The sequence below is a fragment of the Pseudoalteromonas sp. PS1M3 genome, assembly GCF_016865405.1.
GTDB classification, from domain to species: Bacteria; Pseudomonadota; Gammaproteobacteria; order Enterobacterales; family Alteromonadaceae; genus Pseudoalteromonas; species Pseudoalteromonas marina.
Genome location: NZ_AP022624.1, coordinates 1,095,760 through 1,211,102, shown reverse-complemented (window position 1 = coordinate 1,211,102; position 115,343 = coordinate 1,095,760). Strand labels below are relative to the sequence as shown.

Annotated in this window: 104 protein-coding genes, 7 tRNA genes, 1 other RNA gene and 1 pseudogene (2 of these 113 only partly in view); 46 read left to right on the top strand and 67 right to left on the bottom strand. The window is 40.1% G+C overall.

All coding sequences use genetic code 11. The annotated features are described in order from the left end of the window. Positions 1–64, bottom strand: partial view of an isopenicillin N synthase family oxygenase gene (locus PS1M3_RS05585; protein WP_058552807.1) — the start only. The gene continues 776 nt to the left of window position 1, outside the view; the window shows 64 of its 840 coding nt (coding positions 1–64); the start codon lies at positions 62–64; the stop codon falls past the left edge of the window. Positions 65–325: 261 nt separating this feature from the next. Here PS1M3_RS05585 and PS1M3_RS05580 point away from each other — a divergent pair. Beyond that, positions 326–1,075, top strand: a pseudogene (locus PS1M3_RS05580) (alpha/beta hydrolase family protein); the annotation flags it as partial. Between the two features lie 50 nt (positions 1,076–1,125). Here PS1M3_RS05580 and PS1M3_RS05575 read toward each other — a convergent pair. Beyond that, positions 1,126–1,845, bottom strand: a complete 720-nt coding sequence (locus tag PS1M3_RS05575; RefSeq protein ID WP_138741094.1) for an alpha/beta hydrolase — start codon at positions 1,843–1,845, stop codon at positions 1,126–1,128. A 222-nt stretch (positions 1,846–2,067) separates the two neighbouring features. Here PS1M3_RS05575 and PS1M3_RS05570 point away from each other — a divergent pair, with 222 nt between their 5' ends. Beyond that, positions 2,068–2,391: a hypothetical protein gene (locus tag PS1M3_RS05570; protein ID WP_006794033.1), complete on the top strand. Its 324-nt coding sequence runs from the start codon at positions 2,068–2,070 to the stop codon at positions 2,389–2,391. Positions 2,392–2,486: 95 nt separating this feature from the next. Here the strand turns inward: PS1M3_RS05570 and PS1M3_RS05565 are convergent, their stop codons facing one another. Both PS1M3_RS05565 and aspS read right to left on the bottom strand, forming a co-directional pair. Next, positions 2,487–2,717, bottom strand: coding sequence for a hypothetical protein (locus PS1M3_RS05565; RefSeq protein WP_008132212.1), 231 nt, complete (start codon positions 2,715–2,717; stop codon positions 2,487–2,489). 118 nt (positions 2,718–2,835) lie between these two features. Continuing rightward, positions 2,836–4,614, bottom strand: coding sequence for an aspartate--tRNA ligase (aspS, locus tag PS1M3_RS05560; RefSeq protein ID WP_008132210.1), 1,779 nt, complete (start codon positions 4,612–4,614; stop codon positions 2,836–2,838). A gap of 248 nt (positions 4,615–4,862) precedes the next feature. On the opposite strand from aspS, the gene PS1M3_RS05555 reads away from it, so the two are divergent. Next, positions 4,863–5,711, top strand: a complete 849-nt coding sequence (locus PS1M3_RS05555; RefSeq protein WP_008132207.1) for a DUF72 domain-containing protein — start codon at positions 4,863–4,865, stop codon at positions 5,709–5,711. A gap of 29 nt (positions 5,712–5,740) precedes the next feature. Beyond that, positions 5,741–6,238, top strand: a complete 498-nt coding sequence (locus tag PS1M3_RS05550) for a M48 family metallopeptidase (RefSeq protein WP_008132206.1) — start codon at positions 5,741–5,743, stop codon at positions 6,236–6,238. A gap of 134 nt (positions 6,239–6,372) precedes the next feature. Here PS1M3_RS05550 and PS1M3_RS05545 read toward each other — a convergent pair whose 3' ends face one another. After that, complete coding sequence (locus tag PS1M3_RS05545; RefSeq protein WP_006794039.1) at positions 6,373–7,059, bottom strand: DUF3334 family protein; 687 nt, start codon at positions 7,057–7,059, stop codon at positions 6,373–6,375. A gap of 116 nt (positions 7,060–7,175) precedes the next feature. Between PS1M3_RS05545 and cmoA the strand changes: the two genes are divergently transcribed. The 5 genes from cmoA to PS1M3_RS05520 all read left to right on the top strand — a co-directional run bounded on the left by cmoA (position 7,176) and on the right by PS1M3_RS05520 (position 11,520). Continuing rightward, entirely contained in the window at positions 7,176–7,901 is a 726-nt protein-coding gene (gene cmoA, locus PS1M3_RS05540; protein ID WP_008132202.1) for a carboxy-S-adenosyl-L-methionine synthase CmoA, read from the top strand. A 13-nt stretch (positions 7,902–7,914) separates the two neighbouring features. Further along, a complete protein-coding gene (cmoB, locus tag PS1M3_RS05535) occupies positions 7,915–8,883 on the top strand; it encodes a tRNA 5-methoxyuridine(34)/uridine 5-oxyacetic acid(34) synthase CmoB (protein WP_008132199.1) in 969 nt (322 codons plus the stop codon). A gap of 192 nt (positions 8,884–9,075) precedes the next feature. Then, a complete protein-coding gene (purM, locus tag PS1M3_RS05530) occupies positions 9,076–10,128 on the top strand; it encodes a phosphoribosylformylglycinamidine cyclo-ligase (RefSeq protein ID WP_008132197.1) in 1,053 nt (350 codons plus the stop codon). Then, a complete protein-coding gene (purN, locus tag PS1M3_RS05525) occupies positions 10,128–10,775 on the top strand; it encodes a phosphoribosylglycinamide formyltransferase (RefSeq protein WP_008132195.1) in 648 nt (215 codons plus the stop codon). Before purM ends, purN begins: the two co-directional genes overlap by 1 nt. A gap of 16 nt (positions 10,776–10,791) precedes the next feature. Then, positions 10,792–11,520 carry a DUF3108 domain-containing protein gene (locus tag PS1M3_RS05520; RefSeq protein ID WP_008132192.1) on the top strand — a complete coding sequence of 243 codons (729 nt, stop codon included), beginning with the start codon at positions 10,792–10,794 and terminating at the stop codon, positions 11,518–11,520. 28 nt (positions 11,521–11,548) lie between these two features. Here PS1M3_RS05520 and PS1M3_RS05515 read toward each other — a convergent pair whose 3' ends face one another. Next, on the bottom strand, positions 11,549–12,313 hold the full coding sequence (locus PS1M3_RS05515; protein WP_008132190.1) for a class II glutamine amidotransferase: 765 nt from the start codon (positions 12,311–12,313) through the stop codon (positions 11,549–11,551). Between the two features lie 304 nt (positions 12,314–12,617). On the opposite strand from PS1M3_RS05515, the gene fadE reads away from it, so the two are divergent. Further along, positions 12,618–15,074, top strand: a complete 2,457-nt coding sequence (gene fadE, locus PS1M3_RS05510) for an acyl-CoA dehydrogenase FadE (RefSeq protein ID WP_006794046.1) — start codon at positions 12,618–12,620, stop codon at positions 15,072–15,074. Here fadE and PS1M3_RS05505 read toward each other — a convergent pair whose 3' ends face one another. The 12 genes from PS1M3_RS05505 to dnaQ all read right to left on the bottom strand — a co-directional run bounded on the left by PS1M3_RS05505 (position 15,075) and on the right by dnaQ (position 20,295). After that, the gene (locus PS1M3_RS05505; protein ID WP_371816611.1) at positions 15,075–15,932 is read right to left on the bottom strand and encodes a DUF6136 family protein; all 858 of its coding nucleotides are present in this window, start codon (positions 15,930–15,932) and stop codon (positions 15,075–15,077) included. A 62-nt stretch (positions 15,933–15,994) separates the two neighbouring features. Next, positions 15,995–16,189 carry a DUF6136 family protein gene (locus PS1M3_RS20155; protein WP_371816605.1) on the bottom strand — a complete coding sequence of 65 codons (195 nt, stop codon included), beginning with the start codon at positions 16,187–16,189 and terminating at the stop codon, positions 15,995–15,997. Next, the gene (locus PS1M3_RS05500; protein ID WP_203986654.1) at positions 16,186–16,776 is read right to left on the bottom strand and encodes an ATP-binding cassette domain-containing protein; all 591 of its coding nucleotides are present in this window, start codon (positions 16,774–16,776) and stop codon (positions 16,186–16,188) included. Before PS1M3_RS05500 ends, PS1M3_RS20155 begins: the two co-directional genes overlap by 4 nt. A 561-nt stretch (positions 16,777–17,337) precedes the next feature. After that, positions 17,338–17,414, bottom strand: a tRNA-Asp gene (locus PS1M3_RS05495). A 53-nt stretch (positions 17,415–17,467) separates the two neighbouring features. Continuing rightward, positions 17,468–17,544, bottom strand: a tRNA-Asp gene (locus tag PS1M3_RS05490). 38 nt (positions 17,545–17,582) lie between these two features. Further along, positions 17,583–17,659 (bottom strand) — tRNA-Asp (locus PS1M3_RS05485). Positions 17,660–17,697: 38 nt separating this feature from the next. After that, positions 17,698–17,774 (bottom strand) — tRNA-Asp (locus PS1M3_RS05480). Positions 17,775–17,805: 31 nt separating this feature from the next. Further along, positions 17,806–17,882 (bottom strand) — tRNA-Asp (locus tag PS1M3_RS05475). Positions 17,883–17,923: 41 nt separating this feature from the next. After that, a tRNA-Asp gene (locus PS1M3_RS05470) sits at positions 17,924–18,000 on the bottom strand. Positions 18,001–18,027: 27 nt separating this feature from the next. After that, positions 18,028–18,104: transfer RNA gene (locus tag PS1M3_RS05465), tRNA-Asp, on the bottom strand. A 97-nt stretch (positions 18,105–18,201) separates the two neighbouring features. Next, positions 18,202–19,572: a TIGR03503 family protein gene (locus tag PS1M3_RS05460; protein WP_008132181.1), complete on the bottom strand. Its 1,371-nt coding sequence runs from the start codon at positions 19,570–19,572 to the stop codon at positions 18,202–18,204. A gap of 9 nt (positions 19,573–19,581) precedes the next feature. Further along, positions 19,582–20,295 (bottom strand): DNA polymerase III subunit epsilon, encoded by a 714-nt coding sequence (dnaQ, locus tag PS1M3_RS05455; RefSeq protein WP_006794050.1) that lies wholly within the window; start codon positions 20,293–20,295, stop codon positions 19,582–19,584. A gap of 68 nt (positions 20,296–20,363) precedes the next feature. Between dnaQ and rnhA the strand changes: the two genes are divergently transcribed. Next, entirely contained in the window at positions 20,364–20,828 is a 465-nt protein-coding gene (gene rnhA / locus PS1M3_RS05450) for a ribonuclease HI (protein ID WP_006794051.1), read from the top strand. Positions 20,829–20,839: 11 nt separating this feature from the next. Here rnhA and PS1M3_RS05445 read toward each other — a convergent pair whose 3' ends face one another. Next, positions 20,840–21,616 (bottom strand): class I SAM-dependent methyltransferase, encoded by a 777-nt coding sequence (locus PS1M3_RS05445; RefSeq protein WP_008132180.1) that lies wholly within the window; start codon positions 21,614–21,616, stop codon positions 20,840–20,842. Between the two features lie 53 nt (positions 21,617–21,669). On the opposite strand from PS1M3_RS05445, the gene gloB reads away from it, so the two are divergent. Beyond that, positions 21,670–22,443: a hydroxyacylglutathione hydrolase gene (gene gloB / locus PS1M3_RS05440; protein WP_008132179.1), complete on the top strand. Its 774-nt coding sequence runs from the start codon at positions 21,670–21,672 to the stop codon at positions 22,441–22,443. A gap of 141 nt (positions 22,444–22,584) precedes the next feature. Further along, positions 22,585–24,168 (top strand): LysM peptidoglycan-binding domain-containing protein, encoded by a 1,584-nt coding sequence (locus PS1M3_RS05435; protein ID WP_203986653.1) that lies wholly within the window; start codon positions 22,585–22,587, stop codon positions 24,166–24,168. A 54-nt stretch (positions 24,169–24,222) separates the two neighbouring features. Here the strand turns inward: PS1M3_RS05435 and PS1M3_RS05430 are convergent, their stop codons facing one another. From PS1M3_RS05430 to PS1M3_RS05420, 3 genes are read right to left on the bottom strand one after another with little or no spacing between them, the layout of a single operon-like run. Further along, positions 24,223–24,672, bottom strand: a complete 450-nt coding sequence (locus PS1M3_RS05430) for a flavodoxin (protein ID WP_008129327.1) — start codon at positions 24,670–24,672, stop codon at positions 24,223–24,225. Further along, the gene (gene truC / locus PS1M3_RS05425) at positions 24,672–25,436 is read right to left on the bottom strand and encodes a tRNA pseudouridine(65) synthase TruC (protein WP_008129326.1); all 765 of its coding nucleotides are present in this window, start codon (positions 25,434–25,436) and stop codon (positions 24,672–24,674) included. The genes PS1M3_RS05430 and truC overlap by 1 nt, the downstream gene beginning before the upstream one ends. Next, positions 25,429–25,749, bottom strand: a complete 321-nt coding sequence (locus tag PS1M3_RS05420) for a YqcC family protein (protein ID WP_203986651.1) — start codon at positions 25,747–25,749, stop codon at positions 25,429–25,431. The genes truC and PS1M3_RS05420 overlap by 8 nt, the downstream gene beginning before the upstream one ends. Positions 25,750–25,854: 105 nt before the next feature. Between PS1M3_RS05420 and PS1M3_RS05415 the strand changes: the two genes are divergently transcribed. Together PS1M3_RS05415 and PS1M3_RS05410 are read left to right on the top strand one after the other, a co-directional pair. Then, positions 25,855–26,883 carry a DUF3549 family protein gene (locus PS1M3_RS05415; protein WP_203986648.1) on the top strand — a complete coding sequence of 343 codons (1,029 nt, stop codon included), beginning with the start codon at positions 25,855–25,857 and terminating at the stop codon, positions 26,881–26,883. Next, positions 26,884–27,183, top strand: coding sequence for a DUF3301 domain-containing protein (locus PS1M3_RS05410; RefSeq protein WP_010557125.1), 300 nt, complete (start codon positions 26,884–26,886; stop codon positions 27,181–27,183). A 743-nt stretch (positions 27,184–27,926) separates the two neighbouring features. Here PS1M3_RS05410 and PS1M3_RS05405 read toward each other — a convergent pair. Further along, positions 27,927–28,571 (bottom strand): GNAT family N-acetyltransferase, encoded by a 645-nt coding sequence (locus PS1M3_RS05405; RefSeq protein WP_008129322.1) that lies wholly within the window; start codon positions 28,569–28,571, stop codon positions 27,927–27,929. A 327-nt stretch (positions 28,572–28,898) separates the two neighbouring features. Here PS1M3_RS05405 and PS1M3_RS05400 point away from each other — a divergent pair, with 327 nt between their 5' ends. The 3 genes from PS1M3_RS05400 to PS1M3_RS05390 all read left to right on the top strand — a co-directional run bounded on the left by PS1M3_RS05400 (position 28,899) and on the right by PS1M3_RS05390 (position 30,453). Next, entirely contained in the window at positions 28,899–29,135 is a 237-nt protein-coding gene (locus tag PS1M3_RS05400; protein ID WP_006794061.1) for a DUF2789 domain-containing protein, read from the top strand. Positions 29,136–29,399: 264 nt separating this feature from the next. After that, positions 29,400–29,666, top strand: coding sequence for a hypothetical protein (locus PS1M3_RS05395; RefSeq protein WP_138740132.1), 267 nt, complete (start codon positions 29,400–29,402; stop codon positions 29,664–29,666). A gap of 13 nt (positions 29,667–29,679) precedes the next feature. Next, positions 29,680–30,453, top strand: coding sequence for a Zn-ribbon-containing protein (locus tag PS1M3_RS05390; RefSeq protein WP_010557127.1), 774 nt, complete (start codon positions 29,680–29,682; stop codon positions 30,451–30,453). 63 nt (positions 30,454–30,516) lie between these two features. Here PS1M3_RS05390 and syd read toward each other — a convergent pair whose 3' ends face one another. Next, on the bottom strand, positions 30,517–31,056 hold the full coding sequence (gene syd / locus PS1M3_RS05385; protein WP_203986645.1) for a SecY-interacting protein: 540 nt from the start codon (positions 31,054–31,056) through the stop codon (positions 30,517–30,519). A gap of 59 nt (positions 31,057–31,115) precedes the next feature. Here syd and queF point away from each other — a divergent pair, with 59 nt between their 5' ends. Beyond that, a complete protein-coding gene (gene queF, locus PS1M3_RS05380; RefSeq protein WP_006794065.1) occupies positions 31,116–31,961 on the top strand; it encodes an NADPH-dependent 7-cyano-7-deazaguanine reductase QueF in 846 nt (281 codons plus the stop codon). A gap of 58 nt (positions 31,962–32,019) precedes the next feature. On the opposite strand, the gene PS1M3_RS05375 is transcribed toward queF, so the two are convergent. The 3 genes from PS1M3_RS05375 to PS1M3_RS05365 all read right to left on the bottom strand — a co-directional run bounded on the left by PS1M3_RS05375 (position 32,020) and on the right by PS1M3_RS05365 (position 38,513). After that, on the bottom strand, positions 32,020–32,904 hold the full coding sequence (locus PS1M3_RS05375; protein WP_203986642.1) for a peptidylprolyl isomerase: 885 nt from the start codon (positions 32,902–32,904) through the stop codon (positions 32,020–32,022). A gap of 195 nt (positions 32,905–33,099) precedes the next feature. Further along, entirely contained in the window at positions 33,100–36,789 is a 3,690-nt protein-coding gene (locus PS1M3_RS05370; protein WP_203986639.1) for a translocation/assembly module TamB domain-containing protein, read from the bottom strand. Beyond that, complete coding sequence (locus tag PS1M3_RS05365) at positions 36,789–38,513, bottom strand: autotransporter assembly complex family protein (RefSeq protein ID WP_203986636.1); 1,725 nt, start codon at positions 38,511–38,513, stop codon at positions 36,789–36,791. Before PS1M3_RS05365 ends, PS1M3_RS05370 begins: the two co-directional genes overlap by 1 nt. A 202-nt stretch (positions 38,514–38,715) precedes the next feature. On the opposite strand from PS1M3_RS05365, the gene PS1M3_RS05360 reads away from it, so the two are divergent. After that, a complete protein-coding gene (locus PS1M3_RS05360; RefSeq protein ID WP_008129315.1) occupies positions 38,716–39,051 on the top strand; it encodes a ribonuclease E inhibitor RraB in 336 nt (111 codons plus the stop codon). A gap of 21 nt (positions 39,052–39,072) precedes the next feature. On the opposite strand, the gene PS1M3_RS05355 is transcribed toward PS1M3_RS05360, so the two are convergent. From PS1M3_RS05355 to PS1M3_RS05340, 4 genes are all read right to left on the bottom strand, one after another. Further along, positions 39,073–40,824, bottom strand: coding sequence for a DEAD/DEAH box helicase (locus tag PS1M3_RS05355; RefSeq protein WP_203986633.1), 1,752 nt, complete (start codon positions 40,822–40,824; stop codon positions 39,073–39,075). Between the two features lie 117 nt (positions 40,825–40,941). Next, positions 40,942–41,244, bottom strand: a complete 303-nt coding sequence (locus PS1M3_RS05350) for an H-NS family nucleoid-associated regulatory protein (RefSeq protein ID WP_006794071.1) — start codon at positions 41,242–41,244, stop codon at positions 40,942–40,944. A 229-nt stretch (positions 41,245–41,473) separates the two neighbouring features. Then, positions 41,474–44,398 (bottom strand): TonB-dependent receptor domain-containing protein, encoded by a 2,925-nt coding sequence (locus tag PS1M3_RS05345; RefSeq protein WP_008129311.1) that lies wholly within the window; start codon positions 44,396–44,398, stop codon positions 41,474–41,476. Between the two features lie 331 nt (positions 44,399–44,729). Then, a complete protein-coding gene (locus PS1M3_RS05340) occupies positions 44,730–47,093 on the bottom strand; it encodes a DNA polymerase II (protein WP_203986630.1) in 2,364 nt (787 codons plus the stop codon). Between the two features lie 60 nt (positions 47,094–47,153). Here PS1M3_RS05340 and dinG point away from each other — a divergent pair, with 60 nt between their 5' ends. The 6 genes from dinG to PS1M3_RS05310 are packed head-to-tail and all read left to right on the top strand — an operon-like array spanning position 47,154 to position 51,994. Continuing rightward, positions 47,154–49,229 (top strand): ATP-dependent DNA helicase DinG, encoded by a 2,076-nt coding sequence (gene dinG / locus PS1M3_RS05335; protein WP_008129309.1) that lies wholly within the window; start codon positions 47,154–47,156, stop codon positions 49,227–49,229. Beyond that, the gene (locus PS1M3_RS05330) at positions 49,229–50,005 is read left to right on the top strand and encodes a TSUP family transporter (RefSeq protein ID WP_138740120.1); all 777 of its coding nucleotides are present in this window, start codon (positions 49,229–49,231) and stop codon (positions 50,003–50,005) included. The genes dinG and PS1M3_RS05330 overlap by 1 nt, the downstream gene beginning before the upstream one ends. A 1-nt stretch (position 50,006) precedes the next feature. Then, positions 50,007–50,615 (top strand): primosomal replication protein, encoded by a 609-nt coding sequence (locus tag PS1M3_RS05325; protein ID WP_008129307.1) that lies wholly within the window; start codon positions 50,007–50,009, stop codon positions 50,613–50,615. A 10-nt stretch (positions 50,616–50,625) separates the two neighbouring features. Further along, a complete protein-coding gene (locus PS1M3_RS05320) occupies positions 50,626–51,525 on the top strand; it encodes a histone deacetylase (RefSeq protein WP_138740119.1) in 900 nt (299 codons plus the stop codon). Positions 51,526–51,576: 51 nt separating this feature from the next. Beyond that, positions 51,577–51,858, top strand: coding sequence for a late competence development ComFB family protein (locus PS1M3_RS05315; RefSeq protein WP_006793580.1), 282 nt, complete (start codon positions 51,577–51,579; stop codon positions 51,856–51,858). Then, positions 51,842–51,994: a YbaM family protein gene (locus PS1M3_RS05310; RefSeq protein ID WP_008129305.1), complete on the top strand. Its 153-nt coding sequence runs from the start codon at positions 51,842–51,844 to the stop codon at positions 51,992–51,994. Before PS1M3_RS05315 ends, PS1M3_RS05310 begins: the two co-directional genes overlap by 17 nt. Before the next feature lie 2 nt (positions 51,995–51,996). Here the strand turns inward: PS1M3_RS05310 and PS1M3_RS05305 are convergent, their stop codons facing one another. Then, a complete protein-coding gene (locus tag PS1M3_RS05305; protein WP_138740118.1) occupies positions 51,997–52,521 on the bottom strand; it encodes a sel1 repeat family protein in 525 nt (174 codons plus the stop codon). A gap of 103 nt (positions 52,522–52,624) precedes the next feature. Here PS1M3_RS05305 and PS1M3_RS05300 point away from each other — a divergent pair, with 103 nt between their 5' ends. After that, a complete protein-coding gene (locus PS1M3_RS05300; RefSeq protein WP_008129299.1) occupies positions 52,625–53,509 on the top strand; it encodes a DMT family transporter in 885 nt (294 codons plus the stop codon). A 32-nt stretch (positions 53,510–53,541) separates the two neighbouring features. Here PS1M3_RS05300 and PS1M3_RS05295 read toward each other — a convergent pair whose 3' ends face one another. From PS1M3_RS05295 to PS1M3_RS05285, 3 genes are read right to left on the bottom strand one after another with little or no spacing between them, the layout of a single operon-like run. Further along, positions 53,542–54,054: a hypothetical protein gene (locus tag PS1M3_RS05295; protein WP_008129297.1), complete on the bottom strand. Its 513-nt coding sequence runs from the start codon at positions 54,052–54,054 to the stop codon at positions 53,542–53,544. Between the two features lie 25 nt (positions 54,055–54,079). Continuing rightward, a complete protein-coding gene (locus PS1M3_RS05290) occupies positions 54,080–54,820 on the bottom strand; it encodes an anti-sigma factor (protein ID WP_008129295.1) in 741 nt (246 codons plus the stop codon). After that, the gene (locus tag PS1M3_RS05285; RefSeq protein WP_008129292.1) at positions 54,817–55,308 is read right to left on the bottom strand and encodes an RNA polymerase sigma factor; all 492 of its coding nucleotides are present in this window, start codon (positions 55,306–55,308) and stop codon (positions 54,817–54,819) included. Before PS1M3_RS05285 ends, PS1M3_RS05290 begins: the two co-directional genes overlap by 4 nt. A gap of 140 nt (positions 55,309–55,448) precedes the next feature. Between PS1M3_RS05285 and PS1M3_RS05280 the strand changes: the two genes are divergently transcribed. Further along, positions 55,449–56,795 carry a S8 family serine peptidase gene (locus PS1M3_RS05280; protein WP_203986628.1) on the top strand — a complete coding sequence of 449 codons (1,347 nt, stop codon included), beginning with the start codon at positions 55,449–55,451 and terminating at the stop codon, positions 56,793–56,795. Here PS1M3_RS05280 and PS1M3_RS05275 read toward each other — a convergent pair. From PS1M3_RS05275 to PS1M3_RS05265, 3 genes are all read right to left on the bottom strand, one after another. Next, positions 56,779–57,732, bottom strand: a complete 954-nt coding sequence (locus PS1M3_RS05275) for a hypothetical protein (RefSeq protein ID WP_008129287.1) — start codon at positions 57,730–57,732, stop codon at positions 56,779–56,781. The genes PS1M3_RS05280 and PS1M3_RS05275 overlap by 17 nt on opposite strands. A 62-nt stretch (positions 57,733–57,794) precedes the next feature. After that, positions 57,795–58,676, bottom strand: a complete 882-nt coding sequence (locus PS1M3_RS05270) for a hypothetical protein (protein WP_008129285.1) — start codon at positions 58,674–58,676, stop codon at positions 57,795–57,797. 136 nt (positions 58,677–58,812) lie between these two features. Then, positions 58,813–61,050 carry an exonuclease domain-containing protein gene (locus PS1M3_RS05265; protein WP_008129283.1) on the bottom strand — a complete coding sequence of 746 codons (2,238 nt, stop codon included), beginning with the start codon at positions 61,048–61,050 and terminating at the stop codon, positions 58,813–58,815. 89 nt (positions 61,051–61,139) lie between these two features. Between PS1M3_RS05265 and PS1M3_RS05260 the strand changes: the two genes are divergently transcribed. Continuing rightward, positions 61,140–61,634 carry a dual specificity protein phosphatase family protein gene (locus PS1M3_RS05260; protein WP_008129281.1) on the top strand — a complete coding sequence of 165 codons (495 nt, stop codon included), beginning with the start codon at positions 61,140–61,142 and terminating at the stop codon, positions 61,632–61,634. Between the two features lie 7 nt (positions 61,635–61,641). On the opposite strand, the gene PS1M3_RS05255 is transcribed toward PS1M3_RS05260, so the two are convergent. The 4 genes from PS1M3_RS05255 to PS1M3_RS05240 form a co-directional block, all read right to left on the bottom strand. Beyond that, positions 61,642–62,361, bottom strand: coding sequence for a DUF6445 family protein (locus PS1M3_RS05255; RefSeq protein ID WP_008129280.1), 720 nt, complete (start codon positions 62,359–62,361; stop codon positions 61,642–61,644). After that, entirely contained in the window at positions 62,354–63,094 is a 741-nt protein-coding gene (locus PS1M3_RS05250; protein WP_008129278.1) for a SapC family protein, read from the bottom strand. The genes PS1M3_RS05255 and PS1M3_RS05250 overlap by 8 nt, the downstream gene beginning before the upstream one ends. A gap of 38 nt (positions 63,095–63,132) precedes the next feature. Next, complete coding sequence (locus PS1M3_RS05245; RefSeq protein WP_008129276.1) at positions 63,133–64,689, bottom strand: tryptophan halogenase family protein; 1,557 nt, start codon at positions 64,687–64,689, stop codon at positions 63,133–63,135. A gap of 71 nt (positions 64,690–64,760) precedes the next feature. Then, the gene (locus PS1M3_RS05240) at positions 64,761–68,054 is read right to left on the bottom strand and encodes a TonB-dependent receptor (protein WP_203986626.1); all 3,294 of its coding nucleotides are present in this window, start codon (positions 68,052–68,054) and stop codon (positions 64,761–64,763) included. Between the two features lie 354 nt (positions 68,055–68,408). Here PS1M3_RS05240 and PS1M3_RS05235 point away from each other — a divergent pair, with 354 nt between their 5' ends. The 8 genes from PS1M3_RS05235 to PS1M3_RS05205 all read left to right on the top strand — a co-directional run bounded on the left by PS1M3_RS05235 (position 68,409) and on the right by PS1M3_RS05205 (position 75,019). Further along, positions 68,409–68,981: an RNA polymerase sigma factor gene (locus PS1M3_RS05235; protein WP_203986624.1), complete on the top strand. Its 573-nt coding sequence runs from the start codon at positions 68,409–68,411 to the stop codon at positions 68,979–68,981. Beyond that, positions 68,974–70,068, top strand: coding sequence for a FecR domain-containing protein (locus tag PS1M3_RS05230; protein ID WP_203986621.1), 1,095 nt, complete (start codon positions 68,974–68,976; stop codon positions 70,066–70,068). Before PS1M3_RS05235 ends, PS1M3_RS05230 begins: the two co-directional genes overlap by 8 nt. A gap of 35 nt (positions 70,069–70,103) precedes the next feature. Then, positions 70,104–71,534, top strand: coding sequence for a sugar porter family MFS transporter (locus tag PS1M3_RS05225; RefSeq protein WP_008129267.1), 1,431 nt, complete (start codon positions 70,104–70,106; stop codon positions 71,532–71,534). Positions 71,535–71,758: 224 nt separating this feature from the next. Then, positions 71,759–72,403, top strand: coding sequence for an OmpP1/FadL family transporter (locus PS1M3_RS20120; RefSeq protein WP_008129266.1), 645 nt, complete (start codon positions 71,759–71,761; stop codon positions 72,401–72,403). After that, a complete protein-coding gene (locus PS1M3_RS20115; RefSeq protein ID WP_256438041.1) occupies positions 72,304–73,017 on the top strand; it encodes an OmpP1/FadL family transporter in 714 nt (237 codons plus the stop codon). Before PS1M3_RS20120 ends, PS1M3_RS20115 begins: the two co-directional genes overlap by 100 nt. Position 73,018: 1 nt before the next feature. Next, positions 73,019–73,432: a YeeE/YedE family protein gene (locus PS1M3_RS05215; protein WP_008129261.1), complete on the top strand. Its 414-nt coding sequence runs from the start codon at positions 73,019–73,021 to the stop codon at positions 73,430–73,432. A gap of 3 nt (positions 73,433–73,435) precedes the next feature. Beyond that, positions 73,436–73,837: a DUF6691 family protein gene (locus PS1M3_RS05210; protein WP_008129258.1), complete on the top strand. Its 402-nt coding sequence runs from the start codon at positions 73,436–73,438 to the stop codon at positions 73,835–73,837. Between the two features lie 102 nt (positions 73,838–73,939). Beyond that, entirely contained in the window at positions 73,940–75,019 is a 1,080-nt protein-coding gene (locus PS1M3_RS05205; protein ID WP_203986619.1) for a mechanosensitive ion channel family protein, read from the top strand. Positions 75,020–75,048: 29 nt separating this feature from the next. Here PS1M3_RS05205 and PS1M3_RS05200 read toward each other — a convergent pair whose 3' ends face one another. Then, positions 75,049–77,184 (bottom strand): TonB-dependent siderophore receptor, encoded by a 2,136-nt coding sequence (locus PS1M3_RS05200; RefSeq protein ID WP_203986617.1) that lies wholly within the window; start codon positions 77,182–77,184, stop codon positions 75,049–75,051. 221 nt (positions 77,185–77,405) lie between these two features. Between PS1M3_RS05200 and zigA the strand changes: the two genes are divergently transcribed. Beyond that, the gene (gene zigA / locus PS1M3_RS05195) at positions 77,406–78,605 is read left to right on the top strand and encodes a zinc metallochaperone GTPase ZigA (protein ID WP_203986614.1); all 1,200 of its coding nucleotides are present in this window, start codon (positions 77,406–77,408) and stop codon (positions 78,603–78,605) included. Further along, positions 78,605–79,300, top strand: coding sequence for a DUF1826 domain-containing protein (locus PS1M3_RS05190; RefSeq protein WP_203986609.1), 696 nt, complete (start codon positions 78,605–78,607; stop codon positions 79,298–79,300). The genes zigA and PS1M3_RS05190 overlap by 1 nt, the downstream gene beginning before the upstream one ends. Positions 79,301–79,354: 54 nt before the next feature. Here PS1M3_RS05190 and PS1M3_RS05185 read toward each other — a convergent pair whose 3' ends face one another. The 3 genes from PS1M3_RS05185 to PS1M3_RS05175 all read right to left on the bottom strand — a co-directional run bounded on the left by PS1M3_RS05185 (position 79,355) and on the right by PS1M3_RS05175 (position 83,421). Beyond that, on the bottom strand, positions 79,355–82,117 hold the full coding sequence (locus PS1M3_RS05185) for a response regulator (RefSeq protein ID WP_203986607.1): 2,763 nt from the start codon (positions 82,115–82,117) through the stop codon (positions 79,355–79,357). Between the two features lie 195 nt (positions 82,118–82,312). Next, an RNA gene (gene ffs / locus PS1M3_RS05180) (signal recognition particle sRNA small type) lies at positions 82,313–82,409 on the bottom strand. Between the two features lie 139 nt (positions 82,410–82,548). Continuing rightward, positions 82,549–83,421, bottom strand: coding sequence for a DUF3014 domain-containing protein (locus tag PS1M3_RS05175; RefSeq protein WP_203986604.1), 873 nt, complete (start codon positions 83,419–83,421; stop codon positions 82,549–82,551). Positions 83,422–83,652: 231 nt separating this feature from the next. On the opposite strand from PS1M3_RS05175, the gene PS1M3_RS05170 reads away from it, so the two are divergent. After that, a complete protein-coding gene (locus PS1M3_RS05170) occupies positions 83,653–84,798 on the top strand; it encodes a patatin-like phospholipase family protein (RefSeq protein ID WP_203986601.1) in 1,146 nt (381 codons plus the stop codon). Positions 84,799–84,802: 4 nt separating this feature from the next. Here PS1M3_RS05170 and PS1M3_RS05165 read toward each other — a convergent pair whose 3' ends face one another. Then, complete coding sequence (locus PS1M3_RS05165) at positions 84,803–86,776, bottom strand: monovalent cation:proton antiporter-2 (CPA2) family protein (RefSeq protein ID WP_203986598.1); 1,974 nt, start codon at positions 86,774–86,776, stop codon at positions 84,803–84,805. 133 nt (positions 86,777–86,909) lie between these two features. Here PS1M3_RS05165 and PS1M3_RS05160 point away from each other — a divergent pair, with 133 nt between their 5' ends. Beyond that, positions 86,910–87,806 carry a GGDEF domain-containing protein gene (locus PS1M3_RS05160; protein ID WP_203986596.1) on the top strand — a complete coding sequence of 299 codons (897 nt, stop codon included), beginning with the start codon at positions 86,910–86,912 and terminating at the stop codon, positions 87,804–87,806. A 62-nt stretch (positions 87,807–87,868) separates the two neighbouring features. Here the strand turns inward: PS1M3_RS05160 and PS1M3_RS05155 are convergent, their stop codons facing one another. The 6 genes from PS1M3_RS05155 to lpxB all read right to left on the bottom strand — a co-directional run bounded on the left by PS1M3_RS05155 (position 87,869) and on the right by lpxB (position 95,833). Then, the gene (locus PS1M3_RS05155; protein ID WP_203986593.1) at positions 87,869–88,219 is read right to left on the bottom strand and encodes a hypothetical protein; all 351 of its coding nucleotides are present in this window, start codon (positions 88,217–88,219) and stop codon (positions 87,869–87,871) included. Then, positions 88,220–89,524 carry a tRNA lysidine(34) synthetase TilS gene (gene tilS, locus PS1M3_RS05150; protein ID WP_203986591.1) on the bottom strand — a complete coding sequence of 435 codons (1,305 nt, stop codon included), beginning with the start codon at positions 89,522–89,524 and terminating at the stop codon, positions 88,220–88,222. A gap of 92 nt (positions 89,525–89,616) precedes the next feature. Further along, positions 89,617–90,573, bottom strand: a complete 957-nt coding sequence (accA, locus tag PS1M3_RS05145; RefSeq protein WP_006793614.1) for an acetyl-CoA carboxylase carboxyl transferase subunit alpha — start codon at positions 90,571–90,573, stop codon at positions 89,617–89,619. 16 nt (positions 90,574–90,589) lie between these two features. After that, positions 90,590–94,081, bottom strand: coding sequence for a DNA polymerase III subunit alpha (gene dnaE / locus PS1M3_RS05140; protein WP_203986589.1), 3,492 nt, complete (start codon positions 94,079–94,081; stop codon positions 90,590–90,592). Beyond that, positions 94,081–94,686 carry a ribonuclease HII gene (gene rnhB, locus PS1M3_RS05135; RefSeq protein WP_010557170.1) on the bottom strand — a complete coding sequence of 202 codons (606 nt, stop codon included), beginning with the start codon at positions 94,684–94,686 and terminating at the stop codon, positions 94,081–94,083. Before rnhB ends, dnaE begins: the two co-directional genes overlap by 1 nt. Beyond that, a complete protein-coding gene (lpxB, locus tag PS1M3_RS05130) occupies positions 94,676–95,833 on the bottom strand; it encodes a lipid-A-disaccharide synthase (protein ID WP_203986588.1) in 1,158 nt (385 codons plus the stop codon). Before lpxB ends, rnhB begins: the two co-directional genes overlap by 11 nt. A gap of 299 nt (positions 95,834–96,132) precedes the next feature. Here lpxB and PS1M3_RS05125 point away from each other — a divergent pair, with 299 nt between their 5' ends. Genes PS1M3_RS05125 through cydC form a run of 5 tightly spaced genes read left to right on the top strand, consistent with a single transcriptional unit; the run spans position 96,133 to position 102,538 of the window. Then, on the top strand, positions 96,133–97,707 hold the full coding sequence (locus PS1M3_RS05125) for a cytochrome ubiquinol oxidase subunit I (RefSeq protein WP_203986585.1): 1,575 nt from the start codon (positions 96,133–96,135) through the stop codon (positions 97,705–97,707). A 2-nt stretch (positions 97,708–97,709) separates the two neighbouring features. Beyond that, positions 97,710–98,849, top strand: a complete 1,140-nt coding sequence (gene cydB / locus PS1M3_RS05120) for a cytochrome d ubiquinol oxidase subunit II (RefSeq protein WP_305791977.1) — start codon at positions 97,710–97,712, stop codon at positions 98,847–98,849. A gap of 12 nt (positions 98,850–98,861) precedes the next feature. Further along, positions 98,862–99,026 carry a cytochrome bd-I oxidase subunit CydX gene (gene cydX, locus PS1M3_RS05115; RefSeq protein WP_006793620.1) on the top strand — a complete coding sequence of 55 codons (165 nt, stop codon included), beginning with the start codon at positions 98,862–98,864 and terminating at the stop codon, positions 99,024–99,026. Beyond that, entirely contained in the window at positions 99,016–100,803 is a 1,788-nt protein-coding gene (gene cydD / locus PS1M3_RS05110; protein ID WP_203986582.1) for a thiol reductant ABC exporter subunit CydD, read from the top strand. Before cydX ends, cydD begins: the two co-directional genes overlap by 11 nt. Continuing rightward, the gene (gene cydC / locus PS1M3_RS05105; protein ID WP_203986579.1) at positions 100,796–102,538 is read left to right on the top strand and encodes a thiol reductant ABC exporter subunit CydC; all 1,743 of its coding nucleotides are present in this window, start codon (positions 100,796–100,798) and stop codon (positions 102,536–102,538) included. The genes cydD and cydC overlap by 8 nt, the downstream gene beginning before the upstream one ends. Here the strand turns inward: cydC and PS1M3_RS05100 are convergent. From PS1M3_RS05100 to rpsB, 14 genes are all read right to left on the bottom strand, one after another. Further along, positions 102,521–102,913, bottom strand: a complete 393-nt coding sequence (locus PS1M3_RS05100) for a septal ring lytic transglycosylase RlpA family protein (protein WP_006793623.1) — start codon at positions 102,911–102,913, stop codon at positions 102,521–102,523. The genes cydC and PS1M3_RS05100 overlap by 18 nt on opposite strands. Positions 102,914–103,051: 138 nt before the next feature. Next, a complete protein-coding gene (gene lpxA / locus PS1M3_RS05095; RefSeq protein WP_008126674.1) occupies positions 103,052–103,822 on the bottom strand; it encodes an acyl-ACP--UDP-N-acetylglucosamine O-acyltransferase in 771 nt (256 codons plus the stop codon). Between the two features lie 2 nt (positions 103,823–103,824). Continuing rightward, complete coding sequence (gene fabZ, locus PS1M3_RS05090) at positions 103,825–104,277, bottom strand: 3-hydroxyacyl-ACP dehydratase FabZ (RefSeq protein WP_006793625.1); 453 nt, start codon at positions 104,275–104,277, stop codon at positions 103,825–103,827. A 27-nt stretch (positions 104,278–104,304) separates the two neighbouring features. Continuing rightward, the gene (gene lpxD, locus PS1M3_RS05085) at positions 104,305–105,327 is read right to left on the bottom strand and encodes a UDP-3-O-(3-hydroxymyristoyl)glucosamine N-acyltransferase (RefSeq protein WP_006793626.1); all 1,023 of its coding nucleotides are present in this window, start codon (positions 105,325–105,327) and stop codon (positions 104,305–104,307) included. Positions 105,328–105,334: 7 nt separating this feature from the next. Beyond that, positions 105,335–105,853, bottom strand: a complete 519-nt coding sequence (locus tag PS1M3_RS05080) for an OmpH family outer membrane protein (protein WP_006793627.1) — start codon at positions 105,851–105,853, stop codon at positions 105,335–105,337. Between the two features lie 11 nt (positions 105,854–105,864). Then, the gene (gene bamA, locus PS1M3_RS05075) at positions 105,865–108,336 is read right to left on the bottom strand and encodes an outer membrane protein assembly factor BamA (RefSeq protein ID WP_008126671.1); all 2,472 of its coding nucleotides are present in this window, start codon (positions 108,334–108,336) and stop codon (positions 105,865–105,867) included. 96 nt (positions 108,337–108,432) lie between these two features. Then, on the bottom strand, positions 108,433–109,785 hold the full coding sequence (rseP, locus tag PS1M3_RS05070) for a sigma E protease regulator RseP (protein WP_203986576.1): 1,353 nt from the start codon (positions 109,783–109,785) through the stop codon (positions 108,433–108,435). A 1-nt stretch (position 109,786) separates the two neighbouring features. Then, positions 109,787–110,992, bottom strand: a complete 1,206-nt coding sequence (gene ispC / locus PS1M3_RS05065; protein ID WP_203987276.1) for a 1-deoxy-D-xylulose-5-phosphate reductoisomerase — start codon at positions 110,990–110,992, stop codon at positions 109,787–109,789. Then, positions 110,989–111,855, bottom strand: coding sequence for a phosphatidate cytidylyltransferase (locus PS1M3_RS05060; protein ID WP_006793631.1), 867 nt, complete (start codon positions 111,853–111,855; stop codon positions 110,989–110,991). Before PS1M3_RS05060 ends, ispC begins: the two co-directional genes overlap by 4 nt. A 20-nt stretch (positions 111,856–111,875) precedes the next feature. Then, positions 111,876–112,655 (bottom strand): isoprenyl transferase, encoded by a 780-nt coding sequence (locus PS1M3_RS05055; RefSeq protein WP_008126663.1) that lies wholly within the window; start codon positions 112,653–112,655, stop codon positions 111,876–111,878. An 81-nt stretch (positions 112,656–112,736) separates the two neighbouring features. Continuing rightward, positions 112,737–113,258: a ribosome recycling factor gene (gene frr / locus PS1M3_RS05050; protein WP_282447153.1), complete on the bottom strand. Its 522-nt coding sequence runs from the start codon at positions 113,256–113,258 to the stop codon at positions 112,737–112,739. Positions 113,259–113,307: 49 nt separating this feature from the next. Next, positions 113,308–114,057, bottom strand: a complete 750-nt coding sequence (gene pyrH / locus PS1M3_RS05045) for a UMP kinase (RefSeq protein ID WP_006793634.1) — start codon at positions 114,055–114,057, stop codon at positions 113,308–113,310. A gap of 158 nt (positions 114,058–114,215) precedes the next feature. Beyond that, entirely contained in the window at positions 114,216–115,067 is an 852-nt protein-coding gene (tsf, locus tag PS1M3_RS05040; RefSeq protein WP_006793635.1) for a translation elongation factor Ts, read from the bottom strand. Between the two features lie 104 nt (positions 115,068–115,171). Continuing rightward, positions 115,172–115,343: the end of a 30S ribosomal protein S2 gene (rpsB, locus tag PS1M3_RS05035; RefSeq protein ID WP_006793636.1), read on the bottom strand. 557 nt of this gene lie beyond the right edge of the window; only the last 172 of its 729 coding nucleotides appear in the window; the start codon falls outside the window, past its right edge — the gene reads right to left on this strand; it ends in the stop codon at positions 115,172–115,174.

The following is a 115,343-nucleotide window of genomic DNA, read 5'->3' as shown; positions in this document are numbered from 1 at the left end:
TTAACGATTCAACAAATTGTGCAGCCGCATCGGGAGCTTTATAATCAACAGTAGGTAATTGCATTGTACGTTCCAGTGAATAGGTTGTTTGAAGTGAGGTACTCCAAATACTTTTAAGTATATAAAGTAGCAAGGACTTCATTATAGCGCCATGCGAGGATAGACAAACAGTCCCAAAAATATAAGGACATATGTCCGCAAAGTAGCCCCATCAAAGGGTGCGTTGATCAAGATCAATAAATAAAAGCAGTTGAATTTGCACACATTAATGCATATGTCTGGTCTAGTATTACAACGTATTTTATTTGTTCAAAAAAGGCGCCCCATGCGACAAAGAGTATCTTTTAAAAGTGGTAATTTAGAACTTGCCGGACAACTTGAGCTCCCCGATGGCGACGTAAAATTTTATGCTCTATTTGCCCACTGCTTTACCTGCGGTAAAGACATTGCGGCAGCAACGCGTATTAGCCGTGCCTTAACACAACAAGGAATTGCTGTACTGCGTTTCGATTTTACCGGCCTAGGCAACAGCGATGGCGACTTTGCAAACAGTAACTTTTCATCAAACATTCAAGACTTAGTATCTGCTGCTGATCATTTACGAGCGCACTTTAAAGCACCGCAATTACTCATTGGTCACAGTTTAGGGGGTGCCGCAGTGCTTGCTGCTGCACAATATATTCCTGAGGTGACAGCTATTACAACCATTGGCGCACCGTCAGATGCACAACATGTAGCACATAATTTTGAAGCCCATTTAGATGAAATAAACGCAGCTGGCGAAGCAAAAGTGAGTTTAGCTGGGCGTGAATTTACCATTAAAAAGCAATTTATCGACGATATAGCTAAATACGATAAAAGCCACATAAGTAAACTTAAACGCGCTTTATTAGTCATGCACTCACCGGTTGATACAACCGTAAACATTACTGAAGCTGAAAAAATTTACGCATCCGCTAAGCACCCAAAAAGCTTTATAAGTCTAGATAACGCCGATCATTTACTGACAAATAAAAACGATGCCGATTACGCAGCAACAATTATTGCACATTGGGCAAACCGCTACGTAAATTACGCATAAGGAAAACTTACCATTACGCGCTGCTAAAACGGCGCGTTAACCTGCTAATTTATAAACTTAGCAACTTCTTTACTCATTCTATCAACCAACCAGTCAGGACCACCATCATACATATCGTTATGGCGCGATTTTTCTATACGTAATTGAGTAACCGGAAACTCACTCAGCTCTTTTTCGCTTAAGAGCACACCGGCATCTGCCGGGTAATCACTACCTCTAAGGGTAAGTACACGAATATCTTTATTACGAGGCAGTAACATGCGGCGATGATCAAGCGTAATTAAGTCACTGACTTCATCAGGATACATTGCAGCATACAAGGCTGAAATATCTCCACCATTAGAATGACCAAATAAAGTGAGCTTTGAAAAATCATACTCTGTGTATTTGGCTGCTAATTCATTAACTAAAAATTTAAGGGTGACCACACCGCGGTGCCAGTTCTCCATGCGAGTTGCCATATAAGGTGGATGCACATTTAACATAGGATCTGTTTTTAATTCATGGCCCACTGCAATGGCTAAATAGCCTTGTTTGTTAAATTCATCACTGGCAAAAGTATAGCTATTGTGAGCCATACCATACCCTGCATTAATAAAGGCAACTGGGCATTTATTTTGTTTGCTGCATTTAACGTTATTTGTTGGCAACGAAATGCTAATTGGGATCTCACGATCACGGCTAATGTCTGTAATATATGTTTCGCTGGCATAGGAGCTTACACTTGTGAAAAGAAGTGTGAGGTAAAAAAGTGTTTTATGCATATTACTTAACGTATTGTTTATTATAATTAATGCGGGTTAGTTTAGGCGTTTTATACTATTAATGACAGCCTTAAAAGTAATAGTAGTCTGTGTGGTTATACCAAATTTATTTACATTTAAATTGCAGATTAAAAAATGTTGAAAAAGACTAACAGCCGCAAACACAAAATTGTGCGATAATAGAGGCAATTGTTCCAATATACTCAGTAAAAGATCCGATACATGAAATCATACAGCACCATTGAACAGCGCATTGAAATTCTAGAAGAAAAGTTAGCCTTAATTAATGATGAAATTAGCACATTAAAAACACCCGCTAAAAACAACAATGAACGGATTATATTTAAGTTTATTGAAACCGGCAGTACAGGTAAAACAAAGGACTTTGTTCGTGAATTAGGAATTAAATCACCGCGTGATGGACTGTTTTCATCGGGTGATGTTACTGCTTTAATTAAAAATGGCGCTGACGATATTTCACCTGCGTTACTAGCGATTGCTAGGCAACTAGCCAGTGCACGCAATAAAAATGGTCCTAGCCGGTAATTAAGCAACGCGTGTAATGTTAAGAAGCTTAGGCATCACCTTTGCTTCTTTATTTTAGTTAACCTTTATAATTAACCCTTTTATCTTCTCAATTATCAATGGCTGTAGTCGCCTCTCTCTGGCAAATCTTTTCTTAGCGCAAGCACTGCAATATAAATAAGCCCAAATAATGGAAATAATGCTAAGCAACCGCCTACAAAGGCTAAAACACCAGGGCTGGTGCTTTTTCGCTTACCTATTTTGTAGCTAATTACAGCAAAGACAGGGATACACAGCACAATAAGAAAAGCTAAAAATTCACCAAAGAAGGTTGCATTGATCGACATAATAATTCCTTTTTCATCAGTTTGGTTAAATTACAATCTGCGCTAAATTTAACCACAAAAAAACCCTTAAGCAAACAACTTAAGGGTTTTAAATTCAATGCTGTAAACTCAGCTTAAATTACTCTTCGCTGGCGGCTGCTTTCTCTACCACACTGATTGCCAGTTCAGTCAACGAATCACTATTCGCTTTACTTGGCGCGTCGGTTAATAGACAAGACGCTTGTGTAGTTTTAGGGAAAGCAATAACGTCACGAATGTTATCTGTTCCGCATAAAAGCATAACTAAACGGTCTAAACCAAATGCTAAACCTGCATGTGGCGGTGTACCGTATTTAAGGGCATCAAGTAAAAAGCCAAATTTATCTTGTTGCTCTTGTGCCTCAATACCTAAAATTCTAAATGCGGCTTCTTGCATATCTGCATTGTGAATACGTACCGAACCACCACCTACTTCGTAGCCGTTTAATACCATATCGTAGGCATCTGAAATAGCCGCTGCTGGGTTTGCTTCAAGCTCACTTGCACTAATATCTTTTGGTGCTGTGAACGGATGATGCACAGCGTGTAATGTACCTTCGTCATCTTCTTCAAACATTGGGAAGTCAACAACCCAAAGTGGTGCCCAGCTATCTAAATTAGTGATTTCTAAATCTACACCGATTTTAAGGCGTAGGGCACCCATAGCTTCATTTACTGTGTTGCGCTTATCAGCACCAAATAAAATGATATCGCCCGTTTGTGCATTAGTACGCTCGAGTAACTGTGTGATCACATCTTCGCTTAAGAATTTAGCGATTGGCGATTGCACGCCTTCAACGCCTGCATCACGGTCGTTTACTTTCATCCATGCTAAGCCTTTAGCACCATAAATACCAATAAACTTAGTGTAATCATCAAGTTGCTTACGCGAAAGCTTAGCGCCACCCGGTACTGTTAATACAGCAACACGGCCTTTTTCATCGTTTGCAGGGCCTGAGAATACTTTAAACTCAACATCTTTCACTAAATCAGCAACGTCTACTAATTTCATTGGGTTACGTAAGTCTGGCTTATCAGAACCATATAAGCTCATCGCCTCAGAATAAGGCATAATTGGGAAGTCGCCTAAGTCAACGTTTAGTAACGATTGCCACATTTCACGGATCATTTTTTCAGTCATACCACGTACTTGATCCGAACTCATAAACGAGGTTTCTAAATCTATTTGCGTAAATTCAGGCTGGCGATCGGCACGTAAATCCTCATCACGGAAACATTTAACAATTTGGTAGTAACGGTCAAAACCTGACATCATCAACAATTGTTTGAATAATTGTGGCGATTGCGGTAATGCGTAAAAGCTGCCTTTATGAACACGGCTTGGCACTAAGTAATCGCGCGCGCCTTCTGGCGTTGCTTTTGTAAGTACCGGTGTTTCAATGTCTAAAAAGCCATTTTCATCTAAAAAGCGACGAACAAAGCTGCTTGCTTTAGCGCGTAGTTTAATACGGTCGCTCATTTCAAGGCGGCGAAGGTCTAAATAGCGGTACTTTAAGCGGCGCTCTTCAGAGTTTGTTTGGTTAAAATCAAGCGGCAATGGCTCTGAACGGTTAATAATTGTAAGCTCGGTGCCTAAAATTTCTACTTCGCCAGTTGCCATGTCTTTATTTACTTGGCTTTCTGGGCGAGCACGTACAACCCCTTTTAACTGAACACAAAATTCTTGACGAAGCTTGTTCGCTGTATCCATTAGTCCTTCAACTTCTGGATCGAATACAACTTGTACTAAACCTTCTCTATCGCGTAAATCGACAAAGATAAGTCCACCAAGGTCACGTCGTTTGTTGATCCAGCCACATAGTTCAACTTCTTGATCTACGTGAGTTTTATTTAGCTGTCCGCAGTATATAGAGCGCATAGTTTTCCTGTCAGATAAAAGGCTTCAACGGTAAAAATTATTTGTTTTTATAGGCGCATAATTTAAAAAAGAGCCACCACACTTCAAATAAAGCCGTAAGCAATCTAAGAATATTCAAATTAAGCCCTGCATTATACCCAAGTAGGTTGAAGATGCTAGGCGTGTTTAGTGTGTTGGTGTTAATTTAAAGCAGGCACTGTTGGTATTTGCTACACTGGCGGCACGATGTAATTTATCAGCTATTTTTTATGTTATATATTGGATGCCCTCAGTGGTCTAGCACTGCATGGAAGGGCAATTTATTTTCAAGCCAATGTAAAAACGCCGACATGCTAAGCCAATACGCGCAGCATTTTAATTCGGTAGAAGGTAACACCAGTTTTTACGCCGACCCATCACCTAGTACTGCTTTGCGCTGGGCACAAAGCGTACCTGACGATTTTAAATTTACCTTTAAATTTCATCGTCGTTTTAGCCACGAGCTACAGCTGACCAATGTGCAAAAAGAACTTACCGATTGGCTAACTCTATTTGCCCCTTTGCTTGAAAAAACAGGGCAAATAATGCTGCAATTACCCAAAGCATTTGGCCCAAATGATTTATCCAAATTGGTACACTTTATTAGCTTACTGCCTAAAGAGCTTACCTATGGTGTAGAAGTACGCCATACTGAGTTTTTTAAAAAAGGTGAAGCCGAAATAGCGCTTAATCAGTTATTAATGGCAAACAACATAAATCGTATTTCAATGGATACGCGAGCGCTTTTTGCAGTAAAGCCAACCACCGAAGCGTTAATAGATGCGCAGCAAAAAAAGCCTCACTTGCCGGTGCATGCAATTGCCACGGGGTCAGAGCCTATAGCACGGTTTGTGATTGCAGATTTACAAAACGACTACCAAACCTTTTACAAGCCGTGGCTTAGTAAAGTAAAACAATGGCTTGATGAGGGTAAATCCCCTTACGTGTTTTTTCATACTGCTGATAATCGTGAGTCGCCATTACTTGCACGCCAATTTTGTAAAGATCTTGGGTATAACCATAGTGTACTCAATCCGTTTAGCGGCGAGAAAGAAGCGCAGCAACATGCCCTTTTTTAAAAATAAAACAAGAATATAGAGACATAAAAATGAGTGAATACGCCCGTTACTTTACAGGCTACCCTACAAATATTGTTGAGCAAGTATTAAGCCTAATTAGTAACAACAAGGTTTGTGACTACTTACTTAAAAAGTACCCGCAAGCGCACACCATAACCACCGATAAACTACTTTATAGCTACGCCACTGATTTAAAAAAACAGTATTTAAAAAACGCTCCACCATTTGGCCGTGCGGCGTTTAAAAAACAAGGCGATATGGTTACCAACGCATTGGGTACGCACACCTATCGTATGCAAGGCAAAACCCGTAAACACGATTTAGCCATAAACAGCGATTTATTGCGCGCCCCCGAGCCTTTATTAAAAGCGTTGGTTGTGCACGAACTCGCCCATTTTAAGGAAAAAGATCACAATAAAGGCTTTTATAAACTGTGCTGCCATATGGAGCCGCAATACCACCAGCTAGAGTTAGATTTAAGGATATTTTGTGTGGTGGTAGCGATGGGAGAGAACCCGTATACATGAGCGGTTAGCCGTTAGCCTAAAATATAAATACAACTTAATCTATTATCAAAGTATTCATAAATAAAAACGCGATATTAAATCGCGTTTTTTGAATAACTTTTCAGCTTATAGCTATAAACTGTCAACTTTGGAGGTTACAGCCCTAGTTCAGCCATAAAGTCGTCATCTGCATCGTCTTGCACGGGCTCTTTTTTTGCCTGCGCTTTCTCAGCTTTTTGCTTAGCTTCGTTTTCGATAATGTCGTCTGGGTCAATGGCTTCAATAATGTCAAAATCGTGTAGTTTAATAAACTCAGTTTTATCCATTGCCAGTTCTAGGTAAAAAATATTTTGATTGCGGGTAGTAAACGTTACGCGGCGTGCTTGCGGGCGATCCATTGTGGTATCAACCGAAATTTGCACTTGTTTATTAATTGCCATCATTTTTGGCTGATTTTGCGTAATAGAGGTATGAAGTTGTTCGCGAACCTTAGAAGTAAAGTCACCTACTATCTGGTTCATTAACTCGCCCATTACGTTTGAAACATCGTCTGACAAGTGACTGTGTGCAATTTCTTCTTCTGGCATACCCATGTTGCGCATGTAGTCGCCGTATATTTCCATTGCCGCTTGCGATGTGAAGTTGGTGACAACAAGCCCTGTAAATCCGCCATCAAATAATACAAAGCAACCAATATCTGGTCGCATGCAGGTGCGTGTTATTTTTTGCACCATGGCTGAGTAACTTATTTCGTTACCACTTGCTGATGAAAGTACCCCTGTCACTGAGTGACAAAGTGTTGCTAGTATATCGTCGGTGCTAATAACTTTACTTTTACTCATTTAACGTTCTCTTTTGTACTTATTATTCATAATTCTAGCCAACCTACTGAATTTATCACTGACTATCCAGTATAAAATGTTAAAATAACCCTATTATTTTTAAAGAGACTGCCTTCGTGACCATAAAAGACAGTATTTACGCCTCTGAGCAACAAGTAAAAGATTTTAGCTTTGACCAAAATGTGGTTGAAGTATTCCCCGATATGATTCAGCGCTCTGTGCCTGGCTATGCCACCATAGTAAGCACGATGGGTAAATTAGCGGGCCAATACGCACAAAGTAATTCAAACCTTTACGACTTAGGCTGCTCGCTTGGTGCAGTAACGCTGAGTATGCGTCGCAATATTCGTACCGATAATTGCCATATTATTGCAGTAGACAACTCACAAGCCATGGTTGAGCGTTGCAAACTGCATTTACAAGGTTTTAAATCTGAGGTACCTGTAACAGTTACTTTAGGGGATATTAACGTGCTTGATATCAAAAACGCATCGGTTGTGGCAATGAACTTTACACTGCAGTTTATACCCCATGCGCAGCGCCAAGCTGTTATTGAAAAAATATACGCTAATTTAAAGCCTGGCGGTGTGTTACTACTAAGCGAAAAAATTAAAGCCGAAAACGAGCAATGCGATAATTTATTGATTGATTTGCATCACGACTTTAAACGTCATAATGGCTACTCTGAGCTTGAAATAAGTCAAAAACGTACCGCAATAGAAAACGTAATGCGCCCCGATACACTCAGCACGCACCTTAACAGGCTAGATGATATTGGCTTTAGCCAAACACAAGTGTGGTACCAATGTTTTAATTTTTGCTCAATGGTAGCAATTAAATAATAAAGAGTAATTTATGTCTCAATGGTTTAATCAATTTTACGCAGCTATTGCACAAAGCCCACTTAGCCACTGGTTAGAAACCCTACCCGCTCAATTAAAACATTGGCAGCTAGAGGCAAGCCATGGTGATTTACCAAAATGGCAAAAAGTACTTAAAAATTTGCCTGTGGTAAAAACAACTCACGTTGATATAGCCACTAAAGTAGAAATTGGCGCAAAAGGGGAGATGAGCGAAGGCGAGCAAAAGCAAACTACACATTTATTAAAACGCATGATGCCTTGGCGTAAAGGCCCATTTAATGTGCATGGTATTGAAATAAACACCGAATGGCGCAGCGATTGGAAATGGGACAGGCTCCTTCCACATATTGAGCCATTAAAAGGCCGTACCGTGTTAGATATTGGTTGTGGCTCGGGATATCACTTGTGGCGCATGCGCGGAGAAGGCGCCGAGTTTGTAGTGGGTATTGACCCGTCTGACTTATTTTTATGTCAGTTTCAGGCTATTAAACACTATAACCCAGACGAAAACGTACATTTGTTACCCCTAGGTGTAGAAGCCCTACCAGAGCTTAAAGCTTTTGATACGGTGTTTTCGATGGGGGTGCTATATCACCGTCGCTCGCCTATCGACTTTTTAGCGCAATTAAAAGCGCAGCTTCGCCCGGGTGGCGAATTGGTGCTAGAAACGCTAGTAATTGAAGGCGACGAAAACACGGTACTTGTACCAACTGATCGCTACGCTAAAATGCGCAATGTATGGTTTATTCCAAGTACTGCTGCATTAAAACTGTGGATGGAGCGCGTTGGCTTTAAAGATGTGCAAATTAAAGATTGCGCAATTACCACGCTTAAAGAGCAACGTAAAACTGATTGGATGGAAAATGAATCGTTAGTTGACTTTTTAGACCCAAACGATACAAGTAAAACCATTGAAGGTTACCCTGCCCCACTCAGAGCAATACTTACAGCTAAAGCCTAATTGCGATATTGAGTTTTATTTTATTATTAAAAAGCGCCGTTGGGCGCTTTTTTGTTTACTAATACAGCAACTAGCGGACAAGTGTCCTTGTTAATTATTTCAAAGCTATATTTGCGCTAGCCGCGCAGATGCAATTGTTGTAAAATATGCGCGTTTCTAAGCAACCCAAAACAACTATTTTGAGGAAAACCTGTGAGCGAACAAAAACAGTCTCTAAGCTACAAAGACGCGGGCGTAGATATCGACGCTGGTAATGCACTTGTTGAGCGTATTAAAGGCGTAGTTAAAAAAACTCGTCGTCCGGAAGTGATGGGCGGAATTGGTGGTTTTGGCGCACTTTGCGAAATTCCTGAAGGTTACAAGCAACCTGTATTAGTTGCTGGTACTGATGGTGTTGGTACTAAACTTCGTTTAGCTATCGACTTAAAAAAGCACGACACTGTTGGTATTGATTTAGTTGCAATGTGTGTAAACGATTTAATAGTACAAGGCGCTGAACCCCTGTTTTTTCTAGATTACTATGCAACGGGTAAACTAGACATAGACACAGCAGCTGACGTAGTAACCGGTATTGGTAAAGGGTGTGAAATTTCTGGTTGTGCCCTAATTGGTGGCGAAACAGCAGAAATGCCAGGTATGTATGATGGTGAAGACTACGACATGGCAGGCTTTTGTACCGGTGTAGTAGAAAAATCTAAAATTATTGATGGCACTAAAGTAGCAGCAGGCGATCAACTTATTGCACTTGCATCTAGCGGCCCTCACTCAAACGGTTTTTCTTTAATTCGCAAAGTACTTGAAGTATCAAACGCCGACACTAATCAAGTAATTGACGGTAAAACATTAGGCGAGCATTTATTAGAGCCTACACGTATTTACGTAAAAACTTTACTTGAGTTATTTAAACACGTTGACGTACATGCCCTTTCGCACATTACGGGTGGTGGCTTTTGGGAAAATATCCCTCGCGTATTACCTGCATCTGCTAAGGCAGTGGTTAAAGGTGATAGCTGGCAATGGCCAAGCGTTTTTAACTGGTTACAAGAAAACGGTAATATTACCACGCATGAAATGTACCGCACATTTAACTGTGGCGTAGGCATGGTGTTGGTTGTTCCTGCCGATAAACTTGAGCAAAGCTTAACTTTGCTTAAAGATTTAGGTGAAAACGCTTGGCACCTTGGCGAAATCCAAGATGCGGCTCCAGGCGAAGAGCAAGTAGACATTGTAGGTGGTGCTAAGTAATGGCACCCACTCGTCTAGTAGTTTTAATTTCAGGCAGTGGCTCTAATTTACAAGCCATTATAGATGCCTGTGAACGTGGCGAGATAAACGGACATATTGCGGCTGTTATTAGTAATAAAGCAGACGCGTATGGCCTAGAGCGTGCTAAAAATGCAGGCATTACAACGCAAGTTCTTAGTCATAAAGATTTTGACTCGCGCGAGGCCTACGACGCGCAGTTAATGAACGTTATTGACTCTTTTGAACCAAATCTAGTTGTATTAGCTGGGTTTATGCGTATTCTTACACCTAGCTTAGTGCAAAAATATATTGGAAAAATGTTGAACATTCATCCATCTTTGTTGCCTAAGTACCAGGGGCTGAATACCCACCAAAGAGCAATTGATGCAAAAGACGATGTTCATGGCGTAAGTGTTCACTTTGTAACTGAAGAATTAGACGGTGGTCCGGTCATTCTTCAAGCGCAAATACCTGTACTCAAGGATGATACAGCAGACAAATTAGCAAAACGCGTGCACGAACAAGAGCATATAATTTATCCTTTGGTGGTCAAATGGTTCAGTGAACAAAGACTTACTATGGAAGCAGATTATGCGGTTCTTGACAAAAAACAACTTCCTGCACACGGCGCGCACTACCCACAATAAAAAAATAAGCGCCCTAATGCTATTTGCGGGCGCTTTACTTCCAACAAGCCTTATTGCAGGCGAATTGACTCAATACGAAGCCAAGTATGATATTTTGCGTAAAGGCAGCAATCACGGCACGGCAGTTCGTTCTCTTAAAAAGCTTGATGATGAAAATTATGAATTAACCTACCACAGTGACATTGAGTGGATGATTTTTTCTGACTCGCGTAAAGAAACCTCTAAATTTACGTTTAAAGACGGTAAGGTCTCTCCTGATCATTATTCAATGCTACGTAAAGGAACAGGTCCCGATAAAAACTATAAAATTGATTTTGACAAAGAGAATGAAATTGTTACCAGCAGTAACAGTGAGTACCCGCTAAAATGCGAGTGGACTGATGATTTTCAAGATGCCATTTCGTATCAAGTTCAGGTTCGTGAAGGGTTAAAGAAAGGCGAAACCAACTTCTCGTTTCCGCTTGTTGATAAAAAAGGTAACCGTCGGGATTATAACTTTGAAGTGGTAGGCACAGAGATGATTTCTTTGCCTATAGGTAACATAGAGGCAATTAAAGTAAAACGTTTATACGATACCGACAAGCGACAAGCCCTCGCTTGGTTTGCACCTGAAATGGATTACATGCTTGTGCGCATGTGGAAAGGTGAAAAAGGGACTGAGCAGTTTGAAGTTCAAATGAACTCCTTTACTGTGACTGCACCAACCGCAACAGCTGAGCACACTAAAAACCTTCAAGCTAACTAGCTAACGATTTATTTGCAAAATGGGTGAACTATATAAGCTCACCCATTTTAAATAACGAAAACTCGCCTGGCTCCATTTTTTGCCAACGCTCGTCATTAGTGAGCGGCCTTGTTGCAATGACAGTTACCACATCGTTTGGGGTTGTCTCTTTTTGAAAATCAACAACCATATCTGCATCTATTAATGTAGCTTTACCAAAAGGCGCACGGCGCGTTATGTAATGTAAGTTATTAGTGCAGTACGCTAAAACAAATACACCATCGGTCAAGAGCATATTAAATACGCCCTTTTCACGCAGCGTGTGAGAAAGCTTGGCAGCGTATCTAAAAACAGACGCCATATTAGATGGTCGTTTAGGGTATTTTTCACGAATTTTATCAAGCAACCAACAAAAAGCGAGTTCACTGTCAGTGTTACCCACTGGACGATAATATTCGGGTTTTAAATCGTGATAGTTTGAAAGCTGCCCATTGTGTGCATAGGTTATTTCTCGCCCCCACAGCTCACGCGTAAACGGGTGGGTATTTTCAAGGCATACTCGCCCGCGATTACCTTGACGTATATGGCTAATAACCGACACACTTTTTATAGGATAGGCTTTAACAAGCTTAGCAATTTCTGATTGGTAGCTTGGTTCTGGGTCTTTAAAAGTTCGACACCCTTTTCCCTCATAAAACGTAATGCCCCATCCATCTTTGTGTGGCCCCGTATTACCACCACGCTCTAATAGACCTGCAAAACTGAAACATATATCAGTAGGCACATTGGCAGACATACCAAGTAATTCACACATTTATAAAAAAGCCCTTAAAAAGTACGGATAAATAGCAGTACATTTTACAAAAAAAATTTTCTAAATTAGTTGCATATTTACTTAAAAAAATCATTATGGCTACCTGAATTATAAATTTTTAACGCTCTGAATTAATAAAAAACATAATGTGTATGGAAAAAAGCACTATCCGTCCCCTTAAAAGGTATTTTGTAAAGCAAAACTTCTGACTTTTTACTATAATTTTACACGCTAATTTACTTGAAACTTGAGCTGACTAGCGCTACTCTAAATGAGGTGGTCTGACCTCTATTAAGGAATTAAAATGACACTCATATTTACACTCGGTTTAATCGTGCTGCTGTGCACTGCGATTTACCACAGAGCGAGTTGGAACACAGCACTTGGTGTTTCTGCTGCAACATTATTAATCGGTACCTTCGCAGGTGCTTTTGGTTTAATTAGCTGGTTGATCTTTTTGATCATCGCAGTGCCTCTTTCAGTTACTGGTATTCGCCAGCAATACATCATCAAACCTATCTTTACGGTATTCAAAAAAGTAACACCGAGCATGTCTGACACTGAAAAGTCAGCTATCGATGCGGGTACAACTTGGTGGGAAGCTGATTTATTTTGCGGTAACCCTGATTGGAAAAAGCTACACCAATACCCTGTGCCTAAACTTACTATTGAAGAGCAAGCCTTTATAGATGGCCCTGTTGAAGTAGTATGTAGCATGCTAGATGATTGGGAAGCAACACACGAGCTAACTGATTTACCGCAAGATGTATGGCAATACCTTAAAGACAATAAATTCTTTGCCATGATCATTAAAAAAGAATACGGCGGTTTAGAGTTTTCTGCGTTTGCTCAGTCTTGTGTACTTCAAAAACTAACGAGTAAATCAACATTACTTTCGTCAATTGTTGGTGTTCCAAACTCGTTAGGTCCAGGTGAATTATTACAACACTATGGTACAAAAGAGCAAAAAGACCATTACTTACCGCGCTTAGCTAGCGGCCAAGAAATTCCATGTTTTGCATTAACATCACCAGAAGCTGGCTCTGACGCAAGTTCAATCCCTGATTACGGTGTTGTATGTAAAGGACAATGGAACGGTGAAGAAGTTGTAGGTATAAGCCTAACGTGGAACAAGCGCTATATCACGCTTGCGCCTGTGGCAACGGTGCTTGGTCTTGCATTTAAATTACAAGATCCAGATGGCTTATTAAGTGATGTAAAAGAGCCAGGTATTACCTGTGCATTGATCCCAACAGATACTCCTGGAGTAGAAATTGGTCGTCGTCACTTCCCGCTTAACGTACCATTCCAAAATGGTCCTACTCGCGGTAAAGACATTTTTGTACCTCTTGATTACATTATTGGTGGGCCAGATATGGCTGGCCAAGGCTGGCGCATGCTAGTTGAGTGTTTATCGGTAGGCCGTGCAATTACATTACCGTCTAACTCTGCCGGCGGCATTAAAATGATTGCAACCGCTACGGGTGCATACAGCCGTATTCGTCGTCAATTCCGTTTACCTATTGGTAAAATGGAAGGTGTTGAAGAATCAATGGCTAAACTTGCCGGTTACGCATACAGCTCAGATGCTGCAGTAAGTATGTCGACTGGTGCGGTTGATTTAGGTGAAAAACCATCTGTTGTATCAGCGATTATTAAATATCACTTAACCGAACAAATGCGCGATGCAACAATCCATGCAATGGACGTTCTTGGCGGTAAAGGGATCATGCTTGGTCCAAATAACTATTTAGGTCGTGGCTACCAAGGTGCACCTATTGCCATAACCGTTGAAGGTGCAAACATCCTGACCCGTAATATGATCATATACGGCCAGGGTGCGATTCGCTGTCATCCGTTTGTACTAACCGAGCTAGGTGCGTGCGAAATTGAAGACCGCGAAGAAGCGCTTAACGTATTTGATAAAGCGCTAATGGGTCACATAGGCTTTACTATGTCAAACCTAGTGCGTACTAAATGGCTAGCCCTTACAGGTGCTCGCTTTACAAGTGTGCCTTACCATGACGAAACAGCTGAGTTTTACCGTATAGCGTCGCGCTTTAGTGCTTCTTTAGCACTTATGTCAGATATTAGCATGGCTGTATTTGGCGGCTCTCTTAAACGTAAAGAGCGTATTTCTGCACGTTTAGGTGACTTACTTAGCTACCTTTACTTAGTATCTGCAACGCTTAAGCGTTACAACGACGAAGGCCGTAAAAAAGAAGATTTTGCGCTTGTTCAATGGAGCTGTCAGGATCACCTTTACCACTGTCAACGTGCTCTTGCTGACTTAATTAACAATATGCCTTCTGCACCACTTCGTGGCGTATTAAAAGTGTTATTGTTCCCGTTTGGCCGTCCGGTACGTAAACCGACAGATAAGTTAGAGCATAAACTAGCTCAAATCTTACAAGTTCCTAGCGAAACACGTAACCGTTTAGCAAGTTATGTATACTTAACAAATGAGCCTCTTAACCTTGTAGGTCGTCAGGAGCAAACGCTTAAAGACGTACTAGAAGTAGAGCCGCTATTTGAAAGAGTATGTAAAGAGAAAGGTGTTAAACTACCGTTCTTCCAACTTGATAAAGTAGCGCAAATGGGTCTTGAAGCAGGTATTTTAAGCCAAGCTGAGGCCGATAAGCTAGCTGCTGTAGAGCAAGCTCGTTTAGACGTAATCAACGTAGACGATTTTGACCCTGCTGATTTGCTTGCAGGTAAAGCAGCGCGTGATAGCGTTATTACAAAAGTGGATGCCGCTTAACTAGTTTAGTAAAGCAAGCAACCCAACGTTAGAAATAATCCAAACCAGCGCATAATGCGCTGGTTTTTTTTGTGCAAAATAAACCTGCAATAAACACCACACAAACCCCAGGCTTAGCAAAGTGCTGTTTAATCTATCAAACGTAATGCTATAGGCTATAAAGGCTCCTAAAAACAAAAGCATACTGGGCATAAACTGGCTAATATAAAACGCTCGCGCCTTTTGATTCATTTTAAAAAACAACCGATGTTGTCCATGAACTTTAGTACAATCAAATTGTAATGAGCTGCTAAAAAGTACAATAAAAGCAACCGCCACACCGGCTATTATATTCACAAGATCTGGCCGCTTTTCTAATAACTCAGCAGATGCCATAAATACACACAAAAGCAACGATATACGCCATACTAATGTCCAACTATGGTTTATGAAGTAACAAAACCAAAAGCTAAATAAAGACCGAACACTCGTCATTCCATTTATATTAATGACAGGTATAGATGCGCTTAAAAGAAAGATAATTGCAAAACCCAAATGATAAATTAGCGGCGATAACTCAAAAGGAGTAAACAAAAATAAAGTACTTAAAGTAAATCCATAAACGAGCGCGCTAGGTTTGTATAAACAAACAATGCCTAAACCTAACTGTATAAACATAAAAACAAAAAAATGCGGTACTTTTATCCACTGAGCCCAAGTTAAATCAAGCGCTATCAACAGACTCGTTATAAGCCAGCCATTACTAATAAGTAATAATTTAATATCTGCTATGTTCAGCCAGCTAGGACAAGCTATTGTGTGTTGAAATAGCCGTTGCTTGCTATTTTTAATTGCCGACTTAATCGCGCTTAACATCACACTTTGCAATAACAAATAAAACAAGGCTATTTGGGCACCATATGCAGGTGCATCTGTACTATCTATAATTTCCCTAGGCCCAAAAAGAGCAACAACACCAAGCCTAAAATAGATGAACCCAACACCACTAAAAATATCAAACCAAAGCTTTTTAACTGCAGTAGCAGCTGCTTAAGCTCAAACGTGTATGCTAGGTACCGATAACTCATAAATGCACGATACTGCTCAAGCTTACCTTTCACGCTCGCGAAACTCATAGCGAAACACACTTAAAGCCATGCTCAATAAATACAGCCGGCTCATGGCAAGTAATAATAATTTGCCCATTAGGCTTATCATTTAAATACACATCGAGTAATTGTAAAAGGTGCTCAATGCTTGTTTGATCAAGCGCAGCACTTGGCTCATCAAGTAGTAAATACGGTGACTTTCGCATTAGCGCTAATATTAGCTGACACTTTTTTTGGTTACCCGAGGACAAAGCATCAAAACACGTATTTAAAAATGCTGTAAAGCTAAACCCTTTAACCAGCTCATGTGGCCACGGGCAGTCGACAGCACTAACAGACAAGTCAATAATTTGATGGGCTGTTAAAAAATCAGGTAACGTAATACGGTCACTGGCTATGGCCACTGTTTTTGTGGGCTCATTCAACTCCCTCCCCGCAAACAAAAGTGAGCCACTTTGCGGTTTATCAAGCCCCGCTAGCATCATAAGTAAGGTGGTTTTACCGTGGCCATTAGGTGCTTCTATGCAGAGTTTTTGATCTGAAAAAACCTGGTTATAATTTTTAAAAACTACATTGTTGGAAAATTGCTTATTTAAACCAATAACTTCAATCATAAAATATCCTTATAAACTAAGGTTTTATTATAAGCCTACAAAGTAAAGAGGCAAACTTATTGATTTGATTACTGCGTTAGCTAAAAGTACTTACTCATTTTTATAAATAAACTAATACCAACTCGCTTAATTAAATGAGCTATTTTGAGGCTGGGAAAACGTGTTAATAGCTAGGTAAAAAATTCACTATTTAATTGTTCTAAATGAGAATTTTTTAACGCAGGTACCGACACGTTTAGCCCCGCTAAATGATTAAGTATTATTGCGGATTGGTATAAAACAACTTAATTAGCTCTGAGGCAATTTTTGGCGGTAAAAAAATTAAATAGAGGATTTTATCTGATAACGAAAAATAGCATCAACAGTGGCGTTATAAGCCTATTTAAGGCAAATACATGTTTATATTTAAAAGTATTATTTAAGATACAAAAAATAAATAAAAGTGATTATTTATTAATTTTTATTTAATAGTTTGATAAGTATCGGTGATTATAAAATTTATAAATGATTTGATGATAAGAAAATTAATCTTTAAAACCTTGTTATTGAGTGAATAACAAGTGGCGGAGTGGACGGGACTCGAACCCGCGACCCCCGGCGTGACAGGCCGGTATTCTAACCAACTGAACTACCACTCCGCAGTGGTATGTGCATGGGGTAATGCACTTACTAATTTTGTTACGATATCAAATGGCGGAGTGGACGGGACTCGAACCCGCGACCCCCGGCGTGACAGGCCGGTATTCTAACCAACTGAACTACCACTCCGCAGAGATATCTTTTTTACTTGTTATTACTTAATTTGTTGGCGGAGTGGACGGGACTCGAACCCGCGACCCCCGGCGTGACAGGCCGGTATTCTAACCAACTGAACTACCACTCCAGCATACAAATTTTGTAATATAACGTTGTTTAAATAGTTGGCGGAGTGGACGGGACTCGAACCCGCGACCCCCGGCGTGACAGGCCGGTATTCTAACCAACTGAACTACCACTCCAGCGCGTATTTAAACTGTTATTTTTTCTTATTGGCGGAGTGGACGGGACTCGAACCCGCGACCCCCGGCGTGACAGGCCGGTATTCTAACCAACTGAACTACCACTCCATAATAAGAATATGTTTTACAACCATATGTTGTGCAAGTGTTGGCGGAGTGGACGGGACTCGAACCCGCGACCCCCGGCGTGACAGGCCGGTATTCTAACCAACTGAACTACCACTCCAGCGCATACTTACAAATTGTCGAAAATTGGCGGAGTGGACGGGACTCGAACCCGCGACCCCCGGCGTGACAGGCCGGTATTCTAACCAACTGAACTACCACTCCGCATTTTCGTTGCTGTTTAGGTCTCCCTGACAGCGGCGTGAATAATACGAACCAGCCCCTATTTCGTCAAGGGCTTTTTTGTTTTTTTACAGGTTTTTTAGTCATCTGACATCGAAAGGTTTAAAATTTCACCTAATTTGTCATTTTTTGAACCATTTTTGTCTACTTGATTTTTTTCTGTGTCGTCCGCATCTTGATTCGCGTGTTTCTTTTTATTTAAAAAAGGTAACGATAGTTTAATTTTAATCGGTTTTTTTTGCACAAATATTCGAATAGCTAACCAGCCAAGCAGTATAATTAAAATATTACCGCCAATTATTAAGCCCACAATGGTGGATGTGGCCATTTTTTCTTCTTCCGGCTCAATGGGGGTGGCTTGCTCGGCTTCAACTATTGTTGCAGGGTCAACTTCTGGTACCGCTTCTATTGGCCGGGCTATTTCAAATTTATAGGTTGGTAAAGTGGCCATAAATTCACGGCCGTTGTTATTAGTACCAAATACAGAGAGTTCTACACTGTAGCGCCCCCAGTCATAGTTTTTAATTATTAACTCTCTTGTCTCACCTGGCGCAGCGTTTATAGTAAACATTTGCTCTTCGTTGTTAGGGTAATAAATCTTACCCTGAAAAATAACGGTCTCTGGTTTAACTATTTTGTTGTCTGTTGTGATCGTTAATACGTGTTCATCAATATTTTCATCTGCAAGCGCGATATTAAAGCCAAAGGGGGGTTCGTGAACAATAATGGTGTCTTGCACGATTCTGCGTTGCAGTAAAGGAGTAGAAATGTAAAGTTCTGGGGTCCACTCACCTTCAGGGAACACAAGTTTAAACTCACCGGTAAATACACCGTCTTTTGGACGTTCATCAAATCCACGCCCGTCGTCTTTAAATTCGGCGACTTCTTGTGTACCTGCGCCAAAGTTTGCAAAGCTATCGTTATTCGTACTTACAAAGTCAACATTAAGACTAACCACATCTCTAAATAGATTAGCGTTAATCGGTTCACCGTCATTTAAAATTTGGCCAGTTACTTTTATCGTTTCGCCTCTAAAAAGCATGGGAGGTAATGGCTCTGCCTGTAGTGATATTTCACCCAGTACAACAATTCTGCTATCTGGTAAAATACTCCCTATAACTTGCCAAGGACCTGGCATTGGTTTTTTTATGGTGACAAGGTCATAGCTAAGTTCGTCAAACCATTCAATATTAGTATCCCTAACTGCGTTGGTAGCAAAATACTTACTACCATCAGGCCTAACTAAAATAACGGCAGGTGTCCCTGGTTTTCTGAAAAAGAGTAATGTGATTTCGTCTATTTGGCTGTCAATCCGAAAGCGGTTGTCGAGTAAGGGGATTTCATTTTGTAGGCCATCCCGTTTTAAAACTTCAACTTGCTCTGCGCTATATGCGTTACCTGATAACAAACTGAGTGCACATAACACGGTTACAAAATACATTATTCTCATTATAAGGCCTTATTCAGCGCGCCATAGGCATTGGCCGCCTTCTTTATTTACAAGATCCAATCTGGCTTCGTGTGCGCTTTGCTCTTCATCTGTAGCGCGTAATACTACCAATGGCGCTCTTTCACTGTTTAAACGTCTTATGCCGCCTTGCTGTTGCTCACTACCATCATCTTTATTTTGATTTAAGTTTAGCTTTGTTTGTCCGCCTGTCATGGCAAGATAAACATCAGCTAAAATTTCAGAATCCAGTAACGCCCCGTGCAAGGTACGTTTAGCGTTATCTATGTCGTAACGTCGGCATAACGCATCAAGGTTATTCTTTTGTCCTGGATGCAAGTCACGCGCCATTTTAAGCGTGTCGAGAACTTGACAGTAATCATGCGTATTTGGAAAACCTTGATTAAGCAATGCAAATTCATTATCCATGTGGCCCACATCGAACGGGGCATTATGAATTACAAGTTCAGCACCTTTTATATAATCAAAAAACTCTTGTGCAATATCGCGGTAAAGCGGTTTGTCGCGTAAAAACTCATTGGTAATACCGTGAACATCAATCGCTTCTTCTTCTATGCTACGTTGCGGATTAATATAAACATGAAAGTTATTACCCGTTAAACGACGATTTACTAACTCTACACAACCAATCTCTATAATTCTGTGCCCTTGTTTAGGGTCGATGCCGGTTGTTTCTGTATCTAAAACTATTTGTCTGCGTGCCATATCGAATTAAGCCTGACTCTGGTATCTTTCTATAATCACTTTATTGTACATAAGATCAAGGTAAAACAGTGCAAAAAACCGTAGAGATTTACACCGATGGCTCATGTTTAGGTAATCCAGGCCCCGGTGGTTATGGTATTTTTATGATTTATGACGCCCATGAAAAAAAATTAAGCCAAGGCTATAAGCTCACTACAAACAATCGCATGGAAATGCTTGCGGCTATAGTGGCACTTGAATCACTTAACCGTGCTTGTGTTGTAAACCTTACTACCGATAGTCAATACGTAAAACAAGGTATCGAGTCATGGATTTCAAACTGGAAAAAACGCGGCTGGATAACGTCAGCTAAAAAGCCAGTTAAAAATGTGGACTTATGGAAACGCCTAGATGCAGCTTGCAGCAAACACACAGTAAATTGGAAGTGGGTTAAAGGTCATAGCGGCCATAAGTACAACGAAATTGTCGACGATTTAGCTCGTGATGCAGCTGGCAGCACAGATTTACTCGAAGATGTGGGCTACCAGCCTTAATTTACTTGATACTAATGGTTGTCATTTTTTTGGTCGCACGTTTTGTAATGCTGCTTTGAAGTTTGCCTAAGCCCCGCTCCTTTAACAGGCACAAATTGTGGCCGTGCGTGCCACTTAGGCTTTATAGGTGTAAGGGGCGCAACGCGTTTTCGAGCCACCAGCATATAAACACTACCCATAGGTTTTAAATACTGCTTGGCAAATGCTCGCCAAAATTCAAACCGTGATAACCTGTTTCCCCTAGCAAGTGATGAGTAAATAAACCGCTCGTCACTTACAATTTCAAAACCCAATAAATTCAGCCAATCCTTTACCCTTGCTGGGGTAAAAAATCGTCCTGTCCACGGTAATTTTTGCCCGCTAAACGGCAACATTTGAGCCAACCCACACAAGCTCAGCGGATTAAACCCGGTAATTAAAACGTAGCCGCCAGGTATGAGTGTTCGATGAGCTTCGCGTAAAATGTGATGTGGGTCAGAGTGGTACTCTAAACAATGGCTTAAAATACACGCGTCAACACTATGTTCGTAAAAAGGTAATTCATCTATATCTGCCACTACCCCTGTATATGGTCCGGGCTCAGCGACACACACCTGGTGCTTAATAGTACTTAAACTTGTATTTAACTCACCGCTTAAGTTACCTAACTTAAGCATATGGTAACCAAACATGCGTGGTAGCCAATATTGCATTTTACGTTCAATATCAGCTTGCAAATAATCCCCGTGAGGGAACTGCTGCCACGACAGTGGTTTGGGTCCTTCTTGAAAACTAAGGGCTGGTTTCATTTTATGAGCTCGTTATACTATGCGTTAAGTGTCACTTTATAGAGCAATTTAACATGGTGCAAGTCAAAGCAATTAAAGCCTTTTCAGATAATTACATTTGGTGTTTAACCACTGAAGGCAACGCTAAAGCATGGGTCGTTGACCCTGGGCAGGCTGAGCCTGTGCTAGCTCATCTCGCAGCAGAAAACTTAACACTGGGTGGCATTTTAATTACCCATCATCATTATGATCATACCGATGGTGTTGCGCAGCTAGTAAAAGATGACCCAACAATAAAAGTTTATGGACCTAAAAATAGCCCCTTTAAAGGAGTGACGCATCCATTGGTTGAGAGCGATAGTATTGATGTTTTAGGCATCAACTTTAAAGTGCTCACAACTCCAGGGCATACACTTGATCACATTTGTTTTGTAAATGACAACATGGCATTTACTGGTGATACATTATTCAGTGGTGGCTGTGGACGTTTATTTGAAGGTACTAGTGAACAAATGTGGCATTCTCTAAACAAATTAAAAACGCTACCAGCAGGGTGTAAAGTGTTTTGCACCCACGAATATACACAAGCTAATTTAACTTTTGCTAAAGCCGTTGAGCCTCGTAATCCATCGTTACTTGCACACAGTGAGCTGGTAGATGAGTTAAGGAAAGAAGATAAAATTTCACTGCCAACCACTATAAGCCAAGAGCTTAAAATAAACCCGTTTATGCGCAGCGACATTCCAACCATCATAGAGGAAGTACCTAAAGAATTTATCTCGGTTACAAAAAACAATGAACCTTGGCATAACTTTGCTGCTCTGAGAAAGTTCAAAGATAATTTTTAGCGCATATAAGTTTATTATTTTAAATCATTAACTTGAAATACATGAACACTTTCTACTAACTGCTGTAATTGTCATAAAGTGGTAATGTTAGTTTATTAAAGGTAACATTTGCCGAGTTTTTTACCCGATGTATTGGTATTTATGAATAAATCTCCTCTTATAATAACCTTGGCGCTTGCGCTAAGTGGTTGTCAAACATTGACTACCTTAGAATCAGACCCTCAGGTCGCAAATCAAGCTAATAATAAGCTTGAAGGTGCAAGCCCAAATGATATTAACAATGCATTAATGGTAAACGCGCAATATCAACAACTAGATAGCGATGAACAAGATGCGCCGGTATTTGACGATGTATGGGAGCGTATTCGTTACCAATTGTCGATTAATGTTCCTCAAAACCGCCCGGTTGTGACCGAGCGAAATTATTATGCGAAGCATCAACGTTATTTAGACCGTATTTCAAAGCGTGCAGAGCCGTACCTTCACTTTATTGTTGAAGAAGTAGAGAAACGCGAGATGCCAATCGAAATTGCGCTCCTTCCTATTGTAGAAAGCGCTTTTGACCCCTTTGGCTACTCTCACAGAACCGCATCGGGTATTTGGCAATTTATGCCACAAACGGGTGAGCGCTTTGATTTAAAACAAAACTGGTGGTACGACGGCCGCCGAGATATTGTGCAATCAACCCGTGCAGCGCTAGATTACTTATCTTATCTTCACAAAACACTTGAAGGTGATTGGCTCAATGCCATAGCCGCCTATAACTCCGGTGAAGGGCGCCTGATGCGCGCAATTAAAAAAAATCGTAAAAAGCATTTGCCCACCGATTTTTGGTCATTAGATTTACCAAGAGAAACCACGGCTTACGTACCAAAGCTATTGGCACTAGCTGACTTATTAAAACGTTCGGATGAATTTAATGTAACGTGGAAACCCATTATCAACGCCCAAGTAGTAGAAGTAGTTGATGTAGGCTCACAAATAGACCTAGCACTTGCCGCCGAAATGGCCGACATGACATTAACAGAGCTTTACAGATTAAACCCTGGGTTTAACCGTTGGGCTACAGATCCAAATGGCCCCCACTCTTTGCTATTACCTATTGATAAAGCGCAGCAATTTTCTGAAAAGCTTGCCAATACTGATATTAAAAATAGGCTTCGCTGGCAACGATACGTGGTAAAAAGCGGCGACAGCTTATCTGTAATTGCTAAAAAGTTTACCACTAGCACCAGCGCAATTAGATCTTTGAACAAGCTTGATTCAAATACGATACGCATTGGACAAGAGCTACTAGTCCCGTTAACCGATGGTGCAATAAATAGCGAGCACTTACCAAAGCAAATGCGTATGGCTGCAAATAAAACATCACGCACTAAGCTTTCGCATACCGTAAAAAGTGGCGATACCTTATGGGATATCAGCCGCGAATACGATGTGACTATGGATGAATTGGCAAAGTGGAATAAACTTAAAAAAAGCGCTGTGCTACGCTTAAACCAAAAGCTCACAGTGTATAAATCACAAAATAAAACCACCAGCGTACCAAAAAGCACTAATCGCACGATTACGTACAAAGTACGAAGAGGCGATTCACTTGCGCGTATTGCGTCTAAGTTTAATTTAACGGTAAGCGAAATTATCAAATGGAATAATTTAGCAGGTCAAAAGTACTTGCAACCGGGGCAAAAATTAAAGCTTAAAGTGGATGTAAGAAGTAGTTAATTTCAGCTAACAAAAAAGGAGCGCATGCGCTCCTTTTTTGTTGGTATATAAAAATTAATCTGGGAGCTTTTCAAGCCATGCTTTTAACCAAGGCTCTGTCACTGGCCAAGGCTCAAAATCTTCACACGCGTCAATTTCTAAACGGTTACCGACAGGTTTTGCTTGTAAATCACGTAATAGTTCATCAAAACTTCTACCTGCACCGCAAAAAGTATCACCATAGCTTCTGTCGCCCATAGCCACCACTCCAAATGGCTTATCTGTAAGCATAGGAAAACTGCTATTAAGCGCATAATATAAGCCAGCTAGGTTACTTGGCACGTCACCCTGGCCTGTCGTTGAGGTAACAATTAATATGTTTGATGCGTTTTTAATATCGTCAAGCGAAGCCTCTGTGATGACCGCTGCGCTATGACCCGCCTGCTCAATAGTTGCAGCTATATCATCACTTAAACATTCAGCACCACCATTTACAGTGCCCACAAAAATACTAATATGTGCCATTAATAATCCTTCTCTTCGTTTGGCCAACCAAGTTGCTCACAAATCTGTAGCATATCATGACCTAGTGGCGCTTTTATCGTAATTGCTTTGTTGGTATAAGGGTGCACAAAACTCAGCTCAGTTGCAAACAGCATTAAGCGTCGTAATTCAAAATGATCCCTAAAAAATTGGTTATGTTGATTGTCGCCATGATTAACATCACCAATTATTGGTAATGATAAATGTTTTAAATGCCGGCGAATCTGATGCTTGCGCCCTGTTTTAGGAAAACACTCAACTAATGAGTACCTAACCGTTGGGTATTTGCCTATTGGAATAGGTAATGCAGCTTGATACAAACAATTAAACTGAGTTTGCGCCTCTTGAGGTGCTTTATTTTGATTTGCAAATTTATCGGCAATTTTATCAAGCTCTTCTTTTAAAGGCTTATCTAAAAAAACCGAATCAGGGGCAAATCCCCGAACCAAAGCTAAATATCGCTTAGCAATAGTACCTTCAATGAATAACTGATTCATATCGCGCGCGGCCTCAGAGCTTAAAGCAAATAGCAGCACACCCGACGTAGGTCTATCTAGCCTGTGAACTGGAAAAACGTGCTGCCCTAACTGATCGCGCAACATTTGCATCGCAAATTGAGTTTCATGTTTATCTAAAAAGGAACGATGTACCAATAGCCCTGACGGTTTATTAATGGCTACAAAGTTTTCGTCTTGATACAAAATGTCGAGTTCGCCGTATTCAGTAGGCGCTAGGCGCTCACTCATGCGGTTCTCCTAATAGTGCATCTAGCTGTGTCAGCACCTCTATAATTTCATTTCCACCTGATTTATTAATCAAGGTCATTTGCGCCATGGGGGCAATTGCAAAGTTTCGCGGTAATTGTTGATTATAAGTGATCAAATGCTGCATTTTTTCAATAAAGACAAACTGTAGCCACTGCTCAAACGCCATCGAATCGTGACAAAAGGGAACACTAGAATTTAGTGCCTCTGTTGAAATTGGCTCACATTGCCAAAGTTGATGCTTTTGTAATAGCGCTTTTAATTGCACTAAATAAGCTTGGGTCTGTTGGAACATAACCACCCTCTTTATAAGTTATGCAGCAATTATACCCTGTTCCCACAAAGCTCGCTATGGCGTATAATTAGCGCAATTTTGCAGTTAAAAACGACCGGGAAAACAATGAGTGATCAAATAGCAACCTTAGGCCAACTTTTAGATGGTGCTGGCACGCAATGGCGGGCTTTTGATATTGGCAGGCACATTACTAAACTCGATAAACAACAGTTTTTAGCTATTGAACAAGCCCAAGTACCTTACCCTTATCCGCTTGCTGGTCATGCGTGGCTAGCAATTCAGTTCTGGGATGCCAAAGCGAGCAAAGAACCCTATGTGTGGTTTTTAAAATTTCCGCTAGATGAGCAAAGTAAATTAGTTAGTGCAAGTCGTGATCACTTTGCCGATATGATTATTCAAGCTCTTGGCACTGAAATTACAGGTGAAAAAGCAGATGGCAAGCTTGATAACAATCCTTATGTGTTTACGCCTAATGCAAATAAACTGGCTGCATTTAACGCGCAAGTTAAAGTGTTACTAAAGCAACCTGCTTCACAATATTACGAATACGCTCAGCTATATTTTAGTGCAAAGTTAGGCTTTGATAATTGGCAAAGTGTTGCACTACAAGGCATTGCTGATTTTGCGCTGCGCCTAGATAACGATCAAAACTTAAGTAACTTACAAAAAGCCTGGGCACATTTACCCATTGAAGTATTACAGCCACTAAGCGCAATGCTTGAACATGTTACAATACCACCAACACTGAGTGAGCTTTTACTTACGCAGGGTCAAACAGCTATTAATAATAGTGATACTATAGCTTTAACCGCTGCACTTCGCTCAATGTCTAAAGGTCAGGCACAAGGTTTATGCGCGCAACTTGTTGATGCAACATTGAATTCAGCTCTTAAAAGCGACTCTGACGTACTTTTAACAATTGCTGGGCGTTGTTTTGTTCAGTTAGAAGACCCTGAACGATTGCATATATTTATGGATAATTGTGCTCAACATCAAAAAATAGAGGCGCTTTTTCCAAGTATTTTTGCTGACTTAGTTGCAATACCGACCATTCGACCTCACCTATTAGGTTTATTACGAAAAGAAGATCGAAGCGAAGCCCTCGCTCGTGCAATTGGAAGGTTATTCTCTTAAATGGCAAGTTTATGGACGTTTATATTAATTGGTAGTGTTATTTATTTGTTTTGGCTAAATAGAAAAGTCGCCGAAGCGGCTAATGTTCATGCTAAACGTCAATGTGAGCAATTAAATGTGCAACTTATGAGTGTTGCGTGCACTAAGCGCCGTTTTGGTTTTCTAAAAAGTGGTAAACCAGGAATAAAAAGTGAGTTTTCATTTGAGTTTTCAAGTGACGGTGAAAATGCGTATCAGGGAATGCTTATTATGGAAAATGAGTTTTTAAAAAGTGTTGTCGTTCCACCACACAAAATCTAAGTGTTCTTTTGCTTTTAATGTATAAAATTATTGCAATTGTGTAGTACAAAAAACTAAGGCGTAACTAAAGTTACGCCCCAATTGGACTGCTTCCTGCTAGATATCCACTATCTATAATCCGTTTTTTCATCCCCTGAACGAGTAAACAACCTTGTTTACCCTCACATTGCCTCATGCAATATCCATCGCCACCTTGGCAAACCCGCGTAAACTAACGCTTGGCTAAATCTATAGCATCATCCATGTTAATCCTTTGAAGTAGCGCCCTGCCACTTTGTGCTTCCTGCGTTGTCCCTTCGCTTTCCAAGCATTCACGTGCAACCTAGTACGTGGCTGCGTCCTGCAGCTTTAATCCTTTATATCCTTGAAGTAGCTCCTGCCACTTAGTGCGTCTTGCACTTCCTATTCATCCTTGCTGTCCTTGTTAACTTGTCCTTTTTGCATCCTGCTAGCATCTGCTATTTTGCCTATTCCTTATCCATGGCAGTAGCTTATTCATTAAGCTATGTCTTCTTGACAAGTTAAAGTTTAGAGTAAACGAGAGGAGGAAGTAGTATGTGAGACAAAATAATTCTTTGTCATAAAAATTTAAAAATCAATAAATTAATATTAAACATGCACTTAAATAAAAAAAGGCGACCAATTGGCCACCTTTAACTGATTACTCTCACGTTAATGTAAGATATATCGCACGGACACATGTCCGTTTGGGCGCATTAACTTACACACTATAAGTTACGTTTTTAACCCAATGCATTTTTAAATAGTAACTCACCAGCAACTTGGTTAAACGTAAGCTGTTTAAAAGTCAGAAACCCTTCAGATTTAAAAAGTTCTGTATGCTCACTACGCGTTACAAATACTGCCAATCCAGAAGACTCACTATTTGCCTTTACCAGCTCATCAAGCCCTCTGAGTAAATACCGACCAAACCCTTGACCATGAAAATGAGGATCTACTGCAATAAAAGCTAAAAAGTAATAACGGCCTTTTTCTTTTAGTGTATCTCTAATAGTTTGTTCTTTTTCTATTAACTGGTTAGTTTGTAAGTAACCCGCACTCAGCATTAATTTTAAGCGCCAATGCCAATAACGCTGAGCTTGAAGTTGACTTAAAGAATCAAACATACAGGCCACTGCTTTTAATTTGCCACTGCGATAAAGTCCTATTAGTGGTTGCTTTTCTTGCCAAAAACTACTGAGTTCTTCACGTATTAATGCACGTAACTTTTTCTCGTAAACGGCTTTATTTTTTCCATCATAACCAAGCATTGTTTTTAGTACAGGGTCATCATGGTATGCCTGATAAATTAAACTTGCTGCAGTGCTTATATCTTCTGCTTCAATGTATTGTACGCTGAACGTTTCTTCTTGTGCGGTTATACTCATTGTATGTCCTTTATTGTTTTAGCCGTAAATATAATCAGAGCTCAAATACTAAAGCTATACGCGAATAACTTCATTTACGAGTATATTTAATCTAAGAACTGGATATTACGTCGTATTGCCCGCTTAAAGAGAGAAATAATATCAAAGTGTTATTTATTTTTACTATCCTTTATAAAACGCTTAACAGCGGTTTAGGCAATTTATTATTCAGAACTTAACTTTACTATATACCTAAAGTAATTAACCGACAATTCAGCTTGAGTTTAGCTAGCACAATGTATTGTTGGGCCTTAAGGTAATTTATTGTTTATTTAAAGGAGTCGTAACATGGATACTACTAAACACGATATTCATACATTATTTGCACAACTTGGTTTACCAAATTCAGAATCTCAAATAGACCAATTTATTGCTTCACATGAGTTAAAAGACACAACACTGCTTCAAGATGCAGCATTTTGGGATGAAGCACAGCAACACTTTTTAGCGGAATCGCTTGCTGAAGATGGCGCCTGGAGTGAAGTGATTGATGAGTTAGATGTTCGTCTTCGCCAAGGCAAATAGCATTATTTAGCTAGATAGCTATGTTAAAGCCTTCAAAATTACTAATCCATGACGATTTTTAATGGGATCAAGGCCAATTTACTGATCGATTTTTGACTTGTCTCAGGCATATTTACGCAAGTTAGCGTTGAGGTAAGTTATTAGAAATAAGTTTTTAACCTAAGTATTAGGTTATTTAATGTAGCATACCCATTTTATTGCTACCATAGCACCCGCGCAGCATGTGTATGCTGCGCTTTATTTAATTTAAGAGTTATAAATATAATGAATTCAGTTGTATTTGATGCAATTCAAGTCCTTTTAGATGAAGGCAAAACACCCACAGTCGCATTAACTAAAAGTCGCTTAGCGCAACCGGTTCCAATGCCAATGATTATTGCAGCTGTGAGCCAATACAAAAATAACCCGGATTCTATAAATAACTTTATTAAAACTTCCCAGCAGCCAGAAAACGCTGAGCTAAAAGCAAGCCAACTAGACAGAATTGAGCAAAAACTTGATCAATTACTTTCACTGCTAGAACAAAAATAATTTGAGACCATAAATGTTTGTTGTTGATTTAACATTTGATTGCTACCAAGACACCACCCTAGAACAAGCCGAACAAGCCATAAACCGCTTAGTAAATGCGCTTCGCTTTAATGGCCAAATAATGGGGGAAGAGTTCCCCACCGTTTTAAAAGACGGCTTTTTCATAACCCGTGTTATGTGCCCAACTGAAGACGCTATGCACCCGCTAAATAATAGCCCTTTTGTTAAACACAGCATTGAAAAACTACATAACGCAGGTTTATTGGCCCCAAAAGTAAAAGTGATTGGCCAAGATATTCACTCTAATGGAGCGGATTGCTGCACTGAGCCGTCAAGTTACATTTTATATACTACTTATGTGCATACCTGTAGCCCTCTTTATTGTGGCGACGACTTTTTACCTGTGCCACTATTTCGCATCCCTGCTATCGCCAATGGCGATTACAAAACGCTAATTAAGTGGCAAGAAGATTGGCAAGCATGCGATCAAATACAAATTAATGGCGCAACACGCTGTGAGTTTCCTGCCCTTGAGGAAATATCCAGTACTAAAAGTGACTTATATCGCCGCGGAAAAGACATCACCAAGCGTATTAGTTTTTTAACTAAAAAGCCGGTTTACTATTACTTATATCGAGTTGGTGGTGTGGATAAAGCCTCTGAGCTTGAGCGTAAATGTCCAAGCTGTAATGGCGATTGGAAACTAGATGAACCTTGGTTTGGGCTATTTGATTTTAGGTGTGAACCGTGTGGTTTAGTCTCTAATGTGTCGTGGGACTTTCAATAGCTCCTCTAACGACTTTTTAAAATCAGCTCAGCGATATTGCTAAGCTGATTTATTAATGACGTTTTATACTTTAAGCGCTTTTAAAAACGACTCTATATTTGGTGCAAGTACGTGGTGCGTTTTTTTACCAACGTGCTCAAGGCAAACTTCTCCAGTATGAATTAACACACTGACCAGTAAATCTTCTTTATCTGTTAAACCAATAAACACAGTTTCGGGTTGTTTTAGCTTTCGTTTCATTAAAACATGACCAGTAATATTTTTTTGAAGCATATCGAAGTCGTCGCTATTCCATGCTTGCAACAGTTCAATTTGATGTCCGTCAATAATTGCCAATACGCTACCACCGTACATGTGCCCATAAAGTTCGCTTAACGCTGTTGGAAACTCAAGCTCTAATGCCTTAGCTAAATTGTTTAATGAGCCAGCTGGCTGCTGACGTACGCCTTGCCATTGAATATTTCCTTGCTCGTCAACCTCGCCTAGCTCACACGGACTCGGCCATTGTTCATCGTGTGCTATAAGTGGGTACTTAGCAGTGTTTTTGAGGGTATTTTCGCTAAATTGATGGTGAAGTTGTTCTAAAAGCAATGCTACAGACATACTGTGAAACTCAATTAAATTAGATATAATGCGCACATTGTAACTATTTAAGAGCAAACATGACAGATTACAGCAACTCTCCAGACCTTAAAGGCAGTGTATTAGGACAATCTACTGAATATGTAGACGACTATACGCCAAGCTTGCTTTTCCCAATTGCCCGCAAGCTAAATCGTGATGCTTTAAATATTGATGAAGCCGAACTGCCATTTAAAGGCCAAGATATTTGGACAGGTTACGAACTTTCGTGGTTAAACGCCAAAGGTAAACCGCAAGTGGCTGTCGCCTTATTTACTTTTGCATGCCAAAGCAGCCACATTATTGAGTCTAAATCGTTTAAGCTTTATTTAAACAGCTTTAATCAAACTCGTTTTGAGAGCATAAACACAGTTAAGCAACATTTAATCGATGACTTATCAGGCGCAGTTAATAGTCCGGTACAAGTAACCCTATACAAAGCGGACGATTTTAACTGTTTACCCTGTACTGCACTGCCTGGGGAATGCATTGATGATTTAGATATTGAAATAGATAACTATGATATTGATGCCTATTCACTTAAAGCACATAGCGATGAAATAGTAACCGAAACACTCAATAGCCATTTGCTAAAATCTAATTGCTTAATAACGTCTCAACCAGATTGGGCGAGCATTATTATAAGATACACAGGCGAGAAGATATGCCGTGAATCGCTGCTACGTTATTTAATATCGTTTAGAACACATAACGAGTTTCATGAGCAATGTGTAGAGCGCATTTATAGTGACTTAACCACACAACTCAACATTAAAGAGCTTGAAGTGTATGCACGTTATACACGCCGAGGCGGATTAGACATAAACCCATACCGTTCTACGCATTATAACGAAACACCGTTTGCCGTTAAGATTAATCGTCAGTAAATACGTTAAACACTCAAACATAAACATTAAAAAGGAGCCTCAGCTCCTTTTTTAATATTTAAATAACGCGCTTTGTTGGGATAGGCATACCACATACATCAACGTAATTATACGATTGGACAAACCAGGGTTCCGTTCGGCTTTTACGTGCATCTATCAGTTGCTTGAACGATGCTGAATTTGTCTTCATTACCTTGAATACTGTTGCATCGCTATTAACATCAGCCAGCACTTCAATATTCGTTATTGGATTAAACGCCAGTCCCTCAGTGGGTAAACGCTGCAAACGATTAAAGTGTTCCATACCCTCGAGTACTCTTCCAAACACGGTAATGTTTTTATCAAGGTAACGTGGGCCTTGCCCAATAGTGACAAAAAACTCAGTACTTGCGCTGTTTATATCATTAGCGCGTGCCATTGCAAATACACCATTGCAATGCACTTGCCATGTTTGAGTCTGTGTTTGGTTTTGCGCAACAGCAAAACCATTTAAAAACCCCGTAACAGGCGCGTATCCATCGCCTTTTAACTCGGTAATTTTTAATGGTTGCGATGTTGGTAAATAAAACTCTGCAGGTACCGTTTTATTAGCTGTTTGTATTTTTTTATTCCCTGAACTGTCGCCGCCTTGTGCTACAAACCCTTCTACAAAACGATAAACACGGGTGTTTTTATAAAAGCCTTCTTGCGCCAACGTTTTAATATGTTGCGTGTGGTTTGGGGCTAGTTGTGGATTTAATGCTATGTAAGCCGAACCAGTAGGTAAGGTTATTTTTAAAATATTTTGAGAATCAACTACTTGCCACTCATCTGCAGTTGCATTTTTTATTACATCATTGGCACTAAGTGGTGTTTGTATATTTATAACGGATTTATTGTTAGCTGTTGTAGCGCAGCCGCTCAACAAAAGAGCCATTACATAAATTGAAAAACGTGTTTTCATATTCAACCTTTTATTTTTATTATTTAAAAGTAGCTTTAAGCAATCTAACTTACCTAGGGTCTGTTTGACATTAATGCGAGGTTATCGCCAATTTATAGGTGATAACCATAATACATAGGCTCTTCCTTGCCCAAATACCAAACAGGCTGCTGCAAATTCAACCTGACAGTTCCTCAGGCTCTAGAAGCTTATAGTTCAGTCCCAATCAAATTTATAGAGCACATCAACATTTTGGTATAAACCACTGGTTACCTCTATATAGAGTTGCGACAACAACTGGTAACGAATGGCCACTTCACTAAGTGACTCAAATACCCCAACGCTGTATTTAACTTGCAAGCTAGGCGCAACATAGCCTGAAATTTCTACCTTAGTGCTGTCACCACTTCCTGACGAACTTAAGCTAACATCAGAAAGACCAAACGTTTCACCTACCTTTGACACAACCCCTTCACTTCTACTAACCCCTTGAGAAAGTAATAACTGGGCAAGCATAGCGTTGCTTGATGCTCCCTCCCCCTCTCCTAGCGGCTGTCCATTGAGTAAGTATGCTAAGGTTTGCGCCTGATCCATTGCAGGCTCAGAGAACAGCTTTAGAGTGGGTTCTTTAACATTTCCCGTAAGCGTAACACCAGCTATAACACCATTTGCTGTATTAGCTGGGTTTCTGATTGCTTTAATATTCAAATAGGGATGTTCAATGGAGCCACTAAAGCCCACTTGGCCAGTTCTTATAATTAAATCTTGGCCAAATGCTAAATAAGTGCCATTTATTAAATTGAGCTCACCCGTTGCAATAATTGGAACACCTTGACTCATTTTAATCGCTAAATCACCAGCCACTTTAGACTCTAATCCGAACGACTCTACTTTAACGTCATTTTTAACGATCACATTTAAGTCTATGTCGTAGTCAAATGGTACCTTTTCGTTGGTTTCAGTTTTTTGATCAACAATAATTTCATCGTCACTAACCTGCACAGCGCCTTCTGGAAGCTCTTCAATCGTAATACGACCATAAGGTACAACTACTTCACCCGCTAATTTAAGTGCATTATTAGCTAACCCTATTTTTAAATCTGGCGATATTTTAAAAGTAACGCCTTGTTGTGCGCGTACAAAAAACTGCTCGCCTTGCACATTTACATTTACTTCAGGTTGTTCACCTTGCCAATCAACATCACCGTTTAGCTTTACATTGCCACCTTGATTGTCGTTTAAATTGCCCTCTATTGTGGCGGTCGTTTTATCAAATAATATGTTTATATTTGATTTTTGTAGCGCAATAGGAAGCTGTTCACCCTCAAGGTTTATATCGTTTACGTTAAGCTCACCATTTAATAGTGGATCTTTTAACGTACCCGCAAGTGCGACCTTACCGCTAATATCACCTTTTAATTGCTCAAGAGTTTCAATAAAGGGTTGTAAGTCCGAAAGTAATATTTTATCAATATTAATAGTGCCATTAAGCGCCTGCGTATTTTGTATGTCGTCAATATTAATGTATGTATCAATTTTACCTAGTACGCTTGACTCTATATTTGCTTCAAGCTGCCCTTTTTGAGAGTCTGAAAAAGCACTAATACTGAGTGTTTCTATAGGTAATTTAAAGCGATCTTCTTCTGAGGTTAAAACAGTGGTCAAGTCACTTGCATTTAAACTTGCGCGTAATGTTTTAAGAGCGCCTGCATTCCAATTGAGCGCCACATTACCCTTTACATCACCACGGGTACGAATGTTATCGGGTAAAAAGTGTTTAAGCTCTTCAAGTGCTAAATTGTTTAACTTAGCATTTAACTGACCTAGCGCTTTAGTTTGGGCAAGCGTGTCTATACAAAGCTCGCTTTGCTTAGAAGCCCAGCAGTGCGCACTTACATTAAAATTACCGTTTTGCGAGTTAAACATAACAGCAATATTTTTAGTGTTGCTAAAGCTTAACTTTTTGTCGCTTAGCGTTACATTACTAAACTCACCATTCCAGGTAGCGTTATTAATTTTGCCATTTACTTCAAGCTCTGCACTGCCCTGCTCGGCATCTACAGATGCTGTAAGTTGGTGATCTGTTTTATCGCCGCTAATATCAACTTTTACACTATTAATTTGCTCACCAGCCACAAGCGCCGAGCCAACACTTAACGATACTTCAGTTTGCCAATCAGCGGCTGTATCTAACTGCCCTTTTACCGTCAGTTTATTTATATTGATTTCATTAAAAATGAAGCTATCAAGCATTAACGCTAAATCGACAGAAGGCGTTAACCTCTGCCCTCTTACTTTTAAATCAGCGTTGCCATCAGCAATAAATGGCATATTTGCCTCTTTATTACTTTTAAGTGTTATTTTACCGTCAACTTTCCACGTATCATCAACTTGCCCACTGATTACTAATTTATTAGTGCCGCTACTTAAATAAAGGCTATCAATATTGGCTTTTAATGCATCATCAAGCTGAAAGTTTGACGCAAACTCAAGGGGTACCTCGTTTAATAATCCGCTTAGCTTAGTATCATCCATTTGTAGTTGCCACGAGCTTTCTGCAGCATTAAATGACCCTTTAAATTGCCCTGAAATATCGCTGGTTACAGCATCCGTAAAATACTGCGATTTTAGGTTTGAAAGCGAGCCGTTAAAACTCGCTTTAATGCCCTGTTGCCAATCAACATTAGCTTTTATAATCGAACTACTTTCATTGGCTTTAATAGTTAATGTTTTAAGCGTGGCTTGAGTTAAACCACCTGTCAGCTGAGTATTAAGATTAACAGCCGGATAAGCACCTAATTGGCTGTTTGCCTGTAAGTTGAGTTGGTAGTCATCAGCATTACCAGTTGCTTTAAGGCTTACATTTTTAACTTTAAGCTCATTACTTTGCGCATCAATAAGCCATTGGTTAATTTTACCGCTTAGCTCAAATGGGTAATTTTTTTGCTTTAAATTAGCATTCGCTGTTAACGTGAGCGGATATTGGCCACTCGTTTCTAAATCTATAGATAAGCCAGCTAAATCACCGTTTAACTCTAAGTTTGCTTGGTGCTCGTCACTTTTTAAAGTCACTAAGCCTTTTACAGGCAAGTTACCTAAAAGCTCTGCATCTAATTGGGTATTAAGCTGCCACTGCTCATAGGTAGCTGAAAGCGACTGCAAATTAATCACGGCATCTTCTACATTTAATAGCAGCGAAATGTTTTCGATATTATGCTGCGCATCGCCCTGCTCAATTGTTACCTTTTCGATATCAAAGGCTTCAATGGCTAAATCAATGGGTGATGTAAATTCAATATCAGGAAGTGCTGGTAATTGCGTAAGTGCAGCTTTGTTGCTTTGAGCAGTTTGCGCCTTGGCAAGTTGTTCTTGCTCTTTTAAAGCAACAAGTATACTCGGAATATTTAAGCTTTTTACAGTGAGTTTTGAACCTTCAGCCTTGGCTGATAGTTGAAAGTTATTAACGCTCACATCTGCACTAGGGTGGTTTAATGTAAACTCATTAACCGCTATATTTTTTATTGAAACATTAAAAGGTAAAGTAATTTTTTCAAGGGGCTCAAGGGGTGCTTCATCTTGCGCTTCAACTGTTTTTGGCAAGGTTAATTTAATAGATTTAGCGCTTAAATTATCAACACAGATACCATCACACTGCCACCAAAATAAATCGATTTTTAATTGCTGGGCATTAAAATCTAGACCATTATTTTTAAAACGAACATTAAACGCATCGTTATAAATAAAGCGGCCATCTTTAATTTCTATGTGTAATCCATCAACAACTTTATTTGCCGTATAGGCAATAAATTGATTACCGGGTGCAGTAAATAATAAACAAAATACGCTAATAATTAGCGAAACTAAAATTGCACTTACTATGGCTGTTATTTTTTTTATTATTAACATTAAATTTCTGGCCCTATGGTAATACTCAAGCGGGTACTTTTGCTATCTTTAGTTAAGCCCCAAGCGTGATCAATTCGTACAGGGCCCACAGGCGTTAAATATCGAAAACCAAAACCAGCACCCACTTCAAATTCATCTGAAAAATCATTCGTAGCAGTACCACCATCAACAAATAATGCTGCACGCCAATTTTGAGCAAACTGATAGTTGTACTCCATAGTGCCAGCAAGCAAATATTTACCCCCTATTAGTTCACCATCATCATTTTCTGGCGAAATTGACTGATAAGCAAAACCACGAACGCTTTGATCACCGCCGGCATAAAACCGCAGTGAATACGGTACATTATTTATGTCATCAACTAGCATTGCGCCAATGTTTGCCTTAAGAAAAACTAAATGCTTATTAAGGTATGTACGAAGCCATGCATGCTGTAATTGAACCCTCAACAAATTCGTGCTGGAAAGCGCATCATCTAGGCCAAACTCTGCTGATATAAGCCATTGCTCGCCCCAATAAGGAGTCGTTCCGCCTTTTAAACTTTTGCGAGCATAACTAATTCCGGGCATTAACATTTCAGTCGACTCTTCTGGATCATCGCCAAGACGATACGTCTCTTGGTCTCTGCGTAAAAACGCTGTTCTTACCCAATTTTCCTCAGTAAGCCACTGCCTTTGTAATTGTGCGGTTAATATCTCGCTGTAGACATCATCTGCAAGTTCGTCTTCCAGTTTATAACCCACTGAAAAACGCCATAAATCATCATTAGGGTCGTCTACAGGAACGCTGTATGCCATAGAGAGATCTTGTTGCTTTTCAGCAATATTCATATTTGTATCAAGGTAATGGCCATCCTCTGTGATCCAAGGTTTACTCCACTTAAAACGGAACCTAGGCTCACTTTCAGAAACACCGCCGCCAATTTCAAAGCTATTTGCAGGTTTAGGAACAACCTCAACTTTGATGGGAACTTGGGCGTTTTTGCGCGCTGTAATATCAGCATAAACACGCACACTAGCAAAATAAGGTGTGCTCGAAAGCTCAAGGTTATAGTCGGCTATGTAAGTTGACTTATAAGGTTGTCCCTGAGTAAATGGTGACAAAGAACGAATATATTTTTCAGCTGGCGTATCACTGGTAATTTCAATACTGCCATATTGATAACGCACACCGGTGTTAATCACAAACGTGACAACGGCACTATTTTTTTTAATTGAAACTTCCAATTTGCGGGCAGGCCATTTAGCATCAAAGTAGCCAAGCTCCAAAAGCATAGATTCTATTTTTTTATACGCTGACTCATAGTCACCATGGTTTAGAACATCACCCTGTTTTAAATTGGTATTTTTAATAAGGGTTTGTAATTGTTTATCGTTCTTCCCTTCACCATTTAATGTAATGTTAATGGCGTCTATCCGTGTTGCAGGACCACGCTCAATTTTTACAACGAGTTCACTATCGTCTTTATCAAATTCAACCTCAACTGTTGGGCTGTAGTAACCCAGTGCTTTTATGCTGTTTTGTACCTGGCTTTTAGCATAACGTTGAAGGGTTCTTGTTGGTTTTTCACCTTTAAGCTGCTTTAGGTATAGCGCTACGTTTTTTTCTAAATCACCATTTATGCCTTTAATTTTGTAGTCTTCGATGACTCTTTCTGCCGCATAGGAATTTGCAGTCATAAAAACAATGGCAATGCACATGCAACGTAAAAACTTAATAAACAAGCAAATATCCTTACTCTTATATACTACTTAAAACGAGCTAATGTGGCGCATATTAACATAGCCATAATGACCAACACATTAACTTAATGACAAACTCAGTTTAAATATGAAATGTGAAGAAGATAAAATTAGTACGCGTTAAGACAATATTTTAGTTACAATAGTGCCAACGAACACAAAAATATTTTTAGATGAGTTTTTAATGCAATTTCCAGATGACGAAAACGGCCAGCTGTTAGCCGAAATAGCCGCTGCAGGCGTCGATTTAAGCAAAATGCAGCAAATCGACTTTTTCATTTTATTTGAGCAACAAGCCGATGCTGATAAGTTTGCTAAAGATATTGTTTCTGATGCATTAGTACAAACCGCTGACGTCGAAAAATGCAAAGACACTGGCGTTTGGGAAGTAATCACTCATGTACAAATGGTACCAGAGCATACATTACTAGGCCAAGCTGAACAGTACCTAGAAAGTATAGCGAATGGCTATAACGGTTACGGTGACGGCTGGGGATTAATGGACGAAGACGCCGCTTAATATATTAAAAATCAGTTAAGTTTAACGACTTAACTGATTTGCCTTTCTAAAACTCCCCTTATAATCAAATAGCTTATCTGCTACTTTCCAACCATATTTTTTACTTTTTCGCGCAATCACAAAGTCAGGGGGCACCAAGTCAAACTGCGCTTTAATTACCTGTTCTGCTGCTTCAAAGTCTGTTGGTTTTTGCCCATGCGCAAGCCGTTTGCCAAATTGTTTATTAAAGATAAACTGACCGCCTTTACTGGCAAGGTTATAAACTTCATCACAACTAGTGCCGTCTTCGTCAAAATAAGTAACTTTGATTAGCTCGTCTTTAAGTTGAGTTACTGTTAGCCCACTACAACGAAGCACTAATGCATCTTTTAAGTTTAGCGCATTACGCAACTTATCGTCAGGATCAGCCATTATAGCGCCGCAGTCGTGGCATTTTCGAGCAGCAATATCGTTTTGCGCACCACATTCCTCACACTCTTTAAATCTAAAACGATAATCGCACTGCTCTTTGCTACCTTCATCGTCTTCTAATAACCCTTGGCAACGTCTACCAAAATGCTCAACAACTTTGCCAGCAGAGTCCGTTTTACCCCAAAATATATTAGCAAACCCACAACCTGGACAAAGTACTTGTACAGGTTCATTATCGCTGTCGCCTTTTTTATCCCCTACTTCAGGGTGAAATAAATTAAAACCATTTCCGGCATAATCAATCACTAAGCAATCGGTTTTAGATTCTGATAATCGTAAGCCCCGACCTACAATTTGTTGGTATAAGCTTACAGACTCTGTAGGACGCAAGATGGCAATAAAATCTACATGTGGCGCATCAAAGCCGGTTGTTAATACAGAAACATTAACCAAATACTTTAACGTTTTACTTTTAAACGCAGAAATGATTTTATCGCGTTCAATATTAGGCGTATCGCCTGTAATTAGCGCGCTTTGGGCTGTTGGTAAGTAGCTTAATATTTCTTGGGCATGCATAACTGTTGCCGCAAAAACCATTACACCTTTGCGCTGCTCGCTATATGCAATCACTTGTTTAAGAATAGCCTGAGTTGCTCGCTCGCTCTTTTTTAAAAGTGCGTTCATATCATCGGCAGTGTATTGGCCAAACGCATTCGTCTCTAGAGACGAAAAATCGTAGTGGTTAATCGCAGCATCAACTTCATTTGGTGGGGTTAAATAGTTATTTTTAATCATGTACCTAAGCGGCAATTCAAATATACAACGTTTAAATGGGCTTTCTGTCGTCCCTTTAACAAAACCATGATAATGGTGATGGTATATCCACCCCATGCCTAAACGATAAGGCGTAGCCGTTAAGCCTAATACTTTTAAATGCGGGTTGTACGCTTGTAATGCACTTATAACTTTGCCGTATTGGCTTTTTTTATCACCATTTACTCTGTGGCATTCATCAATGATAAGTAAAGAATAATGCTCATTGAGTTTATCCAAATTACGCGAAAGTGACTGCACACTGGCAAAAGTGACTTGAAGCGTTAAAGATTTTTCTTTTAAACCTGCTGAAAATATACTCGCCTCTAAACCAAAGCTTTTATATTTTTGTGAATTTTGCTCTACGAGTTCTTTAACATGAGCAAGTACCAATATTTTTTGTTTAGCTATACGAGCAAGCTCAGCAATGACAAGGCTTTTACCTGCACCTGTTGGCAACACAATAACTGCGGGATCATTGGTTTTTCTAAAGTGTAAAACAGTACGCTCTACTGCTTCTTGCTGATAAGGTCTTAATTTATAGCTCATAGGAAAACAATTGGATTTGAATAAGAATACTTTATCTAATAACGGATGACGTTTTTTAGCTTTATTAAAATTATTGGTAGGAAACAAAAAGAGAAGCTGCGCCTCTCTTTTATATTGTTAAGCTAGGTGTTTTTGTAAATCAACATTTTCAAACGCTTTTGGGCGGCGGCCACGGCCAGTCCACTCAATGATTTCACCATCAACTTCAATGCGATATTTAGCTTTAACCTTGGTGCGCTTATCTGCGGATGTGTCTTGTAAATCTTCTAACGTAAGTCCTTTTTCTTTTAAAAGATCCAAAACTTCCTGTTTTGCTTTTTGCTGTTGGGTATATTTTGAAATTGCATCAGTAACTAATTGTTGTGCTTTTTCAAGTTCAGTTAAGGATGCAGTCTTTATAAAAGCTCGAACTTCTTTCATTTATGTCTCTTTAATTTAAAATTATCTAAGTTGTAACGATCACATAATAAGGCATAAATTGTATCCTCTCTATGTAAAAATCATTTAAACAATGATGGTTCACACTCTTGATAAAGTAAACTTTAGAATTTGAACCCTTGGAGTCTGAAACTACAAACCGCATTTAAATGAAAAAACCCTGCTTAAATTCGCAGGGTTTTAAATAGTATAAACTTAACTAAGTTTTGGCTTAGAAGCTTTGAGAAAATCTCATGAACCAGCTACGGCCAAACAGTCTGTAGTTACTTTCATCAGTGTTACCATTGAAAGCAGGCTCAATGTATGGAGGTAACTCATCAGTAAGGTTGGTGATACCAACTGAAATTGTAGTTTTAGACTCAAAGTTATATGTGGCTGTTAGGTCATGGTACATGTAAGAATCTACACCATACTGAACTAGTGGACTATTTTCGTCATCCGGGTTAACAGCCGTAGTACCCCAGTAAAGAAGGTCTTCATACTCGGTCCCGCCAATGTAGTTCATGCTGTAAGCTAAATTTAAGTTATCCAAAGTGTAAGAAACATTTAAATTAACTTTATCTGTAGCGTACGTTGTATCATTTTCAAAGCGACCATTTAAGTCTCTCATTTTGAAAGCGAAATCAGCTGAGTCATAAACTTGGTTTTCACGCTCTAAGAAGTGTGTCCAGCTTAAGACCGAACTCCAAGAACCGTTTAAAGCTTCAAATGAATAGCTAGCTTCGAAGTCAATACCTTTAGCTGTCATACGGCTTAAGTTAGTCGCCTGAGCGCTAAGAAGAGATATCTCGCCGTTTGTACGTTCAACATTAGAACATAAAGACTCGATTCCACCTAAGTAACAACCTCTTAAAGAATCAGATGCACCTACTGAATCAATAACTTCTTCAAGCTCAATTGACCAGTAATCTACAGTGATACCAAGGCCTTCAATGAACTCAGGAGACCATGCTAAACCTAATGTAAAAGTATCACCCTCTTCAGGCTGTAATTCTTCATTACCGCCCACTTTCGCTAACTGCTGAGAGTCAAGGTTGTTACTACCGCCAGCAGGAACACCATCGGCAGTACAGTAACCTTGCTGCGTAGATGTTAATGATGCCCAGTTAGATGTGCTACATGGATCTGTAGCTGATGGGAATGAATCATTTTGTGGTCCGTATAGAGAAGAGATGCCTGGTGCTCTAAATACTGTCCCGTACGTTGCACGAAGTAAAAGATCATCATTAGCTTTCCACTCAAGACCTAGCTGGTAAGTTGTTGATGAATCAAAAGCACTAAAGTCATCGTAACGCACGCCAATTGGCATTTCTACACGCTCAGCGAAAGGTAAGTCTTCTAGTAATGGGATACGGAATTCAGCAAATAAACTATGTACATAGAAGTCACCAATTGTACCTTTACTCTTATTACCTGTTACTTCACCCATAAACTTACCAGAATCGACTTGGCTCTCTAACTCTTCTTTACGGTATTCGTAACCAAAACCACCTGAAACTACACCTGCTGGTAATTCAAAGAAGTCGCCGCCCAAAAACCCAGTTAGAGTTTGTATGGTGTAATTTGATGAATCAACTAACGGTGAAGTAACGTAGTCAAGCATTTCTTGAGTTACAGAACCTGGGCCGCCAAATACGTTCATAGAAACACAGTCAGCAATTGGAGAAGCTTCGGTTCCACAAACGATATTACCAGCATCATCTTGGAAAGATGGACCCATTGCTTTAGCTAAATTTGGCCCATAAAGTTGACCAAAATCAGTACTGATTGTTTGGCTATAACCGTAGTTGTAATTTACGTCATAATACCAACCATCACCAAAGTCACCTTCAAGCCCTAAAACTTGTTGGAATCTAACGATGTCTTGCTCAAAACTACGTCCACCTTCAAGCATGCGTCGGCGTGAACGAGTTACGTCATTGTCAAATGGGTTATAATAGTTGTCTTTCGAAACACCATTAAAAGCGATCATTACAGGATTGCCATCTGCATCTAATACAGTATTACCATCTGCGTCTAATTGCTCATATGTACCACTGTAAGCTGGATCAAAGCGAGTATCGTATGGAACTGCAGCTAACTCTTGACGTGATGTACGCTTGTTAATTCGCGTTTCAGTGTACATACGAGTATCGTCATTAATCTCAAAACCACCTTCAATAAAGAAGTTCAATTTTTTATATGGCGTTTGAAGATAGTTTACTGGTGCATAGTTATAAGTGTCGTTATTTGCTCCACCACCCACATAAGGACGCATATCAGCTGCAGAAGCGATACCACCATCACACGTATCATTAGTAAAACTACCAGCTGTATTAGCTAGATAAAAGTTACCACAAGGGATAGAGCCAGAGCCAACTTCAATTACGTTAGCATTTTCATTTGGCAAACCAATTAATCCGTTCTCACGGAAAGATTTTTCAGCATCATCGCCCCATACCTGCCATGGGAAATTGAAGAAATCAACTTTATCTACATCGCCTTGATATACTTCAGATTGATCAACATAATCTATACCAACAACAATATTACCAGCATCAAAATTCTTACCAGCAACTAAACTAAAACCAACTTGTTTATTTTCTGATACATCAAAAGAACCAGAAGTTTGAGCTTTAAACTCAACGCCTTCAAAATCATCACGAGTGATGATGTTAACAACACCAGCTACTGCATCGGCACCGTAAGTAGCAGACGCACCATCTTTAAGAACTTCAATTCTGTCGATCATTGAAGCTGGGATACCTTGGAAATCAGAAGAAACTGGGCGTCGACCGTTTACAAGTACCAAAGTTCGAGACGAACCTAATCCGCGAAGTTCTACGAAAGTCCCACCGTTACCACCGTTGTTTGTAGTTGTCATTGCCGGTGAACCAGACATCACAGCGCTAGATTGTAGGAATTGCCCAACGTCTTGTATACCTTGATTCTCAAGTTGAACAGAATCAATCACTGTTACCGGTGACGCTGTTTCTAAATCTGTACGTTTAATACGTGAACCAGTTACTTGGATACGCTCAACTTTTGCTGCAGATTCTTCTTCTGCAGCAGAAGAACTTGCTGAAAACGCAGCTGTAGATGCTGCACCAAAAGCGATCGCTAAGCGAACTGCTTTTGAGATTTTGCTATTTAACATTTGATTCTCCCAGGAATACATTTATTAATTATAATTTTTTCAATCTAGCGGCACGTAACTTGTTACAAGACGCCATGATTGTGTTACCAATGATAATACTAGTGAAACAACAAGGTCAACAAGGAATTAACGTTGCATTAATATTTAATTATTACATATGAAAAGAAATTGCTATTACAGGGATAAATACACCACTAAAAACTTGTTTTTATTAAAAAAAAATAAAAGTTAAATATTTCGTTTTTATTAATTATTCAATATGAAATGCAAAAATTTCGATTTAAATGTTTATTAATTTTAACTTTTACGTGATAACTGGCCACTTATTAACCTAAAAGTTGATAAGTGAAAGCTGTCCATTGATAGGTTTTTCTTCTGAACTTGATATTATGGAGTCAATAATTGAATTAGAAATTGGCGTTAATTGGCGCTGCAAATATAGCTGATAATTAAGTACATTTTTTCCATTAAAAATTTCAGCCCCTGACATCGCATAAACATACTCTATAATTTGCCCGCGCCTTACTTCAAAGTCAGGATGTTCTGCCTTGTGTTTTTTTACCGCTTGTACATGTGGTGGAATATTTTTTTCGTAATCGTTTAAATTTCTACCAAGGCGTTTTTTGTAAACAAGTTTTTGATCAAACTCACCGGCAAAAAGTCGCTTAGTATAATCTTTTACTATTTCGTCAAGTTGGGCAATTTCAAACTGTGAATCAAACAAAGCCTCAAATAGCTCTTTTTGAAACTCTTGGGCAAATTCAGTCCAATCACTTCTCACGGTTTCCATACCTTTAAAGACGATTTTAGATTCATCACCTTTTACTATTTTACCAACGTAACGTTTTTTAGAGCCCGTTTTTTTATCGCGAATTGTAGGCATAAAAAAGGGACTGTAATGGGTTTCAAATTCAATTTCTAAATAGCTTTTTAAATTAAAATGCTTCGCTATATGCCGCTCCCACTGATGATTAATATGAGTCATCAATTCATTACCAATTTTATTGCAGCATTGGGCAGTTAAGCTCTCATCCACTTTTACAAAAATTGAGTCTGTATCACCATAAATAACACTGTACCCAAGCTCCTCCATCCATTTACGCGTCGTTTGCATAATTTCATGGCCGCGCAGCGTAATAGAACTTGATAAACGAGGATCATAAAATCGACACCCCTTAGATCCAAGTACACCATATAAGCTGTTCATAATAATTTTAATTGCTTGCGATAACATTGGTTGGTTGGTGTCTTTGGCGTTTTGACGGGTTTTAGTTAAGTATTCAATTAGCTTTGGTAAATGATGCTCACTACGAGAAAACACCGCATTATTAAAGCCATGTATTGCATCATTAGGGGCATTTAACCCTTTTATTAATCCTAGAGGGTCAATACAAAAAGTGCGCATAATAGAGGGGTATAAACTTTTAAAATCTAAAACCAGAATATTTTTATAAAGCCCAGGCAATGAGTCCATCACGTAGCCACCAGGGCTGTCAAAAGACAAACCATGGTCGCCTAAATTAGGGGCTACATAACCACTGCGGTGCAGCAAGGGTAAATACAAATTAGTAAAAGCAGCTACAGAGCCGCCCATTCGTTCAAGCTCTAGACCTGTTAGCTGTGTGCGAACAATAGCAAATTCATATAAGTTTAATTTAGTAAAAATACGATTAACTAAGATACAGTCTTGGCGGTTGTAAGCCGCTAGAGTCAGTTTATCCTCATTAAATTGGCGAATAATTTCGCCTAACCGGTTGTCTGATTGAATTAGCTTGGCTTCACCTAATACTTTTTCGGCAATGTTCCCTAAAGAGTAATTATCGAAGTGGTAAGTCGCATTTTTTAAAGTGTCAATTCCATCAACAACACATCTCCCTGGCAACGTAAGGCGTGTATAGTGCCCCGTATTGATATTAATTGGTTGGTTATCTCTGCCCAATTTAAGGGAAATTCCAAGCGCTTCAGCACGGGCATTAAGTACTGTAAAATCAAACTCTATTACATTCCACCCAATAATAATATCGGGATCATTACTACTTAAATAAGTATGTAATTTTGTAAGTAACTCAAGCTCATCCAAACACCAGTCAATGTTGATTTGTTCACTATGATTGTGTGGTTCACCAATCATTAAAACGCAGTCAAGTCCATTACCAACAAGACCAATTGAAAACAGCACGCCTTCCCCATCACATTCAATATCTAATGACAGCGACTTAAGCTTGGGCGTGTAATCTGTATTTGCTTTCAACTTTGCGTTTTGTATAAGTAAAAAGCCATTTTTTTGACTAACATCTCCAGTAACCCAAACACCACCTCTAATAAAGCGCTCCATTAAAAAGCGATCGCTGTGGCGAATATCACCCTCGTAAACAGTTATGGTGTTTTCAAATAATGTTCGTGCCTTATAAATACTGCTGGTATTATTAAAATAGCAGGCAACACAGGCTTTGCCGTTAAAGTGACTCATTTCAATTGTTTTAAAATTAACACTTATACGTGCTTTATCTAATAACTGCTGGGCATGTTGCTGTTGATCTTGTGAGATAAAAAACACAGCTTGCTGATTTTCAATAACAACTTTAATTGGGCCGTGATCGGATGCAAGCCAATAGCATAGTGTGATCCCCTCACTATGTTTAGACGAATATTGTTGCCTTGATAAAATAAAGCCCTGATAGATTGCTTGTGTCAATGCACGATCCCACTTAATATACACACTGTAATTATATACATACTTTAGGCAAATCATTCCATGCTTTCTGACTCTCTAAAAAAAACTATTAGGCAAGTGCATCAGCATGTGGCTAAAAACCTGAATGATTATAGGCCGCGCAGCAGTCAAAATTACCTTGTTGCAGAAATTGCAAAAACATTGGCTGGTGAGTATCACAAAAAACAACGAATTTGCGTCATAGAAGCTGGCACAGGTACCGGTAAATCACTTGCTTATTGTTTGGGGGCCTTGCCTTTAGCATTGGCACAAAAAAAGAAGCTAGTAATTTCTACGGCTACCGTGGCATTGCAAGAGCAATTAATTGCAAAAGAACTGCCTTTTTTTAAAACACATTCTGGGCTCGACTTTAAGTTTGATTTAGTTAAAGGGCGCCACCGCTATATTTGCGCCCATAAACTACATAATGCTGTTAATGGTGATAGCCAAACTCAAATGGACTTTATGCCAACGCTTACCTCTCCACTAAGTGATATGGAAAGCAAGTGCTTGCAAGGGCTATACGATGCTTACGTAAATAAAAAATGGCAAGGCGATAGAGATAGCTGGGCAGATACAATTCCCGACAGAGTTTGGAATTTAATTGCTTGTGACAAGCATGCTTGTCAGCGCCAAATGAAAGCGCATTTGACTTGCCCATTTCAATTAGCTCGCCAACAACTCATGCAAATGGATGTGCTGGTTATTAATCACTCTTTGCTACTGGCTGATTTAGACTTAGGCGGTGGTAAAATTTTACCCGAGCCAGACAACACTATTTATGTAATTGATGAAGCACACCATTTAGCCCATATAACACGCGATTTTTCGTCTGCTGCAGCAACCATTAAAGGCACAATAGAATGGCTCGATAAGCTCACTAAATTCAGTGGAAAAATGGCAAAAGTGCTAGTAGGACAAAGAGCCATAGGTCAAAACTTTAAGCTTTGCGATAGTATAAACGATGCAAATAAAGACCTAAAAGTAGTGAGAGATATTCTTGATAATGCTGACTTTGAATATTCAAAAGACGACACATACCGTTTCGAACATGGTGAAATACCCAAATCGCTACACAGCAAAGCAAAAGATATAAGCGAAGCCACACAAGATGCACTGCGTTGTTTAAATAAAATGCACGACACCCTTACACAAGATGTGAGCGACGGCGACATAAAACCTTATATTGCCGATCCTATTCTTGCTGAAAGCGGTCACTACATTAATCGTTTAGAACAACTAAATAAATTATGGTTTAGTTATGCCAACAAAGGAGAAGGCATACCCCACGCACGTTGGATAAAGCGCCTTGAATATAAAAGTCATCATGACCACCTTTTAAGCGACTGCCCCATTGAAGTAGGCTACTACCTAAAAGACAAACTTTGGAACGAGTGCGCCGGCGCTGTTTTATGTTCTGCCACATTAAGTGCACTTGGTTCGTTTGACCATTTTGCTTATGAAAGTGGTTTAGCAAAAGAGGAAGGCGTTAAATTTATAAAGGTTCCCTCGCCCTTTGATTACCCAAAACAGGCAACATTACGCATCCCTGTGTCTAAAGTTGAACCTACCGATAAAGACTTTAGCGATCACTTAGCAACCACTTTGCCAGAGTATTTAAGCACTAAAAAGGCAAACTTAGTCTTGTTTGCCTCGTACTGGCAAATGGACCATGTAGCAAAGTTTCTTAGAACAAAAGGTTTTAACTTATTAGTACAAGGTGAGATGTCGAGAGAAGCACTGCTAAAAAAACACAGCCAAAATATTGATAGTGGTAAAGGTAGTATTTTATTTGGTACGCAAAGCCTTTCAGAAGGTCTTGATTTACCTGGTAAATATTTAGAGAACCTCATTATCACAAAAATCCCTTTTGCTGTGCCTACCTCTCCAATAGAAGAAGCGCAAGCAGAATTTGTGCAAAGCAAAGGCGGTAATCCGTTTTTAACAATTACAGTCCCAGATGCTGCTAAGAAATTGGTACAAAGCTGTGGTAGACTGCTGCGAAAAGAGAGTGACGAAGGCTGTATTACTATTCTTGATAGGCGTTTAGTAACCAAGCGCTACGGTAAAGCCATGCTCGACACCCTACCACCATTTAAAAGACAAATAGACTATTAATGTTTGAACTCGCACTCGACCCGACAACTTGGGCAATTTTATGTGCTGTTGCATTGGCAGCAGGCTTTATAGATGCAATAGCCGGTGGCGGTGGCATGTTAACCGTGCCCGCATTACTTACGGCCGGTTTACCACCGCACCTAACATTAGGTACTAATAAACTCGCTGCGAGCTTTGGTTCGTTAACAGCAAGTTTTACCTATTACAAAAAAAACCTTTTTAGCCCCAAATTTTGGTTGGCATCAATTATTGCAACCGCAATAGGCGCGCTACTTGGTACGGTTATTGTTGATTATTTAAGCATCGACTTTTTAAATAAGCTGCTACCAATTATTATTATTATTGTTGCCTGCTATAGCTTATTTGGAAATTTGAGCACCACACAAGGTGATGAGTTACCAAAACTCAACAATGCAATGAAAGTAAAGCAGTGGGTCCAAGGCCTAGCACTCGGTTTTTTTGATGGATTAGCAGGCCCAGGCACCGGCACATTTTGGACCGCGTCTAACGGCATGCTTTATAAAATGAACTTGCTTCTTAATTGCGGTTTAGCCCGCTCTATGAACTTTGTGTCTAACTTTATTTCTCTTATAACCTTTGTAGCTTTAGGCCATGTAAACTTTTTGCTTGGCATAACAATGGGCCTTTTTATTATGTTAGGAGCCTGGTTTGGTGCGCACTCTGCAATTAGGTTTGGTAGTAAATTTATACGCCCTGTTTTTAATACCATGGTTATACTTTTAGCATTAAAACTCATTTACGAGGCTTACTTTTAGCATGCAAGTAAATGCATTAGAAAAACTACAACAGCAAGTTACTTCGCTTAAGCAACAAGCTGAGCAATTTGACAGAGCTAAATTGTTTGCTAAAAACCGTTATATGCAAGCACAGCCTAGCCTATTTGACCGCGCTGTTTTTCAAACTAAAAGCATGAACCTGGTTGATTACGTAAACGAAATAGAAGAAGAAGTAGCAAGCTTACCACCAAGCGATCACCGCCATGCTTATACCTATGCGTTAGAACGTATTGCGTCGCAAGTTCAGGCCGTATTTAATGTCATTAAATCAACACCAATTTGGGAAAAAGAAAATAAAAGCCGCTATAAACCTCGCCCAAAACAAGCTGTTTATAAGCAAGCTGTAAAAAAAGTGATGCAGTCTTCTCATGAACTTTACGACGAGTTAAAACAAAACCATGAGTTTGAACGCCGCTTAATGCTGATGATAGAAGAGCGTAAAATGCAAATGGAAAATGCATCCCCAGCAAAAGCTCAAAAGCTTAACCTTGAAATATTAAGTACTCACGCACGTCTAGGTCGATGCAGAAAAGCCATTTCAGCCACTGAAGATAAAATACAACAAGTAGAAAAACAGCAACTCCGTTAGGGCTTTGTCCATGCAGCTATACTACCACCCTCTTTATTCAAATTTGCCTTTGCCCGAAAAGCACCGCTTTCCAATTCAAAAATATCAACGGCTTAAAACCGAAATAGAACATTTAGGCTTTTTACCAACCGCATTCAAGCAGCCCGCCAAGGCACGCCCCTCGCAATTAGCCTTATGTCATAGCGAGCAATATATTAATAATTTTTTAACTGGGAACTTATCTGATAAAGCGATAAAAAAGATGGGCTTTCCTTATTCGGCTCAATTAGTTGAACGAACATTGCTGTCTGTCGGTGGGAGTATTCAAGCAGCAGAAGAGGCTTTAAAAAGCGGACTAACCTGCAATTTAAGCGGTGGTTATCACCATGCCTATAGCGATTACGGCAGTGGTTTTTGTATATTTAACGATTTAGCCATAGCGGCCACACACTTATTAAATACTCATAAAGTCAAAACTGTGCTGATTTTTGATTGCGACGTGCACCAAGGCGACGGCACAGCGCAGATTATTAATCAGCAAAGCCATAAAAATATCATTACTTGCTCAATTCATTGCGAGCAAAACTTTCCGCGTTTAAAACAGCAATCTGATTACGACTTTTCTTTACCTGCTAAATCTGGCGACGATGAGTATATCGACACATTACAACACGCACTTGCGCTGTGCGTAAGTATCCATCAGCCAGATATTATTCTGTACAACGCGGGCGCAGACATTTACACAAAAGATGAGCTAGGTTTATTAAATGTATCTATTACAGGTGTTTATGAACGAGACCTTTTTGTTCTTGATTTTTGTAAGCAACATAACATTCCCCTTATGTGTGGTTTAGGCGGCGGTTACCAACGTAATTTAGACAGCTTAATCAATGTGCATAAACAACTATTTAAAGCGGCTATCGATTTATAACAATCCTTAGTATAGACTTACTTAAATGGAACATAACAAAGCGGTAGGAACATGCGATTACACGACGATATACATAACTATTACGAAAAAATTGTTGTTGAAGAAATCATAAAACGAAAACTAGACGAAAAATATGACGACGACGTTATGGCCGACTTTTGCTGTACCGTGTTAAACCAACTGCCACCTCGTTACATTCGTTACGACGTAGATATGGCGTTTTATTTACCACAAGCTGAACGCATACACATGGAAGAACGTGTTCAAACCGCTATTGATGTGGCTATTAGTCAAATATCTAAAAAGAAAAATTTAAATGACCAACCCTCTTGAGGAAGCGCCAACGCATATTAAGCTCGCTGTTGATTTAATTATGATACTGGAACAACACAACGTAGAGCCTGAAGAAGTCTTAAAAGCGCTCGATATAGTAAAAAGTGACTTTGAAAAGAAGCTAGTTAACAACTAGCTTTATTCAACTGTGTCTACTTCATACACAGTGACCGCTCCGTCACGTTTAGTGCAATCAATTTTAATTTCGCCAAATGTTCTTCTAGCTGATGTTGACCTTCGGCAAGTCATGTTTTGAGCTTTAACACCAAACTGCTTAATGTAGAGCGCAACAATTGCATCTATTTGCTGCTTCTCTTCTAATGTTGCAGCGGCATAGAAAGTATCATATTGATATGACCAATTTTCAACGCCAGCTTCTGCAGCTACACCTAACCACCCCATGCCAAGTTTGGTTGATTGATCCAAATATTGACCTTTTAAAAACATAAACGCTAGGGTGTATTGTGCGCTTTTATACCCAAGTGTTGCAGGCTCTTTTAAATCATTAAAAGCTTGCTCGTACAGCCCATTTTTATAGGCTTTAATACCGTTGTATTCTTTTTTCTTCATTGTATTATCGCTGTATAAAGTAACTGGGGTCGACCCACACCCACTCAATAAACTCACAGCCAAAATTACTGTAGCCAGTAAACACCTAACCATAACTAATCCTTTATTATTTTTAATATGCGAGTACCGAATCTGGCTTACACTCTTCGTAAAGCCTGTTATTCTATAACTCTATTCGTATAATTAAAATATTATCATGGGCTTAGCAAGTTTACTTCGATTATTTTTCCTAGCTGCAATTTGGGGCGCGTCATTTTTATTTATGCGCATGGCCGCCACTAGTTTAGGGCCCGCAGTCTTAATAGAATTTAGAGTAGGCTTTGCGGCACTCACACTATTTATAGTTGCGCTGTATTTAAAACGTCGCTTGGCGTTTACTAAACACAAAAAGCACTTTTTTATAATTGGCGCTCTTAACTCCGCCCTGCCTTTTTTACTTTTTGCTTATGCCGCGCAAACTATCAGCGCATCTACGTTATCTATTTTAAATTCTACAACGCCTATTTGGGGCGCAGTTGTGGGTATTATCTGGAGTAAAACCAAGCCAACTAAGAGTATGGTTTTAGGCTTGCTGTTGGGTTTAGTAGGTGTGGCAATTTTAGTTGGGCAAAACCATCTTATACTAAATACTCAGTCACTTATTGCTATTGTAGCAGCGCTAAGCGCTTCATTTTGTTATGCCATTGCATCCCATTACACAAAAAATGCGCCAAAGCTTGCACCGTTTGATAACGCACACGGCTCAATGTGGGCAGCAAGTTTTATGGTACTGCCCCTTATACTTTTTATGCCAATGCGTGAAGTACCAACCACCAACGTTATGCTTGGCGTTTTAGCCCTTGGCGTAGTGTGTACAGCGCTTGCTTATATTTTATTTTTTAAACTTATTGAAGATATAGGCCCAACCTCAGCTTTAACGGTCACGTTTTTAATTCCGCTATTTGGCATTTTTTGGGGACATTTAATTTTAGACGAACAAATTGGGCCAAACACGTTACTAGGCGCTTTATTTGTTATTGTGGGCACTATGCTGGTTACTGGATTTTTACCACGAAAAAAGCACTTAGCTAAAACAAGCTAAGTGCTTATATCAAGCACTTTTACCAAAAAAGCTTACTTTTGTGCTTTTTTGCTTAAGTTTTCAATTAAGTCTTGGGCGCTAAAACTGTTGTCGCTTGGCTTTATACCTTTGCCCATTTTAATATCAATTAAGGTGTGCACTTCTTTGCGTTTATCATTGTTGCTCACTTGTACGCCTACGCTGCTTGTCGGACGTACGCGTGTTTCGCAGGTTAATAAACCGCAGCTTCGCTCATATTGCTGGCTTTGTGATGCACTAATAGATGACGCGGGAGCTTGCGATTTAAACTCAACAAAGGTTTCTTTGTTGGTTACAACAAACCAGTCGTAGCCTTGTGCTTGTGTAAGCTCAGCCGCGCGTAATAATGCATAGTCACCGGCATCGGCTACGTTGTTTGACACACTTTTAAACTCTACTCGGTATTGATCGTCGCTAATTTTTTGCTCGCTATAACCTTGCGATCCATTATTTGCGGCGCGATAATCAGGTTTAGATGCACAGCCCGCCATAAGTAAAATACTGATAATTAAAATAGATGTTTTCATAGTTCACCTCGTTTTATACACATTATTATTTGTTTAACTGCCACTTTGCGCTAATTGCTTGCTGCTCTTGTGCTCTATCGAGTGGTGCGCCGCTGATCATGCTATCTATAACAGCATCTAAGTCACTGTTATTAGACGCCGTTTGATATTGCGCGCCATTGTTACTTTGCTGCGTAGCTGTTTGCGCTTTAATTTGCCAACCGCTTTGCGTTTTACAAGCAATGCTTGTTTGCGTTGTATTATTTGAGCTTAGTGCATACTGCCTACAAAGCTCACCTTGCTGATTTTTAAAACTTAGCTGTGCGCTAAATACTGAGCCATCACTTTGCTCAAACACACCACTACTTAGCTGCGTATTAAGGGCTGAAGCTGTATTGCTGGCTACTAAGTTTTGCGCCTCACTGGGTTGTAAATAGCTCGTCATTGCAATACCAAATACCACAGCTACGCTTGCTGCTATTGCTATACTTTTATTAGCCGATTGCTTAACCTTTTGCCAAAGCGTTAACGTTACTACATTACTGTTTAACGTGTTTTTTGTCGTTGCTGTATCAAGCTTTGCAACCGTTTTAGCTAATGAGTCACTAAGTGGTGCGTCGTCAATACTTGTTGCGTGCTCTTTTACTAACATGTCTACTTCGCTAAATTCTGCAAGTCGCATTACTAGCTCATCATCGGTTTCAAGGGCTTTGCGCACTTGTTCCATTTCGTGCTCGCTTAGTTCTGAGTCTAAAAAGGCGCTAAGTGTTTCGTCGTTAATGTTCATACTTGCTCCTTTTTAAAGTCGGGTTTTATTAAATTATAAAGTGTACTGCGTGCGCGCGATAATTTACTCATTACACTGCCTATAGGTATATCTAGCGTATGTGCTACCTCTTTATAAGCCATGCCCTGCACTGCCACCAGCGATACTATGGCGCGTTGCTCTTCTGGTAATTGCCCAAGTGCTGTATTTACATTTTTAAGCATTTGTTTGTTTTCGAGTGTTTGGTGTTCATTGCTTGTAATTGGCTCTGGTAAAATATCGGCCTGAGCCGTATTTTGCCTTACCTTGCGTGAGCGGTATTCGTCTATCCACACATTACGGCAAATTTTAAATGCCCATTTAGCAGGCTCAACGTCATCCGGAATGCCTTTTACTAATAGTTTTTCAATTGTTATTTGCACTACATCGTCTGCATCTGCTTTACTACCCGTTAGCGAATAGGCAAAACGCCTAAGCATGGGCAATAAGATTTTTATAGTTTCGTTCATTAATTTTTACCCCTTTTATAAAGAAGACGATTCAAAAAAGCATTTATTCCCAAATAATCAAAATAATTTAAATAATGAAATATTTTTATGTGTTAAACGTTAACTAACCAGCATGATAAATTTAATAGAAGTAACCCACTATGAATATTATAAACACACGCGTTAAACACATAATAGCCGCTTCGCTTTGTATATTTAGCGCAACGAGTTCAGCCAACATAGTAAGAGTCGATCAGGTGCTTGGGCAGCTAAACCCAATAGAGCAGCGTATTGAACAAACTATAGAGCGAGCACAGCGCCTGCCGCTTCCGGTGCCTGTTCCGCAAATATCGATTGATGAACTAAAAGCGCAAATAAGTGAGCCAATTAGCAGCTTACCTAATGTGCTTAACATTAATATAAATAGTCAAAACACCGCATTTGTTGAAGTAGAGCTAGAAAACGGCTTTAGAGCAATAGAGCGCCAATGGTTATTAATGGCAAATAGCCAACAACTTAATACCCTACAGCAGCAAAATGTTACTATTGTATCGGTAAAAAATTACAACGCACTTAACATGAGCTTAGTGCGCTTTAACGTGCCCCAAGGTGTTAATTCTAAAAGTGAGTTATTAAAAGCGCTTAACTTAGATGAGTCTGCAATACTTGACCGAAACCACATATACCAAGCGCAAACTGGAGAGCCTACCGCAAAAGTAACACCAAATAACTCTATTGCCCCTTACTGCACACAAAGCGTAAAAATTGGCATGATCGACAGCGCCATTAATACCAAACACAGTGCTTTTGAAGGCGCAAATATCACTACGCAAAGCTTTTTACCACAAGGGTTAAGCTCGCCAAATTTACACGGCACCGCCATTGCAGGGCTAATTACAGGTAAAGGCGCAAAACTTAGCCCGCTTTTAGGCAGTGCCAAGCTTTACAGTGCCGAGGTGTTTTATAGGCAATCTGAATATGCACAAGGGGCTACATTATTTGCCATAGTAGAAGCACTTAACTGGTTAGTAAGTAATAAAATACCCGTAATTAATATGAGCCTAACAGGGCCAAATAACGCAGTTTTAGAAGCAAGTATTACTGCAGCAATAAAACAAAACGTGTTGATTGTAGCTGCTGCAGGTAACCAAGGGCCGGCGTCGCAGCCGTTATACCCAGGTGCGTATAAAAGCGTGATAGCGGTAAATGCTATTGATTCACAAAACCAAATTTATAGATGGTCAAATAAAGGCGATTACATAGACTTTGCAGCTCTTGGTGTAAATGTTGTTACAAGCCAAGGCAGTGGAAAATTTGGGAGGGAGTCGGGTACGTCAATGGCGGCGCCGCATGTAAGCGCGGCATTAAGTTGTTTATTGTTAAAGCATGGTAATAATAAAACCAAAGCTCTTAACGAGCTTACATCGCTTGCCGTCGATTTAGGCGAGCATGGCAAAGACACCACCTTTGGTTATGGTGCCATTTACCCACCTAAAAATGCACTTTAACTGACGCCGATAAAACCGATTGCGTATAGGTATTGCTACTAAGCTTTGATTGATAATCGCCATATTCAGCCTCGGCTATTAATGTTACGTGCTCAAATAAAGCTAGGTTATAAAACGCATTAACGACATTTCGGTGCTCATCTCGCGACGGTATTTGCTCAAAAAAATCATCCGTTGTTTGCTCATCGTAATCTTTATTTTGATAACGCCAGCCTGCGCCCACTTTATTCGCTACATTAAAGGCCGTAAATTTGTGCGTAACTTTAGTAGTAAAACCGTAGCCGTTAAAGTCGTATTGGTTGTCGTCGGCGTTTTCTTTATCGGCACTTAGCGCTGCCATTAGCATGGTTTGGCCATTATTTATAAAATGATAAAGCGCTACATCGCCGCCTACGCCGTCGGCATTACGTGCTTTTGCAGTAGCAAAACGTTTAGCTTTGGTTTTTACACTCATACGCAAATACGTATGCGGGTTTAAAAAATGGCCATAGTAGGCGCTGGCTTGGTTAAAATGTAAAAATGGTTCGCCATCTACATTTGCTTTTGCACCATCGTAACGAACCCCTAGCTCATGGCTATTAAAGCTATAACTGCCATCTAAACCGTATTGATGCAGGTCTAAATCGTATTGATCAAACTCATCGTAGTCTTGTTGTTCAAACTTATAGCTTGAGGTTAATTTAGTGCTTTTGGTTACTTGCCATTTTGCATTAACACCGGCTGCGGTTTTTATGCCGCTGTCGCTTTGCGACGAAATATCGTCAAGCTCCTGAACAGACAGCGCCGAGTTACTTAATACTCCAACTTCTGCATCTGCATTTAGCTCAAAGCTACTTTTAAAGGGCTTATTTTGCTCAGCTGTTTTAATGTGGTTAGTTTGTGCAAGCACCGCTTTGGCACTAAAAACACACAATGTGGCGGTTATAACTGCTTTCATATTTATTCTCCAACAGGCCGAATAGGTTTCCCCATTCGGCATTTGTGCAAGCACTTGGCGTATTAAAGGCCTAGGTCTAAATCGTTAGTAATGTTGGTTACTACTTCACTTGCGGTGCTGAGTGCTACATCGTTACTAACTTGATCAGTAACCGCTGCACTCACCTGCCCGCTAACACTTTGTTGTACTGTGCTTTGTAAACTACTAACCGTACTGTCTTGCACACTGGCAATTAAAGATTGCTGAACATTGCTTACTACTTCATTACTGGTATTAATTGCATCACCCATTTGCAGTGCAGAACTCACTGAGTTTGCAGCCGTATTAGTAATTGCTAATTGGTTTGTAAGCTCACCCGCATTAAGCGCATTAGTTGCATCAGCTTGTGTAACTGAATCGGTAGCGCTGCCCACATTTGAAAGTAAAGAGGCATCGGCTGCTGCGTCGGTAGTGTCTGGCTGAGCGCCTTGCTCAGAGGTAACAGAAAGTAATGACGACTGGCTCACAGCGGTTGTTAAATTACTCGCCGATGAGGTTAACTGCGCTGTTGCATCAAGCGCTGTATTGATTGTGGTAATGCTTGTGGTATTTAAAGACGAGGCCGATGCATTTAATGCATTATTTAAAGATGAGCTGGCAGATGCAACTAATGAATTTGCAGGCTCTGCGGCCTCGCTGCTTTCTTGCGCTGGAGTTTGCGTGTCACTAGCCGTTGAATCTGTGTTTTGCGAGTCATCAGCCGTTACTTGTGTATCGTTAGATACGTTTGACTCGTTGCTACCACTGGCTGTTAAACCATTTTGTGAAAGCGTAATAGATGAAGATGATTGTTGCTGCGCCGACGTTGACTGAGATAGTTCAATATCAGCGGCATGCACTGCACCTGTAAAAGTACACACACCGCTTAACATCATTACGCTTACAATTTTATTTAATTTAGTCATTGTTTTGTCCTCTAGTTTGTCGGATTGACATAAAGAAGACGATTTACAAAAACACTTTATTCCAAAAATAAATAATAAATTATAATAACGTTACTTAATTACTTAAGTTTCATACCCTTAAATATAAATTACTCGTTTACTGCGTTAGCGTTTCACTGTTTTGGATCAGCAATAACAGCTCGGCAGTGGCGGTAGCATCGGCCAATGCGCGGTGATGGCTGGTTAAATTTAAATTAAAATGCGCGCTAAGGTTACCAAGCGAATACGACTTTAAGCCTTTAAACGCTCTGCGCGATTCAACCACGGTGCACATTTTTGGCATTTTAAAAAAGTGCCCTGCAACCTCGCATTCTTTTTTTATAAAACCGTAATCAAAGTTTACGTTATGGGCTACAAAAATACTGCCTGCAAGTTTATCTAGTAGTGGCTGTGCTATATCGGCAAATACAGGCGCGTTGTAAACCATGCCATCGCTTATGCCGGTCAATTTAGTAATAAAGCTTGGGATATGGCGCTGCGGATTAATAAGAGTCGTCCAGGTATCAATCACTTTACCGTGCTGCACTTTAACTACGCCAATTTCGGTAATGCGGTTACCACCTTTTAAGCTGCCCGTGGTTTCTATATCAACCACGCTGTAAACACGATTAGGGTCTACAAACCATTTAACTGCGGCAATATGTACCGTAAAGCCTACATTTTTTAAATTATCAATAGTGGTAAGTTGGTTGCGCCTAAGCTTATCGCCTGGGGCTTTAACCTCTTCAAAATGTACTTGGCCATTATTAATAACCATTAAATCGGGGTAACCGTCTTTTAGCTGTAAATAGTGTTTACTCATAGCCGTTAAATGCGCAATTAACGCTTCAAGCGGACTGTTTAAAACAAGTGCTTCTAGTGGCTCTAATAAATTGCTGCGCCATCTAAATAAACCATTGGGCTGCTCAAAATACTGTGTGGCATGCTTACATACCAAATTAAGCAGCGCCTGATTAGTGCTACAGTTTTTTAAACGTGCGTTAATTTGCGTGCTTTGTGCATCATAAAAATTACCAAGCTGTAAAACTTGCGGGTAAATATCAAATTCATTACACGGCGGGTAAGGCGATTCAATAAATAACTCGTGCCAAAATACTAAGCCAAACAAGCTTTGCCATAAGGTGTTTTCGGTATTAAAAACCGTTAACCCTTTTGCACTGTAATGCTCATTTACGCCTTGCTCTACATCGCCTCGGTAAATTTCGTCAATTTCAAGCACACACTGGGTGTCGGCCAGCATAGTACTTAAGCGCGAACGCGTTTGTTTATTAAACTTACGCATTAAAAAGTCATCAGCAAAATACAGTAAATCGTCGGTGAGCGGGTTTTCTATAATTTGCTCTAGCTGCGCTTTTACCCACGCTTTATTACCTAGGCGGTATTGCTCTCTTATTTGAATTTCTTGTGCTTCGGCGTAATCGGTGCAGCCTTCAAGTAGGCTAAAAGCAAGTTCGCTATAGGTATTTTTAAGTTGTTTATACAGCCTAACCAGCAGTTTGTTTTTAATGTCGTGCGCTTGTGCGCCATGCGCCGGTTGCGCTAAAACTAAATGCGCAAGCTCGGTGTAAGGGGTTTTGTCATCAAAGGTTTCATCTTTTGTATTACCGGCTGTTTTGCCGATGTTTTTAAACGCTAAACGGTAACGATTTAAAACGTAATTAGATTGCGCCTCAGCGAGTGTATTAAAGCGCGATAAGCTCTCGCTGTGCCCTTCGCGGGTAGCGGTTAACCCTAAATCGCGCATAACAAAGCGGTTTTGATGGTTTACATCGCCACTACTTAAGCGCCCTGCAAATAAAAACTCAAAATACTCGTAATAATCTTCACGGTTATTTATCACATATTGGCTATATAAAGGGGCTAAATCATCTGCGTGAACACTAAAAAACTGACACGCAATAGTGACCAACTCCCCTTTAGCTGCGCTTTTCTTAAAGCTTACTTGCTCACTGTAATTACTGAGTAACTCCATCAGCATGGGCTTGGTTAAATGCGCTATAAGCTGCTTGTAATGCTGTGCGTTTGGCTCATATAAAATACCCGCTGTTTTTAGCGTACAAATAGCCTGATGCGGCGAGATTATTTCTTCATAATTGAGCGATTGCGCCTGCACTAAATAAGGTTTGCGCGAATACACACGCGCCAACATGCATTGGCTTTGCTCATCAAGCTGGTTAATTTTACTAATAAATTGGCTGTGCTTGGGCTCAAGTAAATGCATACATTTACTTGTTACAAACTCAATAAGCTCTCTAAAATGCGCTAAATAGTATTTTGCTGGTAATTCTTTTTTCATAACATCGCCACAACTGTATATAAAAACAGTATCTAGCATTTGTGCTTATTATTCAATCTTAAACTTGTAACTAAAACACGCTATAGTGAGTGTATAAAAGTAAATTTATTAAAAATAAAGGACTTACCATGAGCGCGCACCCATACGATGTTTTATCACTCAATAACGGCGCAAATATTATTTTTACGCCTTGCCCTGGTACAAAAACGCAAAACCTAGCGGATTCAATAGCTACATTAAAAGCCGCTGGCACTCACATGCTACTTTCGCTTATGCCGCAAAAGGAGCTTGAAAAAAACAACGTACAAACAATTAATAGTGAGTGCAAAAAGCACGATATAACCTGGTTTCATTTACCTATAAATGACGACGAAGCACCCAGACAGCCTTTTACATCAAGCTGGAACACCCACAAAACAGACATACTACAAGCCATACAGCAAAAACAAACCATTGCCATACATTGCAAAGGCGGCACTGGCCGCACAGGGTTGGTTGCTGCGCTTATTTTAAATTCAGCAGGTTACACAAAGGATGAAGTGTACAGCTTAGTACAAGGTATTCGCCCTAAAGCACTGACTATAGAGCTGCAAAAAGAGTACTTTGAGAATTTTAGCGGGTAATGAAAAACTAACGTAAAACAGCAAAGCTACTAATAGTTAAACGCCCATTAATTGGATCGCAGGCATAACCGTTAGCTGCATTTATATTCCCGGAATGCAATAAGTTGCTTGGATATATAACAACCCGGTTTAACTTTGCCTCTACACTGAAAATTTGCTCAAACAAAGCTGTACTGCCATTTATATAATGTGGGTTTTTGTGAAGCCTTTGCGCCATGGCTTGTTGCTTTATAGCTTGCCTAAATGGCATAAGTCGCTCTTTTGTTATGCGTTCATACCCCAGGGCTTTATGTTTGTAAAATGAAGTACCCCCATGTGTTTCATCACATAAAAAATGCACCATAGCAAGTTGGTTCATATTAGGTGTGTCAAAATGGGGAAGCATCTGTATTGGCCTGAGTTTATCAGGCTCTGTGCATGCAATTGAAAAGGCAGAAAGTATTACATCAAACTCGCTTTTATCTGCCATATTAAAGTGTGAATTAATAATTGGCGACAGTGCTTTTAGCTGCTCTATATAACTAAGCGGTGCTGCTTTTCTTACTCCTGGGTAAAAGTCACTTTCTTGTGCGCAAAATGTTTCTCTGGCGTTTTGAGAAAACACAGCAAAATTAATTAGCGCATCTACATTATTAACAAAATCATCAATAACAATTATTGGGGTTTGCTCTTCCCCAACAGTGTGTATGTGTAACACCATATTTTTGTTAAGTGTAAAATCAATCATCGGCTAAATTAAGCACCGCATTTTTACGCTCTATTAATGGGTATATCTGACCAAGTGAGGTTATTACTGTATAAATGGCAGGTAATAAAGCACTTTGATGTAAAAGCGTAATTTGATCACTATTAAGTTGTGAGAGCTTTTCTTGATTAATAGTGTATAGGCCGTTTAACTTTGTTTTTTTGTTATTTTCAAACGTTACTTCAAGCGATAATGGCTGTAGTAGTTCATACTTTAACAACGCATCAATTAACTTTTTATTGTCTATTTCGCCTTGTAGTAAATGCCCTAAACACTGCTTTATTTGTTTAAAATAGCCACTTTCTTCTGCGCTTTGGGTATAAATTGGTTCTAAATTATTTTCGCTTTGCGCAGAGTTATCAACTACTGCAGGGCTGTTTAAATTAATACACACAGGGTATTGCGTCTGCTGCGAATGCGTATCACCAACAAAAAATGGCTGACGCTGTAACTGAAGCGGTAAATATACGCCCTGCCACTGTGATTGCTGATAAAACAAGTTCTCATGTTGCTCAAAGCCTAATAAAGCATTGAGTGTAAACTCGCCTGTTTCTGAGTTTTTTGCAAAAACTATAGGCTGCTGAACGGCAATTTGGCTAAGCTCCACCATAACTACGGGGATCATATTAAGATTTTTAGCGTGTGATTGTGCTTTTTGTGTATCTATTTTTATATGCTGATGAGCACTTTGCTCTAATGCGACTAAATTTTCCATGCGTGTCTCTTTATTGTTTTTATGTGTAATTTTTTAAGCTAGATAACACTAAAACCATGGTGCTTAATTTTATTAAGCAGCTCTCGGTTACTAGGTAAGTTAGTGACTGCTTGATTTATCATACTCTTATTTTTATCAAACTGACTTTTAGCGAAAACAGTGTCTTTAAGCATATAGGCAGTTGTGCTGTAATCACTTTTAAAGCCCATGCCGTATAAAACATATTGATAACTGGCCGCTGGAAACACCTCATTATTACTTGTAAAGTCGTGATCAGCAGGAGCGCGGTATTGCCACAACTTCATTAGATCTTGTAAGCTTTGAGGAATCGTTTTTGGGTCTCTGTTATCACGCCAAAATGCGTTATCGTCACGGTTTGATAAAATATAATGCAGTTTTAAAAAGTCGATTATTTTTTCCCACCTATAGGTAAATGTCTCGTTAAAGCGTTTGGCGGTAATATCCATAATATCGCGGGTCTGGGGGAGTTGTTCGCTTATCATTTGCGCTGACATTTCTACTAATACCAATGCAGAGGCTTCAAGCGGCTCTAAAAAACCAGCTGAAAGCCCAACCGCAACACAGTTGTTCTGCCAAAAGTGTGAGCGGTGGCCGCTTTTAATAGGGATTTTTCTAATTGTTAACGACTCTATTTTATCGCCAACATACGCTTTGAGATTTTCTCGTGCTTGAGCTTCGCTACTATATTTACTCGAATACACATAACCTACACCACGGCGGTGCTGTAATCCTATATCCCATATCCAACCTGCTTCTTGCGCTGTTGAGATTGTGTGGGATGCAATACACTCATCTTCATTATCATAAGGGACTTGCACTGCTAAGGCGGTATCAATAAATAGCACGTCATCGCACGGCTTAAAAGGAACCTCATAATGCTCGCCTAATAACAATGAAGAAAAGCCGGTGCAATCAACAAATAAATCACCGCTAATTTCACCTTGTTGCTTTGTGGTAACGCTTGCAATATCGCCATTTTTAGCACTATTAACCTGTGTTACATCAGCCAAAATATGTTTAACACCAAGTTCCTGCGTGCAATGTTTTTGTAAAAAAATGGCAAATTTTGCAGAGTCTAAGTGGTAGGCATAGTTGGCTATAGCTGCGTATTCTGGTGTGCGAATAGTTTTAGGGGCAAGTCCTTGCTCACAAATAGCTTCTTGGTAACACACTGCGTTTGAAAAAGACGTTGACTCAGCGGCGTTATTTAACCAGTGGCCAGCCATATCTGTTTTTGAAAAGCCCTGTGGCAAAACTAATGGGTGATAATAAAAATCATCCTCGGAGCCATCCACCCACTTGGCAAATTTTGCTCCTTGCTTAAAGCTTGCTTCACACTCGCGTATAAAATCAGTTTCGCTAATACCAAGTGCTATTAATGTACTGCGCATGGTAGGCCAAGTACCTTCCCCAACACCTATAATTGGTACATTTGGAGACTCAACGAGAACAACATTAAGGCCATCCGGGGTATTACTTTTGTGGTGCGCCGCTAATCGTCCGGCTGTTAGCCAGCCCGCTATACCACCACCAACGACAACCACTGTTTTTATTTTTTTATTTTGCTGGTTCATACTTGTTACCTATAAAGGCATAGTTAAAAAGTGGCTATTACTAAATGTAAAAGCCACTTTATTAATTAAAGTTAAAAACTACCGCGAATACCTAACGCAAAACGTCGTCCGCTATCTTCAACCAACAATAATTGATTAGAAAAACGACCACGCTTGTGCACGTATTCTTCGGTTAAGTTAATACCTTCAAAAAATACCGATACATTTTCGGTAATGTCATAGCTGCCGCTAGCATCAAGTTGTGCGTAATCTTCCACAATTGTCACACCATCACCATTTAGCTGTGTAAGTGACTGTACAAAGCTATCGCGCCAGTTATAGGCTAAACGCGCTTGAAATGGTCCATTCTCATAAAAGCCAACCACATTATAAGAGTCGCTTAAGCCTGTTAATGCAAAAACTTGAGTTATATCTGCAGAGTCTAACTCTGCATCGCTGTCTACAAATGTTGCATTAACCATAAATCCAAAGCCACTATCAAAACTATGTTGTAAGGCGACTTCCCAGCCATCAACAATCGCCGATTCGCTATTATTGGGCAATGTATTAGTGAATACAGCCGTCGAGTCGGCAGCATCAGGGTTGTCTACATCGTTACCTGTAGAGGGGTCAGTTAACAATCCGCCGCCAGACAATTCAAAAGTTAAGTCTTCGGTCGTATTAATAATGAAGTTAGCAACATTTTTTCTAAAGTAACCCGCAGATAAATAACTGGCATCAGCGTAATACCACTCCAACGATAAATCTAAGTTATCAGAGGTAAATGGCTCAAGCGCTGGGTTACCAGAGCTTGATGTTAAATTGCCGCCTTGACGAGTTGTTTCAATAACTGTTACAGGCGACATACTATCGAGCGTTGGCCGTGTAATTGTTTGTGATACCGCAGCACGTGCTATTAGCTCATCGTTTATTTCAAGCTTTACACTAAAGTTAGGTAAAATCGCTTCGTAATCTGAACTTGCTGAGATATTTTCTACAGCGCCAAAGTTAGCGAGCATTTCTGTTTTATCTAGAATGGTTAACGCACTAACCGGCTCATCGGTCCCCTTTACGTTTACATCAGTGCTTTCGTATCTAAAGCCCGCTGTTGCGTATAAAGGCATGCCTGCAAGCTCAGCTTCAAAATCAAACTCAGTATAAAACGAGAACGTATCTTCAGTTATCTCAAACGACTTATTACGTTTAACTGCATCAAAACTAATAGGTTGACCATTCGCTGCAGCTATTTGCTCAAGGTACGCAAAGTTTGCCTCACCATCATGTGCAAGCCATGACGTTGGCATACGACCGCTGCCGCTCACATCAGATAAAAAGTCATCTCCTGCGTCAAATACAAATTGCGCTAAACCATCCATACTTGGGTCATCTGGGTAACCACAAAAAGTACAGTGAATACCAACACCTTCGTTATCCCAACGATCAAGGTTTTTAGTTTCAGTTGAATACATAGCACCAAACTTGACCGAAACTAGGCCTGAGCTACCATCGTTATGCCAAATGCTATCCCAACGAAACTGATCCACGGTATCTTCTACAGCCCAACCACGGCGTAGCATTACATGTGCTCGGCTATTGGCTGTATCTAAATAGTTTGATACGCCATCAGGTGTAACTGCAGGGTTATAAGCAACACCGTCCAGCTCTTGCTGGCCGCTATAAATGTTAGGGTTAGCAGAGGCAAACTCACTCGCATAAGGTAAAATACCGCCATCCACTTCAAATCGAACTCGATTAGCATAGCCAATCAACGATAACTGATCCCCGCCACCATTATTAGCCTCACGCTCAGCTTTTGAGTGGCTTAAATCAAACTTCATATTTAAGTTATCGTTTACATGCCAATCAAAGTTTAAACCTAATGCGCTAGAGTTGGTTAAACGATCAAACTTTTTAGCGTGCATATCGGTGGCAAGGCCTACCTCTTGATATAAATCAACCACAGTGCCATTTTCATCAACAGTTGGCCCTGCAGCGCCGCCAAAGCCTTCTAAGTTTGGCGCTGTAAACCAATGCCCGTATGACGTGGTGTCTGCTTCTACATCGAAATCAGAATAAAGCCCATCAGCTGTTATGACTAAATCATCTGAAGGTGCGTACTGTATTACTAAGTTTGCATTGGTACGTGTACGTGTTTCTGTTGTTACTTTATGATCGTAATTACGCGGCGAAAAAATATTACCGGTGTATGCTTGCCCGCTTTGAGTTTGCGGGTTTGGGACGCCCACGTTTTCTAACCAGCCGTCTACCTGCGCCTGGTTTAAGCGTGTTTCGCGCTCTTGGCGAGAAACAGCGAACAAAACACCCAATGTGTCATCATTAAATGTATTACTAATTAATCCAGAAATTTCAGGTGTGGTTTCTTCGCTATTTTCATCGTAAATACCCTTAACGCTACCTGCCACTTTAAAACCGCTAATCGCAAATGGTCGCGCAGTATTTACATTTACTGTTGAGCCAATACCACCAGATTGCATAGTGGCTGTTGAGGTTTTAAATACATCTAAGCTTTTAACTAGCTCTGATGCAATAGTATCAAAGCTAAACGCACGGCTTTGATTTTCAGAGGCCATTTGGCGACCATTTACAAGCACAGTATTAAACTGCGGGCCAAAACCACGCACCGTAATAAGCTGCCCTTCACCGCCTGAACGGTCTATTGAAACCCCCGTAATTCGCTGTAAAGACTCAGCTAAATTTGTGTCAGGGAATTTACCAATATCTTCTGCTGAAATGGAGTCGACCACGCCGCCCGCTTCTCTTTTGGCATCCATAGCTCGGCCAAGCGAGCCTCTGATCCCGCGTACTTCAATTATTTCTGGTTCTTGTGCTGCTGTCTCTGCCACTGCAGGGAGCGTTGCCATTGTGCTTAGTACAGCTAGTACAGCACTGGACACGCCATTTTTTTTATATTTAGCCATGTTGTCAGTTCTCTCGAAACTTGGGTCTATTAAAATAGATATTTGCCCATCTTCGCTAACATGCGGTTGCAACCCTGTGCCATCGAGTAAAATCTGTAATGCGTTTATTATTGAATACTCGCCAGCAATAGTATTTGTTTGTAACTGCTGAATTTTATCCAGCGGAAAAAGCAAAGTAATATCGGCTTGCTCGGCAAAATTTATTAGCGATAAATCGGCCCTTTGTCTAGGAATATTAAACACTGCTTTATCGTTTACAGGGCTCGCTTTTACCTCGGTGGTGAATAAGCTAAAAACCAGCACATAAATTGGTAAACAAAGCGGCAAATGCACATATTCCTTGTGTATAGTTTTTGGCCATACACTGAATAAAGACGAGTGACTTTTTATTTTCCTCCATAAATATTTTTTATTTTTTTTAAATAAATTATTTTTTTGACTTGCCATGCTAATTTGTTTTTGCCTTGATTATTTTTATTGTTAGCGTTTTTACTTGTATTTTTAAACGATTAAAAATACAGTCCAAATTGCCATTTTTTACTTATTAATTAAAAAGTTAAAGTTTTTAAAATGAATAATCAGTACCTGGTGAGGTATTTGTAATGAAAAAACTGTAGTACACTTCGCCTTTACATTACAAGCTTTATGCCCCGTGCGGTTAATGAACATTAAATTTATAAAATATAATGCTGATTTATTTTTTAAATTTAATGGCGGATTTTTTCTTACCATTCGTCTTAGTTTGAAGTGGCAAAACAATAACAATAATTGCCGTAAACACACACACGAGACACACACTAAATGACGAAAGACACACTTTTTTATAAGGTCTATTTGGCCTCGCGCAAAAGTCTCTCAAATGTAGTTGCACGCATAGTGCCGCCACATGAAATTGAAGATATAGTGCAAGAAACTTATGTGCGAATTTGTCAGATTAAAAACACTGAAAACATAAGCTCACCAAAATCTTTTATTTATAAAACGGCGCGAAATTTAGCGCTCGATTATCAAAAGCAAGCCAATATACGCCTAGTCGATGGGATCGACAACATGGAAGCGTTAGAGCAACTCTTAGCGGAGCATCAGCAAGACGAAATGTATGAAAAAGCACTAACCGATAGTGAGTTTTCTAATTTTTGTGAAGCCATACGGCTTTTACCCGTGCAATGCCGCAAAGTGTTTGTATTAAAAAAAGTGTATGGTTATTCGCAGCGAGAAATTGCTGCTCAATTAAACATTAGTGAAAGTACCGTGGAAAAACATATAGCAACAGGCATGAAACGTTGTACGCAATTTATGCGTCAATCTAAAAAAAGTGTTTATGAGCAACCAAATACTTCTTCCCAGCTAAATGCAGGAGGTAGGAATGACTAATATTCATCACATAAACGAGCGAAACACTAGCGACGATTTGCGCCTTGATGAAGCCAGTGAGTGGCTGGCTAAACTTGAACGTGGATTGACTAAATCTGAAGAGCAAGCGCTAAAGCAATGGTTAGCACAATCTTATAAAAATGTAGAAGTGTTACTTGAGGTAGCAAAGCTGTGGGATAAAATGGACGATCTCAGTCGTTTGTCAGATCTATTTCCACAAACACCAGTAAAACAAAAACGTCTCCCTATGTGGTTGAGTGCAACAGCTGCTTCTATTTTATTAGCGGTTGCACTTAGCCTTTTTCAAGAAGCATTTAACTTTTCATTTTTTTACCCAGTTAATCAGTCAGCAGTGGTTGCTAAACAACTTAATTTTCAAACCGACGTAGGTGAAAGTAAGGACATACTGCTTTCTGATAAAAGCAAAATCACCTTAAACACAAATAGCTTCGTTCAAGTGAGGTATACCCAACACTCTCGCGTAATAAATTTACTGCGTGGTGAAATTCATATAGACGTAGCTCACGATAAAATGCGTCCTTTAAGTGTTATCGCTGGTGATAAAGTTATTCAGGCTGTTGGTACTGCATTTAATGTAGAAGTAGGTCAAAAGCAAATAGAACTCATTGTGACAGATGGCAAAGTCCTTGTTGCAGAGCAAAAAGCCGAATCGTTACCCAACCTTTCCCTGGGGACTAATAAACAAGGACAGTATTTATCAAATAGTTCAACTTCGGTGTCAAAGGGAGAAAAACTTGATTTAAGCTTTAAAGGTAAAATTGCTAAAGCGGTCGAAAAAGTTGATCCTATGGATGTAGCCGCAAGATTATCGTGGCGCAAAGGTAGCTTAATATTTAGAGGTGAATCACTTGCTGAAGCCATGGCTGAAATCGGCCGCTATACAAATATAGATTTTGAGCTTTCAGAAGATGACCGTCTCAAACAAGTACAAGTAGCTGGCATGTTTAAAACGGGCGATATTAAAGGGTTATTAGAAGTATTAAACAATAATTTTAATATTGATTATGAGAGAGTTAGCCCTGATAAAATTCGTCTAAAATACGCTGCACCACACGTCTCAATTTAGTAAAGTACACAATAATAAAACTAGGACACACAATTATGACATCACCTATCTCGCCGAGCAGTAATAGCTCGGCGCACACATTGGGCACATGCTCTCTTTTTTATGTAATTTTTATATCGGCCGTGGCTGCTATTGGTGGCTTTTTATTTGGTTTTGACTCGGGCGTTATTAACGGCACGGTGTCGGCGCTCGGCAATGCGTTTAATTCAAGCAGTGTGGCTACGGGCTTCAATGTGGCATCGGTATTATTAGGGTGCGCCGTGGGGGCACTTGCTGCGGGGCCGCTGGCTGATAGGTTTGGTCGCCGCGCAATTATGATCATCACCGCGATTATTTTTGCCATTAGTGCGTTTGGCTCGGGCATTAGCGAAAGCTCGGGCGAGTTTATTTTTTACCGCTTATTTGGTGGTTTAGGTATTGGTGCTGCATCGGTATTGGCGCCAGCTTATATTGCAGAGGTTGCACCACCAGCCCTTCGTGGTCGTTTAGCTACATTACAACAACTCGCTATTGTATTGGGTTTATTTGCTGCGTTTTTAAGTAATTATTTAATTGCTGATGCGGCAGGTAGTGCGCAAAACATTTTAATGCTTGATATAGCCGCTTGGCGCTGGATGTTTTGGGTTGAGCTTGTGCCTGCAATACTGTTTTTAGTGGGTGTGTTGTTTATTCCTGAGTCGCCTCGTTATTTAGTGGCGCAAGGTAAAGTAGACGATGCAAAAACGGTATTTAGTAAAATTTCGAACGACAGTGCTGATGCGCAAATAAGCGATGTTAAAAGCTCTTTGCATAGCGATAAAAAGCCGAGTATTCGTGATTTATTTATTGATGGCAGTAAAAAAGTACACCCAATTGTTTGGGCGGGTGTTGCGCTGAGTGTATTTCAGCAATTTGTAGGTATTAACGTGGTATTTTATTACGGCTCTGAGCTTTGGCAAGCTGCTGGGTTTGACGAGTCGCAATCGCTATTTATAAATGTATTAGCGGGTACTACTAATATTGTATCGACCTTTATTGCTATTGCCCTTGTTGACAAAATTGGTCGGAAACCACTTTTACTTGTGGGCAGTGTGGGTATGTTTATTAGCTTAAGTGCGCTTACTTATATATTTGGCAGCGCAGGCCTTGATGAAGCAGGCAAGCTTGCACTTAGCGATAACATGGGTACGTTTGCGCTTATAATGGCTAACTTATTTGTGGTATTTTTTGGTTTAAGTTGGGGCCCGGTTGTGTGGGTGTTATTAGGCGAGATGTTTAATAACCGTATTCGCGGCGCAGCGCTTGCTGTTGCTGCAAGCGCACAGTGGATTGCTAACTTTGCCATTACCATGACCTTCCCTATTATGCTGGCTAATATTGGCCTTGCAGGTGCGTACGGCTTTTATGCGTTATCGGCACTTATTAGTATATTTTTTGTTGTTAAATACATTAAAGAGACCCGAGGTAAAACACTTGAGTCTATGTAATTAGCCCAATAAAAAGCGGTGAACCCTCTCACCGCTTTGTGTTTTTTAGTTAAATGATTGATTCAACAGTTGTATGCAAGGATTAAGAAGTTACTGCGCTAAATATTGGATTCACTACCCACCCTTAATATTCTTTTTTACTATAAGTAATCGATTTAAATTCCTTTTTTGAATATAGAAAATTAGCTATTGTCCGCCTTTTCCAACTACGTATGTCTGTCAAAATGAAAAATAAGTTAGTATCTGGTTTGGCCCTAACCTTTACCCTAGGTTCTTTTAACGTACTTGCTACCAATGGGTATTTTACTCATGGTTATGGCATGACCCACAAAGGCATGGCAGGTGCGGGTGTTGCGCTATCGGAAGAGTTGATGTCGGGTGCAAATAATCCTGCTAGCTTTAATGTAAATGACACTGAAATTTCAGTTGGGTTAGAGTTATTTTCACCTGATAGAAAATACACAGCTTCATCTGTAGATACGTTTTATCCTAATGCGCTTTATCTTGAAGCAAAAACCCAAAAAAGTGATAACACGTTATTTGCCATTCCTGAATTTGCCATTGGCCACCAGCTCAATGACAAAATAAATATTGGCTTATTAGTTTACGGCAATGGCGGCATGAACACCGACTACAACGCCGAGTCAGAACCCGAAGGCACATTTTATGCTGGCACGACTGGCGTTGATTTAAAGCAGATGTTTATTAGCCCAACTATTAACTACCAGTTAAATGAGCAAACAAAAGTGGGGGTTCACCTATTTATGTTGTGCAACAGTTTAAAGCGACAGGCCTTGGAAACTTTGCGCCTTTTTCGCAATCGCCCCAAGCGCTTACAAATAATGACACCGACACCAGCACAGGTTTAGGTGTACAAGTAGGTATAACTCAAACCGTAGGCACATCGTTTAGCTGGGGTGCCAGTTACCGCTCATCGGTGTCTATGGAAGAGTTTGATAGCTATAAAGGTTTATTCGCAGAAAACGGTGGCTTTGATTTACCAAGCTCGATTCAAATTGGTGCCGCTTATAAGTTAACGCCTACAAACCAAGTTGTATTTGATTGGCAAAAAATAAACTACAGTGAAGTTAAAAGCATTGCCAATCCAATGAGTAACTTAATGTCTGCACCTTTAGGTGCAAGCGCAGGTGCAGGGTTTGGCTGGGAAGATATGGATATATATAAATTAGGCTATCAGTGGCAGCGCACTGCAAAACAAAAAATTCGCTTTGGTGTTTCATACACGCAACAGCCTATTCCATCGTCTGAGGTGTTATTTAATATTTTAGCGCCGGGTGTACAAGAGTGGCATTTTACAACGGGTTTTAGTCATGAAGTTAGCGAAAAAGTACAATTAAACGCTATGGCTTTTTACTCGCCAGCTAAAAAAGTATCGGGTGCAAACTTTTTAGCGCCTAACCAACAATTATCAATTGAAATGCAGCAGTCTGGTGTTGGTGTATCTATTGTTTGGGGGATTTAAAATGGTAACCGAATTTACGCCCATTTCAGCCGCTTTAGGCGGTGCTTTAATAGGCATAGCCTGCGCACTATTACTGGTTTTATTTGGCAAAGTAGCCGGTATTTCAGGATTAGTTAAATCGCTGTTCACCCCATTAAAATCCGATAATGTATGGAAAGTATGCTTTATTGCAGGCTTACTAATTGCAGGCGTTGCTACCTCATTTATTGCACCTGAATTATTAGAGGGCGATTTAAATATACCCTCTTGGTTAATTATTGTAGCGGGACTTTTAGTGGGTGTAGGTACTTCACTTGCTAATGGTTGTACAAGCGGGCATGGCGTGTGTGGTATGTCGCGTTTTTCTACTCGCTCTTGGGTTTCAACATGTGTGTTTATGCTTGTTGCCGTTATCACTGCTAACTTAATTGGATAAAACATGAAAGCAATTACATCGGTGTTTTTAGGCTTTATTTTCGGCATTGGTCTTATTATTAGTGGAATGACTAACCCTGATAAAGTACTCAATTTTTTAACCTTTGGCGAGAACTGGGATGGCAGTTTAATTATTGTAATGGCTGTAGCCATGGGAATAATGATGTTGGCGTGGTTTTGGGTTTCTAAAAAAGACAGCCCTTTATTTGGTGAAACATTTAGCCTGAGTAATCTAAAAAATGTAGATCGTAGATTAATTACGGGCTCTGTTTTGTTTGGTTTAGGGTGGGGATTGAGTGGTATTTGCCCAGGCCCAGGCTTGGTTCAGTTAGTGTCACTCAAAATGGAGTTTTGGCTGTTTTTTGCCTCCGTGTTGAGTGGAATGTGGTTGGCTAAAAAAATATAAGCGACTATTGCCGAGCTTGTCTCGGCAATACACTTTTTTTATTCTAAACATAGGTACATAACTTGCTGTAATAAATATAAATATATTTATTAGGTTTAAGTTATGCTCAAAAATACGCTTGATGTTATTAATAACACCCCTTGGTTGAGTACAGTAGCTTACCTTTCAATCATAACTATACTCTTGTTTTTTATTCGTTTTTTTATAATGTATTGGTTACAAAAGTGGACATCAAAAACCACTTTTACCTTCGATACCCTACTTCTTGATTCAATATCTAAACCACTCACACTTTGCACATTTATTGTGCTAATCACCATTTTGGAGCACGATACATTCGTTATTGACCCCGAGTTAGCGAACCGAATTCCGTTCAACAGCATCAATATTGTATTAGCTTTACTTGCACTTATTTTCTTTTTAAATCACTTTATTATTGGCACGGTTAATCACTACGCTAAACAATCTGCCGTTATATTCAATTCTCAAAGTATTATTAAGGGGGTTATTCGCGTTACATTGTTTTCAGTAGGGTTGTTGGTTTTATTAGGCACATTGGGTATTTCAATTACACCTATTATTGCATCTCTTGGTATTACGTCATTGGCGGTGGCACTTGCTCTGCAACCCACCCTTGAAAACTTTTTTTCGGGCGTACAGCTCGTTATAGATAAACCCATACGCGTAGGTGATTTTATTGAGCTTGAGTCAAAGGAGCAAGGCTTTGTAGAAAAAATTGGTTGGCGCTCTACGTGGGTTAAAATGCTGCCAAATAATATGATTATTATTCCTAATAGTCAGCTTTCTAAATCGCGTATTATTAATTACTTTTACCCCGAAAAAGAGCTGAGTGTACCTGTTGATGTAAGCGTTCACTACAGCTCAGACTTAGAGTTTGTAGAACAAGTAACGCTTGAAGTTGCGCGCCAAATACTGATTGACCATGAGTGGGGCGTTGATGATTACAATACCTTTGTGGTGTATCACACCTTTGATAACTCAAGTATTAATTTTACCGTAATGCTGCGCGCAAAAGAGTACTTTAATCGGTTTTGGGTTAAATCTGCTTTTATTAAAGCGCTCCATAAACGCTATAACCAAGAAGGCATTGTGATCCCCTTCCCTATTACAGCCATTAATACATCGCAAGAAGCCGCTATTTTTAATAGCGATAAAAAATAAGCGCGAGATAAATTCGCGCTTAATTTGCTTTAAAATTTATAGGTTACTTGGCCTACTATTTCACGTGGGCTGCCCGGGAAGTGGCCGTTGCGCTCACTAAAGCCACTTACTGCATATTCTTTATCAAATATATTATTAATATTTACACTTAATAACACATCGTCAAAGCGGGTGGTCCAGCTCATATCAAATACAGTAAAAGGTTTAACTTTTTGGCCATCTTGGCTTATTTGCTCGCTTACGTAATTAGCGCCAAATGCAATAGACGAATCTATGTTATCAAGCGCAAAACGCGACCATAAACCAGCCTGATGGCGCGGCGCATTAGCAAAACGAGAGCCATCACCGTAGGTGCTTGAAATAGTATCGCCCGTTACCCCCTCAACAACTAGCGTATCGTTATAGGCGTAGTTTGCAGTTAGCGTCCAGTATTCGGTTAAATCGCCCACCAGCGTTGTTTCAAATCCGCGGCTTTCTACCTCACCAATATTTAAAAGTGCTGCAATGCCATCACCCGCGCCAGTGTCGTCAGGGTTGCTCATTACTACGTTTTCTTTATTAATTTGGTAAATAGCAAAGGTGCTCATAATTTTGCCATTAAGCCATTGGTTTTTCATACCAATTTCGGTTTGTTTACCGGTTTCTGGGGTTAAGTTGCCCTCGCCTTCTACATCTTCTTGGTCACCCGATGATGCTGGGTTAAAGCTTTCTGAGTAATTAATGTATACCGATGTGTTTTCAACGGGTTGGTATGTAACAGCCACGCGCGGGGTTACATCGTTATCTGAGTAACTGTAACCGGTTTCTTTGTTTAGCTCTTTAAAATAATCGTAACGCAGGCCGGCAATCACGGTCCATTGCTCGTTAATGCTTACAACATCTTGTACGTATAGGCCAAAACGGTCGGTTTCAACACCATCGCGGTTCATGTCGGTAAGGTTATAAGTACTTGGGTCGGTTTTGCCGTAATTTAAGTCAAATATGTTTAAGTTAGCCACGCCGTCCGCTTCATAACGGGCGCGTAAGTAATCGTACTCGGTATCGACTATGTGGTAGTCGCCACCAAACAATACTTGGTGTGCTAATTGGCCTTGCTCAAAGCTATAAACAAAGTCGGTGGTTAAGCTTGTTTCTTCGTTGGCGCGGTATTGCCTACGGTATTCGCGTTTAATGGTTTCGTCATCAATGTTTGCTTCACCATCGCCGTTTGCATCTACCCAGTTTTGCGACTCATGGTAGGCTTGGTCGCGTTCGTTATCCATGTAACGCAGCGTGCTACTTACAGAAAAATCATCATTAAAGTAATGCTTTAGCTCGGCTTGCAGCACTAACGCTTCCATGTCTTGATAGTCAAATGCTTCGTTTGCGTTGTAACTTGGGTCAACTAAAAAATTACCGTTGTCATCTACCGGTACACCACGTAAACGGTTACCGCCTAAGTCTTGTTTGATGTAGTCAACACTTGTGGTTAGTGTGGTTGAATCTGTTAAATCAAATAATAAACCACCGGTAAACTCGGTATTTTTTGAATCTGCATTATTACGAAAGCTGTCTTGCTCCTCGTAATAACCACCTATACGATACGCCATGGTGTCGGTTAAACCGCCGGTCATATCAAGTGAGGCACCACTCGTGTTGTAATTGCCAAGCGTTAGTTTTAGCTCTTTACTTTGCGTATAACTTGGCTTTTTAGTCACATAGTTGATCATACCGCCTGGCTCACCACCACCATATAACGCAGAGGCTGGGCCTTTTAATACTTCTACACGCGCTACATTAAATAATTGCGGTACACCAAAGCCCGAGTACGGATCGCCACGTACGCCATCGTAAAATACATTGGCATCGTCTCTAAAACCACGAAAAGTAACGCCTGAATAACTGTACTCACTTACCCCGGCTATTGAGCGGTATAAATCGGTAATATCGCGCGCGGCTTGGTCAATAATAAGTTGCTCGGTTAATACCTGCGCAGATTGCGGTAATTTAATAAGATCTAAATCCATTTTAGTGCCAATTTTACTTTCGGTTTCTAGGTAAAACTGCTGAGCGCGGCCTGTTACTTCTATTGTTTCAATTTCGTTATTTTGCTCGGCAAATACCACATTAGAAAAAGCAGAAAAAGATGCAGCAATACTGAGCGCCAAATATTTTTGGTTAAACATGTTGATCCTGAAAAAAGGTGTATAAAACGCCTTAAATGATAACGACTATCATTATCATGCGCAATGTAAATAATTTCATATTCACCTTTATTTTTCGAATGAAGAGTTTTGAGCAACACACTAAATTTGCAACTCAGCTTTGAATAAATTAAGAGCATTACTGGAATACAGTATTGATATAATATAACATATCTAAAAATACACTTTAGTAAGATTATTAAATGATAAATAAACTGCCCGTCACAGTGTTATCAGGTTTTTTGGGGGCTGGTAAAACCACTGTACTTAGCCATATTCTTAATAACAGACAAGGTAAAAAAGTCGCCGTTATAGTAAACGATATGAGCGATATAAATATCGATGCCGCAACAATTAAAAGTGGTGTATCGCTTAATCACAGTAACGAAAAACTGGTCGAGATGAGTAACGGTTGTATTTGCTGCACCCTACGAGAAGACTTACTTATTGAAGTGGGCAAACTTGCCAATGATGGGCGTTTTGATTACCTCGTCATTGAATCTACAGGCATATCTGAGCCCCTCCCCGTTGCCGAAACATTCACCTTTGCCGACGAAAACGGGGGTTCACTTGGTGATATTGCCACCCTTGATACAATGGTAACAGTGGTTGACGCGGTTAACTTTTTAAACGACTACGAACAAGCAAACGACTTACAAGATACTGGCGAATCGTTAGGAGAAGACGACGAGCGAAGCGTTGCCGACTTACTTGTTGACCAAGTTGAATTTGCTGATGTTATTTTAATTAGTAAAACTGATTTAATTACAAACAATGAATTAAATAGACTCACTGCCATTTTAAACACGCTTAATACCCAAGCTAACATTATTCCTATTTCAAACGGCCATATTAATATTAACCAAGTGCTAAACACGGGTTTATTTAATTTTGAACGCGCCCAACAAGCACCGGGTTGGCTTAAAGAAATGCGTGGTGAACATATTCCCGAAACCGAAGAGTATGGTATTGGCAGTTTTAATTACACTGCGCGCCGCCCATTTGCTCCTGAAAAGTTTTATAACTTTTTGCACAACACCGAGCAATTTGGCAAGCTTATTCGTTCTAAAGGATATTTTTGGTTAGCAACACGTCCTTTATTTTGCGCGCAGTGGAGCCAAGCTGGCGGTATAGCGCATTACGGGTTTGCAGCCATGTTTTATAAAGCAATACCTAAAAAAGACTGGCCCACAGAGCCCGAACTACTTGCTGATATAAACAGAAAGTGGTTAGAGCCCTTTGGTGACATGCGCCAAGAGCTTGTGTTTATTGGTCAGTCGTTAAATAAACACGCCATGATTAAAGCGCTTGATGACTGCCTACTCCCAGAAGATGCTGTTCTAAAAGGTAAAGATTTTTGGAAAACCTTTAACGACCCGTTTCCTATTTGGGAGGAAGAGTAATGAATGCCCTAGCCCCAATAACAGCGCAAGTAAAACCGGCGGAACCGCTATACCGAAGAGCAGCTATAGAGAGTGATGCCAATGCATTGCCACAAATTTATAACCAAGACACTAACATTGTTATTTGGCAAAGAGACCTTAAGCAAACATTAACAAATGCAGTTAATACACTCATTACCGCCAACGCTTTAAAGCCACTTGAACTTGCGGTATCACCCGATGATGCGTTTGATCAATTAATAAAAGCGCTTAAGCCAGAAGATAATAACCGCGATGAAATTAAAGCTTTGTGTGAAGACATCACACTGTTGGTTGAAATGTTTTGCTGCCTATTTGATTTAAAACACGCCGGTTTGAGGTTAAAAATATTAGATAAACCCATGTGCCCGCGCTTTCATGTAGACAAAATTCCGTGCCGGCTAGTTACTACCTATCAAGGTGTTGCTACGCAGTGGTTAAATCACAGCGATGTAAACCGCTCAAAGCTCGGTACTGGTAATTTAGGTAAGCCTGATGAGGAGTCTGGCTTAATTAAAAGCCTAAATAATATTAACCAGCTAACAGAAGGCGATGTTGCACTGCTTAAAGGCGAATACTGGGATGAAAACGAAGGCGCAGGTTTAGTGCATCGCTCGCCACCGTTGGCTGGAACTAATAGCGCCCCTAGGTTACTGCTTACTCTCGATTTTATATAAAATTAAAGCGCCATTCATAAAGGCCATATTTTGTCTGGCCTTTATCAATTATACTTAACCTATCTTTGTAAGGTTATTAGCAATAACACTATATAACCCCTGAGAGTTAACCGGTTTTGAAATAAAGTCATCCATACCTACATCTAAACAACGCTGCTTATCTTCTTCATATGCATTGGCTGTAATAGCGATAATTGGAACCCGTTTATCTTCCCCTATTTCATTTTCGCGAATGCGTACAGTACATTCATAACCGTCCATATTAGGCATTTGACAGTCCATTAAAATTAAATCAAACACATTATTTTTTAATGCTTTCAGCGCTTCTAAGCCGTCGTTTGCCATTGTAATAGTAACAGCTGTTGGCTCTAACATTTTTGCAATTACTTGGCGATTTATCGGATTGTCTTCTACTAGCAGAATATGCTTATTGATCAAATCTGGTAAAGATTGCTCTTGAACACGCTTTGCTAAATCGACAATTTGCGCTTTAGGTGCATGTATCGAAAACTTAATCGTACTGCCTAAACCTGGCACGCTATTGAGGGTTATTTCACCCTCCATTTTTTTAATCAAACCTTGGCAAATAGCCAGCCCAAGCCCTGTACCGCCATACTTACGAGCTACGCTAGCATCTGCTTGGGTAAACTCACTAAAAAGTAATAGTTGCTGCTCTTTTTCAATCCCAATTCCGCTATCAGACACACTTACCGTCAGTTGCTCATCTTTGTAATCAAACGATAAACGCACGAATCCAGCCTGAGTAAACTTTTGTGCATTTGACAACAAGTTAATAATTATTTGATTTAAACGTAAGTCATCTACATTTAAGCAATCGGGTAAGTCTGGGCTGCGCTGAATAATAAACTCAACATTGTTAGAATGAATAATAGGTGAGAATAACGAGTGGATATTTTCTATAAACGGAGCAAGCAAAGTAGCACGGGGGCTTATTTGCATAGCGTTAGCTTCAATTTTAGAAAAATCTAAAATATCATTTAATATTTGTAGTAAATTTTTTGAGCTTTTTTGTTGTGTTTCAAGAAGGTCACGCTGCTCATCGGTAAGGGTGGTATCACGAAGTAATACCTCACCCATACCTAAGATGCCGTTCATAGGCGTGCGCAGTTCATGACTCATATTGGCCAAAAACTGTGACTTAGCTTTATTAGCTTCATTAGCAGATTTAACTGCTTTTGTTAGCTCATCTGTTTGCTCTGCCACTTTAACTTCCAATTGCTGGTTAAATTGGCTTAGCTGTTTATTTAGATCCTGATTTTTAATATTAGACGCTTGTAAGCTCTCTATTGAGTCCCTTAACGCACTTCCCAGCAACTTAAACTGCTCTTGTAGCTGCAGTACTTCGTACCAACTAGACTCTGTATTAAAATGTTGTTTTTCTGATTTATCAAAACCATGCATTAAATTAGTTAAACCAATAATTGGCTGAACTAATAAGTTAGACAAATGATGTATAAACAACACCACTAAAAATATCAACACTGCACTAAATAATATTGTTGGTAACCAAGCACTTGCTACTACCTTTGTTAAGTGCTTACGATTGTAAAACGTGATGACCTGCCATTTACTAACAGTATCAACATACTGATTGGTATGAAATACTTCATTATTAACAGAACGGAACAGTTGATTATCGCCCAAGTTACTTATCGTAAAATCTAAAGTTTTAAAGTCAGCCAAAATGTCAAATTGTGCTAATGAGCTAAAAACAATCCTTTGCTCAGCATCGAGTATAATTAGCTCACCAGTTTGGTTAAACAAATTCGGTATATATTGCTCTAAACGTTCAAGCTTTAACGACCCTTCCACTACACCATAAAACTCATCATTTCTGTAAATAGGCGCAGAAAGTGCAACTATAGGTTCATTACCAAGGCCACGCCCCTGAAACACACCACTGCTATAACCTTGAGGATACTGTTTAGCTTGAGAGAAATAAGGGCGGTCGTTTACAAAGCGCTTTTCTTCACTAAGTCCTTCTAATAATGTGCTGGGAATACTTTTAGCTACATAGCCATTTGGCATTGCATATAAGCTTGTAGTAAAACCTGGGTATAAATCCATTAACTGCGTTAACTGTTGTTGTATAGTAATTCCACCACCTATGGCATCACTGCTCATTACCACCGCGTTTTTATGAAACTGTAAATAGTCATTCAACTGTGTGCTAATTGATTTCGCTTTTTCTTCAAGCTGAGCATTTACCTCATACTCTATGCGTGAGTGATGATCGTTCACTAAAAAAACACTTGTAACAAGGACAACCAAAACAATAATGACGCTGACAACATAGCTAAGAATACGGGCTAGTGGGCGTCCTTGATAAGCACGACTAGCAAAGGGTACAAATATGCTCATCAAATCAACGAGTGCTAAACTTATTAATGCGTTTACCAGGTATTTAAACACTGCAACAATAAGCGTTAGCGATGCTAAATCCATTACAAACTGGCCTATACCCCAAATGATAGGCAGCCCAACTAAAAACCAAAATACGGCACCTAGGGGTAAAATAGGTTTAGAGCGTCTTAAACAAAAAATATAAAGCCATAAAAGCTCCAACAAATAAACCATGCTGGGCCAACAGTGCCCCCACCTATAGAGTAAAAAGCTTGAGACAATTGCGAGCGTAAGGCAGGAATAACGCAGTCCAGTGAATACTAAGCTGCATAAAACAAAAAATTGTCCAAATAAAAATTCAGAACTATCGAAAAAATACAGGGGTAAAAGGTTAACCAACCCGCCTATTAAGCCTAATAAAATAGCTAGTGCCCACTTACTTCTTTGAGACATTACAACAACCCTTGGGCATCTGATTTAACATGTGTAGCGTTAACGTTAACGTATTATTTCATTATTGCGCAATATCTAAGTGTTGTCTATATGGCAGAAATATAGGGAATATCAGAAAATAAACTTGTGTGTATTTGGTTAAAGTTTTTTAAATTGATTAGCTGTAGTCACCCAAATGAGGAATTTGGGTGGCAGTCTTACCAGCCACATCTCGGCACACACGTCACAAACTGTGGCTGCTCCCTTCCGGGCCTGACCAGGTTCGCCTGCTAGTGTTGCGAGAGGACCAATAAGACTACCATTGAGGGCCTTGGTTGGCGCGGAAGAGATTATCTCTACTTTTACTGTGTTATTCAAGGGATAATCAAAAAAAGAAGGTGCGATTGCATACTTCATATACAATCGCGGCTTTGAAATTTAATTTGTGACTGTTATTTGCTCTCTAATTGCGCTTTTATATTACGAAGTGCTGCTTTTACTTTTTTCATGTTGTCTGGACCCATGCGTAAAAGCTGTTTTTGAGCAGCAGGAAGTTGCTCCCACTCAGAAAACGCATACTGATAAGTTACTGAGTCACGTAAAAGTGGTAAGGCGCCTTCAGGCTCCGGAGTATCAAGTAGTAAATCGATAGCGTCGTTCAATGTTTGTTTAAACTCGTCATCGCCATAACCAATTTCAGTGTATGCATCGTTAATAAGTGGCTGGTACTCTTCAAACATACGGACCACTTGCGCTGCACTCATGCTAGTAAAAATTTTTACATACGGTGTGTAACGCTCATAACTATTTGGATCAATTGTTAAAATATCCCCTTCGGTAACACTGAAGCTTTCTTGTGGTTTAATGACCGGATTATGTTTTTTAGCTACTTTGCCTTGAGCTAAGTTGTCGATAAAAACAACACCTCGACGAATAACATCATCAGTGACCAATAGGCTCATCACGGAGTCACTTAGGTACTCGTCAATTTTGGCAACAACCATAGTATCACTATCGTTTAAGGCAGGTAGCGTAGCTACTTCTGGTTCGGGTTCAACTATGCGCTGCGCTGGCACTTCGAGCTCTGCGGGCTGTTCAACTGCTGTTGGCTCTTCTGGCTCAATTATATCTGGTTCATTTAATGGCTTAAGTTCCATTATTGGCCGCTCTTTAACGGGCTCTGTTGCTTCTATGCGCGCAACCGGTTCGTCACTTGGTTTAAGTAATATAAATGCAACTACACAGGCAACAACAATTAGCGTAATAATGGCAAGAAGTAAGTTACTGTTTGTTGAGCGTTTTTGAACATCTGGTGAGTCTGACATACGAACTCCATAAAAAATAAAAATGCGATATCACTTAGAGTGGGCTAAGTGGATTAAATTCATTCTGTTCGAGTTTTTTATTAAATCAATAGCTATCTTAAGTTAGACATGCTGAATTCAGCATTAAATTATGCGGTTATAACTCTATGAACAGTTAACCTTTGATTCTTCTAGCTTAAAGACTTACAGTTAATAAATAAAGTAAAGACGTTGAACAGTTTAACCACCAATATGAAAATTAAGCAAATAGATCCCAAAAAACCTAAAACAGCCTTATTACTCACTGGTGGTGGTGCTCGAGCGGCGTATCAAGTAGGTGTTTTAAAAGCGCTAGCTCACAGCATGCCACGTACGGCACCTCTTCCTTTTAGAATAATAAATGGTACGTCTGCAGGCGCAATAAACTCTGCAGCCTTGGCTTGTTATGCCTCTTGCGCGCACTTAGCAGTGCGAAAATTAGAATCTGTTTGGAAAAACTTTTCGACCTCAATGGTGTATAAAAGTGATTTTTTAAGTGTATTTGGCCATATTGCGCGTAATATTTTAACTAGCTTTCAATCAGAGCATATTAACCACCCACCAGCAAGCTTGCTTAATAACCGCCCTTTACGTGGTTTACTTAACGAAATTTTAGACTTGCATCGCATAGAGCGTAATTTACACCGAAACTATTTAGAGGCGCTTTCGATTACAGCCTCAAGCTATACCACGGGTGACTCAGTCGCTTTTTTTCAGTCAAATACACAAACAGCTTGGCAAAGAGCTAAACGGGAAGGCCGCCCAACACGTATTAATGTTGAGCATTTAATGGCATCAAGTGCTATTCCAATGGTGTTCCCAAGCGTGAATATTCATAACCACTACTTTGGCGATGGTTCTATACATCAACTATCACCACTGAGCCCTTCAATACATTTAGGTGCTGAAAAAATATTTATCATTGGTGTAGATGAACCTAAAGAGCCGCATCCACCGGGATATTCTGCGCATTACCCTGGGCTTTCTGCTGTAGCCGGACACTTGCTTGATAGTGTATTTACAGACACCATGCAGTCAGACTTAGAACGCTTGGGTAGAATAAACCGCACTTTGGGGCTTTTACCTGCGCGAGATAAACACCAAGAGCTAAAGCAAATAGATAGCTTTGTTATTAACCCCTCACAAAACTTTAATGTTATTGCAGCGCAGTATTACAACGATATGCCATGGGCGATAAAAGTATTATTGCGGACTATTGGTGTTAAAAAGCACTCTCAATCAAGTTTAACGAGTTACTTATTATTTGAAAAACGCTATACCCAGCACTTAATGGAAATAGGGTATCAAGACGGCATGGCTAAGCTACCTGAAATAAGAACTTTTTTAGGGCTCGATTAACTTATTATTCAATGCCGTCTAATAAAAAATGTTCTACGCGTTCCACACGCCTTGGTTTACCTTGCAAAACGAGTATATCGTTGGCAAGCAAAATGATTTGATCTGAAGGGGCGTCTATTTCTCGATCTTCGCGTCGTAATGCCTTAATAGATACCTTGCGCTTTACTAAATTAAGCTCATTTATACTTTTATTAACCGCATGTGCTTTATCGGGCAGAGCAACCACATGCAAATACTCTAATTTATCTGAATTACTTTCATCGTTGTTTATATGCTCACCTGTAAAAAAACTTTGCAAAAATTGATAACGATTTCTTCGCTCATCACTCACTCGCCTAATAATTCGGCTCATGGGTACACCCGACATAGACAAAACATGCGAAACGATCATTAAACTTGCTTCAAGCGTTTCTGGTACAACTTCAGTGACACCAAGCTCTCGTAGTTTTTCAAGCTGGCTATCGTCTCGGGTACGTATAAGTATTTTTACCTCTGGAGCTATTTGCTTTATTGCATCTATCACTATTTGTGTTTGTTCAAACTCGGTAAATGTAATAATCACCAACCGCGCTCGCTCTACGCCCGCACACTTTAAAATATCTTTTTGTTTAACGTGGCCAAATATTACAGGTTCACCTGCGGCCTTACCTTCTTGAACAAGTATGGGGTTACTTTCAACAGCAACATATTCAATAGCTTCTGGCTTTAAAAAGCGCGCTATAGTTTGCCCGACCCTCGAAAAACCACAAATTACAACATGGTTTGTGTAAAGTGCACTTACTTGTGGCTCGCCTTCCCACGCAATGCTTGGGCTATTTAATAACCCTAAACGCCTTAATATATAGGGTGTTTTTTCAATTAAAAATGGCGTTAACGCCATCGATAACACACCAAGGGCAATTAAAAATGAAATGTGTTCGCTGGTTAATAATTGATGCTGCCTACCCAAAGCAATTAATACAAAACCAAATTCACCCATTTGCCACAGCATAATGCCACACGCTAAAGAGTCCTGCTTTCGCTCACTCATGAGTTGTGCACTGATGGCAACCACGGCTATTTTTAAAACCAATAATCCAAATAATGCGCCAACAATAATAAGACCATTGCTAAACACATAGAGTAAATCGAGCTGCATGCCTACGGTAACAAAAAATAGCCCCATTAAGATATCGCGAAATGGCCGTATATCGGCTTCAAGCTGGTGCCTGTAATGACTTTCACCAAGCATCATCCCGGCCAAAAATGCACCTAGCGCCATTGATAAGCCAAACATATAGGTTAGTAAACCCGCAAACAAAGCAACTAGTAGCGTAGTAAGTACAAATAACTCATCAGTGCGCACTAAGGCTATTTCGCTGAATACTTTAGGCAGTAACCATTTACCAATAGCCCACAGTAATACGCAAACAAAAGCCCCTTTAGTTAGAGAAAATGCTAACGCCCACCCAATTGTTTGTGAATCGCTTGTGGCAAATAAAGGAAGAATAATAAGTAAAGGGACTACGGCAATGTCTTGAAACAACAATACACCGATTGCTAATTGCCCTCTGCGCTGATTAAGCTCACCACTTTCTTTGAGCAATTTAACAACTACCGCCGTTGAAGACAGCGCCATAATCGAACCAATAGTAAAGCTGGTAAGCAAACTAAAGTTTAAACAGTACAAAATTATAATAAGCACTAAGCTTGTTACAATCACCTGCAGTGACCCTAAGCCAAATACAATATTACGCATGGCCATTAACCGAGATATTGAAAACTCAAGCCCTAAACTAAAAAGCAAAAATACAATACCAAGCTCTGCAACAAAGTCTATTTCGTGCGTATGTTCAAGCCATCCAACGCCATGGCTGCCAGCTAAAACACCTGTTGCCAGGTACGCCAAAATTGGCGGCAAGCCGATGCGCTTAAAAAACCACACAAAAATAACGGCAACGACAAGTAAGCCAAAAAATTGAGCATTAGTACTTTGCAAATTTGGCCTCCGGCTTCAATTAAACTAGGGGATGTAGCTTAACTATAGCAAGCAATTGTTTTTAAGCTAATTTTAAAATATGGCACAAAAATAGCTTAATACTTGCAAAGCAACACTCTCGGGGGAGAATTTAATGGAAAATGTCCATATTTTGACGCAACGTGTCTCTGGTCGCGGCGACTTTTTGCCGTTTTCGGCTGAACACACACCAAATAGCGAAACAACGGCAACACACGAGTTAGTCGCTGAGCTTCAAACTAGTTTAGTTATTGAAGATGTATTGGCCATATACGCAAAATTTACAAAAAAGCTTTTAAATTTTACGGGATTGCAGTTTCAATCAACGCTTGGCACTGCACAAACGTCTGAAAGCGATACTAATAGCACGCCCTATATTTTTGACTTAACGATTGGAAGAGAGCACTTAGGGCAACTTATATACTTTAGTAAATACCCTTTAGGCAAAGCAATTGAAAGCAAGTTACGCTCGCTTCACTCTGCGCTGGTTTACCCGCTACGTAATGCGATGATGTATAGCCGCGTACTTAAATTGGCTACAAAAGACTCATTAACGGGTTTGAATAACCGTAGTCAATTTAATGACATCTTATCTCAAAAGCTCGAAAATTGTCGCCGCTATCAGCGCCCTTTCAGCTTAATGTTACTTGATCTAGATAATTTTAAGCAGGTAAATGACAAGTTTGGCCACAAAATTGGCGACGATACCCTTAAAGAATTTGCAACGGTATTAAATTCAAGTATACGCGCTACTGATACTGTATTTAGGTTTGGTGGCGATGAATTCGCAATACTAATAGAAGACCCTGAATTCAAAACTAATCAGGTTGTATCTGAACGTATAATGCAATTTGTAAAGCAATCTAGCTTAATGTCAAAGCATGAAGTTACAGTTAGCATTGGCTATACCTTAGCAATGAGTAATGACTGCGATATAGAAATCTTTTCTCGCGCAGATAAAGGCTTGTACAAAGCAAAAGCGTCTGGCAGAAACTGCGCTAAAGCATATTGATTATAAGGCTTTTTAAAAGGCTTAGCTTCCCCCGCTAAGCCTTTTTTATGAAAACCGTTGCCCTATTGCTCAATAGACTTTGCAGGTAAAAATTTATAAATTGTCAGTGCTACACAAAAACCTAAAAAGTAACCGCTCACTAAATTTATTAAGGCTGTGGCGGTATCAAGAGGCGTAAATAACACTAAAACGAGCGGTAAACTCACCCCTAATATAAAAAATATGCCGCCTTTACCTAACCAATACGCCATTAATATAACCGCTGATATAGCACCACCTAAAATAGCATACGCTAAAGTGACAATGTTCAAATCAAGCAATACATTAGCAGCTATCGCTATTAGGGCTGTAAATAGTATGCCTAGTGGCGCTTTATTGACTAGCGATAATCCAACATGTGGCTGTTTACTCATTTATTTACACTCCCAATAAATACCATTTTCATCATAATGTTTTTCACTTATAAAATAGCCAACCACTTGTACTAGTTCGTCATTATAAAAAATAAGCGGCACTTGACTTCGAAGCCAAGGCGCTACTTTTGCGTCCTTAAACCAGTGCTTTACGCTGTTACTTCCGGGCTTTTTAAGAGGCTTTATACGAGCGCTGTTATAATTAAATCTTACTGAAACCTGCTCATTGGCATGCGGTGTTCTTATTCCTGCACCTCTTTGCTTTGTTAATACGCGGCCATCGTGGAGAGTGAGTTCATGAGTGATTAATTCATCATCATTCACAATGTTTTTTTGAGTTACAAAGTATAAATACCCTTGGTGGCGCCTAACCTGTCCATCAACTAAGTCAATTTGAATTTTAGCATCGGCCTGAGCGTTTATTGCCTGATTAATAATTTGTGACAACTGCTTTTGAGATGGCATTACTTGGGTAAATAAGCTAAGCCACGCACGAACCACATTTGTTATGCGCACGTCGCTATAATGAATTATTTGGCTAATACACAATGCTTGCTGGCCATTTAAACTTTGGCTTAAATCAATTTGAGTGTACTCATCAAGTAGCGTTTGTTGTTGCTGCAATAACTCAATGCTGCGCCCAGCACACTGTTCAAAACCTTTAAACCGCATAGCCAGTTCAGGCACTACACGTGCACGCAAAAAGTTACGATCAAAACGCTCATCGGTATTTGAGTCATCAGTTATATGCGTAATATTAAACGCTGTGGCAAAGTGCTCTATATCACTGCGCACAATGTTTAAAAGCGGCCTGTAGCATATTCGTCCGCTTTGTAGTTCACGCATTGCTTGCATTGCACCTAACCCTTTTAAGCCCGAGCCACGCTTTAAACGCAGTAAAAACGTTTCTATTTGGTCGTTTAAATGCTGGCCTAATAAAATAACACTTTGCGGTGCGCTTAGTTCATCAAGTGCTTTATAACGTGCCTCACGTGCCTGCGCTTCAAGGCTTGTTCGTGTTTGCCGGCTTATTGTTACCTGCGCGGTATTAAACGGTGTATCTAGCTCAATGCATAGGTTTTGGCAAAAAGCCTGCCAGTCATTAGCGTATTCGCTTAAGCCATGATTAACGTATATTGCACTTACCTTTAGCTTTGGCATTTCTTGCTTTAGCACGTGCATTACATGTAACAATACAACTGAGTCGACCCCACCCGAAAGCGCAACAGTAAAATTAAACTGTTGTTGCTTAAAAAAGTGCTCTAGAGCGTGTTTAACGTGTTGATAAATGGCTGATGATTGCATGCAATACGCTATAAAATTTGTGTTAGAAGTATTTTAAAACAAAAAAGCCGCATAAGCGGCTTTTTTTAACATTTAATGTAATAGCTACTTTATTAGCAGTAACCAAACGACATTAAACGTTTGTAACGTTGATCAAGCATGTCTTCAAGCGAAAGTGCTTGTAAGTCTGCTAAATCACGTTTTAAACGGGTTTTTAAGTTACGCGCCATCGCATCGTAATTACGATGTGCACCACCTAAAGGCTCATCAACTAAGTTGTTGATTAAATCTAACTCTTTAACGCGCTCAGCGGTCACGCCCATAGCTTCTGCAGCAAGTGGTGCTTTATCGGCGCTTTTCCATAAAATTGAAGCACAGCCTTCTGGCGAAATTACTGAGTACGTGCTGTATTGCAACATATTAACTCTGTCACCAACACCAATCGCTAATGCACCACCTGAGCCGCCCTCACCAATAACCGTACAAATAGTTGGCACTTTAAGCGCCGCCATTACTTTAAGGTTACGTGCAATTGCTTCAGACTGACCACGCTCTTCAGCGCCAACACCAGGGTATGCACCTGGCGTGTCGATAAAGGTCATTATTGGCATTTTAAAACGCTCAGCCATTTCCATTAAACGAAGTGCTTTACGGTAGCCTTCTGGTTTTGGCATACCAAAGTTGCGTTTAATTTTTTCAGCTGTATCGCGGCCTTTTTGTTGGCCAATAACCATAACGGGTTCGCCATCTAAACGGGCAACACCGCCTAAAATAGCCGGGTCGTTAGCAAAAGTACGATCGCCTGCAAACTCGTCAAACTCCGTGAAAATGCGCTCGATATAATCTCGAGTATAAGGACGCAACGGATGACGCGCTAACTGCGATACTTGCCAAGCGCCTAAATTTGAGAATATTTCCTCTTTTTGCTTAGCACTTTTTTCTTTTAATTTGCTGACTTCCTCTTCTAGCTCAAGGTCTAATTCGCCAGCGCGGCTTATGCTTTGTAATTCTTCAATTTTTGCTTCTAATTCTGCAATCGGAAGCTCAAAATCAAGATAATTGAGGCTCATGCTCTAAACTACCTAATCAGTTAAATTCTAGTTCTACATCTTGTGCCGCCATGAGTGATAACTTGTGAATCAAGTCGTCGCTCGGCGTGACACACCATTCGATCCCTAGGGTTAATTGCGCCAACGCATCTGGGCGTTGGTAATAAACCTTGATCGGACACGTTCCCATTTTATAAGGTTCGAGTACTTTTTGTAATTTATCGAAGAAACCTGCCTCGATTTGCACCATGTTCAGCGTCATTTTAATCGCTTTAATACGTTTTTCACGCGCTTGAGCAATGGTGTTTATTTCTCTGGCGGTCATTGTAATGCCACCGGAGAAGTTATCAAAGCTGACCTGTCCAGATATTACCAAGATATTGTTAACTTGAAGCATTTCTTGGTACATTTCAAACTGTTCTGGAAACAAGCGTACATCAATACGGGCGCTCTTGTCATCTAAAGTTATTAAGCCCCAACGGTTGCCTTTTTTATTGATTAAGGTCCGCGCTGAAATAACTAGACCAGCGGCTGTAGAGAGTACATCACGATTAGTTGGTTGTAAATCCACCAGCTTTCCGCTGGTGTAATACCTAAGCTCCTTGCGATACTGATTTATCGGATGCCCAGTTAAATAAAGGCCTAGGGTATCTTTTTCACCTTCAAGCCATTCATTGTCGGTCAGGCCCGTGGCCTTAATAAAGGCTTGCTCTACTTCGTCTGGCTCAGTAGCCAATAAACCAAATAAATCGCTTTGTCCAAGTTGCTCTGCCTTGTTGTGCTGATCGGCCGCGCGCATAGCGTCTTTTAAACTTGCCAGTAATGTTGCACGCCCAGCTTGGGTTTTCTCTGGCCCAAGCTTATCAAGTGCACCGGCATAAATTAATTTTTCGGTGACACGTTTATTTAGACGTTTTAAGTCAACGCGAGCACAAAAATCAAATAAATCCTTAAACGGGCCGCCCTTTGCGCGCGCTTCTAATATAGCGTCTACTGGCGCTTCACCTACACCCTTAATTGCGCCAATACCGTAAACAATTTCGCCTTGCAGGTTTACCGTAAACTTAAACTCACCGGCGTTTACATCGGGCGGTAATAAGGTAAGTTTCATGTTTTCACATTCATCTACCAAAATCACTATTTTGTCGGTGTTATCCATATCGGCCGACATTACCGCAGCCATAAACTCAGCTGGGTGGTGCGTTTTCATCCACAGCGTTTGGTACGAAACCAGTGCATACGCTGCTGAGTGAGATTTATTAAAACCATAACCTGCGAATTTTTCTACCAAGTCGAAGATTTTTATCGCCAGTTCGCCATCAATACCATTATTACGCGCGCCATCTTCAAACGTTGAACGCTGCTTTGCCATTTCTTCAGGTTTTTTCTTACCCATTGCACGGCGTAACATATCTGCACCACCCAGCGTATAGCCTGCGAGTACCTGCGCTATTTGCATTACTTGTTCTTGATACAAAATAATGCCATAAGTGGGATCGAGTATTGGTTTTAAGCTTTCGTGTTGGTACTGCGCATCTGGGTATGAAATTTCCTCTCTACCCAGTTTTCGGTCGATAAAGTTATCTACCATGCCTGATTGCAATGGACCTGGGCGGAACAAGGCTACTAATGCAATCATATCTTCAAAGCAATCGGGCTTAAGGCGGCGTACTAAATCTTTCATGCCGCGCGATTCTAGCTGAAACACCGCGGTTGTTTCGGCGCGCAGTAATAGCTCTATGCTTTTTTTATCATCCAGTGGAATAGTGTTTATATCAACAGGGGCTTTGCCTTCGCGCTGCATACGCACGTTGGTCATATCCACTGCCCACTGCAAAATGGTCAAGGTACGTAAACCCAAGAAATCGAACTTAACAAGGCCCGCGGTTTCTACGTCGTTTTTATCAAACTGTGTTACCGGAAATTTACCTTCATCGTCACAATAAAGTGCAGCAAAGTCGGTAATGGTGGTCGGCGATATTACAACACCACCGGCATGTTTACCGGCATTACGCGTACACCCTTCGAGGATGCGACACATATCGATTAAATCTTTTACCTCTGAGTCACCATCGTATGCTTCTTGCAAACGCGGCTCTACTTCAAAGGCTTTGGCAAGGGTCATTCCCGGATCGCCTGGGATCAGTTTCGAAATACGATCAACAAAACCATAAGGATGACCAAGTACACGACCTACATCGCGTATTACCGCTTTTGCGGCCATAGTACCAAAGGTAATAATTTGTGATACCGCATCACGCCCATACAATGCCGATACGTGATCAATTACTTCGTCGCGTCTGTCCATACAAAAATCGACGTCGAAATCGGGCATTGATACACGTTCAGGGTTTAGGAATCGCTCAAAAAGCAAGTCAAATTCCAGCGGATCGAGGTCAGTAATTTTAAGTGCGTACGCCACTAATGAACCCGCACCCGATCCTCGCCCTGGACCTACCGGTATATTGTTATCTTTACTCCACTGAATAAACTCCATTACGATTAAGAAGTAACCCGGAAAACCCATTTGGTTGATTACGCCAAGCTCTACGGCTAAACGTTCATCGTATTCAATACGTTTTACTTTTCTATCTTCTTCGTCAGGGAACAAAAACTGGAGTCGTTCTTCAAGGCCATCTTCTGACACTTTAACCAAAAACTCATCAATATTAAGAGAGCCTGTTGGATAATCTGGTAAAAAGTATTCGCCTAACTTTACAGTCACATTACAGCGCTTAGCTATTTCTACCGTATTTTGCAGTGCTTCAGGTATATCGCTAAATAGCTCAGCCATTTGCTCAGGCGTTTTTAGGTATTGTTCTTCTGAGAAACGTTTTGGACGGCGTTTGTCATCAAGTGTGTAGCCATCAAATATAGCTACTCGAATTTCGTGCGCTTCAAAATTTTCAGGTTTTAGAAATACCACTTCGTTGGTTGCAACAACGGGCAGCTGCTCTTTAGCTGCAAGCGCTACTGCCATGTGCAGATAATCTTCTTCGAGCGGGCGGTTAGTTCGTACAAGCTCTAAATAGTAATGATCGCTAAAGTGCTGCTTGTAAAAGCTAATTACGCTTTCTATAACGCCCGGATTATTTTTTAATAATGCTTTACCTAAATCACCGTCTTTTGCGCCCGAGAGAATAATTAATCCTTCTTTATGATTAGCTAACCATTCTCTATCAATTACTGGACGATGAAATACATGACCACGCTGATACGCCTCAGAAATTAATAGCGTTATATTTTTATAACCTACATTATCTTTAGCTAAAATTGTAATGCGACATGGCTCATCCGGAAATTCAGGGCTGCGCAGCCAAAAGTCAGCACCCACAATCGGCTTTATACCCGCATTATGGGTAGCGCCATAAAAGCGTACTAATCCACAAAAGTTCATTTGATCGGTAATAGCAATCGCGGGCATTTCTAGCTCTTGCGCCTTAGCGACTATTGGCTTGGTTTTAGCTAAGCCATCAACCATCGAAAAGTCTGAGTGGACCCTTAAATGTACAAAATCAGGTGCTGCCATTATTTTGCCTCGCCTTTCGCTTGCATAAGTACACGCTGCACGGGTTTAAAACTTTTACGATGTTCATCTATTGCACCGTACTGCTCAAGTGCTGCAAAGTGCGCTTTAGTTGGGTAACCTTTATGCCCTGCAAACCCGTATTGCGGGTGGCGTTTATCAAGTTCAAGCATTTCATCATCACGCGCGACTTTGGCTAAAATAGAGGCTGCTGATATTTCGGCAACCAGGCTATCGCCTTTAACAACCGCTTGAGCAGGCATAGTAAGTTTTGGTAAACGGTTCCCATCTATAAATACAAACTCAGGCTGTGTGCTTAGTCCTTCCACTGCGCGGCTCATAGCAAGCATGGTAGCGTGTAAAATGTTTAAGTCATCAATTTCTGATGGACTACAACGGCCATAGGCATAGCATAATGCGTTTTCTTTTATCTCTGTGGCTAATGCTTGGCGCTTTTTATCTGTTAATTTTTTAGAGTCGGCTAGACCCGCTATTGGTTTAGTTGGGTCAAGTATTACCGCAGCGGTAACAACGTCGCCAACCAGCGGGCCTCGCCCTACTTCATCAACACCGGCAATTAAGGTTACGTTAGGTCGTTCAATTTGCATGTATTAACTCCGCCACAGCCTTGGCTGCTTGCTCGCTGGCATTTAATCTAATGTTTTCATGAATTGCTAAAAAACGTGCTTTTAATTGTCTATTGTCTGTTTCTAGCAATGGGGTAAGTGCTTGAGTTAAGTTTTTAACATTACAGTCGCTTTGTAAAAATTCAGGCACTAATTCTTCATCGGCCAATAAATTTGGCAACGAAAAATATTTAATGTTAAAGGTAAACAGGGTTTTAAAAATCCAGTAGCTTAATGGTTTTATTTTATACCCAACAACCATTGGCTTTTTATACAGCATGCCTTCGAGTGTGGCTGTGCCAGACGCAAGTAAAATGGCATCTGCCGCTTGCATTGCTAATTTAGATTGCCCATCTAGCAAGCTAACATTAAGGCTAGGCGCTGTAGCATTTAAAATATCAGTAAACTGCGCTTTGCGCTTTTCGTTTACCAGTGGAACCACAATTTTAAGGTCTGGGTTTTGAGCTTGAAGTTGCTGCGCTGTTTTTATATAGGTTTCACTCAGTAAGCCCACTTCGGAGCCTCGGCTACCTGGCAATAATGCCAGTACTTTGTCATCAAGACTTAAGCCTAGTTTTGCACGTGCTTGGCTATCGTCGTGCTCAAGCGCTATATCGTCTGCTAATGTGTGCCCTACAAACGTACACGGTACTTGATGCTTGTCGTAAAATTCTTTTTCAAACGGCAATAGTGCAAGTACTAAGTTAGTAGCTGCGCTAATAGTATGAATACGTTTTTCTCGCCATGCCCAAACTGAAGGGCTTACGTATTGAACTGTTTTAATGCCTGCATCTTTTAAAGGTTTTTCAACGCGAAGATTAAAATCAGGGGCGTCTATTCCAATAAATACATCGGGTGGGTTATCTATAAAATGTTGAACCAATTGTTTACGAATTTTCAGTAAACGCGGTAAACGCCCGAGTACTTCAACCAAGCCCATTACAGACAGCTCATCCATATCGTATAGAGTTTTACAACCTTGAGCTTGCATTTTTGGTCCTGCAATCCCCTCAAAAGTGGCATCTGGAAAATGTACTTTCAATGCTTTTATTAGGCCTTCGCCTAAAATATCGCCCGACAGTTCGCCTGCCACTATACCTATTCGTAGTTGTTTTTTTTCTTTCGTCATTTGCTTTTTAGTTCATATTTTAATCGGGCGTCATGAGTTTAGTTTACCGCGTTTTGGTATGTGTTTAAACGCTTTAAATAACTCGTTTTTTAACTGTAAATATAATCTCTATTGTTGTTTATTTTTAATACTGATGTAGCATATAAATTATATATTAAGTTTTACTAATATATATTGACAAGTATTGTGCAATTGTGAATAATATTGCAAACTTTCAGTAATTACTGAAAGTTCATTCAATCATTAACTCTGCCAATAACTCATTGCCCAGTTAATCCGTCACATTCAAGGAGCATAAAATGATAGATGAAACCTTTGTGGATCTATCGCGACTACAGTTTGCTGTTACCGCACTCTTTCACTTCATATTTGTACCGTTAACAATAGGTATGACTTGGATCTTAGTTATTATGGAATCAGTTTATGTTATGACTGGTCGCGAAATTTATCGTGATATGACTAAGTTTTGGGGTAAGTTATTTGGTATTAACTTTGCCATTGGTGTTGCCACAGGCCTCACTATGGAGTTTGAATTTGGCACTAACTGGTCTTATTACTCACATTATGTGGGTGATGTATTTGGTGCCCCTCTGGCTATTGAAGGGTTAATGGCATTCTTTTTAGAATCAACTTTTGTGGGTATGTTCTTCTTAGGATGGGATAGACTTTCTAAACGTCAACATTTAGGCGCTACCTTTTTAATGGCACTGGGTACAAACTTATCAGCATTATGGATATTAATTGCTAATGGTTGGATGCAAAACCCAGTAGGTGCTGAATTTAACTACCAAACTATGCGAATGGAAATGACCAGCTTTGCAGAGCTGGTATTTAATCCTGTTGCACAGGTTAAGTTTATTCACACGGTATCTGCAGGCTATGTCGCCGCGTCTATGTTTGTTTTAGGTATAAGTAGTTGGTACATACTAAAAGGTCGCGATTTAGCATTTGCTAAACGTTCATTTTCAGTGGCTTCAGGGTTTGGTTTAGCCTCAATTTTATGTGTTATTTTACTTGGTGATGAATCAGGCTATGAAGTAGGCGAAATTCAAAAAGTAAAATTAGCAACTATTGAAGCCGAGTGGCACACAGAAGAAGCGCCCGCTGCGTTTACTGCATTTGGTTTTCCTGACTCTGAAGAGCAAGTAACCCATGCAGCTGTAAAAATACCCTATGCACTGGGCATTATTGCTACACGCTCACTTGACGAAAAAGTTACGGGTATTTCTGATTTAGAGAAAAAACATGAAATACGTATTCGTAACGGCATGATTGCCTATGGTTATCTCAATAAACTAAGAAACGGCGAAGATACGCCTGAAAACATTGCTAAATTTGACGCAGTGAAAGATGACTTAGGCTACGGTTTGTTGCTTAAACGATATACATCTGATGTTGTTGATGCCACAGAAGAACAAATTCAAAAAGCAGTGAAAGATTCATTCCCAAAAGTAGGCCCTATGTTTTGGTCGTTTAGAATTATGGTTGCCTGTGGTGTCGCTATGCTTGCTGTGTTTGTATTAGCATTTTACTACAATGCACACCGTATTATTGAGCAAAAACGCTGGTTACTTTGGGCTACAGTATTAAGTATTCCATTGCCATGGATTGCGATTGAATTTGGCTGGATCGTTGCAGAATATGGACGCCAACCTTGGGCTATTTCTGAAATACTACCGACTTTTTTAGCAACGTCATCATTAACGGTCAATGACATTTTAATTAGCTTAACGGGTTTCATCATTTTTTACACTGTCCTTGCGATTGTTGAAGGCTGGTTAATGATCCACTTTATTAAAAAAGGCCCTAGCTCATTACATACTGGTAAATACCATTTTGAGCTGCCAAACAACACACAAGCAAAAGGAGAATAATCATGATTTTTGATTATGAAACATTAAAAATGTTGTGGTGGTTGATCATTGGTGTCCTTTTAATCGGCTTTGCAATTACCGATGGTATGGATATGGGGGTTGCTATGCTCCTTCGCCTAGTTGGTAAAACAGATTTAGAACGACGCACTGTAATTAATACAATTGGCGCACATTGGGATGGTAACCAAGTTTGGTTTATCACCGCTGGCGGAGCATTATTTGCGGCTTGGCCAATGGTGTATGCAGCCGCTTTTTCGGGGTTTTACTTTGCCATGATGCTGGTGCTATTTGCACTCTTTTTTAGACCTCTTGGTTTTGATTACCGCTCAAAAATTGATTCTAAGCGCTGGCGTAATAACTGGGATTGGGGATTATTTGCAGGTAGCGCAATTCCGGCTTTAGTATTTGGTGTAGCATTTGGTAACTTGTTTTTAGGTGTACCATTCAATATTGATAATTTATTACGTGTAAGTTACCAAGGTTCGTTTTTTGGCTTATTAAACCCATTTGCACTCCTCGCTGGTTTAATTAGTATAGCTATGCTTATTGCACATGCAGGTATGTGGTTACAACTTCGCACAGCAGATGCGGTTGCTGAACGCTCTGGCCAATACGGACGTTATGCATTGATTGCATTTATTGTTTTATTTGCCGCTGCTGGATTTTGGGTGGCTAATTTAAGTGGCTACCAAATTGTGTCTATGGGCGATACTCAAGGCCATGCTGATCCGCTCGCTAAAGTAGTTACCACAGCAAAAGGCGCTTGGCTAAATAATTACACTGAGCGTGCATGGACAGTAACCTTTCCTGTTCTAGCGTTTGCTATGGCATTAAGTGCATTAGTATTTTCAAAGCTCAATAAACCTGCGTTAGGGCTTATTTCGACTGCACTTATGTTAGTAGGTGTCATTATGACGGCGGGCGTTTCATTATTCCCATTTATTATGCCATCAATTAACAACCCAAACATTAGCTTAACAATTTGGGATGCCGTTTCTAGCCATAAAACGCTTAACATTATGCTTGTAGCCGTGGCCATTTTTGTACCATTAATTTTAGCCTACACCACGTGGTGTTATGTAAAAATGTGGCGCAGAGTAACCGTAGAAGAAATTGAAAATAACACTCACGGCAGCTACTAAGGAGACTGAACTATGTGGTATTTTGCTTGGATTTTAGGTGTACTTTTAGCCTGTACCTTAGGGGTAATAAATGTAATGTGGTACGAATTTCATCAAAATAAAAACAGCATTGCTGATGATGAACAACCGATGCATGATTTATTGAACGAGGCTAACTCGACCAACAATGACGACTAACCCCCGACCAAATCGCGCGCAGCAACAAACACTGCGCGCTTTTTTAAAAACACAAAGTAAACCCGCCTCATTATGGTTAAAGCTCAGTATTGCACTGGGTACTTTTAACGCTATTTTAATGATTGCCGGAGCATATTTACTCGCTCAGGCTATTCATAACGTAATGTTTGAAGGTAGTAGCTTAAGTGAAGTCACTCACTTGCTGTGGCCATTAGCAGGTATTGTTTTGCTTCGCGCTATTTTTTTAGCGCTAAGTGAAAGGCTAAGTGCTTTTGCTGCCCTTAAAATAAAGTCGGCTATGCGCCAAACACTGTTAACTAAATTAAGCTTGCTGGGCCCTAGTTATATTGAGCAACACGGTCAAGGTGCAACTTTAAATACATTACACAATGGTGTAGAAGAACTTCACGACTATTACGCTAAATACCTGCCTGGTGTTGCTTACAGTGCTCTTATTCCACTAGCAATCTTGGTTGTTATTTTTCCGACCGATTATAAAGCGGGATTAATATTTTTATTAACGGCTCCGCTTATTCCTTTTTTTATGATTTTAGTTGGATCAAAAGCAGAAGCGTTAAATCAAAAGCGTTGGCAACAACTTGCTGTTCTTGGCAATTACTTTTTTGACAGAGTACAGGGGTTAACCCAGTTAAAACTATTTAATGCCACGCAAACCGAATTAAAACAAATAGCTAAAATTTCTGATGACTTTAGACATACTACGCTAGGCGTGTTAAAAATTGCGTTTTTATCGTCTTTTGCCTTAGAATTTTTAGCCACAATCAGTGTGGCTTTAGTGGCTGTAATTATTGGTTTTAGGCTTTTTTTTGGCACACTTGATTTTTCTACTGGCTTTGTTGTGCTGCTTTTAGCTCCCGAGTTTTATTTACCGCTTCGTCAATTAGGAAGCCATTATCATGCTCGCTTGCAAGGTATTAGCGCCGCTGCTGACATGGTGACTATTTTAAATGCCCCCTTACCCTATCAAGATACTGAACTAGTTAACAATACAACCGAATACACCACGTCTGATACTATTGATTCAATAAACATTAAAAATTTAACCTACATTTACCCTGACAGTAACGAAGGCATACACAATGTCACCTTAAGCCTACCAAAAAAAGGCTTGGTGGCAGTTGTGGGTAACAGTGGCTCAGGGAAAAGTACTTTATTTGATTGCCTGCTGGGTTTTCACCCCCAAGTAATACCTTGTATTTATATTAACGGATTGCCATTAGCAGCAAACGATATTACCCAACTACAGAATCAAGTTGCGTGGATACCACAAAACCCAACACTATTTTTCGATAGCATTGGCGCTAATATAAAATTAGCCAAACCAGACGCATCACAGCAAGAGCTAGAGCAAGCAGCGCAACAAGCAGGCGCCCTTGAGTTTATAAATACCCTACCCTCTGGGTTTGATACGTTAATAGGAGAGCAAGGTGAAGGACTCTCTGGAGGGCAAAAGCAACGTATTGCACTTGCTCGGGCATTTTTAAAAAACGCCCCTATATTAATGCTTGATGAGCCAACAGCGCACCTTGATAGCCAAACAGAGCAACACATTGAACACGCCATTAATATGTACGCTAAAAACAATTTAGTACTGGTAATCGCACACAGATTAAACACTGTAAAACACGCCGACAATATTATTGTAATGGACCAGGGTAAGGTCACTGAGCAAGGTAGCTTTGAAAAACTAAGCACTCAACATGGCGTGTTTTATAATTTGCTAAATGCCGCTAAGCAAGGAGGTTCCGATGAGTAACTTTATTAGATTGATAAAGCTCTGCCGCCCTCATTATAAAGCCATGCTACTGGGTACGCTGTTAGCAACAATTACGGTGCTTGCGAACGTTGGCCTACTGGCTATTTCAGGCTGGTTTTTAGCATCTATGGCAGCTGCAGGTATTGCTGGCGTGCAAATGAACTATTTTACACCCGCTGGCACAATACGTTTTTTAGCTATCGTAAGAACGGCTTCTCGTTATGCTGAGCGCTTAGTTACTCATAATGCGACTTTTTTATTGTTGAGTGAAATTCGCGTAAATATGTTTGCAACACTCAGTAAGCTCAACAATGTTGATTTAGCCATGAGCCGCAGCGCTGATTTACTGAATCGACTACAGAACGATGTTGACGCACTCGATAAATTTTATTTGAACGTGCTAATGCCCATGATGGTTGCTTTGTTAAGCGTGCCAATCATTTTGCTTTTCATGTCTGCTTATAATGCAAATGTAGCACTCATTTGCTTTATGGGAATTTTATTAATTGGCGTTGTCATACCTGCGCTTTTAAGTGCTTCACTTACAAAAAATAGTCACAAAGAAACACACCTTAGTGCACAGTTACGGGCCGAATTATCAGATACCTTAACAGGCCTCAGAGAGCTTAGTATTTATCAAGCCCGTACTGAGCAGTTAAATAAATGCGATAGATTAAACGAGCAGTACAATGAACAATTATTTGTTCGTCATAAGGCGTTAGCAAATGCAGATGGACTGACTCTACTAGTAGTACAAATGGCCATGTTAGCTAGCATAGTGACGATAGCCCCATTGGTTTATACTAATTCCATGGTTAACGTAGAACTTGCCATGTTAACGCTTTTTGTATTAGCAAGCTTTGAAAGCGTATTACTACTGCCCAATGCATTTATAGAGCTGCCTAATGTACTAAAAGCCGCAGAGCGGTTATTTACCCTCCAAGATAAAGCATCTGATCAGAGCAATAATTGTAGCGCTTTAATTGATACTCAGTTTGATAAAAATAATATTGCGCTAACGCTTAATAACATTAGCTATAAATACGATGAGCATAACGCATTAAATAATGTCAGTTTTATGCTTAAATCGCGGCAAAAAGTAGCCATTGTAGGTCGAAGCGGGAGCGGTAAAACCACCTTAGTTAATTTGCTAACCGGTTTATGGCCACTTCAGCAAGGTAGTATTAAATTGGGTGACCATAATAACGCGCAAGACCTTCACTCACTTAGCAGTGACAGCCGAGCAAACGTTATAAATATATTAGCGCAGCAACATCATATTTTTGATGGTACATTAAGTGAAAACTTGCGTTATGCAAAGCCAAGCGCTACAAAAGAAGAAATGCTTGAAGCCATTAACCTTGCACAGCTAGAGCCTTGGTTTAATGAGCTACAAGAGGGCTTAAAAACACGTTTAGGCACAGGCGGCAGAAGCGTATCCCAAGGACAATCAAGGCGTATAGCGATTGCGCAGGCTTTATTACAAAACCCCGCTATTTTAGTACTTGATGAACCCACTGAAGGGCTAGATAACCAATCTAAGCAAACCGTAATGAACGCCATTATGCACGTAATGAGTGACGCAAGCGTACTTACAATTACCCACGACCCTGCTCTTCTAGCGCAAATGGATAACATTATTTGGCTAGAAAATGGCAAACTTGTAGCGCAAGGTAGCCACAAAGAGCTTAGCGAAAAACATCAGGAGTATGTGTCGCTAACCACCCGTTTTTAACACGCTGATTGAGACATCAATAACGCCGACTTTAGGGTCGGCTATTTTTTTAAACATACCTAACGATAAATCAATAACCCGCCCTCTAACGTACGGGCCCCTATCGTTTATTCTTACGATTACCGATTTATTGTTAGCTAAATTAGTGACCTTTACCTTAGTACCAAAATCAAACTCTAAATGTGCAGCAGTGGCAGCGTTTTGATTAAAGGTTTCACCATTTGCCGTTGTGCGGCCATGGTATTTATTAGCGTAATAAGAGGCTTTCCCTAACTGAGTACGCTCTCCATTAGCTGTGGTAACGACAGGTTGACTACTACACGCAGCCAAGATAGACAAAAAACTGAGGGGTAAAATTAACTTCGTAAGAGACATAGCTGTGCTTTAAATATAGTAAATTTTCGCAAAGGTTAACCTTGCCTCGCTGAGTGCATACTGAATTAAAATATTTTAAAGGCAATAAAAAACCACCGTCGATTTCTCTAAGGTGGTTTATTTAAAAACAAAAAGTGCTTATCTTACGATCCCGCGCTCAGAGCTTTTAACAAAATCTATCATAGTTTGTACTGCAGGGTATTTAGCCGCATCTTCACTTAGTGATTCAATTGCTTCATCTACACCTAAACTCTTACGATAAAACGCTTTATACGCTCGGCGAACAGCCATTATTTCATCGCTTTCAAAGCCTCGGCGTTTCATACCTTCTTTATTGATTGCAGCAGGACCTGCTGGCATACCAATTGTGGTCACAAATGGTGGAACATCTTTGTTAACGCCAGAGTACATGCCAATAAACGCATGTGCCCCTATTTTACAAAACTGATGAACCCCAGAATTACCACCTAAAATAACCCAATCAGCAACATGAACATGGCCTGCAACACTGGCATTATTGGCAAAAATTACGTTATCGCCTATCACTGCGTCATGTGCCACGTGGGTATAAGCCATAAATAAGTTATTGCTACCAATTTTTGTTACGCCTTGGTCTTGAATAGTACCACGGTGAATGGTTGCACACTCACGGATAACATTATTGTCACCAATGATTAATGTAGTGGGTTCGTTGTTGTATTTTTTGTCTTGGCAAGCTTCACCGACAGACGCAAATTGAAAAATATGATTTCCAGAACCAATGGTAGACGGTCCTTTAACAACAACGTGAGATTCAATAATACAGTTATCACCGATAACAACATCATTGCCTATATAACTATATGGACCAACTGAGACATTGTTGCCTAGTTTAGCGCCAGGTTCGATTATTGCTGTAGAATGGATCACTATTAAAACTCTCTTCTCGCACACATAATTTCGGCACTACATACTACTTTGCCGTCAACTTTAGCTTCAGCAGCAAACTTCCATATATTGCGGCGCTCTTTTAAAAACTCTACATGCAAATGCAATGTATCACCAGGCACAACCGGTTGCTTAAAACGAGCGTTGTCTACTGCTGCAAATAAGTAAAGCTCGTCTTCGCTGCGATTTTCAACTGTTTTAAAACCAAGAAGACCTGTAGCTTGTGCCATAGCTTCTAATATTAGCACACCAGGAAAAATAGGCTGGTTTGGAAAATGGCCAGTAAAAATAGGCTCGTTTATAGATACATTTTTAATGGCATGCAATGTCTTACCCGGAGTAAAATCAATAACACGATCTATTAAAAGCATCGGGTAACGGTGTGGTAATAAAGCTAAGATTTCTTGAATATCAAGGCTATTTAATTCGTTTGCCAAAATAGCATCCTTTTATGTGTTCAACGTTTATGACTTAGCCAGTGCTTCAAGCGCTTTCAAACGAGACTTCATGTCTGATAGATTACGCAAGTGAGCAATTGATTTACGCCATTCTTTGTTAGTTGTATGGGGCATACCTGATGAATAAATACCGGGTTCGGTGATTGATTTTGTCACCATGCTCATACCCGTAATTATAACACCATCACATACTGACATGTGACCATTAATTGCAGTCATACCACCAATTTGGCAGTTTTTACCTATGGTAACACTACCTGCAAGAACAGAGCAGCCAGCAATTGCTGTGCCCGAGTTAACTTCAACGTTGTGTGCTATTTGACATTGATTATCAATAATCACATTGCTATGAATAATCGTATTATCAAGTGCACCACGGTCAATTGTAGTGCTGGCGCCTATTTCTACTTTATCGCCTATGATCACAGAGCCTAGCTGAGGAATTTTAAGCCACTGCCCACGCTCATTTGCATAACCGAACCCATCGCTACCAACAACACTATTTGCCTGGAACAAACAATCCGATCCAATTTCAACGTCATGGTAAATAGTCACACTAGGCCAAAGCTTTGTCCCAGCACCTATTTTAACACGTTCTCCGATAAAACTGTTCGGACCAATTTGCGCGTTATCACCAACAACTGCACCAGCCTCTATAACAGCATTAGCGCCTATAGCAGCACTTTTACTTATATTTGCACTAGGGTGAATTGTTGCACTTGGATGAATACCCAAAGAGGCAGAACGTGGTGTTGTATCCATAAATTGCGCAAGCTTTGCGTAACTGACATACGGATTTGAAACAATCACTTTATTACCATTAAAATGCGCTGCATCTGCTTGGTTAACGATAACAGCACTGGCTTGAGTGGCTTCAAGTTGAACACGATATTTTGAGTTCGCTAAAAATGCAATATGCCCAGTACGGGCATTTGCAAGTGTCGCTATTTTTGTTATTTCTAAAGCGCCATCACCCTGAAGTTCGGCGCCTAGAAGTTCCGCAATTTGCGAAAGCGTATAATTTTGCATAGAGTGATTATTTCTTGCTAACAGCTGTTACTACTTTAGATGAAAGGTCTGTTACTTCTTTAGGGTTGAAGTAAATTGTAGTGTCTTTTACTTTAACTTCATCAAAGTCACCGTCTTTAGCAATCTCTTCAATTGTTTTAATAATTAAGCCCTGAACTTTTGCAAGCTCTTGGTTTTGGCGAGCTTTGATTTCTTGCTCTAAAGGACGACCTACTTCAGCAAGGTTTTTTTGCATACCTTGAATTTTATCACGTAGTGCATCTTTTTGAGCTTGGCTCATCGTTGTGCTCTCACGCTTAAACTTCTCAGCTTCAAAGCGAATATCACCTTGTAACTTTTCAAGCTCTTGGCGACGCTCAGCAAATTCGCTTTGTAGTGACTGCTCAATTTTAGCCATTTGAGGAATTTGCTTGTAGATTTCTTGCATATCTACAACACCTACTTTGTGCGCAAGAGCGCTAGCAGAAGTACCCATCATTAACGTTGCTAAAACAGCCACTGCCGTTGATTTAAATAATTTAGTCATAAAAAACTCCTTTAGAAAGTGTTACTAATATTAAAACTGATGGTCTTCGTATCGTCATCTTCTTCTTTTTGCAATGGATACGCAAAACTAATCAGCATTGGACCCATTGGAGAGATCCACTGTAATGATAAACCGGTCGATACTCTAAAACGCATAGGATCTGAATAATCATCCAGCTTATTGCGTTGGTCTACGAGTAAGTTTTGATAACGGTCTACGCTAAACTCGGTGTCCCATACGTTCGCAGCATCAACAAAAAAGCTGGTACGCACTGAACTTGTGTTTTCTTCATCCAAAAACGGTGTAGGAACGATTAACTCCATACCTGCCACCGCTTTGGCGTTACCACCAATTCGACCTTGTGGTATTAACTGGTCAAACTCCGACGCACTATTGATAGGACCTGAGGTAGAACCATCTGGGTTTAGTGTCCCAGGAATCGTCGTTGCAATACGTGACACAGCTTGTGGCAATATTGTATTACGGTCAAAGCCACGTAGTTCCATTTCCGTAATACGGAAGAACTCTTGGAATGGAAGCGTTTGATCGTATCCATTTGTTGACCCATAACCATTACCATAACCAAGCGCCGCACGAGCCGAGAAAACCCAGCGATGGTCGTTAGATATTGGCCAATAAAAGCGTGAATCGTAATTAAGCTTGAAGAAAGTTAAATCTGAGTTCGGTGTAGTTCCCGTTAAATTTAACGTTTGGCGTGAACCCGCTGTCGGGAATAAACCACGGTTAACCGTTATACGTGACCAACCAACACTTAATTCATATTTGGTAAAGTCAAAGCCTGCATCAGGGTGTTCAGGGTCAAAAAATGTCTCACGTAATACACGCGTTTGCTCGTACTCGGCAATATCTGACAGCTCTTCTTTTATCCAACGAACACCAAAATTAACCCGGTTGATTGCATCAATTGGAAAACCAATATTTGTACCTAAACCATAACTTTTTGATTTGTAATCTACAAGACTAAACTTACTTGCGTCGTAGTTTCGGTAAAAAATACTGCTGCCTTGTGAAACACCATCTGGTGTAAAATAAGGGTCGGTATACGATAAACTGACACTTTCAGAGCCAGTAGAAGTATTTAAATTTAAACCAATTTGGTTACCTGTACCTAAGAAGTTAGATTCAGTCACACCAATATTAAACTGTAGACCTAGGTATGAACCATAAGCAAGGCCCGCATTAAAGCTACCGGCTGATTGTTCTTTTACTGTGAAATCTACGTCAACTTGATCGTCTACACCTGGCACGGGGACTACATTAAAATCAACAGTTTCCATGTACGGTAAACGTTGAATTTGTAGCTTTGAACGCTCGAGGTTTTGGTTTGATAACCATGCACCTTCTAGCTGCGTCATTTCACGGCGCAATACTTCGTCAGCGGTGTTTTGGTTACCACCAACAATTATACGACGAACATAAACACGCTTACCTGGGTTAACAGATAAAGTTAACTGAACTTCTTGCTTTTCGTCATCAATTTCTGGAATTGTGCGCACTTCAGCATTTGCATAACCAAAACGTGCTAAATAACTTTTAATAAACTCTTCTGAAGATGTTACAACAGAACCATTGTAAAGCTCACCAGCTCTGAGTGGGATAACACTTTTAATTAAATCTTCACGACCGAGTAAGTCACCAATAAAATCAAAGCCTTTAACCTTGTATTTAACGCCTTCGGTGAGGTTGGCCGTAACATATACAGACTCACGCTCTGGACTTACCGATACCTGCGTCGAATCAATATTAAAACGTAAGTAACCACGGTCTAAATAAAAGCTGCGGATTTTTTCTAAATCACCTTCAATGGTTTGTTTTTGGTAGCGGTCGCTACCCATAAATTGCCACCAAGGTAAATCTTGCTGAGACTCAGCAAGTTTTAATAATTCTTCGTTAGAAAAAAGCTCGTTACCCACTAAGTTAATTTGGCGGATAGACGCGGCATCACCTTCATCAAACTCCAGTTTAAGTTTTACGCGGTTACGTGGCAATTTAGTAACGCTGATATCAACCGTTGCATTGTATTTACCAATACTATGGAAAAACTCTACTAAGCCTTTTTCAATATTATCAATTACGGTTTTATCTAATGGTTCGCCTTGGCGAATATCTTGTTGATCAAGCGACTCGTTAAGTTGCTCATCTTTGATATCTTTATTGCCTTCAAACTCAATAAAGCTAATTGTTGGGCGCTCTGTTACTTTAAAAATAACGTTGTTGCCATCACGTAATGCTTTGATGTTGTCGAAGTGACCAGAACGATAAAGTGACTTTATTGTTTTTGAAATAGTGTAGTCATCTACATTATCGCCTACGTTAATAGGAATATGAGTCAATGCAGCACCAAGTGCTACGCGTTGTAAGCCTTCAACTTTCAAGTCTTCAACAATAAAGGAAGTTTGGCCTAGGGCGGCAAAGCTTGCACCCAATAAACTTGAAACTGCCAAATGTTTTTTTATAGCCATTTTATTATCTTTATCCTTTACAACTGTATTACCGCTTAACACCTAAAATACGGGTGCGTTACAATCGTGTTCTAATTAGTAAATGTTGCGCTGTAATTACAAACGCGATACATCATTGAACAAAGCGAAACATGTTAGAAAAATGAGTAGCAACGCTCCCACTTTAAAACCAAATTCTTGTGTCTTTTCAGAGACCGGCTTTTTACGAAAAAGTTCAATTATGTAATACATTAAGTGTCCACCATCAAGCACTGGCAGAGGTAATAAATTAAATACGCCCAAGTTAACGCTTATCAGGGCTAAAAAGCTTAAAAAAGCAACTAAACCATAGCTTACGCTAGTCCCTGCTCCCACTGCAATACCAACAGGACCACTTAAGTTTTTAACCGAAACCTGACCCGTAATTAAATTACCAATCATGTCAAAACTCAGCGTAATCAACCGCCAGGTTTCTTTTGTACCACGAACAATACTATCTAGCGGTCCGAAACTTCGGGATTGTACATACCCCTCTGGCCATTGCTGAACAACAGGTGCTACACCTAAAAAACCTTGTTCTATACCATTGTTGCCAACACGCCCTTGTGGGGTCACTGTTATGCTTTTTATACTATCTTGTCTTTTTACACTAAATTGTAAAGATTTGTTAGCCGATTGCGTAATTACATTAACTAATTGCGGCCAATTGCTTATAGTTTCACCGTTTACAGCCAAAATAGTATCGTTAACTTGCAAATTTGCTTGTTCCGCTGCCGAATTTTTAGTCACCGCTGCAACCGTTAATGTGGCTTGTGGCCTAAAGGGGACAATACCCAAAGAGGTTAGTGGAGGAACATCTTGTTGGTCGAGCTTCCAACCATCAATATTGAGAGTTTTGACTCGTGTTTGTAAGTTTTCATCGCGAACTGTAATCTCTACGCGCTCTTCACCTAATCGCGACATAAAAGCAAACGTCGCGTCTTGCCACGTGGTTATATTATCATCACCAATTTTAATAATGTGTTGGCTTGGCATCAGCCCGGCTTGCTCTGCTCGGCTCCCTTCAGTAATGCTGCCTACGACTGGTTTTACCGATTGCACACCCACCATGTACATCACCGCTAACGCAAAAATAGCAAACAAAAAATTTGCCATAGGCCCAGCTGCAACAATGGCAATACGTGCTTGTACTGACTTTGAGTTAAACGATAAATGTCGCTCATTTGGTGGAACATCGTCCACACGCTCATCAAGCATTTTGACATATCCACCTAGTGGAATAGCTGCTATGACATATTCTGTATTGTATTTATCGTGCCATTTAATTAAGGGCTTACCAAAACCAATAGAAAAGCGTAACACCTTAACACCCGCCTTTCGTGCTACCCAAAAATGGCCATACTCATGCACAGTAACTAAAATGCCTAATGCCAAAATAAATGAGCCAAGATTCCAAATAAAATCAAACATACTAATGAGCCACTTTATTTATGAACTGAGTTGCGCTGAGACGTGCAAGCTCATCGCATTGCAATATTTCATCTAAACTCTGTACGTTGGTGTATTGAGCCGACTCTAAGGTTTGTGCATTAATTTTATAAATATCTGTAAAACCAATTTTACCTTTTAAAAATGCAGCAACAGCTATCTCATTTGCAGCATTAACGGTCGTTGTTGCCCCCTGCCCCACCGAACATGCATCAATAGCAAGTTGCAAATTAGGGTACCGGGTAAAATCAGGTTTGGTGAACGAAAAATCACAAATATCAGAAAAATTAAGCGATTTAACACCTGCGTCAATTCGTTTTGGGAACGCTAATGCATGGGCAATAGGCGTACGCATATCAGGATTACCCATTTGCGCTAAAATTGAGCCATCATGATACTGAACCATTGAGTGAATAATGCTTTGAGGGTGAATAACAACGTCAATATCATCGCTATTACAGTTAAATAACCACTTAGCTTCAATAAACTCAAGGCCTTTGTTCATCATAGTTGCGGAGTCTACTGAGATTTTTTGACCCATAGACCAATTAGGATGAGCTACCGCTTCACTGACGGTCACATCTTTTAAGGTACTTATATCACGCGTTAAAAATGGACCGCCTGAACCGGTAAGTAAGATTTTACTGACACCATTATCTTGCAGGTTTTTATCGCTTTGAGCATTTTGTAGTGAGTGAGGTAGACACTGAAAAATAGCGTTATGTTCACTGTCGATTGGCAGTAACGTTGCTTTGTGCTTTTTAACTTTATCAATGAACAATTGGCCCGACATAACCAGCGATTCTTTATTCGCAAGCAACACTTTTTTACCTGCTTCAACCGCACTGAGTGTAGGTAACAAGCCTGCGGCTCCAACAATGGCAGACATAACTATATCTACATCAGGGTGCGCACATAAATCACTCATTGCCTGTTGTGAATGCATAATCAGAGTTTGGCACGCTGTACCCTTTAAGTGCAATGACAGTTTCTCTGCTGCACTTTGTGTTGCCATGACAGCATAAAGGGGTGAATGCTTAATACAAAGCTCAGCCATTTTTTTTGCATTTTGACCCGCTGTTAAAGCAAACACATCAAACAAATCACTGTTTTTTGCTACAACATCAAGTGTACTTAAACCAATTGACCCCGTAGCACCTAAAATAACTAGCTGCTGCTTATGACTCATAAACTTAAAGTCCATGCATAACACATTACAAACATAGGCGCGGCTGCTGTTAAGCTGTCAATGCGATCTAAAATACCGCCATGCCCAGGTAAGCATTTGCCACTGTCTTTAAGGCCTGCTTCACGTTTAAACATACTTTCAAGTAAATCGCCAATTGCCGAAAATAGCGCTATAAATGCCGTCATAATGGCGTAAATCGGCCATACGGCTAAATCCACGTCGGTAAAATGACAAAACGCCATAACAAATAATACTGATGCAACAATACCACCGGCAAGGCCTTCAATTGTTTTATTTGGACTTACTTTTGGCATAAGCTTGTGTTTACCAAAACTTTTACCTGTAAAATACGCACCAATATCAGCGCTCCATACAATACCTAATACAACCAAAATCAGCATAGAGCCAAAGTGAGTAGATTCAAGGTATTGCGCACTACGAAGCGTATTGAGCGCAAGCCATAACGGCACTAAAGTCAGAAGCCCTGCAATGCCACGCATTACTAGCCCTTCATTCCACGCTTTTGCCATGGCTGGATAACGCCATACTAAGTAACTAGCAACAATCCACCATGCAAACGCCAAAGTAAATAAATAATTAGCATCGCCCACTAGCTGACCATTTTGCCAAAGCGACTCTATCGGCCAGTGTAAATTGAGCACAGCGAGTAAAGCTGCAACAAGCACAACAAAGGCGCCTCGTTTTATTTTGTCACATAGCCCCATAAAAGCTGACCACTCCCAAGCGCCCATTAAAACGATGGCGGCGGCAAAGTAACTAAATAACGTCAATGGTGTATAAAAAACCAAGGCGAGCGCTGCGGGTGCTAACACTAGCGAGGTTAAAATGCGTTGTTTTAACAAAATTGTGACCCTTAATCTATTTAGGTTTGAGCGAGTAATTGTTTTATTTGTTCGCCCGTACAACCAAATCGTCGCTCTCTGGCAACGTAACATGCAATGGCCTCAGCAAATGCTGCTTCATTAAAATCAGGCCAAAGTGTTTCGGTAAAGTAAAGTTCTGCGTAAGCTGCTTGCCATAGTAAAAAGTTACTAATGCGAACATCGCCCCCCGTTCGAATAAGTAAATCGGGTTCAGGTTGATCGGCCATGCTCATATGCTGCGCAATACGCTCTTCAGTAATATCTTGTGCGTCTATGTCACCGCTTGCAACTTGCATTGCGAGTTGTTTAGCCGCGTTTGCCATATCCCAACGGCCACCATAATTGGCAGCCACATTTAAACACAACCCTGTGTTATTTTCTGTCAGTTGCTGCGCACTATGTACTTTGTTTTGCAACCCTTCAGAAAACCGAGATAGGTCTCCAATGATGGTTAGTTTTACATTGTTTTTGTGAAGCTTTTTAACCTCTTTTGTTAATACAAACAAAAAAAGCTCCATTAACGTATTTACTTCGTCTTCAGGGCGGCGCCAGTTTTCACTGCTAAATGCAAATAAGGTTAACGATTGTACGCCTAATTTAGTACAAAACTGAACAGATTGACGAACAGCGTCCACGCCTTTTTTGTGCCCATACACACGAGGCCTATTTCTAGCTTGCGCCCAACGCCCGTTCCCGTCCATGATGATAGCAACATGCTTAGGTAAACATTGTTGTGAAATTGTATCAGCGTTTAAAGCCATAAATATCGAGTATTCCATAAAAAAACGCCGCCTAGTATAACCCAGACGGCGTTTCAAAACTAATATATTTGTATACACTAGCTCAGCTTATTTAGCTGTTTAGATTTCCATCAACTCAGCTTCTTTCGCTGTTAATTGAGTATCCATTTCTTTGATAAATTTATCTGTTAACTTTTGGATTGCATCTTCGCCTTGGCGCGCTTCGTCCTCAGAGATATCTTTATCTTTTAATAGTGCTTTAATATCACCATTAGCATCACGGCGAATATTACGAACAGCAACACGGCCGCCTTCAACTTCGCCACGTACAATTTTAATTAAATCTTTACGGCGCTCTTCTGTAAGTGGAGGAAGTGGCACACGAATAACTGTACCAGCCGACATAGGGTTTAAACCTAAGTCAGACGCCATAATCGCTTTTTCAACGGCTTGTGCTAATGACTTATCAAAAACACCAATGGCAAGCGTACGTGAATCTTCAATAGTTACATTTGCAACTTGATTTAACGGTGTAGGAGCACCGTAGTAAGACACCATAATGCCATCTAAAATTGCAGGGTGAGCACGGCCAGTACGAATTTTAGAAAGTTGGCTACCTAGTGCTGTTACACTCTTTTGCATGCGCGCTTGCGCATCTTTTTGAATATCGTTAATCACGGTTCAATCCTAATTATTTGATTACTTCATCTGAGGCTTGTGAAGAGATAAGTGTTCCTTCTTCTTCACCCATAATTACGCGTTTTAACGCGCCTGATTTATTCATGTTAAATACGCTTAATGGCATATTGTGATCGCGGGCTAAAGTAAATGCCGCTAAATCCATAACTTTTAATTCTTTATCAATAATTTCATTGTAGCTTAAGTGACGGTAAAGTGTCGCTTCTGGGTTTTTCACAGGATCGTCACTGAATACGCCATCAACCTTTGTTGCTTTAATTACTGTATCAGCTTCAATCTCAATACCACGTAGACACGCAGCAGAATCTGTAGTGAAAAACGGGTTACCCGTACCCGCTGCAAAAATAACAACGCGGCCAGTTTTTAATAAGCTTATTGCTTCAGCCCAGTTGTATGCATCACATACACCATTAAGTGGAATAGCAGACATTAATCGACAGTTTACAAAAGCACGATGCAGCGCATCACGCATTGCAAGGCCATTCATTACCGTTGCAAGCATACCCATGTGATCGCCTACTACACGGTTCATACCCGCTTCAGCTAATGACCCACCGCGTAAAAAATTACCGCCGCCAATAACTAAACCCACTTCTACGTCGAGCTCTACTAACTCTTTAATTTCTTGTGCCATACGGTCTAAAACTTTAGGGTCGATGCCGAAGCCTTCGTCTCCCATTAAAGCTTCACCACTTAATTTGAGAAGAACACGTCTAAAAATAGGTTTGCGATTGATAGTCATAGTTTTGGGGCCAACTTTTATTGAATTATGGATAAAAAATAACCGCGCTTATGTTAAACATAAAAGCGCGGTTATTTTAAAGAATTTCTAAGCGTGAAGCAAAAGCAAATAGTACTTTAATTGCATCTAATTTCCTTGTCCTTCACAGTTAGTCAATCTTACTCACCTTTAGCAGCAGCAATTTGAGCAGCAACTTCAGCAGCAAAATCTTCTTCTTTTTTCTCGATACCTTCACCAACTTCTACACGTACGAAGCCAGTAACTGTTGCGTTTTTCTCTTTAAGAACATCGCCAACAGATTTTTTAGGTTCCATGATGAATGCTTGACCAGTAAGAGAAACCTCACCAGTAAACTTCTTCATGCGACCAACAACCATTTTTTCAGCGATTTCAGCAGGCTTGCCTTCGTTCATCGCGATATCGATTTGAACTTGCTTCTCTTTTTCTACAACATCTGCAGGAACATCAGCAGGTGTTAAGTACTCAGGGCTTGAAGCAGCAACGTGCATTGCAACGTGCTTAAGTGTTTCTTCATCAGCAACACCAGCAACAACAACACCAATACGCTCACCGTGACGGTACTCAACTAGGTTTTCACCAGCGATGTACTGTAGACGACGTACGTTGATGTTTTCACCAATTTTAGTTACTAGCTCAACACGGTCTTCTTCAAACTTAGCTTGTAAGTCTTCGATAGAAATTGTTTCAGCGATTGCAGCGTCAGCAACTTTGTTAGCAAATGCTAAGAAGCTTACATCTTTTGCAACGAAGTCTGTTTGACAGTTAACTTCAACAAGTACCGCAACACCTGCATTTTGCTTGATGATGATAGTACCTTCAGCAGCAATGTTACCTGCTTTTTTAGCAGCCTTTGCAGCACCGCTCTTACGCATGTTTTCAATCGCTAACTCGATGTCACCATCAGTCTCAGTTAACGCTTTTTTACAATCCATCATGCCAGCGCCTGTACGCTCGCGTAATTCTTTAACTAGGGCAGTAGTTACAGCCATTAGTAAATCCTCAAATCTGAAATCTGGTTTAGATAAGCGGGTTACCCGCTCTACAAGAATAGCAAGTCTTCATCCTATTAAGATGAAGACTTGATGACAGCTAATTACTCAGCTTCAACGAAATCGTCATTCTCAGCTTGAGCAACGATGTTATTCTCGCGACCTTCAGTGATAGCAGCTGCAACAGCGCTAGTGTAAAGGGTTACAGCACGGATAGCATCATCGTTACCAGGAACGATGAAATCAACGCCGTCTGGATTAGAGTTAGTATCTACG

Coding starts and splice junctions, on each gene's coding strand:
- PS1M3_RS05575 (WP_138741094.1), bottom strand. CDS start 1,845: ATGCATAAAACACTTTTTTACCTCACACTTCTTTTCACAAGTGTAAGC.
- PS1M3_RS05570 (WP_006794033.1), top strand. CDS start 2,068: ATGAAATCATACAGCACCATTGAACAGCGCATTGAAATTCTAGAAGAA.
- PS1M3_RS05565 (WP_008132212.1), bottom strand. CDS start 2,717: ATGTCGATCAATGCAACCTTCTTTGGTGAATTTTTAGCTTTTCTTATT.
- aspS (WP_008132210.1), bottom strand. CDS start 4,614: ATGCGCTCTATATACTGCGGACAGCTAAATAAAACTCACGTAGATCAA.
- PS1M3_RS05555 (WP_008132207.1), top strand. CDS start 4,863: ATGTTATATATTGGATGCCCTCAGTGGTCTAGCACTGCATGGAAGGGC.
- PS1M3_RS05550 (WP_008132206.1), top strand. CDS start 5,741: ATGAGTGAATACGCCCGTTACTTTACAGGCTACCCTACAAATATTGTT.
- PS1M3_RS05545 (WP_006794039.1), bottom strand. CDS start 7,059: ATGAGTAAAAGTAAAGTTATTAGCACCGACGATATACTAGCAACACTT.
- cmoB (WP_008132199.1), top strand. CDS start 7,915: ATGTCTCAATGGTTTAATCAATTTTACGCAGCTATTGCACAAAGCCCA.
- purN (WP_008132195.1), top strand. CDS start 10,128: ATGGCACCCACTCGTCTAGTAGTTTTAATTTCAGGCAGTGGCTCTAAT.
- PS1M3_RS05520 (WP_008132192.1), top strand. CDS start 10,792: ATGCTATTTGCGGGCGCTTTACTTCCAACAAGCCTTATTGCAGGCGAA.
- PS1M3_RS05515 (WP_008132190.1), bottom strand. CDS start 12,313: ATGTGTGAATTACTTGGTATGTCTGCCAATGTGCCTACTGATATATGT.
- fadE (WP_006794046.1), top strand. CDS start 12,618: ATGACACTCATATTTACACTCGGTTTAATCGTGCTGCTGTGCACTGCG.
- PS1M3_RS20155 (WP_371816605.1), bottom strand. CDS start 16,189: ATGAGTTTCGCGAGCGTGAAAGGTAAGCTTGAGCAGTATCGTGCATTT.
- PS1M3_RS05500 (WP_203986654.1), bottom strand. CDS start 16,776: ATGATTGAAGTTATTGGTTTAAATAAGCAATTTTCCAACAATGTAGTT.
- PS1M3_RS05460 (WP_008132181.1), bottom strand. CDS start 19,572: ATGAGAATAATGTATTTTGTAACCGTGTTATGTGCACTCAGTTTGTTA.
- dnaQ (WP_006794050.1), bottom strand. CDS start 20,295: ATGGCACGCAGACAAATAGTTTTAGATACAGAAACAACCGGCATCGAC.
- PS1M3_RS05445 (WP_008132180.1), bottom strand. CDS start 21,616: ATGAAACCAGCCCTTAGTTTTCAAGAAGGACCCAAACCACTGTCGTGG.
- gloB (WP_008132179.1), top strand. CDS start 21,670: ATGGTGCAAGTCAAAGCAATTAAAGCCTTTTCAGATAATTACATTTGG.
- PS1M3_RS05435 (WP_203986653.1), top strand. CDS start 22,585: ATGAATAAATCTCCTCTTATAATAACCTTGGCGCTTGCGCTAAGTGGT.
- PS1M3_RS05430 (WP_008129327.1), bottom strand. CDS start 24,672: ATGGCACATATTAGTATTTTTGTGGGCACTGTAAATGGTGGTGCTGAA.
- truC (WP_008129326.1), bottom strand. CDS start 25,436: ATGAGTGAGCGCCTAGCGCCTACTGAATACGGCGAACTCGACATTTTG.
- PS1M3_RS05420 (WP_203986651.1), bottom strand. CDS start 25,749: ATGTTCCAACAGACCCAAGCTTATTTAGTGCAATTAAAAGCGCTATTA.
- PS1M3_RS05415 (WP_203986648.1), top strand. CDS start 25,855: ATGAGTGATCAAATAGCAACCTTAGGCCAACTTTTAGATGGTGCTGGC.
- PS1M3_RS05410 (WP_010557125.1), top strand. CDS start 26,884: ATGGCAAGTTTATGGACGTTTATATTAATTGGTAGTGTTATTTATTTG.
- PS1M3_RS05405 (WP_008129322.1), bottom strand. CDS start 28,571: ATGAGTATAACCGCACAAGAAGAAACGTTCAGCGTACAATACATTGAA.
- PS1M3_RS05400 (WP_006794061.1), top strand. CDS start 28,899: ATGGATACTACTAAACACGATATTCATACATTATTTGCACAACTTGGT.
- PS1M3_RS05395 (WP_138740132.1), top strand. CDS start 29,400: ATGAATTCAGTTGTATTTGATGCAATTCAAGTCCTTTTAGATGAAGGC.
- PS1M3_RS05390 (WP_010557127.1), top strand. CDS start 29,680: ATGTTTGTTGTTGATTTAACATTTGATTGCTACCAAGACACCACCCTA.
- syd (WP_203986645.1), bottom strand. CDS start 31,056: ATGTCTGTAGCATTGCTTTTAGAACAACTTCACCATCAATTTAGCGAA.
- queF (WP_006794065.1), top strand. CDS start 31,116: ATGACAGATTACAGCAACTCTCCAGACCTTAAAGGCAGTGTATTAGGA.
- PS1M3_RS05375 (WP_203986642.1), bottom strand. CDS start 32,904: ATGAAAACACGTTTTTCAATTTATGTAATGGCTCTTTTGTTGAGCGGC.
- PS1M3_RS05370 (WP_203986639.1), bottom strand. CDS start 36,789: ATGTTAATAATAAAAAAAATAACAGCCATAGTAAGTGCAATTTTAGTT.
- PS1M3_RS05360 (WP_008129315.1), top strand. CDS start 38,716: ATGCAATTTCCAGATGACGAAAACGGCCAGCTGTTAGCCGAAATAGCC.
- PS1M3_RS05355 (WP_203986633.1), bottom strand. CDS start 40,824: ATGAGCTATAAATTAAGACCTTATCAGCAAGAAGCAGTAGAGCGTACT.
- PS1M3_RS05350 (WP_006794071.1), bottom strand. CDS start 41,244: ATGAAAGAAGTTCGAGCTTTTATAAAGACTGCATCCTTAACTGAACTT.
- PS1M3_RS05345 (WP_008129311.1), bottom strand. CDS start 44,398: ATGTTAAATAGCAAAATCTCAAAAGCAGTTCGCTTAGCGATCGCTTTT.
- dinG (WP_008129309.1), top strand. CDS start 47,154: ATGCTTTCTGACTCTCTAAAAAAAACTATTAGGCAAGTGCATCAGCAT.
- PS1M3_RS05330 (WP_138740120.1), top strand. CDS start 49,229: ATGTTTGAACTCGCACTCGACCCGACAACTTGGGCAATTTTATGTGCT.
- PS1M3_RS05325 (WP_008129307.1), top strand. CDS start 50,007: ATGCAAGTAAATGCATTAGAAAAACTACAACAGCAAGTTACTTCGCTT.
- PS1M3_RS05320 (WP_138740119.1), top strand. CDS start 50,626: ATGCAGCTATACTACCACCCTCTTTATTCAAATTTGCCTTTGCCCGAA.
- PS1M3_RS05315 (WP_006793580.1), top strand. CDS start 51,577: ATGCGATTACACGACGATATACATAACTATTACGAAAAAATTGTTGTT.
- PS1M3_RS05310 (WP_008129305.1), top strand. CDS start 51,842: ATGACCAACCCTCTTGAGGAAGCGCCAACGCATATTAAGCTCGCTGTT.
- PS1M3_RS05305 (WP_138740118.1), bottom strand. CDS start 52,521: ATGGTTAGGTGTTTACTGGCTACAGTAATTTTGGCTGTGAGTTTATTG.
- PS1M3_RS05300 (WP_008129299.1), top strand. CDS start 52,625: ATGGGCTTAGCAAGTTTACTTCGATTATTTTTCCTAGCTGCAATTTGG.
- PS1M3_RS05295 (WP_008129297.1), bottom strand. CDS start 54,054: ATGAAAACATCTATTTTAATTATCAGTATTTTACTTATGGCGGGCTGT.
- PS1M3_RS05290 (WP_008129295.1), bottom strand. CDS start 54,820: ATGAACATTAACGACGAAACACTTAGCGCCTTTTTAGACTCAGAACTA.
- PS1M3_RS05285 (WP_008129292.1), bottom strand. CDS start 55,308: ATGAACGAAACTATAAAAATCTTATTGCCCATGCTTAGGCGTTTTGCC.
- PS1M3_RS05280 (WP_203986628.1), top strand. CDS start 55,449: ATGAATATTATAAACACACGCGTTAAACACATAATAGCCGCTTCGCTT.
- PS1M3_RS05275 (WP_008129287.1), bottom strand. CDS start 57,732: ATGAAAGCAGTTATAACCGCCACATTGTGTGTTTTTAGTGCCAAAGCG.
- PS1M3_RS05270 (WP_008129285.1), bottom strand. CDS start 58,676: ATGACTAAATTAAATAAAATTGTAAGCGTAATGATGTTAAGCGGTGTG.
- PS1M3_RS05265 (WP_008129283.1), bottom strand. CDS start 61,050: ATGCTAGATACTGTTTTTATATACAGTTGTGGCGATGTTATGAAAAAA.
- PS1M3_RS05260 (WP_008129281.1), top strand. CDS start 61,140: ATGAGCGCGCACCCATACGATGTTTTATCACTCAATAACGGCGCAAAT.
- PS1M3_RS05255 (WP_008129280.1), bottom strand. CDS start 62,361: ATGATTGATTTTACACTTAACAAAAATATGGTGTTACACATACACACT.
- PS1M3_RS05250 (WP_008129278.1), bottom strand. CDS start 63,094: ATGGAAAATTTAGTCGCATTAGAGCAAAGTGCTCATCAGCATATAAAA.
- PS1M3_RS05245 (WP_008129276.1), bottom strand. CDS start 64,689: ATGAACCAGCAAAATAAAAAAATAAAAACAGTGGTTGTCGTTGGTGGT.
- PS1M3_RS05240 (WP_203986626.1), bottom strand. CDS start 68,054: ATGGCAAGTCAAAAAAATAATTTATTTAAAAAAAATAAAAAATATTTA.
- PS1M3_RS05235 (WP_203986624.1), top strand. CDS start 68,409: ATGACGAAAGACACACTTTTTTATAAGGTCTATTTGGCCTCGCGCAAA.
- PS1M3_RS05230 (WP_203986621.1), top strand. CDS start 68,974: ATGACTAATATTCATCACATAAACGAGCGAAACACTAGCGACGATTTG.
- PS1M3_RS05225 (WP_008129267.1), top strand. CDS start 70,104: ATGACATCACCTATCTCGCCGAGCAGTAATAGCTCGGCGCACACATTG.
- PS1M3_RS20120 (WP_008129266.1), top strand. CDS start 71,759: ATGAAAAATAAGTTAGTATCTGGTTTGGCCCTAACCTTTACCCTAGGT.
- PS1M3_RS05215 (WP_008129261.1), top strand. CDS start 73,019: ATGGTAACCGAATTTACGCCCATTTCAGCCGCTTTAGGCGGTGCTTTA.
- PS1M3_RS05210 (WP_008129258.1), top strand. CDS start 73,436: ATGAAAGCAATTACATCGGTGTTTTTAGGCTTTATTTTCGGCATTGGT.
- PS1M3_RS05205 (WP_203986619.1), top strand. CDS start 73,940: ATGCTCAAAAATACGCTTGATGTTATTAATAACACCCCTTGGTTGAGT.
- PS1M3_RS05200 (WP_203986617.1), bottom strand. CDS start 77,184: ATGTTTAACCAAAAATATTTGGCGCTCAGTATTGCTGCATCTTTTTCT.
- zigA (WP_203986614.1), top strand. CDS start 77,406: ATGATAAATAAACTGCCCGTCACAGTGTTATCAGGTTTTTTGGGGGCT.
- PS1M3_RS05190 (WP_203986609.1), top strand. CDS start 78,605: ATGAATGCCCTAGCCCCAATAACAGCGCAAGTAAAACCGGCGGAACCG.
- PS1M3_RS05185 (WP_203986607.1), bottom strand. CDS start 82,117: ATGTCTCAAAGAAGTAAGTGGGCACTAGCTATTTTATTAGGCTTAATA.
- PS1M3_RS05175 (WP_203986604.1), bottom strand. CDS start 83,421: ATGTCAGACTCACCAGATGTTCAAAAACGCTCAACAAACAGTAACTTA.
- PS1M3_RS05170 (WP_203986601.1), top strand. CDS start 83,653: ATGAAAATTAAGCAAATAGATCCCAAAAAACCTAAAACAGCCTTATTA.
- PS1M3_RS05160 (WP_203986596.1), top strand. CDS start 86,910: ATGGAAAATGTCCATATTTTGACGCAACGTGTCTCTGGTCGCGGCGAC.
- PS1M3_RS05155 (WP_203986593.1), bottom strand. CDS start 88,219: ATGAGTAAACAGCCACATGTTGGATTATCGCTAGTCAATAAAGCGCCA.
- tilS (WP_203986591.1), bottom strand. CDS start 89,524: ATGCAATCATCAGCCATTTATCAACACGTTAAACACGCTCTAGAGCAC.
- accA (WP_006793614.1), bottom strand. CDS start 90,573: ATGAGCCTCAATTATCTTGATTTTGAGCTTCCGATTGCAGAATTAGAA.
- dnaE (WP_203986589.1), bottom strand. CDS start 94,081: ATGGCAGCACCTGATTTTGTACATTTAAGGGTCCACTCAGACTTTTCG.
- rnhB (WP_010557170.1), bottom strand. CDS start 94,686: ATGCAAATTGAACGACCTAACGTAACCTTAATTGCCGGTGTTGATGAA.
- lpxB (WP_203986588.1), bottom strand. CDS start 95,833: ATGACGAAAGAAAAAAAACAACTACGAATAGGTATAGTGGCAGGCGAA.
- PS1M3_RS05125 (WP_203986585.1), top strand. CDS start 96,133: ATGATAGATGAAACCTTTGTGGATCTATCGCGACTACAGTTTGCTGTT.
- cydB (WP_305791977.1), top strand. CDS start 97,710: ATGATTTTTGATTATGAAACATTAAAAATGTTGTGGTGGTTGATCATT.
- cydX (WP_006793620.1), top strand. CDS start 98,862: ATGTGGTATTTTGCTTGGATTTTAGGTGTACTTTTAGCCTGTACCTTA.
- cydD (WP_203986582.1), top strand. CDS start 99,016: ATGACGACTAACCCCCGACCAAATCGCGCGCAGCAACAAACACTGCGC.
- cydC (WP_203986579.1), top strand. CDS start 100,796: ATGAGTAACTTTATTAGATTGATAAAGCTCTGCCGCCCTCATTATAAA.
- PS1M3_RS05100 (WP_006793623.1), bottom strand. CDS start 102,913: ATGTCTCTTACGAAGTTAATTTTACCCCTCAGTTTTTTGTCTATCTTG.
- lpxD (WP_006793626.1), bottom strand. CDS start 105,327: ATGCAAAATTATACGCTTTCGCAAATTGCGGAACTTCTAGGCGCCGAA.
- PS1M3_RS05080 (WP_006793627.1), bottom strand. CDS start 105,853: ATGACTAAATTATTTAAATCAACGGCAGTGGCTGTTTTAGCAACGTTA.
- bamA (WP_008126671.1), bottom strand. CDS start 108,336: ATGGCTATAAAAAAACATTTGGCAGTTTCAAGTTTATTGGGTGCAAGC.
- rseP (WP_203986576.1), bottom strand. CDS start 109,785: ATGTTTGATTTTATTTGGAATCTTGGCTCATTTATTTTGGCATTAGGC.
- ispC (WP_203987276.1), bottom strand. CDS start 110,992: ATGAGTCATAAGCAGCAGCTAGTTATTTTAGGTGCTACGGGGTCAATT.
- PS1M3_RS05055 (WP_008126663.1), bottom strand. CDS start 112,655: ATGGAATACTCGATATTTATGGCTTTAAACGCTGATACAATTTCACAA.
- frr (WP_282447153.1), bottom strand. CDS start 113,258: ATGCAAAAGAGTGTAACAGCACTAGGTAGCCAACTTTCTAAAATTCGT.
- pyrH (WP_006793634.1), bottom strand. CDS start 114,057: ATGACTATCAATCGCAAACCTATTTTTAGACGTGTTCTTCTCAAATTA.
- tsf (WP_006793635.1), bottom strand. CDS start 115,067: ATGGCTGTAACTACTGCCCTAGTTAAAGAATTACGCGAGCGTACAGGC.